The 115,343-nt window shown below is 55.7% G+C and carries 105 protein-coding genes, 3 pseudogenes and 1 riboswitch (1 of these 109 only partly in view); of the genes and pseudogenes, 55 read left to right on the top strand and 53 right to left on the bottom strand.

The window, feature by feature from the left end; translation table 11 throughout:
* From HUN04_11430 to HUN04_11400, 7 genes and pseudogenes are all read left to right on the top strand, one after another.
* Positions 1-1,017, top strand: partial view of a TRAP transporter large permease gene (locus HUN04_11430; protein ID WDP90273.1) — the 3' portion only. The gene continues 264 nt to the left of window position 1, outside the view; 1,017 of the gene's 1,281 nt are visible here — the last part of the coding sequence; its start codon lies beyond the left edge, outside the window; the stop codon is at positions 1,015-1,017.
* A 170-nt stretch (positions 1,018-1,187) separates the two neighbouring features.
* On the top strand, positions 1,188-1,949 hold the full coding sequence (locus tag HUN04_11425; protein WDP90272.1) for a hypothetical protein: 762 nt from the start codon (positions 1,188-1,190) through the stop codon (positions 1,947-1,949).
* A 17-nt stretch (positions 1,950-1,966) separates the two neighbouring features.
* Positions 1,967-3,058 (top strand): hypothetical protein, encoded by a 1,092-nt coding sequence (locus tag HUN04_11420; protein ID WDP90271.1) that lies wholly within the window; start codon positions 1,967-1,969, stop codon positions 3,056-3,058.
* Between the two features lie 87 nt (positions 3,059-3,145).
* Positions 3,146-3,517, top strand: a complete 372-nt coding sequence (locus HUN04_11415) for a LysR family transcriptional regulator (GenBank protein WDP93262.1) — start codon at positions 3,146-3,148, stop codon at positions 3,515-3,517.
* A 43-nt stretch (positions 3,518-3,560) separates the two neighbouring features.
* Positions 3,561-3,840 (top strand): annotated as a pseudogene (locus tag HUN04_11410) (M48 family metalloprotease).
* A gap of 124 nt (positions 3,841-3,964) precedes the next feature.
* On the top strand, positions 3,965-4,546 hold the full coding sequence (locus HUN04_11405) for an NUDIX hydrolase (GenBank protein WDP90270.1): 582 nt from the start codon (positions 3,965-3,967) through the stop codon (positions 4,544-4,546).
* On the top strand, positions 4,543-4,941 hold the full coding sequence (locus HUN04_11400) for a response regulator (protein ID WDP90269.1): 399 nt from the start codon (positions 4,543-4,545) through the stop codon (positions 4,939-4,941). The genes HUN04_11405 and HUN04_11400 overlap by 4 nt, the downstream gene beginning before the upstream one ends.
* Here the strand turns inward: HUN04_11400 and HUN04_11395 are convergent.
* On the bottom strand, positions 4,919-5,833 hold the full coding sequence (locus tag HUN04_11395; GenBank protein WDP90268.1) for an HD domain-containing protein: 915 nt from the start codon (positions 5,831-5,833) through the stop codon (positions 4,919-4,921). The genes HUN04_11400 and HUN04_11395 overlap by 23 nt on opposite strands.
* Positions 5,834-5,894: 61 nt before the next feature.
* Positions 5,895-6,713 (bottom strand): methylenetetrahydrofolate reductase, encoded by an 819-nt coding sequence (locus HUN04_11390; GenBank protein ID WDP90267.1) that lies wholly within the window; start codon positions 6,711-6,713, stop codon positions 5,895-5,897.
* A 213-nt stretch (positions 6,714-6,926) separates the two neighbouring features.
* On the opposite strand from HUN04_11390, the gene HUN04_11385 reads away from it, so the two are divergent.
* Positions 6,927-8,543 carry a hypothetical protein gene (locus HUN04_11385; protein ID WDP90266.1) on the top strand — a complete coding sequence of 539 codons (1,617 nt, stop codon included), beginning with the start codon at positions 6,927-6,929 and terminating at the stop codon, positions 8,541-8,543.
* 82 nt (positions 8,544-8,625) lie between these two features.
* On the opposite strand, the gene fdhD is transcribed toward HUN04_11385, so the two are convergent.
* Positions 8,626-9,426 carry a formate dehydrogenase accessory sulfurtransferase FdhD gene (gene fdhD, locus HUN04_11380; protein WDP90265.1) on the bottom strand — a complete coding sequence of 267 codons (801 nt, stop codon included), beginning with the start codon at positions 9,424-9,426 and terminating at the stop codon, positions 8,626-8,628.
* A gap of 326 nt (positions 9,427-9,752) precedes the next feature.
* On the opposite strand from fdhD, the gene HUN04_11375 reads away from it, so the two are divergent.
* Positions 9,753-10,529, top strand: a complete 777-nt coding sequence (locus tag HUN04_11375; protein ID WDP90264.1) for a carbon-nitrogen hydrolase family protein — start codon at positions 9,753-9,755, stop codon at positions 10,527-10,529.
* Between the two features lie 202 nt (positions 10,530-10,731).
* Here the strand turns inward: HUN04_11375 and pyrE are convergent, their stop codons facing one another.
* The 9 genes from pyrE to HUN04_11330 all read right to left on the bottom strand — a co-directional run bounded on the left by pyrE (position 10,732) and on the right by HUN04_11330 (position 19,045).
* Positions 10,732-11,400 carry an orotate phosphoribosyltransferase gene (pyrE, locus tag HUN04_11370; GenBank protein WDP90263.1) on the bottom strand — a complete coding sequence of 223 codons (669 nt, stop codon included), beginning with the start codon at positions 11,398-11,400 and terminating at the stop codon, positions 10,732-10,734.
* Positions 11,401-11,421: 21 nt separating this feature from the next.
* Positions 11,422-12,270 (bottom strand): dihydroorotate dehydrogenase electron transfer subunit, encoded by an 849-nt coding sequence (locus HUN04_11365; protein ID WDP90262.1) that lies wholly within the window; start codon positions 12,268-12,270, stop codon positions 11,422-11,424.
* Complete coding sequence (locus HUN04_11360) at positions 12,267-13,175, bottom strand: dihydroorotate dehydrogenase (protein ID WDP90261.1); 909 nt, start codon at positions 13,173-13,175, stop codon at positions 12,267-12,269. Before HUN04_11360 ends, HUN04_11365 begins: the two co-directional genes overlap by 4 nt.
* A 111-nt stretch (positions 13,176-13,286) precedes the next feature.
* Positions 13,287-14,501 carry an NADH:ubiquinone reductase (Na(+)-transporting) subunit F gene (locus HUN04_11355; GenBank protein ID WDP90260.1) on the bottom strand — a complete coding sequence of 405 codons (1,215 nt, stop codon included), beginning with the start codon at positions 14,499-14,501 and terminating at the stop codon, positions 13,287-13,289.
* Between the two features lie 8 nt (positions 14,502-14,509).
* Entirely contained in the window at positions 14,510-15,118 is a 609-nt protein-coding gene (gene nqrE / locus HUN04_11350) for an NADH:ubiquinone reductase (Na(+)-transporting) subunit E (protein WDP90259.1), read from the bottom strand.
* 3 nt (positions 15,119-15,121) lie between these two features.
* Positions 15,122-15,763: an NADH:ubiquinone reductase (Na(+)-transporting) subunit D gene (locus HUN04_11345; protein ID WDP90258.1), complete on the bottom strand. Its 642-nt coding sequence runs from the start codon at positions 15,761-15,763 to the stop codon at positions 15,122-15,124.
* Between the two features lie 9 nt (positions 15,764-15,772).
* Positions 15,773-16,537, bottom strand: coding sequence for an FMN-binding protein (locus HUN04_11340; GenBank protein ID WDP90257.1), 765 nt, complete (start codon positions 16,535-16,537; stop codon positions 15,773-15,775).
* Positions 16,530-17,693, bottom strand: a complete 1,164-nt coding sequence (locus HUN04_11335) for an NADH:ubiquinone reductase (Na(+)-transporting) subunit B (protein ID WDP90256.1) — start codon at positions 17,691-17,693, stop codon at positions 16,530-16,532. Before HUN04_11335 ends, HUN04_11340 begins: the two co-directional genes overlap by 8 nt.
* A gap of 2 nt (positions 17,694-17,695) precedes the next feature.
* On the bottom strand, positions 17,696-19,045 hold the full coding sequence (locus HUN04_11330) for a 4Fe-4S dicluster domain-containing protein (GenBank protein WDP90255.1): 1,350 nt from the start codon (positions 19,043-19,045) through the stop codon (positions 17,696-17,698).
* A gap of 272 nt (positions 19,046-19,317) precedes the next feature.
* Here HUN04_11330 and HUN04_11325 point away from each other — a divergent pair, with 272 nt between their 5' ends.
* The 3 genes from HUN04_11325 to HUN04_11315 are packed head-to-tail and all read left to right on the top strand — an operon-like array spanning position 19,318 to position 20,942.
* Entirely contained in the window at positions 19,318-19,761 is a 444-nt protein-coding gene (locus HUN04_11325; GenBank protein ID WDP90254.1) for a DoxX family membrane protein, read from the top strand.
* A gap of 10 nt (positions 19,762-19,771) precedes the next feature.
* Positions 19,772-20,308 carry a rhodanese-like domain-containing protein gene (locus HUN04_11320; protein WDP90253.1) on the top strand — a complete coding sequence of 179 codons (537 nt, stop codon included), beginning with the start codon at positions 19,772-19,774 and terminating at the stop codon, positions 20,306-20,308.
* Positions 20,309-20,336: 28 nt separating this feature from the next.
* A complete protein-coding gene (locus HUN04_11315; GenBank protein WDP90252.1) occupies positions 20,337-20,942 on the top strand; it encodes a TIGR04282 family arsenosugar biosynthesis glycosyltransferase in 606 nt (201 codons plus the stop codon).
* On the opposite strand, the gene HUN04_11310 is transcribed toward HUN04_11315, so the two are convergent.
* Positions 20,933-21,637, bottom strand: coding sequence for a TIGR04283 family arsenosugar biosynthesis glycosyltransferase (locus HUN04_11310; protein WDP90251.1), 705 nt, complete (start codon positions 21,635-21,637; stop codon positions 20,933-20,935). The genes HUN04_11315 and HUN04_11310 overlap by 10 nt on opposite strands.
* A gap of 181 nt (positions 21,638-21,818) precedes the next feature.
* Here HUN04_11310 and HUN04_11305 point away from each other — a divergent pair, with 181 nt between their 5' ends.
* A complete protein-coding gene (locus HUN04_11305; GenBank protein WDP90250.1) occupies positions 21,819-22,196 on the top strand; it encodes a pancreas/duodenum homeobox protein 1 in 378 nt (125 codons plus the stop codon).
* A gap of 79 nt (positions 22,197-22,275) precedes the next feature.
* Here HUN04_11305 and HUN04_11300 read toward each other — a convergent pair whose 3' ends face one another.
* Positions 22,276-22,806, bottom strand: coding sequence for a peptidylprolyl isomerase (locus HUN04_11300; GenBank protein WDP90249.1), 531 nt, complete (start codon positions 22,804-22,806; stop codon positions 22,276-22,278).
* A gap of 97 nt (positions 22,807-22,903) precedes the next feature.
* Complete coding sequence (locus HUN04_11295; GenBank protein WDP90248.1) at positions 22,904-24,031, bottom strand: response regulator; 1,128 nt, start codon at positions 24,029-24,031, stop codon at positions 22,904-22,906.
* A 246-nt stretch (positions 24,032-24,277) separates the two neighbouring features.
* Here HUN04_11295 and HUN04_11290 point away from each other — a divergent pair, with 246 nt between their 5' ends.
* A complete protein-coding gene (locus tag HUN04_11290) occupies positions 24,278-25,483 on the top strand; it encodes an aminopeptidase P family protein (GenBank protein ID WDP90247.1) in 1,206 nt (401 codons plus the stop codon).
* Between the two features lie 11 nt (positions 25,484-25,494).
* A complete protein-coding gene (locus HUN04_11285) occupies positions 25,495-26,256 on the top strand; it encodes a ribonuclease Z (protein WDP90246.1) in 762 nt (253 codons plus the stop codon).
* Positions 26,257-26,334: 78 nt separating this feature from the next.
* Here the strand turns inward: HUN04_11285 and HUN04_11280 are convergent, their stop codons facing one another.
* A complete protein-coding gene (locus tag HUN04_11280; protein WDP90245.1) occupies positions 26,335-27,513 on the bottom strand; it encodes an acetate kinase in 1,179 nt (392 codons plus the stop codon).
* A 54-nt stretch (positions 27,514-27,567) separates the two neighbouring features.
* A complete protein-coding gene (locus HUN04_11275; protein WDP90244.1) occupies positions 27,568-28,242 on the bottom strand; it encodes a GntR family transcriptional regulator in 675 nt (224 codons plus the stop codon).
* A 205-nt stretch (positions 28,243-28,447) separates the two neighbouring features.
* Between HUN04_11275 and HUN04_11270 the strand changes: the two genes are divergently transcribed.
* The gene (locus HUN04_11270; protein WDP90243.1) at positions 28,448-29,362 is read left to right on the top strand and encodes an AEC family transporter; all 915 of its coding nucleotides are present in this window, start codon (positions 28,448-28,450) and stop codon (positions 29,360-29,362) included.
* Positions 29,363-29,409: 47 nt separating this feature from the next.
* On the opposite strand, the gene HUN04_11265 is transcribed toward HUN04_11270, so the two are convergent.
* Positions 29,410-30,018: a TetR family transcriptional regulator gene (locus HUN04_11265; protein ID WDP90242.1), complete on the bottom strand. Its 609-nt coding sequence runs from the start codon at positions 30,016-30,018 to the stop codon at positions 29,410-29,412.
* 143 nt (positions 30,019-30,161) lie between these two features.
* Here HUN04_11265 and HUN04_11260 point away from each other — a divergent pair, with 143 nt between their 5' ends.
* A complete protein-coding gene (locus HUN04_11260; GenBank protein ID WDP90241.1) occupies positions 30,162-31,544 on the top strand; it encodes a sensor domain-containing diguanylate cyclase in 1,383 nt (460 codons plus the stop codon).
* On the opposite strand, the gene cooS is transcribed toward HUN04_11260, so the two are convergent.
* The gene (gene cooS, locus HUN04_11255) at positions 31,545-33,503 is read right to left on the bottom strand and encodes an anaerobic carbon-monoxide dehydrogenase catalytic subunit (GenBank protein WDP90240.1); all 1,959 of its coding nucleotides are present in this window, start codon (positions 33,501-33,503) and stop codon (positions 31,545-31,547) included.
* 232 nt (positions 33,504-33,735) lie between these two features.
* On the opposite strand from cooS, the gene HUN04_11250 reads away from it, so the two are divergent.
* The 19 genes from HUN04_11250 (at position 33,736) to HUN04_11160 (ending at position 55,681) form a co-directional block, all read left to right on the top strand.
* On the top strand, positions 33,736-34,392 hold the full coding sequence (locus tag HUN04_11250; protein ID WDP90239.1) for a CerR family C-terminal domain-containing protein: 657 nt from the start codon (positions 33,736-33,738) through the stop codon (positions 34,390-34,392).
* Positions 34,382-35,548: a sulfotransferase gene (locus HUN04_11245; GenBank protein ID WDP90238.1), complete on the top strand. Its 1,167-nt coding sequence runs from the start codon at positions 34,382-34,384 to the stop codon at positions 35,546-35,548. The genes HUN04_11250 and HUN04_11245 overlap by 11 nt, the downstream gene beginning before the upstream one ends.
* A 178-nt stretch (positions 35,549-35,726) precedes the next feature.
* The gene (locus HUN04_11240) at positions 35,727-36,761 is read left to right on the top strand and encodes a PAS domain-containing sensor histidine kinase (protein ID WDP90237.1); all 1,035 of its coding nucleotides are present in this window, start codon (positions 35,727-35,729) and stop codon (positions 36,759-36,761) included.
* Positions 36,731-37,384: a response regulator transcription factor gene (locus tag HUN04_11235; protein WDP90236.1), complete on the top strand. Its 654-nt coding sequence runs from the start codon at positions 36,731-36,733 to the stop codon at positions 37,382-37,384. Before HUN04_11240 ends, HUN04_11235 begins: the two co-directional genes overlap by 31 nt.
* 172 nt (positions 37,385-37,556) lie before the next feature.
* Complete coding sequence (locus HUN04_11230) at positions 37,557-39,722, top strand: hypothetical protein (GenBank protein WDP93261.1); 2,166 nt, start codon at positions 37,557-37,559, stop codon at positions 39,720-39,722.
* Positions 39,723-40,244: 522 nt separating this feature from the next.
* Positions 40,245-40,664: a DUF3842 family protein gene (locus HUN04_11225; GenBank protein ID WDP93260.1), complete on the top strand. Its 420-nt coding sequence runs from the start codon at positions 40,245-40,247 to the stop codon at positions 40,662-40,664.
* Positions 40,657-40,848: a CooT family nickel-binding protein gene (locus tag HUN04_11220; GenBank protein WDP90235.1), complete on the top strand. Its 192-nt coding sequence runs from the start codon at positions 40,657-40,659 to the stop codon at positions 40,846-40,848. The genes HUN04_11225 and HUN04_11220 overlap by 8 nt, the downstream gene beginning before the upstream one ends.
* 534 nt (positions 40,849-41,382) lie before the next feature.
* Positions 41,383-41,997: a DUF3786 domain-containing protein gene (locus HUN04_11215; protein ID WDP90234.1), complete on the top strand. Its 615-nt coding sequence runs from the start codon at positions 41,383-41,385 to the stop codon at positions 41,995-41,997.
* A 575-nt stretch (positions 41,998-42,572) separates the two neighbouring features.
* Positions 42,573-43,106 (top strand): hypothetical protein, encoded by a 534-nt coding sequence (locus tag HUN04_11210; GenBank protein WDP90233.1) that lies wholly within the window; start codon positions 42,573-42,575, stop codon positions 43,104-43,106.
* A gap of 93 nt (positions 43,107-43,199) precedes the next feature.
* A complete protein-coding gene (locus HUN04_11205) occupies positions 43,200-43,514 on the top strand; it encodes a hypothetical protein (GenBank protein ID WDP90232.1) in 315 nt (104 codons plus the stop codon).
* A 216-nt stretch (positions 43,515-43,730) separates the two neighbouring features.
* Positions 43,731-43,943, top strand: coding sequence for a hypothetical protein (locus tag HUN04_11200; GenBank protein WDP93259.1), 213 nt, complete (start codon positions 43,731-43,733; stop codon positions 43,941-43,943).
* Between the two features lie 175 nt (positions 43,944-44,118).
* A complete protein-coding gene (locus HUN04_11195) occupies positions 44,119-44,781 on the top strand; it encodes an isoprenylcysteine carboxylmethyltransferase family protein (protein ID WDP90231.1) in 663 nt (220 codons plus the stop codon).
* A gap of 313 nt (positions 44,782-45,094) precedes the next feature.
* A complete protein-coding gene (locus HUN04_11190; GenBank protein WDP93258.1) occupies positions 45,095-46,258 on the top strand; it encodes an iron-containing alcohol dehydrogenase in 1,164 nt (387 codons plus the stop codon).
* Positions 46,259-46,272: 14 nt separating this feature from the next.
* Positions 46,273-47,586, top strand: coding sequence for a PAS domain S-box protein (locus HUN04_11185; protein ID WDP90230.1), 1,314 nt, complete (start codon positions 46,273-46,275; stop codon positions 47,584-47,586).
* A 142-nt stretch (positions 47,587-47,728) separates the two neighbouring features.
* On the top strand, positions 47,729-49,066 hold the full coding sequence (locus HUN04_11180; GenBank protein ID WDP90229.1) for a hypothetical protein: 1,338 nt from the start codon (positions 47,729-47,731) through the stop codon (positions 49,064-49,066).
* A complete protein-coding gene (locus HUN04_11175) occupies positions 49,066-52,290 on the top strand; it encodes an efflux RND transporter permease subunit (GenBank protein ID WDP90228.1) in 3,225 nt (1,074 codons plus the stop codon). Before HUN04_11180 ends, HUN04_11175 begins: the two co-directional genes overlap by 1 nt.
* Positions 52,287-53,687, top strand: a complete 1,401-nt coding sequence (locus HUN04_11170) for a TolC family protein (GenBank protein ID WDP90227.1) — start codon at positions 52,287-52,289, stop codon at positions 53,685-53,687. The genes HUN04_11175 and HUN04_11170 overlap by 4 nt, the downstream gene beginning before the upstream one ends.
* Before the next feature lie 23 nt (positions 53,688-53,710).
* Positions 53,711-54,385, top strand: a complete 675-nt coding sequence (locus tag HUN04_11165; protein WDP93257.1) for a response regulator transcription factor — start codon at positions 53,711-53,713, stop codon at positions 54,383-54,385.
* Positions 54,386-55,681, top strand: a complete 1,296-nt coding sequence (locus HUN04_11160; GenBank protein ID WDP90226.1) for a HAMP domain-containing histidine kinase — start codon at positions 54,386-54,388, stop codon at positions 55,679-55,681.
* Here the strand turns inward: HUN04_11160 and HUN04_11155 are convergent.
* Positions 55,672-57,075 (bottom strand): ATP-binding cassette domain-containing protein, encoded by a 1,404-nt coding sequence (locus HUN04_11155; GenBank protein ID WDP90225.1) that lies wholly within the window; start codon positions 57,073-57,075, stop codon positions 55,672-55,674. The two genes, HUN04_11160 and HUN04_11155, sit on opposite strands and share 10 nt — an antisense overlap.
* Positions 57,076-57,268: 193 nt before the next feature.
* Between HUN04_11155 and HUN04_11150 the strand changes: the two genes are divergently transcribed.
* From HUN04_11150 to HUN04_11140, 3 genes are all read left to right on the top strand, one after another.
* On the top strand, positions 57,269-58,021 hold the full coding sequence (locus tag HUN04_11150; protein ID WDP90224.1) for a DUF364 domain-containing protein: 753 nt from the start codon (positions 57,269-57,271) through the stop codon (positions 58,019-58,021).
* Positions 58,022-58,116: 95 nt separating this feature from the next.
* Positions 58,117-58,722: a bifunctional metallophosphatase/5'-nucleotidase gene (locus HUN04_11145; protein ID WDP90223.1), complete on the top strand. Its 606-nt coding sequence runs from the start codon at positions 58,117-58,119 to the stop codon at positions 58,720-58,722.
* Positions 58,719-59,153 carry an Lrp/AsnC family transcriptional regulator gene (locus HUN04_11140; protein ID WDP93256.1) on the top strand — a complete coding sequence of 145 codons (435 nt, stop codon included), beginning with the start codon at positions 58,719-58,721 and terminating at the stop codon, positions 59,151-59,153. Before HUN04_11145 ends, HUN04_11140 begins: the two co-directional genes overlap by 4 nt.
* Positions 59,154-59,163: 10 nt before the next feature.
* Here the strand turns inward: HUN04_11140 and HUN04_11135 are convergent, their stop codons facing one another.
* Positions 59,164-59,817 carry a TrkA family potassium uptake protein gene (locus HUN04_11135; GenBank protein ID WDP90222.1) on the bottom strand — a complete coding sequence of 218 codons (654 nt, stop codon included), beginning with the start codon at positions 59,815-59,817 and terminating at the stop codon, positions 59,164-59,166.
* Positions 59,818-59,824: 7 nt separating this feature from the next.
* Positions 59,825-61,201 (bottom strand): potassium-transporting ATPase subunit KdpA, encoded by a 1,377-nt coding sequence (locus tag HUN04_11130; GenBank protein WDP90221.1) that lies wholly within the window; start codon positions 61,199-61,201, stop codon positions 59,825-59,827.
* Positions 61,202-61,374: 173 nt separating this feature from the next.
* Between HUN04_11130 and htpX the strand changes: the two genes are divergently transcribed.
* Both htpX and HUN04_11120 read left to right on the top strand, forming a co-directional pair.
* A complete protein-coding gene (gene htpX / locus HUN04_11125; GenBank protein WDP93255.1) occupies positions 61,375-62,331 on the top strand; it encodes a zinc metalloprotease HtpX in 957 nt (318 codons plus the stop codon).
* A gap of 23 nt (positions 62,332-62,354) precedes the next feature.
* The gene (locus HUN04_11120; GenBank protein ID WDP90220.1) at positions 62,355-62,621 is read left to right on the top strand and encodes a DksA/TraR family C4-type zinc finger protein; all 267 of its coding nucleotides are present in this window, start codon (positions 62,355-62,357) and stop codon (positions 62,619-62,621) included.
* Positions 62,622-62,653: 32 nt separating this feature from the next.
* On the opposite strand, the gene HUN04_11115 is transcribed toward HUN04_11120, so the two are convergent.
* Both HUN04_11115 and HUN04_11110 read right to left on the bottom strand, forming a co-directional pair.
* Complete coding sequence (locus HUN04_11115) at positions 62,654-64,264, bottom strand: 4Fe-4S dicluster domain-containing protein (GenBank protein ID WDP90219.1); 1,611 nt, start codon at positions 64,262-64,264, stop codon at positions 62,654-62,656.
* Complete coding sequence (locus tag HUN04_11110) at positions 64,261-65,166, bottom strand: DUF362 domain-containing protein (GenBank protein ID WDP90218.1); 906 nt, start codon at positions 65,164-65,166, stop codon at positions 64,261-64,263. The genes HUN04_11115 and HUN04_11110 overlap by 4 nt, the downstream gene beginning before the upstream one ends.
* An 83-nt stretch (positions 65,167-65,249) precedes the next feature.
* Between HUN04_11110 and HUN04_11105 the strand changes: the two are divergent.
* The 7 genes and pseudogenes from HUN04_11105 (at position 65,250) to HUN04_11075 (ending at position 71,569) form a co-directional block, all read left to right on the top strand.
* Positions 65,250-65,696: pseudogene (locus HUN04_11105) on the top strand (PilZ domain-containing protein).
* Positions 65,640-65,912: a response regulator transcription factor gene (locus HUN04_11100; protein WDP93254.1), complete on the top strand. Its 273-nt coding sequence runs from the start codon at positions 65,640-65,642 to the stop codon at positions 65,910-65,912. The pseudogene HUN04_11105 and the gene HUN04_11100 overlap by 57 nt, the downstream one beginning before the upstream one ends.
* Positions 65,913-66,028: 116 nt before the next feature.
* Positions 66,029-67,120: a pyruvate dehydrogenase (acetyl-transferring) E1 component subunit alpha gene (gene pdhA, locus HUN04_11095; GenBank protein WDP90217.1), complete on the top strand. Its 1,092-nt coding sequence runs from the start codon at positions 66,029-66,031 to the stop codon at positions 67,118-67,120.
* 19 nt (positions 67,121-67,139) lie between these two features.
* Positions 67,140-68,099 (top strand): alpha-ketoacid dehydrogenase subunit beta, encoded by a 960-nt coding sequence (locus tag HUN04_11090; protein ID WDP93253.1) that lies wholly within the window; start codon positions 67,140-67,142, stop codon positions 68,097-68,099.
* Positions 68,100-68,112: 13 nt separating this feature from the next.
* Positions 68,113-69,384 carry a 2-oxo acid dehydrogenase subunit E2 gene (locus HUN04_11085; GenBank protein WDP90216.1) on the top strand — a complete coding sequence of 424 codons (1,272 nt, stop codon included), beginning with the start codon at positions 68,113-68,115 and terminating at the stop codon, positions 69,382-69,384.
* A gap of 59 nt (positions 69,385-69,443) precedes the next feature.
* Complete coding sequence (lpdA, locus tag HUN04_11080) at positions 69,444-70,931, top strand: dihydrolipoyl dehydrogenase (protein WDP90215.1); 1,488 nt, start codon at positions 69,444-69,446, stop codon at positions 70,929-70,931.
* Between the two features lie 2 nt (positions 70,932-70,933).
* On the top strand, positions 70,934-71,569 hold the full coding sequence (locus HUN04_11075; GenBank protein WDP90214.1) for a hypothetical protein: 636 nt from the start codon (positions 70,934-70,936) through the stop codon (positions 71,567-71,569).
* Between the two features lie 13 nt (positions 71,570-71,582).
* On the opposite strand, the pseudogene HUN04_11070 reads toward HUN04_11075, so the two are convergent.
* The 8 genes and pseudogenes from HUN04_11070 to HUN04_11035 form a co-directional block, all read right to left on the bottom strand.
* A pseudogene (locus tag HUN04_11070) lies at positions 71,583-73,292 on the bottom strand (acyl--CoA ligase).
* Between the two features lie 16 nt (positions 73,293-73,308).
* A complete protein-coding gene (locus HUN04_11065) occupies positions 73,309-74,187 on the bottom strand; it encodes a MaoC family dehydratase N-terminal domain-containing protein (GenBank protein ID WDP90213.1) in 879 nt (292 codons plus the stop codon).
* 6 nt (positions 74,188-74,193) lie between these two features.
* Positions 74,194-76,158, bottom strand: a complete 1,965-nt coding sequence (locus HUN04_11060) for a hypothetical protein (GenBank protein WDP90212.1) — start codon at positions 76,156-76,158, stop codon at positions 74,194-74,196.
* Positions 76,159-76,173: 15 nt separating this feature from the next.
* Positions 76,174-77,946, bottom strand: a complete 1,773-nt coding sequence (locus HUN04_11055) for a hypothetical protein (GenBank protein WDP90211.1) — start codon at positions 77,944-77,946, stop codon at positions 76,174-76,176.
* A gap of 16 nt (positions 77,947-77,962) precedes the next feature.
* Positions 77,963-80,770: a hypothetical protein gene (locus HUN04_11050; GenBank protein ID WDP90210.1), complete on the bottom strand. Its 2,808-nt coding sequence runs from the start codon at positions 80,768-80,770 to the stop codon at positions 77,963-77,965.
* A 3-nt stretch (positions 80,771-80,773) separates the two neighbouring features.
* The gene (locus HUN04_11045; GenBank protein WDP90209.1) at positions 80,774-81,778 is read right to left on the bottom strand and encodes a hypothetical protein; all 1,005 of its coding nucleotides are present in this window, start codon (positions 81,776-81,778) and stop codon (positions 80,774-80,776) included.
* Positions 81,775-83,241 (bottom strand): hypothetical protein, encoded by a 1,467-nt coding sequence (locus HUN04_11040; protein ID WDP90208.1) that lies wholly within the window; start codon positions 83,239-83,241, stop codon positions 81,775-81,777. The genes HUN04_11045 and HUN04_11040 overlap by 4 nt, the downstream gene beginning before the upstream one ends.
* 18 nt (positions 83,242-83,259) lie before the next feature.
* Complete coding sequence (locus HUN04_11035) at positions 83,260-84,567, bottom strand: hypothetical protein (GenBank protein ID WDP90207.1); 1,308 nt, start codon at positions 84,565-84,567, stop codon at positions 83,260-83,262.
* 374 nt (positions 84,568-84,941) lie between these two features.
* Between HUN04_11035 and asd the strand changes: the two genes are divergently transcribed.
* Positions 84,942-86,048, top strand: coding sequence for an aspartate-semialdehyde dehydrogenase (gene asd / locus HUN04_11030; GenBank protein ID WDP90206.1), 1,107 nt, complete (start codon positions 84,942-84,944; stop codon positions 86,046-86,048).
* Positions 86,049-86,151: 103 nt separating this feature from the next.
* Here the strand turns inward: asd and HUN04_11025 are convergent, their stop codons facing one another.
* Positions 86,152-86,853 (bottom strand): transporter substrate-binding domain-containing protein, encoded by a 702-nt coding sequence (locus HUN04_11025; protein ID WDP90205.1) that lies wholly within the window; start codon positions 86,851-86,853, stop codon positions 86,152-86,154.
* 218 nt (positions 86,854-87,071) lie between these two features.
* On the opposite strand from HUN04_11025, the gene HUN04_11020 reads away from it, so the two are divergent.
* Entirely contained in the window at positions 87,072-89,927 is a 2,856-nt protein-coding gene (locus HUN04_11020; protein WDP90204.1) for a PAS domain S-box protein, read from the top strand.
* A 17-nt stretch (positions 89,928-89,944) separates the two neighbouring features.
* Here HUN04_11020 and HUN04_11015 read toward each other — a convergent pair whose 3' ends face one another.
* Together HUN04_11015 and HUN04_11010 are read right to left on the bottom strand one after the other, a co-directional pair.
* Complete coding sequence (locus HUN04_11015) at positions 89,945-91,351, bottom strand: HAMP domain-containing histidine kinase (protein ID WDP90203.1); 1,407 nt, start codon at positions 91,349-91,351, stop codon at positions 89,945-89,947.
* Positions 91,352-91,403: 52 nt separating this feature from the next.
* The gene (locus tag HUN04_11010; GenBank protein WDP90202.1) at positions 91,404-92,096 is read right to left on the bottom strand and encodes a response regulator; all 693 of its coding nucleotides are present in this window, start codon (positions 92,094-92,096) and stop codon (positions 91,404-91,406) included.
* A gap of 248 nt (positions 92,097-92,344) precedes the next feature.
* On the opposite strand from HUN04_11010, the gene HUN04_11005 reads away from it, so the two are divergent.
* A complete protein-coding gene (locus tag HUN04_11005; GenBank protein WDP90201.1) occupies positions 92,345-92,932 on the top strand; it encodes a hypothetical protein in 588 nt (195 codons plus the stop codon).
* Here HUN04_11005 and HUN04_11000 read toward each other — a convergent pair.
* From HUN04_11000 to HUN04_10990, 3 genes are read right to left on the bottom strand one after another with little or no spacing between them, the layout of a single operon-like run.
* Positions 92,913-93,623: a gamma-glutamyl-gamma-aminobutyrate hydrolase family protein gene (locus HUN04_11000; GenBank protein ID WDP90200.1), complete on the bottom strand. Its 711-nt coding sequence runs from the start codon at positions 93,621-93,623 to the stop codon at positions 92,913-92,915. The two genes, HUN04_11005 and HUN04_11000, sit on opposite strands and share 20 nt — an antisense overlap.
* Before the next feature lie 44 nt (positions 93,624-93,667).
* Positions 93,668-94,033 (bottom strand): response regulator, encoded by a 366-nt coding sequence (locus HUN04_10995; GenBank protein ID WDP90199.1) that lies wholly within the window; start codon positions 94,031-94,033, stop codon positions 93,668-93,670.
* A gap of 10 nt (positions 94,034-94,043) precedes the next feature.
* Entirely contained in the window at positions 94,044-94,691 is a 648-nt protein-coding gene (locus HUN04_10990) for a response regulator transcription factor (protein ID WDP90198.1), read from the bottom strand.
* 272 nt (positions 94,692-94,963) lie between these two features.
* On the opposite strand from HUN04_10990, the gene HUN04_10985 reads away from it, so the two are divergent.
* Positions 94,964-96,811, top strand: coding sequence for a U32 family peptidase (locus HUN04_10985; protein ID WDP90197.1), 1,848 nt, complete (start codon positions 94,964-94,966; stop codon positions 96,809-96,811).
* Between the two features lie 67 nt (positions 96,812-96,878).
* On the opposite strand, the gene thiD is transcribed toward HUN04_10985, so the two are convergent.
* The 15 genes from thiD to HUN04_10910 form a co-directional block, all read right to left on the bottom strand.
* Positions 96,879-97,685 (bottom strand): bifunctional hydroxymethylpyrimidine kinase/phosphomethylpyrimidine kinase, encoded by an 807-nt coding sequence (gene thiD / locus HUN04_10980; protein WDP90196.1) that lies wholly within the window; start codon positions 97,683-97,685, stop codon positions 96,879-96,881.
* Positions 97,685-98,311, bottom strand: coding sequence for a thiamine phosphate synthase (gene thiE / locus HUN04_10975; GenBank protein ID WDP90195.1), 627 nt, complete (start codon positions 98,309-98,311; stop codon positions 97,685-97,687). Before thiE ends, thiD begins: the two co-directional genes overlap by 1 nt.
* Positions 98,312-98,324: 13 nt before the next feature.
* A complete protein-coding gene (gene thiM / locus HUN04_10970; GenBank protein WDP90194.1) occupies positions 98,325-99,119 on the bottom strand; it encodes a hydroxyethylthiazole kinase in 795 nt (264 codons plus the stop codon).
* 10 nt (positions 99,120-99,129) lie between these two features.
* The gene (locus HUN04_10965; GenBank protein ID WDP90193.1) at positions 99,130-100,068 is read right to left on the bottom strand and encodes an ABC transporter substrate-binding protein; all 939 of its coding nucleotides are present in this window, start codon (positions 100,066-100,068) and stop codon (positions 99,130-99,132) included.
* Positions 100,069-100,072: 4 nt separating this feature from the next.
* Positions 100,073-100,738, bottom strand: coding sequence for an ABC transporter permease (locus tag HUN04_10960; protein ID WDP93252.1), 666 nt, complete (start codon positions 100,736-100,738; stop codon positions 100,073-100,075).
* A gap of 61 nt (positions 100,739-100,799) precedes the next feature.
* Positions 100,800-101,546 carry an ABC transporter ATP-binding protein gene (locus tag HUN04_10955; protein ID WDP90192.1) on the bottom strand — a complete coding sequence of 249 codons (747 nt, stop codon included), beginning with the start codon at positions 101,544-101,546 and terminating at the stop codon, positions 100,800-100,802.
* Between the two features lie 53 nt (positions 101,547-101,599).
* Positions 101,600-101,714: riboswitch (TPP riboswitch) on the bottom strand.
* A gap of 91 nt (positions 101,715-101,805) precedes the next feature.
* Positions 101,806-103,524, bottom strand: coding sequence for a GGDEF domain-containing protein (locus tag HUN04_10950; GenBank protein ID WDP90191.1), 1,719 nt, complete (start codon positions 103,522-103,524; stop codon positions 101,806-101,808).
* Between the two features lie 309 nt (positions 103,525-103,833).
* A complete protein-coding gene (locus HUN04_10945) occupies positions 103,834-104,943 on the bottom strand; it encodes a hybrid sensor histidine kinase/response regulator (GenBank protein ID WDP90190.1) in 1,110 nt (369 codons plus the stop codon).
* A 9-nt stretch (positions 104,944-104,952) separates the two neighbouring features.
* The gene (locus HUN04_10940; protein WDP90189.1) at positions 104,953-106,044 is read right to left on the bottom strand and encodes a response regulator; all 1,092 of its coding nucleotides are present in this window, start codon (positions 106,042-106,044) and stop codon (positions 104,953-104,955) included.
* Positions 106,045-106,053: 9 nt separating this feature from the next.
* On the bottom strand, positions 106,054-108,846 hold the full coding sequence (locus tag HUN04_10935; protein WDP90188.1) for a response regulator: 2,793 nt from the start codon (positions 108,844-108,846) through the stop codon (positions 106,054-106,056).
* Positions 108,843-109,445 (bottom strand): SpoIIE family protein phosphatase, encoded by a 603-nt coding sequence (locus tag HUN04_10930; protein WDP90187.1) that lies wholly within the window; start codon positions 109,443-109,445, stop codon positions 108,843-108,845. The genes HUN04_10935 and HUN04_10930 overlap by 4 nt, the downstream gene beginning before the upstream one ends.
* Complete coding sequence (locus HUN04_10925) at positions 109,433-109,843, bottom strand: anti-sigma regulatory factor (GenBank protein WDP90186.1); 411 nt, start codon at positions 109,841-109,843, stop codon at positions 109,433-109,435. Before HUN04_10925 ends, HUN04_10930 begins: the two co-directional genes overlap by 13 nt.
* The gene (locus HUN04_10920; GenBank protein ID WDP90185.1) at positions 109,827-110,237 is read right to left on the bottom strand and encodes an STAS domain-containing protein; all 411 of its coding nucleotides are present in this window, start codon (positions 110,235-110,237) and stop codon (positions 109,827-109,829) included. Before HUN04_10920 ends, HUN04_10925 begins: the two co-directional genes overlap by 17 nt.
* Positions 110,230-111,018 (bottom strand): PAS domain-containing protein, encoded by a 789-nt coding sequence (locus HUN04_10915; protein WDP93251.1) that lies wholly within the window; start codon positions 111,016-111,018, stop codon positions 110,230-110,232. The genes HUN04_10920 and HUN04_10915 overlap by 8 nt, the downstream gene beginning before the upstream one ends.
* A 495-nt stretch (positions 111,019-111,513) precedes the next feature.
* Positions 111,514-112,590, bottom strand: coding sequence for a P1 family peptidase (locus HUN04_10910; protein ID WDP90184.1), 1,077 nt, complete (start codon positions 112,588-112,590; stop codon positions 111,514-111,516).
* Positions 112,591-112,791: 201 nt separating this feature from the next.
* Here HUN04_10910 and HUN04_10905 point away from each other — a divergent pair, with 201 nt between their 5' ends.
* The 3 genes from HUN04_10905 to HUN04_10895 all read left to right on the top strand — a co-directional run bounded on the left by HUN04_10905 (position 112,792) and on the right by HUN04_10895 (position 115,267).
* Positions 112,792-113,562: a P-loop NTPase gene (locus HUN04_10905; protein WDP90183.1), complete on the top strand. Its 771-nt coding sequence runs from the start codon at positions 112,792-112,794 to the stop codon at positions 113,560-113,562.
* Positions 113,563-113,577: 15 nt separating this feature from the next.
* Positions 113,578-114,159 carry a class I SAM-dependent methyltransferase gene (locus tag HUN04_10900; protein ID WDP90182.1) on the top strand — a complete coding sequence of 194 codons (582 nt, stop codon included), beginning with the start codon at positions 113,578-113,580 and terminating at the stop codon, positions 114,157-114,159.
* A 103-nt stretch (positions 114,160-114,262) separates the two neighbouring features.
* Complete coding sequence (locus tag HUN04_10895) at positions 114,263-115,267, top strand: patatin-like phospholipase family protein (GenBank protein ID WDP90181.1); 1,005 nt, start codon at positions 114,263-114,265, stop codon at positions 115,265-115,267.
* The last annotated feature ends 76 nt before the right edge of the window (positions 115,268-115,343 follow it).

Here is a 115,343-nt window from a genome sequence, read left to right as displayed (position 1 = left end):
CTTCCCGGCGGGCTGGCGGCCGTCTCCATCGTTTCCGCCATGTTTTTTGCCGGTATTTCCGGCTCTGCCGCCGCCGATGCAGCGGCCGTGGGGGCGGTACTGATCCCGGCCATGAAACGGTCGGGATACCCTGGCGATTTCTCCGCGGCGGTCCAGGCCTCGGGGGGCTCCCTGGGGGTGGTGATCCCCCCTTCCATCCCCATGATTATTTTCGGATTCCTCACCGGGGCCAGCATCTCCCGGCTTTTTGCCGCAGGTATCCTGCCGGGGCTGCTCATCGGCATCTCCCTCATCACCACCGCCACCCTGATCGCCTGGAAAAAGGGGTATGCCCCGGATACCAGGTTTTCGGTAAAAGAGATATGGAAGACCTTCAGGCGGGCGGTCCTGGCACTGGGGGCGCCGGTGATTATCCTGGGCGGCATTCTTTTTGGGATTTTTACGGCCACGGAGTCGGCGGCCGTGGCCGTGGCTTACGCCCTCTTTGTTTCCATTTTCGTGTATAAGCGGATCGGGCTGAAAGATATTTTTCCCATATTCACCCAGGCGGGGATCACGGCATCGGTGGTGATGTTCATCATTGCCACGGCCTCGGTTTTTTCATGGATCGCGGCCATTGAGGATATCCCGGCGGCCCTGGCCGGCAGCCTCCTTGCCATGACGGACAATCCCGTGGCCCTTCTGCTGCTGATCAATGTGGTGCTGCTGGCCGCCGGCACCTTTGTTGAGACCACGGCCTCCCTTATTCTGCTGGTCCCCATGATTACGGCCATGCTCCCTTCCCTGGGCATCGATCTCATCCAGCTGGGAGTCATCGTGGTGGCCAACCTGGCCGTGGGCATGCTCACCCCGCCCATGGGCATCTGCCTCATTGTCTCCGCCTCCATTTCCGGGGACCGCATGGGCGCCGTCAGCCGGCGGGTATTGCCCTTTCTTCTGGTGCTTCTCCTGGATCTGGCCCTGATCACCTTTTATCCGCCCCTGACCATGTGGCTGGCCGGGCTGGTGGGCAAATAAGTCCAGGATTTTGTAATTGACAAGGCAGCGGTCTATCCGCTACATTCGATCCATATAAGATCCATACGATTCCGATTGACTGAGTTCGTTTCTTCCGGGCCGGTACATTCACTCTTCTGTCTGAAGATCACAATATATTAACCCGAATATCTAATGGGAGGATGCCTTCAATGGGTGACGAACCGAAAAAAGCCTCTGTCAAACAGTCGACACGGTCGGATATTGCCCGATGGGTTATCATGGGCTCAACGGCCATTATTGTTGTACTTGCCCTTGCTCTGATCTTGACGTCTGCGGATAAGGGGGGGGCCGCAGAAAAAATTTTCACCATGGTGATCCCCATGCTGGGGACCTGGGTGGGGACCGTGCTGGCATACTATTTTTCAGGTGAAAATTTTGACAAGGCAAGTGAAAGTATGAACCAGATGGTTGAGCACATGAAAGATGCGAGGCTGGGGCGGGTAAAGGCGGAGGATGTAATGATTCCCTGTGATGCCATGCAGGTGGTCATCCTCGGGCCGGAAGAGGACGGGGGGACGGTCAACCTTTCAAAAGATATGTTGAGCCTTCTGACGCCTAAAGTAACCAGAATACCGATTATCACAGGAGACGGCCGGATCCGCTACATCATTCACCAGAGCATGCTGTACAAATTCATCACCGAAAAATCGATTGCCGCCTGCGGGGGGGATGAGACCTTTGACATTGAATCGCTGACCCTGAAAGATTTTCTGGAATTCAATACCATGGAATCAGAAGTCGGCAATTCATTCGATTGTATCCCCTCCGGCGCCACCCTGGCCGATGCCAAGGCAAAGATGGAGGCCCTGCCCGGATGCCAGGATGTATTTATCACGGAAGACGGCACCAAGGCCAAGCCGGTGCTGGGATGGTTGACCAATATCGATATCGCAAGGCATTCCAAATCCTAAGGTAAAGGAGAAAAACCATGCCGGCGAACCCTGTCATTATTTTCGGTGCAGGGGCGACAAAGGCCTGCAACGGCCCCCTGACATGGGAAATCCTTCCCCAGGCCTTTGAGCTTGAAAGCGAATTGAAACGGGAGGATTTTTTTGGCATTCTTGATGACTTCCTGATTGAAAATTTTCACCTGCCCGCAAATATAGAGGCGCGGCAGGCCTCTGATTATCCGGGGCTCCCCCTTTTGATCAGTCTGCTGGACACGGCCATCGACCACGGAGATAATTTCAGTGCGGACTGGCCCTTGGCGCGTCTCGTTGAGGTCCGCAACGCCCTGGAATATGTGATTTTTGCCCTGCTGGAGCACCAGCTCCGGCACATCGGACGGAATTATTATAAGCGGCTGCTGGTGGATCTCTATCATAAAAACAGGAGTATTCCTAGGATCATTTCTCTGAATTACGATATTATCGCGGATAATTCGTTGATATATCTGAGCCAGATGGCCTCCGACAGCCTGCGGTTTCCGGATTACGGGTGCGATGTGGCCACCGCCACCTACAAAAAGGTGGGGAAAATGGGCGCGCTGCTTAAACTCCACGGCTCATTGAATTGGCTGTATTGCCCGGCCTGCCACCGGCTGGATGTGGGGATTTCCAAATCCGGCAGAGGGATGGTTAAAATGCTTGAAGCCCTTTATATTGAAGAGGCGGATTCCGACTTCCACCTTGAAAAGCGGTATTCCTGCCACGGCAGCCCCTGCCGGGACTGCGGGGCCTTTGTCCGGCCCGTCATGATCACCCCCACCCATATGAAAGATTACCGAAACCCCCATATCTCCCAGGTCTGGTACAGGGCGGCCCGGGAACTTCGGCGGGCGGACCATGCCTATATTATCGGTTACAGCATGCCCGAGGATGATGTGGATGTGATCTACCTTTTGAAGCGGGGGCTCTCCCACCTGCCGGCCCAATGCATTACGGTGGTGGATTATGACGACCGGGAGAGGCCCGCCAGACAGCACCCGGCCGGGGGGCGGTATTGTACGCTATTCGGGGAAGATATTGACTGGCACCCTGAAGGGTTCAGCGCCTGGATCGATTCGGGGCCGTTTAATTGAAACCGTGTTTCATCTGGTCCCGGGAATCGCGGTCCCGGGAAAAGTGGGATTTCACATCTTGAGAATTTTATGCTAATAGAGAAAAACATGAGCAGCCATACCCCATTTACCATACGGTCCAAGATATGGATCGAAGATGATGCCGGCCAGGTGATTTTCGGGCTGGGCCGGTTCAGGATTCTGTCGGCCATTGACAGGTGCGGGTCCATCAATGCCGCGGCCAAGGAATTGAAGATGGGGTACCGGGCGGTATGGGGAAAGATCAAGGCCACTGAAGAGGGCCTGGGGCATCCCCTGCTCATCCGCAGCGCAGGCGGTGGCGGTGGCGGCGGATCCACACTGACCCCCCTGGCCAGAAAGCTGCTCAAGGAATTTGCCGATGTCCATACCCATGTACTCTCTGAATCGGATAATTTTTTCCAGGACGTGTTTGAAAAGAAAATAAAAGATGATTTATAGGGGTGCCGCCCTTGTATGCCCCTTTGATTTGCGGTATGCGTGAATGATGAGGATAATGATCGGCATCCTCTTCAATATCCGGGTATACCTGGCCCCCCGGGTCAACGCCTTTTGCCATGGCCGACGGCAGTGTACGGATATACAGCGGCCTTATGGATAAGATGGGGGATGGGGAACTGCTCTTTGTCATCGGCCATGAACTGGGCCATGTGGCTGAAAAGCATGTGAAAAAGAAAATGATGGTGGCCCTGGCGGCCTCTGCCCTGAGGAAGGGGATTGCCTCCCAGGAGAACATGGCCGGATATATTGCCTCCCCGGCCTGAAAAACGGGCGGCGCGGATCCGGGCCGGAGAAAAACAGGCGTCCCCCTCCCTGGCCCAAAGGATTCTGGGAAGGGGGGAGGCCTGGTTTGATATCTTAAAAAAAATGCTAACAGGTGCTTAGACCATGCCAATACATTATTGCAGCCAGTGCGGCGGCCCCATGACCCAGAGAATCCCCGAAGATGATGACCATATTCGGGATGTCTGCAGCCGGTGCGGCCATGTCCACTATGAAAATCCGAAACTCGTGGTGGGCACCATTCCTGTTTCCGGTGAGAAAATCCTCATGTGCCGGCGGAACATTGAGCCCAGAAAGGGGAAATGGACCCTGCCGGCAGGCTATCTGGAAAACGGGGAATCGGTCCAGGACGGAGCCGTCAGGGAAACACTGGAAGAAACCCGGGCCCGTGTGGCGCTCCTGGGGCCATACCGGATGTTCAACATTTTGTTTGTGGACCAGATATATATGATGTTCAGGGCTGAACTGCTTTCCAATGACTTCGGCCCCACGCCGGAAAGTACGGAGGTCCGTCTTTTCTCGGAAGATGAAATTCCCTGGGATGAGATTGCCTTTGAGGTGATCAACAGGACCCTGGTGGATTTTTTCAAAGACCGGGCTGCCGGCAGTGCGGCAAAACCCGAGGGGGCCGGATATCTCTTCCGGGTGAAAGATTTGGTATTTCAACGGGAAAAGGTGGCTTCATGAGCGTTTTACCTAACAAACTCCGTGTACTTGTTGTGGATGACAGCATCTCCATGCGCCGGATCATACGGGGTTTTCTGGAACGGAACGGGGTTACCAGGATTGCGGAGGCAGGAAACGGCCAGGCCGCATTGGAACTGATCCGTTTTCAGGCGCTGGACCTGATTATTTCGGATTTGAACATGCCGGTGATGAACGGCATGGAACTGCTGGAGACCCTGAACGGGGACCAGGAGTTCAGGGCGATCCCTTTTGTCATCCTCACGGTGGAGGCAAACCAGAAAACCATGAACCTGGCCCTGGAGACGGGGGCGGATTCCTATATTGTCAAACCTGTCTCCGAAGCCCCTTTTATCAAGGAAATCCAGAGGGTGCTTACCGGATCAGGCAGGATGTAAATGTCTTAAAAACGTCCAGGGAAAATTTTCCTTCCATCACCTCTTTTTTGATCAGTTTCAGGGTATCAAAGGGTTTTTTTGCCTTGCGGAAGGACTTGTTTCTGTAGGTCAGGGCTTCATAGCTGTCAATGAAGCCGATGATCTGACTTTCCCGGCAGATGAGATCCGTGCCGTTGGGGTATCCGGTTTTGTCCAGCCGTTCGTGGTGTTCCAGGGCTGTATTGGCAACGGCGATGTCAAAATCCGTATTCATGATGATCATATCATGGCCGGCTTCCGGGTGCAGTTTGTATCTTTTAAATTCCGTGGCGCTCAGGCGGTCCTCGCATTCGATGATTTCGGTCTCCAAAGTGGATACCCCCACATCGTGGAGCAGGGCACACAGGGCCAGGTTCCGTGCCTCGCCTTCCGACATTTTCAGGAAAAAACAATATTGGAGGGTCAGGGCCGTGACATTGACCGTATGTTCCACCATGAGTTCCGAAGAGCCCGCAACCTTGGCAAGATAGCTCATTGTGGTGTGGTCCCGGTCCATGTTTTTAAACAGGATATCAATGGTTTCGGGCAGGCGGGTCATCATTTCTCCCTGTCCCGGTGCCAGGGCCTCTTTGACAATATTTCCAAGCGCATTTTTGATGCCGACCAGCCCGCCGCTGGCAAGCTGCTTTTCAAATTCCATATTCAGGCCCTGGGTCAGTTCCTTTATGGCTTCGGATTTATGTTTTTTTTGGATATACAGCTGGGGATGGCGGCCCTGGTCGGCCCGATCCGGTGACAGGATTTCCCCGGCCTTTTTATACAGCACAAATTCTCCGTCTTTTGATTTATAGTAGAAGGGGAGGCTGTTGAAAAATTTAATCTGCGACTCCCTGACACTCAAAAAATCAGACACCGATTACACCTTTGAATACAGTTTAAAATTTAATTCTATATGGGATGGCTTTAAACTAAATTTAAAGGATTTGATTTAGAATGTCAAACCGGTCAAAGGGCGGCATGACGCAGGCTCCGGCGAAATGCCGGCGGGCCAGATCCAGCATCTGGCGGCTGTTCTGGATGCCCGTTTCCATGGGGGAATCCCCCTGGGTCATTTGTTGCCGCAGGGACGACGGAACGGCGATACCGTCCACTTTTTCGTGGAGGAAAACCGCATGTTTAATCGAAATCAGCGGCAGGATGCCCATGATGACGGGGACCCGGATATGGGCCAGCCCCTTTTTCAGTTCAAGGGCCGTATCCTCGTCGTATACCGGCTGGGTAACGATGAACCGGGCGCCGGCGGCCACTTTTTTTTCAATGCGGCGGCATTCGTGATCCATCCCGTTCACCTCCGGCCGCCAGTCCAGCACGGCACCGGTGCATACCCCGGAGGCCCGTCCCAGGGCAATCATTTCAAAAACGGAGAGATCGTTAACCCCCGCTGCCGGGTGGGCCCTTTTTTTCCCCGACGGGTCTCCGGTCACGGCGATGATGGTGTCGATCCCAAGGGCCCGGGCACCCCAGAGTTCCGCCTGGAGCCCCAGCCGGTTGTGGTCCCTGACCGTGAAATGGAGGATGGCCGGCTTTCCGGTTTCCTTCCGGAGGAGGTGTGAAAATGCCATTGCCGACATTCTGGGCCGGGCCACCGGGTTGGATGCCACGCTGAATCCATGGAAATTAAGGCGGGCCACCGGCTGTATTTTTTCCAAGAGAGGCTTTATGTCATGGCCGGCGGGGGGCACGACTTCGATGGTTATTTTAAATTCGCCGGGATCGGACAGGATAAAAGACATGGGATCCTCCCAAATTATTTAATTTTTATCCAGTATGACCGAAGACCGGGGCCGGGTCAAATTCAAATCGGCAATGGATTGAATTTTTTGGTTTTTGTTCTGTGCAGGGGCAAATCATTTGCTTTTTATGGGGATATTCTTTAAGTTTGTGATCAAAAGATCAGGGAAGGGGGGACATTGCCGGCATCCATGAAGGGAAAGAGGGTTTGTTTAATGGGATTGGCGTCACTGGCGATACTGATGGCCTCCCTTGTGCCTGTTTCCGCAGATTCCGGCAGAGGTCCAGGCCGCGGACCCCGGGGAAACATCCTTCGATATGCACTCCATTCTTCCAAACTCGGCAGTTTTGACCCGGATTTCGGCAAGGGATCCCAGAACCATACCTATGCGGATTTGGTTTTTAATGCCCTGTGGCGGTATCTGCCCGGAGATGCCAGAACCATGGAGCCTGACCTGGCTGCGGCCATGCCCCGGTTTAAAATCCTTCGGGGCCGGCAGATTTGGACCGTCCACCTCAGGCATAAAGTTTTTTTTCATCCCAGTCCCTATTGCCCTGCCCATGAATTGACCGCAGAGGATGTGGCCTTTTCTCTTAAAAAGGCGGCAAACCCGAAAACCAGTGTGTTTTCAGGGGAATTCAGGAATATGGATTTCCGGGTGGTCAATTCCCACACCCTGGAAATCTCCCTGGATAAATCCGTTTCCCCGCTGTTTTTTCTGTCCAGCCTGGCCAATTGGCGGGGCGGCTATATATTGAGCAAACAGGCCATTGAAAAAGGGGGGTACGAGAATTTCCTTAAACACCCCGTAGGCACAGGTCCCTTCCGCTTTTCTTCCCATGTTCCCGGAGAAAAGATTACCCTGCTGGCCAATGCGCAGTATTTCAGGGGGCGGCCCAAACTGGACGGGGTTGAAATCCATTTTATGCCGGACAACGAAAAGCGTGAGGCTGCATTCCGTTCCGGTGAGATGGACGTGATTTACGGCGTCGGCACCCCGGGGTGGCTGGAAAAGATGGAAAAAGAACCTGATACGCTGGTGGATGTGTTTGGCCCCGGATTCACCGGCATGTTCCATTTTAATACATCCATGACGCCGCTGGGTGATATCCGGGTGCGCAAGGCCCTGATTTCGGCCATGGACCGACGGGCTTTTCTGGCGGCCTCTTCCAAACGGCTGGTCTCCCCGGTTTATTCGCCCATGTCCCCCATGTTTTTGCCCGGCGGCATGACCAATGAGAGGGTGGAAGAACTGGGGCTGGCACCGGTCTGCGATATAGGGGCTGCCCGGAAAATGCTGGACAAGGCCGGGTATCCCAATGGATTTGATCTGGATACGGCGGTTTCCGAAAAGCGGCTCTACCGGGAGAGTTACAGGGTGTTAAAAGAACAGCTGGCCCGGATCAATGTAAACCTGAAGCTGGCTGTTGTGCCACATTCCCAATACCATAAGATGATTCGGGACAACCGGAATGCCATTGTCCTTTATTTTACATTTCGCCACAATGCCGATAATTATCTCCGAGGGTTCTTCCATTCCGAAGCCATCGTGAAAACAGGGAAGAGACCCCATACGAACTTTTCCCATTATACCGGGATTGACAGGCTGCTGGATGATGTTTTGGGCCTGACGGATCCCAGGCAGCAGATCGTGCTCTGGCAGCAGGCACAGATCAAGATTCTCAGCGATGCCGTGGTCTATCCCCTTTTTGATATCAATCGGTTGACGGTGCGGCGGAATTATGTGGACTACGGCCATCCCCTCCGTTCGTCGCTTTCGGATTACCCCCAGTTTACGGAAAATACACGGCTGCTCAGGCCGGTGCCGTAATCCCGTAAAAAATGCCATCAGGATCATGACCACGGCAATGTAAATCAGGATACCCGGGGCGGATATTCCCCCCTTGTTTGGTTTACGGGGCGGTAATCCTTTCCGGATGGGTAAATACGGCGCAATTTGACGGCCGGACAAACCCTACAATGGTCATGCCCATCTCGTCGGCCAGCAGTACGCTCTGGTGGGTGGGGGCCCCCCGGGATGCCAGCACCGGGATGGCCATCCGCCTGGCCTTGTGGAGGATCTCAGAGGATATTCTGCCGGTGCACAATAGGATGAGGTCCTCATTTCCCCGGTCCTCCATCAGCAGGGCGCCGATGACCTTGTCCACAGCATTGTGCCGTCCGATATCGTCGATGTGGAACTGGGGCATTTCGTTGTTGATACACACGGCGGCCGAATGGACCCCGCCGGTTCTTTTATGGAGGCCGGAGCATTTTGCCAGCCATCCCATGGCATTGGTAATGAGCTGGACACTGGCTTGGGCCTCTATTTCAATGGGCCTGCGTGATGCAAGTTCCGTCACCGAGGTGTACATCACCCCTTTCCCGCATCCCGATGTATACACGCGTTTTCCCAAAAGCTCGGGATCGGCAAAATTCTTCACCCGGACATCCACCCGCCATTTTTTTTCATCGCAGTCCCATTCCTCAACCTCGTCGGCCGACTGGATCATGCCGGAGGTAAATAGAAAGCCGTAGGTGAATTCCTTTAAATGGGACGGACTGCACATGAGGGTGGCGGCTTCAAATCCGTTGACCATAAAGGTCACCGGAACCTCCGTCGCTACAAAACCGTCTTCTTTACTGAATGCGCCCTCCCTGTATCGGGTGATGGGCCTGGGGATTTTTTCTCCAAAGGGGGTGTCGGTGTCCACTGTTTTTCCTTAATCTGGTGTCCTGCGCCAGCGCAGCTTAAGCATTCTCTCTAGGTCCTTGACAAAAGTCGTCTTTATGGTAGTGAATACTTTAACATTCTATAGGCTGATTTTCAATGAATCACAAACAGCGGTACACCGGTGTTGAGCAAAAGCGGGGCGCTGCAAAGCAATGTTCAGACGGATAAGCATGGCCCCCGACATTCCGTCAAAAAAAGATTCACAGGAATCTATAAGAGAAAAACTGATGCAATTATTTTATTCGGATACCATAAATCAATTCCACGTAGATTATAAAATTTACGCGTACAACGTTCCGGGGATAAATGAAAATCGCAGCATTACAATTTAGTATCTCGCCTAATCTTTTTGACAATTTTCAAAAAATCAAAAATGCCATAATCGAAGCAGCCGCCCGGGATTCCAGACTGCTGATCACCCAGGAAGCCGCTCTTTGCGGATATCCGCCAATTGAAATCCCGTCTGTGGACCGCATTGATTTTAAAGCACAACAAAAACTAATTGCTGAAATCATTGAACTTGCCGCCCGGCATAATATCTTCATTGCATTGGGATTGATCCGGAAGGACAATGGCGCCCTGTTCAATTCAATAATGCTGATCACACCGGATGGCTCGTATACCTATTATGACAAGCGGGCGTTGTGGGGGTGGGACCTTGAAAATTATATGCCCGGAGAAAATCAAAAGGGCATCATTGAAATCGACGGGATTCGAATCGGATTCCGCCTTTGCTTTGAGATTCGATTTCCGGAGTATTTCCGTGAATTGTATGCCCATAAGGTTGATATCGCGGCCATCAGCTTTTGCGAGGTGAGCAAAAAACAAAATACAAACCGATTGGCCGTTATGAAGTCCCACTTGATCACAAGGGCCATCGAAAACGCTGTGACTGTTATTTCAGTAAACGGCACGACATTTTATCAGACTGCACCAACCTGCGTGGTTAATCCGGATGGCGTTATTGAAACCCAAGCCCCCCTGGATGCGGAATCAATATTATATTACGATTTTGTAAAACCCGAACCGGGTTTCGGCAGGAAAGGAAGAATCTTCTATTCCAATAAATTGGTGGGGGGGTGACGCGTGGGGCAACCCGTCATATATGGGCTGCCGATTTCTTCCATGGCCTGCCGCTGTTGTTCCCGCAGTTATAGTACAGGCCGGATGGTGTGGCAATAAGGAAAATTCTTAAACTGCGATAGGAAAAGAAGTTGTTTAAAAAGAGGTAGGGTAAAACCTGCCGGGCTGTGGATGCCCGGCAGGCGTTATCTCAGTGATGGTGCTATTCGGCCCCGTAGGTTTCCCGGTAGGCTTCGATGGATGCCTTCATTTCGTCATTCAGGACGACCTTCCCGTTGATTTCACGGTTGTGCAGGTAGTCGATGATTTCCGTGATGGTGACAATGGCAAATATGGGGATGCCAAGGGTTTCGGCGACTTCCTTGAGGGCGTTTTTATCGGTCTTGCCCTTTTCCTGGCGGTTGACGGAGATGACAATGCCCGAAACCTGGGGGTTGTCGCAGTTTTTCAGAACTTCCAGGGATTCCCGGATGGCCTTGCCCGAAGTGATGACATCGTCAATGAGGATGAGGCGGGTATCGGCGGTGAGGCCCATGCCCACCACGGCGCTTTTGTCCCCGTAGGTTTTGACTTCTTTACGGTTGAAGACATAGCCCTTGTCCACGCCCAGGTCGGCCAGGGCGGTGGCGGCGGTGATGCACAGGGGGATGCCCTTGTAGGCCGGGCCGTAGATGCCGTCGAAATCCTCTCCGAAATGTTCCTGTACGGCCCGGGCGTAGAAGCCGCCCAGTTTTTTAATCTGGGTGCCGGTGTCGAACATGCCGGTGTTGATGAAATAGGGGGCGATACGGCCGCTTTTCAGTTTGAATTCCCCGAACCTCAGGGCGTCGCATTCCACTAGAAACTCAATAAATTCTTCTTTATAGCTCATTTTTATTTCCTGTCTGTATTTCTACTGGCATCTCCAGGATGCATATTCGTTTAAGGGGACGGGTTTACCGGATTTCAAAAGGGCGGTGGTGTTGAAGTCTTCCATTTCCCTTAAGGTTTGGGAACCGAACACCGGACCGTCCTTGCAGACCACCCGGTCGCTGCAGACGCAGGCCCCGCAGACCCCGAAGCCGCAGCGCATGTATCGTTCCAAAGAGACCTGGCAGGGGATGCTGTGGGCCTCGCAGATGGCAAACACCTTGGCCATCATGATCTCAGGGCCGCAGGTATAGACCATGTCCAGTGCCGGGGTGTCGTTGTCTTCTCCGGCCAGGATGTCCCGGGCGAGGATTTCCTGTTCCAGAAGCTCGGTTACAAATCCCCTGTGGCCTTGGGTGCCGTCGTCGGTGCAGATGCGGCGGTGGGTGGAGAACCGCTCGGGGTAAAGGAGGAATTCCTTTGACCGTGCCCCGTGGATGAGGATGATTTCCCTGTTTCGGGAGGCTTCCAGGGCGTCTACAAGGGGGGCCAGGGGGGCCATGCCGCAGCCGCCGGCCACCACGGCGATATTGGGTTTGTCACTGATGGTGAACCCGTTGCCGAAGGGACCCCGGATGCCGATTTTATCCCCCTTTTCCAGGGCGACGGCTTTTTTGGAGAACCGGCCCTTGGCCTCAACGGTGATGGCAAACCGCTGTGGGCTGTGATGGGAGATGGTATACGGCTTTTCATCCACCCCGGGGATCCAGGCCATGATGAACTGTCCGGGCTTGAAATCAATGGCGAAATCAAAGAACAGGGTGGCAAAGCTGTCGCTGTGGACCTCCTTGTCCGCCACGGTGACCATGACCGGCCTTAAATCTGTAATCATTTTCCCTCCCTGTGGGCCGCGCCCCGGATCTCGTCCATGGTGGTGTTGTGGGCGGCCAGCCAGTCGTCTATTTCTTTGTTGACCTTGTTGAATGCGGTGATGCCCCGATACCGGACCGCGGTTCCCATGCCCACAAGGGAAGCGCCTGCCATGATGATCTCTATGGCGTCCTTTCCCGTGGTGATGCCGCCCAGTCCGATGATGGGGATGGAGACCGCCTTGTAAATGTCATAGACGCAGCGTACGGCAATGGATTTGATCATGGGGCCGGAAAGCCCCCCTTTTTTAAAGTCCAGCACCGGCATTTGGGATTCAATGTCGATGATCATGCCCGGGCCGGCGGTGTTGATGGCGCAGATGGCGTCGGCGCCGGCTTCTTCGCAGGCTTTGGCAATGGCGGCAATGTCCGGGGCCGCCGGGGTGAGTTTGGCAATGACGGGGATATCCACGGCTTTTTTCACGGCCGAGACAACATCATAGGAGGCGTCGGCATTGACCCCGAAGAGCATGCCGTGCTTGTCCGAGTTGGGGCAGGAGATGTTCAGTTCTATGAATTCGGGACGCTTGGTGGCCACAAATTCCGCCACCATTACAAATTCCTCCACCGATCCCCCGTAAATGGAGGCATTGACGGGAAAGTCCCTGTTTTCAAGTTCCAGCCATTCGGTTTCCATGTTCAGGTAGCCCGGGGTGGGCAGGCCCACGGCATTGATCATGCCCTCTCCCAGGTCTATGACCGTGGGGTTGCTGTGGCCGTCCCTGGGGGCGGGGCCGATGGATTTCATGGTGGGCAGTCCGCAGCCGTTTGCCCATACCCGTTCCAGTATGGCCTTGTTGTTACCAAGAACCCCCGAGGCCAGGACCAGGGGGGTCTTAAGGGGTGTTCCCAAAAAATTTGTCTGCATTATTTTTATCCTCTTTTAAAATCGAGGGCTTAACTACCATGAACCGACGCTTTTATCAAGCCGGTCCGCTATTATAAACCACCAGGCGGAGTCTCTGTTTTTGGATGAAAACTAACTGAACTTGTCGTAAAAGATCATATCATCCTCCACCCCCATCTCGTATAGCCCGTTGATAATGGCGTCGATCATGGGCGGGGGGCCGCAGAGGTAGTATTCGATCTCACTGGGGTCCTCGTGGCTGCACAGGTAGCTGTTGCACAGATGGGTGTGGATGAACCCGGTCATGCCGGTCCAATTGTCCTCGGGCTCCGGAGAGGAGAGGGCCACATTGTATTTGAAATTGGGATAGCGCCGCTCCAGGTCTTTAAAATCATCGTCATAGAACATCTCTTTCAGTGACCGGGCCCCGTACCAGAAGGAGATTTTTCTTCCCGAATTAATGCCGTCCAGCTGGTGGAGAATGTGGGAGCGCAGAGGCGCCATGCCGGCACCGCCGCCGATGAAGCACATCTCCCGCCCCGTGTCCCGGGCCATGAAATCCCCGTAAGGGCCGGAAATGGTGACTTTATCACCGGGGTTCAGGCCAAAGACGTAGGATGAGCCGAATCCCGGTGGGATGCCGGCCGTGCCCGGCGGCGGCGTGGCGATCCTGACGTTGAGCATGAGGATGTGGTTGTCATGGGGGGGATTGGCCAGGGAATAGGCCCTGAATCCCGGTTTGATGCCCTTGGCGGTCAGTTCCATGAGGTTGTATTTTTTCCATTCGCTGACATACTGGCTCTGGATGTGGAAATCTTTGAAGTTGAGGTCGTATTCGGGCACGTCGATCTGGATATAGGCCCCGGCTTCGAAGTCGATTTTTTCCACGGGCCGGATCACCAGTTCCTTAATAAAGGTGGCCACGTTTTCGTTGGACACCACTTCGGCTTCCACTTTTTTGATGCCGAAAATGGATTCGGGCACCTCAATGGCCAGGTCTTCCTTGATTTTAAGCTGGCAGGAGAGGCGTTTCCCCTCAAGCTTTTCCCTCCGGCTCAAATGCCCCAGTTCAGTGGGCAGGATGCTGCCCCCGCCCTCGGTGACCCGGCATTTGCACATGCCGCAGGAGCCCGAGCCCCCGCAGGCCGAGGGCAGAAAGATATCCCGGGCCGACAGGGCGGACAGCAGGGTGGGGGTGCCGGAGACTTTCATGGGCGCGTCGGTGTTGCCGTTGATAGTGACGGAATGCTCCCCCTGGGTGGTGACCCTGGATTCCACAAAGAGGAGCACCGTGACCAGGATGCCGATGACCGCCGTAAAAACCAGTATGCTGATAAGGTAGATCATGGAACCTCCTAAAGGGTAATGCCTGAGAACATCATAAAGGTCATGGCCATGAGCCCGGCGATGATCATGGTAAAGCCGAAGCCCTGGAGGCCCAGGGGCACATCTGAATACCTTGCTTTTTTACGGATGGCGGCCATGGAGACAATGGCCAGCATCCAGCCGGTGCCGGACCCGGCGCCGAATACCACGGATTCAATAAAGGTGTAGTTCCGTTCCACCATGAACAGCGAGGTGCCCAGGATGGCGCAGTTGACGGCGATGAGCGGCAGGAAGACCCCCAGGGTGGCGTAAAGCAGCGGGGAGTAGCGGTCGATGACCATTTCCACGGCCTGGACCATGGCGGCGATAACCGCAATGAAGGTGATGTACTTTAGAAAGCTTAAGTCCATGTCCGGAAAGCCCAGCCAGGACAGGGCGCCGGGGGCCAGCAGTCCGTGGTAGATCAGCCAGTTGACCGGACTGGTTACCGTGAGGACAAAGATGACTGCAAAGCCCAGGCCCGCGGCGGTGTCGATGTTTTTGGATACGGCAATGAATGAGCACATCCCCAGAAAGTAGGCCAGGAGGATATTGCCGATGAATACGGAATTGATAAAGAGACTGAAGAGATCACCCATGGCTTAACTCCTTTTTTCGCTGGAAATACCGGGCAGGGAATTTTTCAGCCAGACCAGCAGGCCGATGATGAAAAAGGCGCCGGGCGCCAGGACCATCAGCCCCATGTTCTGGAAGCCCAGGTCGTATACAAATTGCGGTATTACGGGGAGTCCGAAGAACTTACCCGACCCCAGAAGCTCCCGCAAAAAGGCCACCAGCACCAGGATCATGCCGTATCCCAGGCCGTTGGCAATGCCGTCCACAAAGGAGTCGACAGGATCGTTGGCCAGGGCAAAGGCCTCGGCCCGGCCCAGAACGATACAATTGGTGATGATCAGTCCCACAAAGATGGAAAGCTGTTTTGATACATCGTAGAGAAAGGCCTTGAGGACCTCGTCGGTGACAATAACCAGGGAGGCGATGACGGCCAGTTCCACGATGATTCTTATGTTGGAGGGGATATGCCTGCGCATCAGTGAAATAAGAAAAGATGAGCAGGCCGTGACCACGGTCAGCGCGATGGCCATGACCAGGGCTGTGGACATCTTCACCGTGACGGCCAGGGCCGAGCAGATCCCCAGGACCTGGTAGGCCACGGGGTTTTCCTTCCAGATCCCCTTTACCAGGATTTCCGTATAATCTTCTTTTGATTTGAGTGCAAACATGGCTGTCCTTTATTCAGTTGTTTGGGCGCCGGTCTCAATGCCCTCTGGCGGTTTGGTTTTCAGGTCCTTCTGCCTGAAGGTGATGGAGACCCCTTCGTATTTTTCCAGGGTGGATTTAATGCCTTCGCTGAGGTATTTGCCGGTGAGGGTGGCTCCGGATATGCCGTCCACATAGTGCTCCTGAAGATTTTCGGGCAGGTTCTCGGCTTTTCCCTTGGCAATGCCCACGGATACGAATTTATCCTGGGCGTTGAGGATTTTTTTGCCCTTAAAGTTTTTCTGGAACCATGCGCTTTCGATTTCCCCGCCCAGGCCCGGGGTTTCCGAGTGGCTGAACACGGAAAATCCCGAGACGGTCTGCCCGTCGTTTTCAAAGGCCAGATACCCCTGGATTTTGCCCCAGAGGCCGCGGGTGTTGATGGGCAGGATATAACCGTCAATTTTCTGGGGATCGTCCTGTCCCCGGACAAAGTAAAGGTGCATGCTGTTGGGGGTGTCGGTTTGAATCACCTTTCCTCCCCGGTCCACAATCACCTCCCGGATCCGGCCGGTGTATAGGGCGTTTATTTCTTCTTTGGCCGGCTTTTCCCCCGGGGGTACAAGGCTTGCGGCCCGCAGCAGGTTGACCTTTTTATCCAGGGCAATATTCTCCTGCTGGTATTTTTTCAGCCCCGAGGCCGCCGCCGTGATGAGCAGGCTGCAGACCAGGGAAAGCCCTGCGGCAAACAGAATGACCTTTAACCTGCTTGGCTTATCGTTACTTGGGTCAGACATTTGGGATCCTCTTTGATGTTTTGTATTTGATTACCAGGTGGTCCAGGAGGGGGGCAAATACATTCATGAACAGGATGGCCAGCATGGCCCCTTCCATGAACGCCGGGTTGGCCACCCGGATGACCACGGTGAGAAAGCCGATGAGAAAGCCGAAAATCCACCGGCCCGGGTTGGTGCCGGGGGCGGATACGGGATCGGTGGCCATGAAAGAGATTCCGAAGAGGAATCCCCCTGCAAAGAGGTGGTAAAGGGGGCCGGCATTGGCCCAGGTTTCGGTGCCGCCGGGGATGAGCCAGATCAGGATGCTGGTGGCGATCACGCCGGTGATGCCGCCGATGATGATCCGGTAATTGGCAATGCGGGTGACCATGAGAATGGCCGCGCCAATGAGGCAGCACAGGGCCGAGGTCTCCCCCACACTCCCCGGTATAAGGCCGTAGAACAGGGATGATAGCGGGTATCCGGCCTCTGACAGGGCAGAACCGATGGCCTGGCCCTCAAAACCGGTGACGGAGAGGGCCGTGGCACCTGTGATCCCGTCCACCATGGTTTTGCCGGCGATCCAGATATCCCCGGACATGGAGACCGGGTAGGAGAAGAAAACAAAGGCCCGGGCCGTGAGCGCCGGGTTCAGGATATTCCGGCCGGTGCCCCCGAAAACCTCCTTGCCGATGACCACCCCGAAGGAAATGCCTAAGGCCACCTGCCACAGGGGGATGGTGGGGGGCAGGGTTAAGGGGAAAAGCAGGCCTGTGACCAGGAACCCTTCGGAAATTTTGTGCCGCCGGAATACGGCAAAAATAAATTCCCAGATAAACCCCACCCCGTAGGAGACGATGATCATGGGAAGCACATACCAGGCCCCCACCATGAAGCATTTCAAAATGGAGTAAGCCTCGCCTGCGGCCCTGCCGGACTGAAAGCCGGTATTGTAAATCCCGAACAGGGTCACCGGCAGCAGGGCCAGGATGACAAAGCTCATATACCGTTTCAGGTCCAGGCTGTCCCGGATAAAGGGCATGACCCCCGTTTTGGGGGAGGGCAGGAAGAAAAAGGTTTTGGTGGCATCCCATACGGGTTCGTATTTTTTGTACTTGCCGTCCCCGGTAAACAGATGCGCGCTGTCGTCAAATAGTTTTTTTATGGGGTTTTTCATTATCAATCCTTGTATTGGGAATCCTTGTAATGGGAGTCCATGCCATCGGCCAGGATCTTGGCCAGTTCAATCTTGGAGGGGCAGGTGTAGGCGCAGAGCCCGCACTGGCAGCAGTCAAGCAGTCCAAGCTCCAGGGCTTCTTCGATTTCATCGGCATGCAGGGCCTTCATGATGAAGCTGGGCAAAAGATCGTTGGGGCAGATCCTCTCGCAGTAGGAGCAGTTGATGCAGGCCCTTGGTTCCCCGTGGAGGGTGCAGTCCATCTGGGCCGGCTTTTTGAATAATGAAGATAAAAAGGTGGCGGAGACGGTGGGTTTGCCCAGGCCGGGCCGGACAAAGCCGAACATTTCGTCCTCCGGGGCCCCGTCAATGATATTGAGCGTGTTTTCAAAAAAGCCCAGGTGGGTGACGGGATCAAGGATCCGGCCGTTGAAACGGCCCGTGGTCACCATGCCCCCCGGTGCGGCCGGTGCGGTGAGGGTGTTGACGGGTGCGCCCTGGCGGATGAGAATGTGTGGCCTGTTGTATTCTCCCCGGGTGGCGGTGATTATTTTGTCCACTGGGTAGTGTCCGGTCATAAGGAATTGTCCCATCATGACCAGGTGGGCCAGGCTGATGCACCATGAACTGTTTTCTGCCTGGGTCTCTTTGAGCTGGTAAAGCACGGCGCCGGGGTTCCATGCCGGATAGGCGGTGTCGGTAACATGGGTGATGAGCCCGCCCATATCCGGCGACAGGTTCTGCAGGTCGTCCAGGCAGTCCTCACGGGCGGTGATCACCAGCCGGTGGGAAAACCGCCGCAGCAGTGCCAGCCCCGTGAGAAAGGCGTCCATATTTTCCTTGAGGACCACGGCGGGGTGGGGGGAAAAGATATCGTTGCCGTTCAGGGAGACGATGATCATTGCCGGGGTATGGTCCGGCTCTGCCGTATCCTTTGCCGGAAACTGCCGCAATCCCTGCCATAGGCCGCCTTGTTTCAGCCGGTCCACCAGATCGGCCTTTTCCATTTGGGCCAGGGTCGCTTCAGATATGGGATCGAACTGGATGAATTCATCCTGGGTATCCGGCTCGATAATCACTTCCAGAAGCCGCCGCCTTTCTCCGAAGAGGATTTTTTTTACTTTTCCTGTTGCCGGTGATACATATTGTATTGAGGTATCCCTTTTATCGGTGAACAAGGGGGTGCCGGTTTTAACGGATTGCCCTTCTTTAACCAGCAATTTGGGCCGGATAAAGGGGATATCCCCGGCAGAGCATCCGATGGTGGAAGGAAAGGGCAGCCGGATCAAACTCATATCCGGCTTGCCGGTCAGTTTAGGGGTGAACCCCCTGGAAATTTTCAATTTTTCCATCTGGTCGTTTCCATTTTGTCTGTCATGTGATGGGTAGGGGTGCTGCTGATACCCTTTTAGCATAAGAATCCCCATATTATCAGATATTGGGTTAATATCAAGTCCGGGGCCGGAACGGCCTATAGAAATATTCAATAGTCGGAGAGAAACGCATCACTATAAACAATTTGATGCGTTGCGATTTTTTTTCTAGAATGCCCGGCAATGATTTTGCGGGCAGTTTAACAGGAGTGGGTATGGCATTTTTATTTTCAAATTCAATAGGATACAGAATGGTGCGAATCGGATTGGGACTGGTGTTTCTTTACTCCGGTCTGTCCAAATCCTTTGATTTGAATTATTTTGCCGGGGTGGTCCATGCCTTCGGCATCCTGCCCACAGCTTTATGCTTCCCCGGGGCGGTGGCTATCGTAACCCTGGAACTGGCATTGGGCGCCGGCGTTATTCTGGACCGGCGGGGAAGCCTTTCAGGGATGCTGGTGATGCTGATGGGCTTTATGGCTGTGGCCGGGTATGCCATTTATATGGGGTATGACATCGACTGCGGCTGTTTCGGCCCCGGAGACCCGGGCGCAGAAGCCTTTTCCCATCTGTACGAGGTGCTCTACCGGGATGCCGCCATGGTGGCGGCCATCGCCTACCTGTATCTCTGGCGTCACCTCAACCGCTTCCAGCCAAAGCCGTTGATGTTAAAGTTTTATAAAAAATTAAATTAAGGAGTTAAAAATGAAGTGTCGTGTATCCAAACGGATTTCCCCTGTTATTTTTTTGATGGTCGTCGTACTGGCCATTCCCTCATTCGGTTTTCTGGGCAGCAAGTTCAAGGATGAGGTTGAAAAGGAAAAAGGTGCGGTAAAACTGGTCCGGGAAATTGCCCGGGGCGGATACGGCATTGTGACCACAGATGAGCTTAAGGCCTGGAAAGATGCCAAAAAGGATATGGTCATTGTGGACACCATGCCCTACGAAGCCAGCTATAAAAAAGCCCATGTGCCCGGGGCGGTGCAGTTCCTCTTCCCCATTCCCGATATGGATACCTGGGACGCCAAAGAGACCGGCGGTAAAAGCCAGGCCGACTACGAGGCGCTGCTCGGTGGCGACAAGGATAAGACCATTGTTGTATACTGCGGTTTTGTAAAATGCACCCGGAGCCACAACGGCGCTGCCTGGGCCAAAAAAATGGGGTATAAAAACGTATATCGCTATTCCGGCGGTATCTATGCCTGGAAAGGGATGGATTATCCCATCGAATCTGAAAAATAGCGGAAAAACCGATAGTAAAGATGTCCTGTTGATTTTTCTCCGGGCACCCGAAGCCGGGCAGGTCAAGACCCGCCTGGCCCGGGATGTCGGGGAAGACCGGGCACTGGCCCTGTACAAAGACTTTGTCAGGGCCGTACTTTTTGCGGCCAATGAATGGGCAAGAGAGGAAGGCAAAAGGGAAATATGGATTTGTTTCTGCCCTGCCGAAAAAAAGGCCCTGGTCCGGGACTGGCTGGGGGATGGATATACCTATCTGGCCCAGTTCGGCCGGGACCTGGGGGAACGCATGGCCGCTGCCCTGGACCGCGCCTTTGACTTTGGTGCCCAAAAGGCGGTGATCCTGGGCTCGGATGTACCCCAGGTGTGTGCCTCACACATTGAAGATGCCTTTGCCGCCCTTGACGAAAATGAGGTGGTCCTGGGGCCAAGTCTTGACGGCGGGTACTGGCTCATCGGCGCCCGGCCGGAGCGTTTCTCCCCTGAAATTTTTGCGGGGGTGGACTGGGGAACCCCTGCTGTTTTTTCCCGCACCCTTGAATTATGCCGTAAAAATAATCTTTCCCACGGGGAGGTCGCGTCCCTTCAGGATGTGGATACCCTGGCTGATTTTCAGTCCCTTCAACCCTACCTGTAATACATGCGGGCCAGTTTTTCCGGGGAGACACCCAGGCCGTACAGGGTGATGAACATCCAGTTGGACAGGGTGACCCAGGCAACGCCTTTGGTTTCCCACCGCCGGGCTGAGGTGAGCATTTTTCGGGGAATGAATACCGGTTTTATCCCTGCTTTTTTTACGGCAGACATCAGCCCCACATCTTCCATCAGGGGACGGTCTGGAAATCCCCCCACCCGCTCAAACAGAGCCCTGGACATGAAGATCCCCTGGTCCCCGTAGGGAATCCGGGTAAGCCGAGATCTGAGCGAAGCGGTCCTCTCAATCACCCTGAAGATCGGTTTCCCGGAATCGATAGCCAGGTCAAAGGCGCCGCAGAACATGTCGGAGGGTCGTGTATGCCATTGTTCAACCATTTTTTCAATCCCGCCTGCTTGGGGGTGGGAATCGGCATGGATAAAGAGAAAAAGATCTCCCTTTGCCGCCTTGGCACCGGCATTCATCTGGCGGCCCCGGCCCTGGCTGGCACTGAGCAGGCGGATGGTGTCCCCCGGCAGGTGGCGGGATTTTAGAAAGGACCGGGTGGATGCGCCGGGCTCTCCGTCCACCACGAGGATTTCATGGTCCATTGCCTTAAACTGGTTGGAAATGATGGCCAGGGTGTCCGTAATGTTGTCCTGCTCCCGGTATACCGGGATGATGATTGAAACCTGCATGGGTATCCCTACCATGGCCGCTGAAAAGCTTCAAGTGCCGGCGTTTTAAAGGGGTTTACAGTGCCGGCTGCCCTTGCGGCCCGCGGCGTGCTCTCTTTTTGATCTTGATTTTCAGGCAAAGAAAGCATAGAAGGGAATGCAATATTTAAATTTATCATGAGATAAAGGATAGATGACAAGGATGACGGATTTCAATACCATTATTACCCAGGAATTTTTAGACAGCCTTTTACCGCCGGAAAAAAGCGATCAGTTCTTTGACGCCCTTTACGGTGATGCCTCGGAAGGGGCCTATGACATCAGGCTGGAACCTGTTTCCTTTTCCGGTGATCGTATTGTCCTGGCCTTTAACCTGACCCAGCGTCCCGGCAAATGCCTGGTCTGCAGCCTGACCTACGGCCTGCCCAATGTATTTGCACGCCATCCCCTGATCAATATCAAGGGCATGGTGGAAAAGATGAACGCGGCTGGAGTGCCGGTGAAAAACTGGCAGCTGGGGGACACCGAAGAAGAGACCTCTTCCCAGCATACTATTCCGCTTTACCTGGATCTGGCCTGACCCCCAGAACAACAACCTGAAAAAATTAAAGGCCGGCTGCTGTGGCAGCCGGCCTTTGCTGTTTTTTCAACAGGGCGTTCTAAGCTTTGGGAAGCGAGGGGAAGGCTTTGTTGATTTTTTTGTTCCATTCGTCCAGTTTCGGTTTGACCTTTTTCACCAGGGCACCGACGTTGCCTTTGATGGTGACGCTTTCAATGGTATCTCCCTGGGCAATGCTGTCCACCACTTTCTGGTCTTCTTCGGATACCACCTGGCCGAATACGGTGTGCATTCCGTCCAGATGCGGGGTGGGCACATGGGTGATGAAAAACTGGCTGCCGTTGGTGCCGGGGCCTGCGTTGGCCATGGAGAGGATGCCGGGTTTGTCGTGCTTCAGGTCTTTTTTGAATTCATCTTCAAAATCATAGCCCGGGCCGCCCATGCCGTTGCCGTAAGGGCACCCGCCCTGGACCATGAAGTCGGCGATGACCCGGTGGAACTTCAGGCCGTTGTAGTATTCCCGTTTGGCCAGGTTGACGAAGTTGGCTACGGTGGTGGGGGTTTTGTCTGCAAAAAGCGTCAGGTTGATGGTTCCCTTGGAGGTTTCCATTACTGCGGTGAGGTCTGCCATATGTCTTCTCCTTATGGTTTAAAAAAATTTGTTTCAAGATAAGCCGGAAATTTAAATTGTCAAATGGGAACCTTCGGCGCATCCCGGGGATTGGAAATCATGTGCTCAGGTTATCTTTGTCCCGTTCGCTGAGGGTGAAATCTTCCAGGGTGATCTGAACGATTTCTCCGAATTTTTCCCGGATGGATAAGAAGTGGTCAAAGTGTTCCAGGAAGATATCCGTGATGGCCGGATCAAAGTGCTCCCCCCGTTCCCGCCGTATGATATCCAGTACCATTTCCGGGGGATAGGGTTCTTTGTAAGGCCGTTTGGAGGTCAAAGCGTCAAAGGTGTCGGCAATGGCTACAATCCGTCCGGATAGGGGGATATCGTCGCCTGAGAGCCCATTGGGGTAGCCCTTGCCGTTGAATTTTTCATGGTGGGTCAGGGCGATTTCTTCGGCCATCTGAAGAATCTTTGACCTGGATTTGGACAATAGTTTAGCGCCGATGGCCGGATGGCTTTTGATGACATCAAATTCTTCAGGGGTAAGCTTGCCCGGTTTGAGAAGGATTTTATCGGGAATGCCTATTTTCCCCACGTCGTGCATGGGGGCGGCATACCCGATAATTTCTATATATTGTTCATCCATTCCCAGTTTTTTCGCCATGAACGAGGCGTATTCGCCGATGCGGATGATATGGTCGCCGGTGTCCTCATCCTTGAATTCAGAGGCCATGACCAGGCGGTGGATGGAATCCAGGTAGGCCTGTTTGAGTTTGGCATGGGAGGCCTTTGCCGCTTCCTTGAGCTGCCGTTCCCTGAGCACCCTGCGGATGCGGAGAATGATCTCCTGGATGGAAAAGGGTTTTTCAACAAAATCGCTGGCACCGATATTGATGATTTCGTCGTACTGGTATCCCCTGACCTGGCCGGTCATGACAATCACATCTGCTGAAAACTGTTTAAAGACGGTGGATGCCAGTTCAATGCCGTCCATTTCCGGCATATTGATGTCCGTGATGACCACATCCACATCGGTCTGGCCGAGGATCTCCAGGGCGGCCTTGCCGCTGGACGTTACCGTGCATTCATGGCCCGCCACTTTCATGGCCCTCTGGAAAAGATCCAGAATGGACTGCTCATCATCCACGATCAGGATATGGGTGCTGGAAGGGGAATCCTTATTTTTTCCGGCGGGAAATACCGCCGGGCCTGCAGGATTATTTCCGGGTGGCTTTGACATATTCCTCATCCGATTTAAAAAAAGATGAAACGATGGACGCATCTATTCGTTTGGATATTATTGAAATGATACAAGCCGATTCTCATGGCTGTCAAGGAAAAACTAATTGCCGGCGATCGGTTCATTTTAGCCCGTTAACAATCCTAATTGTATCCTAGCCGTTTCCGTGCGGTCTTTCCTTGACAGAAGAGGCAAAGATATGGGTATTTAATGCCATTCATAATAATTTTTGCCGGCGGTATTCCAATGATTGAGTTCGCATTCCAGGATCTTATACCTGAAGAAGAGATTTTATTCCGAATTGATTCCCTGAAACAACGGATGGCCGGGGCCGGGCTGGATGCGGTATTCATTACCCACCGGCCGGATTACTATTATTTCACCGGAACCGGGCAGGAGGCCTGGCTTTATGTGCCCCTAGACCATGAGCCCAGGGTGTTTGTCAAACGCTACCTGCCCCGGGCGGTGAGGGAATGTCCCTTTGACAATATTATACCGGTCCGCTCCGTAACTGAAATTCCGGACATCATCAGGGACAGCCACGGCAGACTGCCCGGGAAAATGGGACTGGCTTACGATCTGGTGCCTGTGAAGGATTTCAAGTTTTACCAGTCCCTGTTTTACGGCACCGCTTTTATGGATGCCACCCCCCTTATTGAAGCCTGCCGGTCAATAAAAACAGAATATGAAATCCGGGTGATGGAAGGGGTGGCAGAGGTGTGCAGCCAGGTCTTTGCCTTTGCATCGGCCAACCTTGCCCCCGGGGAGAGGGAGACGGATTTTGCCGGCCGGATGGAAGCCTTTGCCCGGACGCTGGGCCATTCGGGACAGATTCAGATGCGGCACTACAGGGCTGAAGGATTTACCGGTCACATTACCTCCGGGGCCTCGGGAGGGCTTCCCGGTGCTCTGCCGTCTCCGGTATGCGGAACCGGGCCGTGCACGGCTTATCCCTTTGGGGCCGGGCCTAAACCCATTGAGGAGAATGAACCGGTGCTCATTGATTTTGTCACCATGGTCAACGGCTACCACATGGACGAGGCCCGGATGTTCGCCCTGGGAAAAATTGACAGCCGGGCCGAGGCCGCAGGCCTGGCTGCCATTGAGATCCTGGAGGGGCTCAGGGCCGCCATGAAGCCAGGGGTACCCATAAGGCAAATATTCCGGGAGGCCGTGGAACTGGCCGGACAGACAGGGTTTTCAGACCAGTTCCTGGGATTGCCGGGGGACAAATCCCGGTCCGTGGGCCACGGCATCGGAGTGGAACTGGTGGAAAACCCCATGCTGGCAAAGGGCCGGGCCGGAGAACTGGCCCCGGGGATGGTATTCGCCGTGGCGCCCAAGTTTATTTTCAAGGACCGGTTTGCCGCAGGGGTTGAAAGTGTCATCCGGGTAACGGAGAACGGAAGCCGGTTTCTAAGCCGGACCCCTAATCAGATTTTTCAGGTTTAAGGAGGGCGCCCATGGATGGACGAATGGAAATCAGGATTCTGGGTTCCGGGACATGTGTACCCGATTTAAACCGTTTCCCATGCTCCGTGCTGCTTGGGTTCCGGGGATTCAATATCCTTGCCGATGTGGGGCCCGGCATCATGGGGCAGGTACTCAGGGCGGGGCTGGACCCCGATGAAATCGATGCAATCTGTCTGAGCCATTTCCACCTGGATCACTGCGCCGACCTGGCCCCCCTGCTGTTTGCTACAAAATACCCTGAATTTACCCGGAAAAAGAAGCTGACCCTGATCGGGGGGCCGGGCCTTGGGGAATGGTTCGCCGGTGTGAACAATGCCTTCGGCCATACCCTGGACATGCCCGGGGATATTTTTGATATGATAGAGTTGTCCGGCAGCGGCGGTATTGACCTGCCCGGCATCCGGCTGAGGCATATGCCCATGGCCCATAAGCCGGAAAGCATGGGGTTCCGGTTCACCGATGCCACAGGATTCTCCATGGTTTATTCAGGGGATACCGATGAAACAAAGACCCTGCCGGTACTGGCTGAAAAGGCCGATATACTGATATGCGAGTCGGCCATGCCCGACCGGATGAAGGTGCCCGGCCACCTCACCCCGGGCCTGGCCGCCAGGGCCGCCCGGAAGGCCGGGGCTGCCGTCCTGGTGCTCACCCATCTTTATCCGGCCTGCGACAACGAGGACATTGCGGGGCAGGCAAGGATGAATTTCGCCGGAAAGGTAGTGGTTGCCCGGGATATGATGCGGTTATAAACCGGGGGGAGGAATAGAAACGGCAGCCGGTACACGGGGCACCGGCTGCCGCAGGGATTTCGTTAAAGACCGTTCAGGTTAAGCCTTGGCCAGCACTTCGGCTGTTTCAACGGCAATCTGACGCTCTTCATCCGTGGGCACCACCCAGACCGGAATCCGGCTCTTTTCGGTGGTGATGGTGTGGGGTTCGGAATCTCTGGTGTTGTTCTTTTCCATGTCAATTTCAATCCCCAGGAAGTCCAGGCCTTCCAGGGCCTTGGGACGGACGACGTCATCGTTTTCACCGACGCCGGCGGTGAAAACCAGGGCATCCACCCGGCCGAGCACCGCGCAGTACGCGCCGATGTATTTTTTGATCTGGTAGCAGAACATCTCAACGGCCAGGGCGGCATTTTTGTCGCCCTGGGCGGCCTTGGCATGGATGTCCCTGAAATCGTTATATCCGCAGATGCCCTTGAGGCCGGATTTTTTGTTCAGTACCTCGTCCATTTCCTTCTGGGTCAGGCCGGTATTGTCCATGAGGTAGCCGAAGATCGCGGGATCCAGGTCGCCGCAGCGGGTGCCCATCATGACGCCGGCCAGGGGGGTCATGCCCATGGAGGTATCCTTGCACTCCCCTTTTTCGACGGCGCAGATGGAGCAGCCGTTGCCCAGGTGCAGGGTGATGAGGTTCAGTTCTTCGGGTTTTTTGCCCATGAGGCGGGCGGTTTCTTTGGCCACATATTTGTGGGAGGTGCCGTGGAACCCGTATTTTCTGACCTTGTGGTCGGTGTAGTATTCATAGGGCAGGGCGTAGAGGAAGGCCTTCTGGGGAATGGTCTGGTGGAAGTTGGTGTCGAACACCGCCACCTGGGGTTTTCCCGGGAAGAGTTCCTCGGCCACGCGGATGCCGATGAGGTTGGGGGGATTGTGCAGGGGGGCCAGGGGGTTGTTGGCTTCAATGGCCTTTTTTACATCCTCTGTGATCAGGGTGGCTTCCTTGAAGGATTCGCCGCCCTGAACCACCCGGTGGCCCACGGCGTCGATTTCCTGGGTGATCAGCTCGGTGACCTGGTGCATGGCTGCCTGGTGGTCGGGGATGGGCCGGGTGAATTTTTCCTTGGTTTCCTCTTCGCCGCTGTAGGTTTTATGGGTGAGCACCCCTTCTTCTTCGCCGATGCGCTCAACAACGCCGCCCAACAGCACTGCGTCCTGGTCCATATCGAAAAGCTGGTACTTCAGGGATGAGGATCCCGTATTGATGATCAAAATATTCATGGTTTTTCCTAAATTGTGTTGAATTTGTTTAAAACGGTGGTCTGCCGGAACGGTTTAGGAACTGTTCTCCGACATGGCGTAAAATTGCTTGATAAAATCTTTCTGCACATCATATGACCAGTGGATATCCTTGAGCACCCGGGCCGCCTCCCCGGGGATGCCCTGTTTCAGGGCGTGAATATATTGGTCATGTTCGTCACAGTTCCTCAGTTCCCAGGCCGGGATATAGCTTTGTCCCTGGAAGTCGTAAAGCCGATGCTTGATGGGCGAGATGAATTTTTCCAGCAGGGGGTTGTCGGACAAGGTGTTGACAACGTCGTGGAAGGCCAGATTCGTTTTGAACAGGCTGGAAAAATCATCCATTTTAATGTCCTTGCGCATCTGCTCGTTCAGCCGCTCCAGCCGGGAAATATGGGAGGGGGTGATTCTGTCAAAGCAGTCCTGAACAATGGCAGCTTCGATGATGCCGATGCTGCCGTAGGCATGTTTTACATCTTCAAGGGAGAGGAGATTGACCATGACGCCACGCCGGGGCAGGATGGAGACAAATCCTTCCAGCTCCAGGTGGATCAGCGCGTCCCGAAGCGGGGTCTTGCTGATGCCCAGCTGTTCCGCAATGCGGTTCAGATTGATGGTTGAACCCGGAACCAGGCCGCCTGTGATCATCTCATTCCTGAGATATTCATAGACCTGCTCCCGCAGTGATAAAACATTCAACCGAGGTGTCATTTTCGTTTGCTGCCCTTGTTTTTTCATGCCAAAATGCTCTTTATATATGAATTCGGAAAATCCGTCAATGATTGTGGAAACTTACATAAACTGATATCTAATATATCAGATATCAGTTCCCGGTCAAGGAATTTATTCCGGGTATTGAATTTGCAATGCATTGAGGGGTATAGTCCATGGCTGAACCTTAAGGGAGGCCCCGGCCATGATCATACTAAATACCTTGTTTCCGCTGTTTGCCCTTTTGGCCCTGGGCAGAATACTCAAACTCAGGAATATTACCACGGATCTTTTCCTCAAGACCGCGGATAAACTGGTCTATTACATTTTCTTTCCGGCCATGCTTTTCTGGAAGGTGGGGGGCTCTGCCCCGGGGGGCGGGTCCAGTACCGGACTCTGCCTGGCGGCATTCCTGGCCGTGGTATCGGTATTTATCGCCAGCCTGGTGTATATCCGCAGAGGCGGGGTGGACAGTTTCGGTGCCGGCTCCTTTTCCCAGGCCTCCTACCGGTTCAATACCTATATCGGCATGGCCGTTGTGGTGGCGGTGCTGGGGGAGGAAGGGGTCCGGCATTTCGGTATTCTCATCGGATTTCTCATCCCCTCCATCAATGTCATGGCCGTATCCGTGCTGATCTGGTATTCCAACCGCAACCTGGCCCTGGGTGAGAAACTGCGGTTTTTCATCAAAGCCCTGGTGTCCAATCCCCTGATCCTGGGGTGTGCCGGGGGGATCCTGGTTTCCCGGTCTGGACTCTCCTTTCCCCCTTTTATTTACAATACCCTGGCCCTGGTCTCCTCGGTGACCCTGCCCCTGGCCCTGATTTCCATCGGCGGTGCATTAAGCTTTAAGGGGATGGCGCGGCACGGCGGCCGGGCCTTGGCCGCCGCCGGCTTTAAGCTGGTGCTGCTGCCCCTTGTGGGGTTCCTTCTGCTCAAGGCCCTGGGGGTGGCCGGCGTGCCCTTTAAGGTCGGAATGATTTTTTTCTGTCTGCCGGCCTCCACCTCCATTTATGTGCTGTCGGCCCAGCTCAATTCGGATCTTGAACTGGCCTCCACGGCCATCATGGTGTCCACGATGCTCTCTTTTTTCTCTCTGTCAGTTGCGCTGCTATTATAGGGGAGATAGGGGGGAGGACCGGTCCGGGGACGGGCCGGCCCAAAAGTTTATTCTACTGCGGATTTGCAGTTCAGGATTTTCAGGGTGGCGGTTTTCATGAAATCCGCGGCATCCTCAACGGCATCTTCATCGTCCACCGAGTTTTTCAAGATGCCGAATCCCTCGGAAAGCGCCAGGATTTTTACCAGCGCCTTTTTTTTGTCATCCACATTGGCCAGGCCGATTTCTTCCCAGCCGACGATTTCCTCAATACCGAATTCAATGAACCGGGTCATCATTGCTTTTATTTTTTCCCGGATTTTTTCATCCCTGAACCCCATGGCGTAGCAGGACCAGAAGACCGCGTCCCGCTGGGGGCGTTTGCCGCTGGTATCAAAGAGGATGTCCAGAAGGGTTGTCATCCTTTCTTTGGGGGTGGTCAGGTCTTTGAGTTCTTCTAAATACTGATTCATGGAGGACTCGTACAGGAAATCGACCATTTCCATTATCAGCCCTTCCTTGCTTTTGAAATAGTGAATCAGAAGGCCGGAGTTGACCCCCATGCGTTTCGCAATCTTTCCGATGGTCATTCCCTTGAAACCTTCTTCTTCGACAACCTTATATGTATGCCTTAAAATTTCCGGTTTTCTGATATGTGATATGCTTTTTCGGCCCATAACTCCATCTACTTTGGTTTATTGTATGCGTGCTAATTAATTGAGCCACTATATGGGGCCAAAAAAAATTTGTCAATTTTTTTATTGATCAGAAACGCCCCTTCTCATACAATGCGTTTCAATCAAAAAAAATACAAATAATCATGGCAAAAAAATCTAAAAATTTCATAGTCAAACTGGCCGGATTCTGCATTCTCATGGCAATCATCCTCATCGGTGCCGGAGAACTTGCCATTCGAAGCGATGCAGAACATGAGAAAGCCCTTGTCCAAGATACCCTGCAGAACAGCGGGGCACTCATTGCCCAGGATATCCAGAGGAATATTGCCTCGGGCATATTTGTCACCGATACCCTTGATACCCTTTTAAAAACCAGTGCCTATAAGGTGGATGATTTCAACACTTGGGGGCGGCAGATTACAGCAATCCATGCCGGGGCCAGCGTGGTCCAGCTGGCCCCGGACGGTGTTGTTACCCATATTTACCCACTTGAGGGGAATGAAGGCGCCCTGGGGCATGATTTGCTTACGGATTCCCGGCGGGATGCCGGGGCCCTCAAAACCATTGATAGCCGTGAATTAACCTTTGTGGGGCCCGTCAAGCTCATTCAGAACGGAAAATACGCCGTAATCGCCCGCAAGCCTGTGTTCAGAGGGATTGAGGGCGGTGAGTCGTTCTGGGGATTTACCATCGCCCTGATACTGGTTGAGGATATTCTGCCGGATCAGATAACGCTTCTGGAAGCCCAGGGAAACGGGATCCGCCTTGAAGGTGACGACCCGGATGCCCAGACAAATCTACCGTTTTATGAGTCCCAAGGATGGAAAGACACAGATTTTATTACCGTGCCCATTGAGGTGCCCAACGGGCGGTGGACGTTGAAGCTTCGGCATCCGCCAATTGTGAATGAGTACTATGCCGTTTTCCGGCTTATTATTATTCTGGGGGCCGTACTGGCCTCTCTTTCCGTCTTTGTTCAGCAGTCCCAGATGCGGTCCAGGCAGGTAGAGATCGAAACCTTAAACGGCAAGCTCACACAGATGACCTACGAGGATGAACTCACAGGGGCGGGCAACCGCAGAGCCGGCATGCGGGTTCTGGAAAACCAGCTCAACCAGGCCGACCGCTACGGCCGTTCCCTGTCCATTGCCATGGTTGACCTTGACCGGTTTAAGCAGGTCAACGACAGGTACGGCCACCCGGCCGGCGACCGGCTCCTCCGCCACCTGGCCGCCAGCCTGAAAAGCGCGGTCAGGGGCAGTGACATGGTCTTCCGTCTGGGCGGGGATGAATTCATGATGGTCTTTCCCCAGACCGATATGGACCAATGCCGCAAAGCCATTGACAATGTACTCCAGTATATGAAGATCCACTCCTGCCGGCTTAAGGCGGCGGTACTGCCTGTCAGCCTCTCCATCGGGCTGGCCGAAAGCCGGCCCGATGAATCCGTAGATGCCCTGCTCCACCGGGCGGATATCAAACTCTACGAAGCCAAAGAGGCCGGCCGCGGCTGTGTAAAATATTAATCAGGCAATATCCCTCCGGTCGGACATATCCACCAGCACCCGTTCCCTTGCCTTGTCAATACCCAGTTCTTTGCGTTTTTTATCAATATGGGCAATCATCATCCGGGCGATCTCAATGGGGTCTTTTCCCACGCCCCATTTCCCGTAGCCCTGGGCTTCAAGGCCGTTGAAAAGCAGATCGTGGAATTTTGTCTCCTTAATGGAGGGGAACCCCACGCCGAACACGGTGTACACCCCGGACGATACAAAATACTGGCCGATGGCCAGGGCCTTTTCGCTCATCCATTCCGGGGCACAGCCTGCCGCCGGCAGGTCGGCGATGGAATTGCCCAGCCCCCCGGCTTTGACCATGGCCGAAGCGGCAATGAGTATTCTGGTGTTGTCCACACAGGACCCCAGGCCCAGTACCGGAGGCATGCCCACGGTTTCGCAGACTTCTGAAAGCCCCGGGCCGGCCAGGGGCGCGGCTTCCGGCACCAGGAACCCTGCCTTGGCCAGGGCAATCTGGGAGCATCCGGTCTGGAGGACCAGGACATCGTTTTTAATCAGTTCCCGGACCAGGGGCACATGGATGGAATCCTGCTGGACCTTGGGGTTGGTGCAGCCCACAACGCCTGCCACCCCCCGGATCCGGCCGTTGATAATATTTTCGTTCAGGGGGGAGTAGGAGCCCCTGAAGGTGCCGCCCAGCATGTATTCGATGTACTCATGGGTGAAACCGTGGACGCCGGACTGGGTCAGCTTGGGGATTTCCACGGGCATGCTCCGGGTACTGAACCGGGCAATGGCCTTGGCCAGGATATGGTCGGTGCAGGTCCTGGGATCCAGTTCGTCGAATTCAATATGGACGGCCCCTTCGATGTGGGCCCTGGAATTGGTGGTGATCAGATGGGTGTCATAGCATCTGGCCACCTCGGCAAGGCCCTGCTTGATGCATTGGATATCCACCACCATGGCATCCACGGCCCCGGTGACAATGACCGCTTCGGTGGAACCGAAGTTGCCCGCATGGGGCACCCCGTGGCGGGACATCATTTCGGCGCCGGAGCAGCACATGCCCACCAGGTTGATGCCGGCTGCGCCTTTGGCCTTGGCCTCATCAATAAAGAAGGGATCGTTCACTGCGGCCAGCATGCCCTCGAACATGGCCGGTTCGTGGCCGTGGACGATGATGTTGACATGGTCTTCCTTGAGGACCCCCATGTTGACTTCCGCCAGGGTGGGGGAGGGGGTGCCGAACATGATGTCGGACAGTTCCGTGGCCACCATGGAGCCGCCCCATCCGTCGGCCAGGGCGGTGCGGGCAACCTGTTTCATGATATTGTTATATTCCTGGTCGCAGCCGATATGGGTCCGGCTCATCATTTCCATGATTTCCAGCATGGCGCCCCTGGGGACGATGTCGTCCTTTCTCCACTGTTCCAGGGTGGCCTCGGGCACCCGCCGGGTAAAAGGCATCTCCCCGTCCACATTGGAAAAGGTTTTTTCGAGTTCGTCGCAGAGCGCTTTGGCCACATCGTAGACTTCCCGGCCCTCTACTTCGATGCCGATGGATGTGGCCACCCGTTCCAGCTTCAGGGTGTCGTCGATGGTAAACTCTTTTGTTTTTCCCTCCACAATATGCCTGAATAATTCCAGGATGTGCCGGCCGTGGTCATTGTGGGACGAGGCGCCCGTGGCCACGTTCCGGCCGAAATTCCGGGCCATGATGGTGTCAATGGTGGCCCCGCACACCCCTACCTTTTTATAAGGGTCTCTGGGGTTCAGCCGGCAGGGGCCCATGTAGCAGTGCTTGCAGCAGGCCGATTCCGCCCCGATGGGGCAGGGCTTCATGTCGTATCCCCGGTCAAGGTCGATGATCACCCCGTCACGCCGGGCTTTCTCCAGCATCTGCCGGGTGGCTTCGCAGATGGTCCGTTCAGAAGCCGGGACCTGCTTTTTTTTGGATTTCTCGGCCATACTATTCTCCTTTGCGGTTTGGATATTCTGAATATAGTGCTTTGGTCTTCCGGATAAATTGGTGATATCCTCCCGGATCTTTTTATTCCTGAAATTAGGGATTGAGAGCATTGGCTATGTTGTCTGAGCGAAAATTCTTTAGGTATTGATTTTTGGACTTGAAGTTTTAATACAGACGTATTAATTAAATTGATTAATACGTTTGTATTAAACTCTTTTGAAAGGATCACCCATGCTGGAAATCGAATCAGAAAACACACAAAAGAAATTGTTCAATGCAGGTATCAGGGTCTTTGCGGCGAAGGGATATCGGGACGCCACGGTTAGGGAAATCTGCAAAAAAGCAGGGGCCGCGAACATTAATGCGGTTAATTATTATTTCGGCTCCAAAGAAAAGCTGTACCGGAAAATCCTGGAGGCTATTTTTTCAGCGTATGATCAATTCGACCAGGAGGGGTGGGACCAAAAAACACCCCAGGAACAGCTTAAGGCAATGATCTTTAACTTCTGTGCCATGCTTTACAAAAATAATGCGTTTGCTTCTGATATTACATCCATTTTTATCTCGGAGATGACCCGGCCATCCCCCTTCCTGGAAGAACTGGTGGATACCTATAACCGTCCCCGGATAAAGCGGCATTTAAAAATGTGCCGTGATTTACTAGGCGAAGGGGCCACCGAAGACATGGCCCGGGACTGCATGGTGTCCATCGCCGGACAATTGTTCTATTACAGCTTTGCATGGCCGGTATTTTCAAGGTTGTTCCCTGATTATTCCGCAGATGAGAGACATGAACAATGGGCCGCCCATGTGTATGAGTTTTCTTTGGGTGGTATTGGGAAAGTCCGAAACCAAATTCTAAAAAAGGAGTCCATCCATGGGAATTAAAATCCTATCACAGCCGCTCATGGAGCGAGCCATAAAGACAGCCGGACTGGAAGATTTTGGAGGGAATACTTTTGAACAGGGCCTTGAAGCGCTCATCGGCTCTTTGAACAGCGACCTGAACCTGAATGAAGGTACAGCCGGGTATTTTCAGCAGTTAATCACACAGATCCTTATCAACCGGCTGCAGGTTACCCAGTTGATAAAAGATCATCCTGAGATAGCGGACGAAGAAATCAAGGCCCCCATTTTTATAGTGGGACTGCCCAGAACCGGCACCACCATTACCCATACCCTTATGGCCCAGGATCCCCTGTCCCGGTTTCTGAGGAACTTTGAATCCGCAGGTGCTGTCTGCCCCCCGCCGCCCCTGATGCCCAATGTGCCGGATCCCAGGATTCAGGCAGGCCATGACGCCATGGAAGCATTATTCTCCATGGGACCTGATTTACGGGGTATCAACGGCATTAATTTTATGGCCCAGGGCACTGCGGAATGCCAGAACCTCATGGCCCACGAATTTGTCCATCTGGGTTGGTCCGCCGGATCCAGCCTGTTCGGTCATGGCAATTGGGTGGGAGATTGCGATATGTCCCAAGCCTATGCCTGGCACAAGCGTCTGCTCCAAATGTTCCAGTGGAAGCGGCCCAATGACCGCTGGGTGCTTAAGGCGCCCATTCATCTGTTCGGCCTTGAATCCCTTCTGGAGACCTATCCAGATGCCAGGATCGTATTTACCCACAGGGATCCAGTCGACGCCATGATGTCCGGTATCAGCATGGCTTCTCACTGGACCCGCCTTACTACCGGCAAGGCGGATATTCCTGCCATTGCGCACTGGTATCCGGCCCTTTGGGCCAAGGGGCTTGAACGGGCCTTAGGGGTTCGGGATAAATTGAAGGAGGCGCAGGTATTTGATTTGTTTCATACAGACCTGAGCCAAGATCCGGTAGGATCAATAATGGGAATATACAAACATTTTAATATTTCTTTCAGCCGAATCTTCCAACGGCGGATGCAGGTTTGGCTGCGGGATAATCCCCGTTCCAAATTCGGCAATCACGTCTACGATTCAACAAAACTTGGACTGGATCGGGAGCAGGAAAAAGCACGGTTTTGTTTTTATCTCGACCGGTTTAACCTGGCAGGAGGTGAATGATGATTGAACCTAAAGAATGAGCCAAAATTTTTATGTGCACATGTGGACCCTGAAGCGGTATTCGGATAAGGAATGGCGGGGGACGAAAAAAATGCCCGGGGCACTGTTCAAGAGATAACTTTGCTGATAAGGTGAGTGCCGTGGTAATGATGCAGACTTGAGGGAGAGTTGTGCGGCCATGGATTCAGTGTCACAGGCTGAAAAAATTTTGGATCAAACCTATGTCCGGTATAAGACCATCTTTGAAAATACCGGCACCGCCACTATTCTTATCGAAAACGATATGACCATTTCCATGGTCAACTCCGAACTGGAGCGGATTTCCGGAATTGAAAAATCCAGCATCGAAGGAAAGATGAAGTTTCCTGAACTCCTGGCCGAAGAAGACCGGGAGAAGGTGATTGCCAACCACAGGCTGCGGCGCAGGGACCCGGAAAAGGCCCCGAGGAACTACCCCTGCCGGGTGATGGTGGAAAAAGGGGAGATCAAGGAATGCATCCTCACCGTTGCCCTGATCAAGGGGACCAAACAGAGTGTGGCATCCATCACCGATATTTCCAAGCAGAAGCAACTTGAAAGGGAAATTGCCCGGATCAGCGAGGAGGAACGGCGGCAGATGGGCCAGGTGCTCCATGACGATCTGGGCTCCCATCTGGCCGGGGTGGAGGCCATGTCCTCGCTTCTGGCCGGCCGCCTGGAAAAACAGGGCCACCCCGAGGCTGAACTGGCCGGTGAAATCCGGGAACTGGTGAACCAGGCCATCCAGAAGACCCGGGCCATGATCCGGGGACTGGTGCCGGTGAACCTGGCCGACACCGGATTCATGAACGCCTTCCAGCGCTATGCCAAGGAAGTGGAAAAGGCATTCGGCATGGAATGCCGGGTGGATATCCGCATTCCAAGGGTGCAGTTTTCCAATGCCACGGCCCTGACCCATGTCTATTACATTATCCGTGAAGCCGTGAATAATGCCGCCAAACACGGGGAAGCCCGGGTCATTGATATCCGGCTGGAAGAAAGGGGTGCAGACTTTCTCGTGGACATCAGGGACGACGGCAGGGGCATGGCCGGGGCCGACGGGCCCGGCAAGGGCATCGGCCTGGTCATCATGCAGCACAGGGCGGACCTTATCGGGGCCCGGCTGGAAATTATCGACAATCCGTCAGGGGGGACCATCGTCCGGTGCAGAATCGCAAAAAAATATTTATTGTAGACGACCACCCCGTATTCCGTAAGGGGCTGGCCCAGCTCATCAACGAAGAGGACGACCTGGCAGTGGTGGGGGAGGCCGAAAGCGTGAACGGCGCCATTGACCTTCTGGAAAAGGTGAAGCCGGATCTGGCCATCGTGGACATCACCCTCAAGGACCGGTCCGGCATGGATCTCATCGAGTACCTCAGGGAACATTATCCCCATCTGCCCATTCTGGTCATCTCCATGCATGATGAATCCCTCTATGCCGAACGGGTACTCCGGGCCGGGGCCCTGGGCTATATCACCAAGCAGGAGATGACCGCCGACGTGGTTTCTGCGGTCCGCCAGGTCCTCTGGGGCAAGCGGTATCTTTCCGCCCGGATGGTGGATGCCCTGCTGGGCAAAATGGTCACCGGCCAGGGAGGGGACGGGGAACAACCGGTGGATATTCTTTCCAACCGGGAACTGGAGGTCTTCCAGCTCATCGGCCAGGGCTTCAAGCGGAGCGAAATCGCCAATATGCTCAGCCTTTCCGTAAAAACCATCGGCACCTACCACGAAAGCATCAAAAAAAAGATGAACCTGAAATCAGCCACCGAGCTGATGAAGCATGCCGTCACCTGGGTGCAGAGCCACCAATAAAGAACCTAGGTCTTTTACCTAGGCTGTAAACGGTGTTCCGCCCTGTTTAAAACCGGTCCTTTATCGATTGTATATATTTGCCACCTCCTTTAGAACATGGCCGTATGTGTTAGCAGATGATTAAAATGATTAAGCATCGGGTCATGACAGCCTGGAAAAGGGGGATGGAATGATGGAAACAACACAAGCTCAGTTCTTAGATAATGTGGAAATCTGTGTTGATCGTATAATTGAAACCGTGGGGCGAAAAATCGTATTCGGCATCCCGCTGGCCCTGGGAAAGCCCAACCACCTGGCCAATGCCCTCTATCTGAGGGCCAAGAAAGATCCCTCCATCGACCTGACCATTATCACCGCCCTCTCCCTTGAAAAACCCTCTGCCTCCTCCACCCTTGAAGCCCGGCTGCTGGACCCCATTGTTAAGCGGATATGGAATGGATTTGTCGAATTTGAGTACATGAAGGATTTGAGGAAGAACCAGCTGCCGTCCAACGTCCGGATCTCCGAGTTTTTCACCAAGGCCGGCGGCTACCTGAATTCCCCCTATGCCCAGCAAAATTACATCTCCTCCAATTATACCCATGCGGTGAGGGACCTCATTGACAACGGCCTCAATGTCATCGGCAACATGATCGCCCCCCATCCCGAAGGGGACAGAAACTGGGTCTCCATGAGCTGCAACCCCGACCTCACCGTTGAAGGCTTTGCCAAGATGATGGAGGTGAGGAAACAGGGGAAAAAGGTCATGATTGTCGGGCAGCTGAACTCCCACCTTCCCTATATGTACGGGGATGCGGTGATGGAATCCTCCATTTACGATATTATCCTGGACGCCCCCGAATATAATTTCCCCCTCTTTTCCGTGCCCAAGGCCGCTGTGGCCCCGGCAGACCATATGATCGGCCTCAACGTATCCACCCTGATCAAAGACGAGGGCACCCTCCAGATCGGCATCGGCTCCCTGGGGGATGCCATTGCCTCGGGCCTGATCATGCGCCACAGGAAAAACGACGCCTATCAAAAGGCCCTGGACGCCTTTAATATCAAGGACCGGTACGGCGCCCTGATTGAACGGATCGGCGGCACCGATACCTTTGAAAAAGGCCTTTACGGAGCCACGGAAATGCTGGTGGATGTGTTTATCCAGCTTTACAACAACGGGGTTCTCAAGCGCAAAGTATACGACAACGCCGGCATCCAGGCGCTGATCAACAGCGGCGAGATCACCGAAAAGATTCCCGCCAATATCCTGGATATCCTGATGAAGCAGGAGGTCATCCGGGAACGGCTGAATAAGGCCGATTTCAGGCTTTTGATGAAGTACGGCATCATCAACGGCCCCTTTGAGTTCATGGACGGCTCCATCATCCACAAGGACAGGGCATATCCGGCAGATCTCGGCGACAAAGAGACCCGGGCGCTGCTGGAGGCGAATCTGGGTGACCGCCTCCGGGAAGGGGTGGTCTGCCACGGCGCTTTCTTCATCGGGCCCAAGGATTTTTACAAGGCCCTCAACGATATGTCCGAAGAGGAAAGAAAACTCTTTTCCATGACCGGTGTGGATGTGGTGAACCAGCTTTACGGGGGGGAAAAACTCAGAACCCTCCAGCGGAAAAACGGCCGGTTCGTCAATGCCGGCATGATGGTCACCCTCCTTGGGGCGGTGGTTTCCGACGGCCTTGAAAGCGGCAATATCGTATCCGGGGTCGGCGGCCAGTACAATTTCGTTTCCATGGCCCATGCCCTGGAAGACGGCCGGCTGATCATGATGAGCCGCAGCACCAAGAAATCCAAGGGCAAACTCTCCTCCAATATCGTTTTCAACTACGGTCACACCACCATCCCCAGGCATCTGCGGGATATCGTGGTCACGGAGTACGGGATTGCCGATCTCAGGGGCAAGTGCGACCAGGAAGTGATCGCCGCCATGCTGAATATTGCCGATTCCAGGTTCCAGGATGAGCTCATGGCCCAGGCCAAGAAATCCGGCAAGCTTGCCGCGGACTATGAAATCCCCGGGGAATTCCGGAACAACTACCCGGACCAGATCGCCAAGCGCCTGGCCCCCCTCAAGGCCCAGGGCTATTTCAAGGACTTTCCCTTCGGCACCGACTATACAAACGAGGAAATTACCCTGGCCCGGGCGCTCAGGGGCCTCAAGGACAGCGTGGCCACCCGGAAGTACCGAACCGTGGCCGGCATCGTCCGCCACTTCTTTTCCAAACCGCCGGCAGCCATTGTGCCCATGCTGCGCCGCATGAAACTGGAAGTCCCCGGCTGCATCCGGGAACGGGCGCTCCGGGCCGCCGTGGTTTACGCCCTGCGCCAGAGCGCATGATTTTTATCCCCACCCTCGTTTAGGGCTCAGCGGCTTGTGGGGCAATGACGCCATCATCCAAGGGGCAGTCCGGACCGGGCTGCCTTGATTCTTTCCGCAAATTCAGAATATGACCGCATACCAGATGTTGTGGTTGGGAATCAGGAGAAAAAACGACAGCTAATACTGGTGCCCCACTTGAAACTCCTCATTTTATGAATTGGGTTTCAAGTAAATTCTAACAGATAAATTAGTAGAGATATAGTTACTGCGCATCTCCAACAAAGGGGTACTAACTCCTGGTTATCCTTGTTTGTTTCATACTCAATCGATTCTTTATTAGATGGGCTGACGTTCAAAATCAACTCTTTGCAAAATTCAATGTATTCATTGACTCGCAACTCTGGATTTATTAAATTAAGGTCAACTTAGATGCCATGAAGGTAGTCTTTTCCAAGTTGGTTAGCATAAATAAAAAACGGCCATGAAGGTTGAATTAATTATAATCTTTATGGTTTTTTTTACGGGAAAGGTTTTATGCCGATGGTATCTATTTGTGTCATCGATGGTCAGGGCGGCGGAATTGGTGCAGCGCTTATCAAATATTTAAAGACTGAGTTTGTTGAATCAGTGGAGGTGATTGCCCTAGGCACCAATGCCATTGCAACGGCCCAGATGCTCAAAGCCGGTGCAAATAAGGGTGCTAGTGGAGAAAGCGCTATCTGTCACACTGTCCCCAGGGTTGACTATATTCTTGGGCCCATCGCCGTGACCTGGGCTAATGCCATGCTTGGCGAGGTGACTCCTGGGATTGCCGAAGCTGTAATCTCCAGTTCAGCTGTGAAAATTCTTCTCCCCTTTTCAAAAGAACAAATCAAAATAATCGGTATTGTTAAAGAACCTTTGCCCCATTTAGGGCAAGAAGCATTGGAACAATTAAAGGAGATGATGTCCTATGTGTGAAGCAAATGCATATCTGGTTCAGGATAATGAGGAAGAACTGTTGCTGGAGTCTGTTGACATTGTGGAGCCTGATGGCCCGAATGCCTGGCGTATCGTGGATATTTTTGGTGAGCAGAAAATCATCAAAGCCCGTATTAAAGGGATGAATTTGGTCGACCATAAGATCCTGTTTGAAAGGGAATGATTAAAACGAATCCTTTGAAAGGACTATAACTTTTGATCTGAGGTTTGGTTTGCTTTGAATTTCCTTTATGACCATGTTGAAGGGTTTTCTCTCAGGTATTCTTTCATTTCAAATGACACCCGACAACTGCAAGGGGCTTTGATCGTGTAGTTTGGTTAATCAACGGCATCCTCCATAGGGATACTTTGTAAACTTTTCGACAGAGGAGGTAACAGATCCCTGGATCAGTAATTCTATTCACTGCCTAAAGTACATCCTTTAAGTAGACATCTGTGGCAAGGACTTTGTCAGTTGTCGGTGATGGGCAGCAACCTTTTCTAAAAAATATTTTAAACTTATTAAGAGGCGACTTAATCAGCCCAGAAGAATCAGTATATAGTGGCTGGCATACTGGTTTATAAAAAATGAACTCATAGAGTTTATATAATTACGAAGTCTACAATTCCAGGCAGATGATTAGGTTGGTTTGTTTTTTATATTTTCAGGATACGAACAAAGGAAAAGCATAAAAAATCTAAAAATGGAAGGGGATAAATGAGCACCGTTTTTCATGAAGACCACTATAAAGACTATTGTCATCAAATTTCAAAACTTGATATTTTATCAATTAAAGACACCCTGGGCGTAGAGGTGAGGGACGAGAGCATTGTTGTCCCCTTGTTAGGTGAGGAGTATTTGGTTTCTGGGAAAGGAATAGCGGATAAATCGGGCAACCGGCCTGGATACATGGTGTGTGTGGTACTTGCAAAATATTTATTGTTATGTCCTAAGGCCCCTTCTGTAAATGAGGAGTGGACAACGCTCACTGATTTGAACTCGCAGTTCACAAATATAAATGTTTTTAAAAGTGATGCGGAGCGCCCTATCCTTCAAAATTTTACCGGCAAGATTAATGCTCTGACTGGGGCGGCCAAAAAAATAGGCTGTAAACCATTTAAAATGGATGCCACATATGATGTTTCGGTGGAAGTCCAAGCTCTACCGAAAATCAAAATTCTTTTGCTATTTAATGATGGTGATGAAGAATTTCCAGCATCCACTTCAATTCTATATCAACGCCACGCCGGTGAATATCTCGACCCAGAATCCCTTATTATGGTTGGAGTAACGTTTACAAAACGATTAAAAACTCTTGCTGGGATAAACTAACTGTCGGCCCCATTTTTTTAAGAATTTTTTCGACCACAAATATATCGGGACGCCCCCAATATGCTGAAAAGGGAAGAAAATACCGGATAAAACTGATTCTCTGAGAATCTCCTCCATCTTTCGAAAAAAAACAGGGCATAATCTTTCTTTTTCCCGCAAGTTCAGATTAAGACCGGATACCAGATGTAGTGGTTTGGGGATCACGAGAAAAAACGACAGCTAATACCATGATCGATGACCTTGGTATTTCTCAAATGGGAATCGCATTGGTTGACTCAGGAGATGTAAAAAGGTGCTGTTTTCAGAAAGCCAGCCCTTCCTAACAGATTTTTTTGAAAAGATGCCATTTGAATTTCATAGGCCGGATATTTTTTCTTGTAAATTATATGGTTGCAATATATCCATTAAAATAACAACAAATTGTGGCTTGGTCGACAAGGCCAAGATAAATGCAAAATCAGTCAGGTAAAGCGTTTCACTGATAAATTCGATTTTTTGACCCATCGGTATAAAAAGCGGAGTTTGAACCCAAAACGTCTAAAAACGTGCAGCAACATAATTAATGTTAAAAGGCTATGGAAAAAGAACAATTCGAAGAGTTATTTAAAGATATCATAATTAAGCCTTTGCAGAGTATAGGCTTTAAAACTGCCGGGAAGAGCATTTTTTATGATGACGGAAACGTAAACGTCAGCCTAATACGCCTTGGAGGCAGGATGTCCACCCTTGGTTCAATCTCTCATATGTTATGCTTTAGACATAGCTATTTGCCGAATTTGAATGAGAAAATACCAACTAAATTTGAGCCTGAAGTCTTTTCTTATCCTTTTAAGTTCAAGCCAAGTTTTATTACCACTGCAAAACCCAAAAAGTGGATATATAAATGTCAAAATCTGAACTATGATTATGAGCGTTACGATTTTTCAAATGTTTCTGATAATAAAGCAAACACATATCTGACTGAAATCTGCGATGCGATTGTAAATTTCCTTAAATGGGCAAAAAAGATCGAGCCCAAAGCAATTGTCAGTCAGATTAAGCAAAATGGAGAAATGGCGTGGATCGAACGAGCATGGATGGATGCATACTTTGAACGACGCGCCTTTTAACCAATCACTGGACGGGACCGCGAGCAGCTCAGCCGCCTTTTTCGAGCGCTGTGGCGCGGCCCGTCAGTTCAACCGTTATATTTCGAGCAAACTATGGGAATTGAAATTTTCTATTACAGCAAGCAAACAAATCCAACTGAAGAAGACTACATTTGGTCAATCAATGATCTTTCTTTAGTTCATTTAGCAGAATGCAATGATCTTTATAAACAACGCACTGGGAAATTTATTGATGAGTATGGTGATTTGAAATTACCCAAAGGAACTATTTCTCCATTATACGAGTGCGTCTTAGAAATTCTCGAAAAGGAAAAGGATCTGAATAAGCTTAGAACCCTGATAGAATTCCGGGATATTCTTACAGGGGCAATCACCAATGACAAAGGGCTTGTTTTCTATGGAGATTAACGGGTAAAAATATAACCAATCGCTGGAGTGGGACCGGGCGTACTGCGAACTTTTTCGGAAGTATGCGGTTCAAGAAACTGAAAACTATTATCTGAGGTTTCGGGTTAAACGCCCGGCCCCTCAGCTCAAGCGTTAGTTTTCATAAAAAATTACTTTTGTAATAGGTTTAGAATGTTAGGTTCCGTAATAGAAAGTTTATTCGTTGGTTTAGGAAAGATCTTATTTGGAATTTTCGTTGAGTTTATTTTTGAAATTGGATTTTATTTCATCGGCTATCCAATAGTAAAAATCCTGACATTCGGAAAATATCCAAAAAAGAAAAATTCTTTCTTAAATGATGAATCAAATCAAAATTTTTATATTAGCGCTGTTGGTGTTTTGGCAACAGCAATCGTTGTGATTGGATATTTTGTAATTAAAAACAGGTAATTAAAAACTAACAGAGGCCTTGTACACCGAGTGGGCTTACGGCGCAGTTTTTTTGAACAGTAATTTTTAATCGGCCTTCCTCGCCTTTCGGCGGTCTTCGTTGTGAGCCGCCCGCCGGCTGAAGGGCAGCGTTGGGCTCAGAAACTCACAGATTTAGCAATGGAAAAAAGATGAAATGAAGAAAAGGATATTGGGTCTAATAGCAGGGATTGTTTTCATTACGGTCTTATTCTACGTCGCAGGGACTTGGGCATGGTGGAATGCTTGGGTATTCATCGTATTAATGGCAATTATTGGAGGGTTCACTTCCAAGCTTTTCAAAAAATTACCCGGCCTTGCCGAAGAACGACAAACAGCAAACACAAAATCTAAACCATGGGATGTTAAATTTGTTCGGCTCATTAATCTCGCGCTACCTTCCATGGTTATAATTGCGGCTTTCGATAAGCGCTTTCAATTTTTTCCTGCAGTACCGCTCGCTGTGTCAGGCGCTGCTCTAGTTCTGATGATTATGGCAGCTATTCTCACATATCTTTCAATTGCTGCGAATCCGTTTTTCTCAAGTCATGTACGCATCCAGGAAGACCGAGGTCATAAAGTTATGACAACGGGACCATATCGCATAATACGCCATCCAGGGTATGCCGGATCGTTAATTTTTAATTTATCTGTACCAATGGTCTTGGGATCGTGGGCAGTCCTACCACTGGGATTGGCAACAGTCTTACTGCTTATTTTTCGAACGGCTAAAGAAGATCAGGTGCTTACGGCAGAACTCAGCGGATATTCCACATACACTCAACAAGTGCGCTATCGCCTCTTACCGGGTGTATGGTGATTGAACTTATTGATGGAACAAGTGAATATTTTTGCCCAACCAGTCGTTCCACCAAACTCGCTGAAGTTTAGCGGCGTTCCGTTGCCCTGTCGCTGCCGGGTTAGGCCCGAATTCCAAATGCCGTGGCCCGGAGCCTCAAAGTTAATCGCCTTTACAGACAATCCGATTATTGTTATTTTGAAATCGGTAGTCGGAAAAATCAATCTCCCCTGACGGCTTGTATCCCTGTCTATCTGGTTTGAGTGGAAACGCATCTGCCGACTCTCAATATACCTGCCTTTTTTATCAACAGCAGAAAGGTCAAGGAGAGGTGATCATGTCGGATATCATGAATGTGAGAAGATTCGTTTCGCCTGAATTGATTTTCGGTGCCCGGGCCCGGACCCTCGCCGGAAGGTATGCCCAGCAGTTCATGGCGTCAAAGGTGCTGATTGTTACGGATAAAGGCATCATCGACGCCGGATGGCTGGCGGATGTGACACTGAGCCTGGATCAGGCCGGTATTCCTTATCACGTATTTTCCGATGTCTCCCCCAATCCCCGGGCTGACGAAGTGATGGCGGGGGCTGAGATCTACACCCGGGAGGCCTGCGACGTGATTATTTCCATTGGCGGCGGCAGCCCCATGGACTGTGCAAAGGGCATCGGCATGGTATGCTCGAACCATATGCATATTCTTGAATTCGAAGGCGTGGATAAAATCATCGTCCCCGTACCGCCCATGATATTCATCCCCACAACCGCCGGGACTTCCGCGGACCTTTCCCAATTCTGTATTATTACCAATAGGGATGAACGGGTTAAAATCGCCATCGTCAGCAAGGCCATTGTTCCTGATATCGCCCTGATTGACCCTGAAACCACCACGACCATGGATGCCTACCTTACGGCATGCACCGGCATGGACGCCCTTGTCCATGCCGTTGAGGCCTTCGTATCCACGGGCAGCGGCCCGTTGACGGACAGCCATGCCCTGGAAGCCATAAAAATAGTATCCCGTGATCTGCCCGCCCTGCTAAAGGAACAGGGGAACCCGGCCCTCAGGGAGAACATCATGCTGGCCAGTATGAAGGCGGGCCTTGCATTTTCAAATGCAAGCCTCGGCGCGGTCCATGCCATGGCCCACAGCCTTGGCGGATTTCTTGACCTGCCCCACGGCGAATGCAATGCCATGCTTCTGGACCATGTCATTAATTTGAATTATGATTCGGCACAGGAAAAATTCAAGGCCGTTGCCCAGGCCATGGGTATTGATACCCGGGGCACAACCGGCAGAATGGTCAAGGAGAGGCTGGTCAGCCGTATTCAAAGGCTTAAAAATGAGGTCGGTATTACGAACCAGCTTGCCAAAAGGGGAGTTAAAAGCGCCGATACCGGCGAGCTTGCCCGGAAAGCCCTCAAGGACGCCTGTATGCTGACCAACCCGTACAAAGCCGGCAGGCGTGATATTGAGGTTGTCTATGAAGATGCCATGTAAAGGGGTGAACGGTCATGAAATCTAAAAGACCCCATCCCAATGGGATATTGAACGAAAAGGCCGGAAAATCCCCGGACGAACAGGAGCAACTCCATAGTATCATCGGCCTGGGCAAGTTTTCGGCCCGGAAAAGCTATTACCCCGAGCTTCAGAAAAAAATCAGAGAACTTCAAAAGGCCCAGAGTTATATCATCAATATCATTGATTCCATGCCCTCTGTCCTGGTCGGGGTGGATGTGGACCTCAAGGTCACCCATTGGAACAAAACCGCGGAAAGGGCCACAGGTATCACCTCGGATGCCGCCTGCACCCAGAATCTTTCCGATGTAATGCCCAGCCTGGAACCACTTATGGGAGAGATTACGGAAAGCATACACAGCGGGGAAATAAAAACGGAACACCAATGCCGGCGGTCATCGACCCATGATGACCTCTATGAAGATATCGCCATCTATCCTCTTCTCCGCGGTGAGGTTGAGGGGGCCGTGATCCGTATTGATGACGTGACCGAGAAAATACAAATGCAGGAGATGATGCTCCAAAGTGAGAAAATGCTTTCCGTGGGCGGCCTTGCCGCCGGCATGGCCCATGAGATCAACAATCCCCTGGCCGGAATGCTTCAGACCGCAGATGTATTGGCCGGACGGTTGGGGGGACGGGACCTCGCCGCAAATCAGAAGGCGGCCGAAGAGGCAGGAACAACAATGGCTGCAATTACCCGTTTTATGGCGGCCCGAAGGGTGCCGCAGATGTTTGAGGCCATCACCGCCTCGGGTAAGCGGGTGGCCCAGATCGTCAGCAATATGCTCAGTTTTGCCCGGAAAAGCGATGCCATTGTATCCTCCCATGATCTGCCGGAATTGCTGGACAGGACCATTGAACTGGCATCCACGGATTACGATTTGAAAAAACGCTATGATTTTAAAACCATTGAGATTGTTAAAGAGTATGAGGATAACCTGCCGCTGCTCCCCTGTGAAGCCGGCAAGATCCAGCAGGTCATTTTAAACATCCTCCGCAACGGTGCCCATGCCATGCAGGAAAGCCCGGACCAGAAGGCCCCACAGTTTATCCTGCGCCTCGCATCTGAAAAAAATCGCCGTATGCTGAGAATGGAGATAGAAGATAACGGCCCGGGCATGGCGGCCTCGGTCCGGAAACGGGTTTTTGAACCTTTTTTTACCACAAAATCAACCGGTGTCGGAACCGGGCTGGGGCTGTCGGTTTCCTATTTTATCATCAAAGAAAATCACGGCGGAGATATGCGGGTGGAGTCGACCCCCGGCGTGGGCACCAAATTCATCATCCATCTGCCCCTTCCAGAATAATTCAGGCTCATCCTTTCTTTAAAATTTAAGCATTTCACATTTTTTTCACCTTTTATCGACACCTTTTCCACATGGTGGGCGGTAGAATCCGGAACAATATTATCAATGAACCGGTGAACAGTTTTTAAATCAGGAGGATGTGATGTTTTTGAAAAAATTGAAATGGGGCCGTTATCTGCTGACCGCAGGGCTCTGTATACTGGTGGCGGGCGCCGGCATGCTGGGGGCGGCAAAGCTGGCCGCTTCCCGGCAGGCACCGCCCCACACCCCCCAAGTGCCCAAACAGCTGTCTGTGTCGGCGGTTCCCGTTGAAACCGTATCGGTCCGGCTCAGGGCCTCGGGCTACGGCCAGGCCGCCGTGGTCAATGTCCTGGAAATCTCTCCCCGGGTTTCCGGCAACATCATAGAAAAAAATCCGGCCCTGGAAGAGGGGGGAATGGTGGAAAAGGGCGCCCTTCTTTTCAGGATCGACGAGACCGATTATGCCATTTCCCTGGAAAAGGCCAGGGCGGAGGTGAAACTGGATCGGGCCGCAATCGGTCAATACCGGATTTCCCTTGAACGGGACCGGGACCGGCTGGCCGCTGTCCAAAAAAACACCCTCCTGGCCAAGGCAGAATATGAACGGCTGAAAACACTTTTGGAACAGGACCGGGTGGGCACCCGTTCCAATGTGGAAGCCGCCGAACAGAGTTATAATTCCCTGCTGGATACGGAAAAGAGCCTGAAGAAAACCATTGCCCTTTATCCCCTCCAGATCACAGAGGCGGAAAACAATCTGGCAAAGAGCCGGGCGGATTTGAAAACCGCCGAGCTGAACCTGGCCCGGTGCACGGTACGGGCCCCTTTTTCAGGCCGTATCCAGGTCGAAGCCGTTGAGGCCGGGGCCTATATGGCGGCGGGCGCCGCCGCCCTGACCCTTGCCGATGACAGGGTCCTTGAAATCCAGGTGCCCCTGGGCGACAGGGACGCCTTTGACATCCTCGGCCTGGGCAATGGGGGCAGCCTGTCTGCCGGGGCAAAAGAGGTGGGCTGCCGGGTGGAAAGCGTGACTGGCACGGTCACGGCCTCTGCCGCCGCAGAAATCCACCGGGTGGTCCGGTACGATGCTTCTTCCAGAACCGTCTACCTGGCTGTCCGGGTGACGGCGGGTGCCGGCGGCGGGGATATCCCCCTGACCGAGGGGATGTTCTGCAAGGTGATGTTTAAGGGCCGCCGGGTGGATCATACCGTGAAAATTCCCATCACCGCCCTGAACGGGGACAATACCGTATATATTGCCCGGGCGATGAAACTGAAAACCCTTAAGGTCAGCCGGGTCACGGCTGATGATACCCACGCCTGGGTGACCGGGGCCTTTGACCCCGGGGATTATCTGATTACCTCGGCCCTGGCCAACCCCATTGAAAATACATTGCTCTCCATTGCCGTCTCCGGGGCCGGCGACAAAATGGCAATGGTATCCGGAGGAAAGAACTGATGGGACTGCTCACTGCCTTTGCCCGGAACCGGGTGTTTGCCAATCTTGCCATGTGCGCCATCATGGTCGCGGGACTGCTGGCCGGAACGGTCATGGTCCGGGAGGACATGCCCGAGATGGATCTGGATACCATTGTCATCAGCGTGGCCTATGACGGGGCCGACCCCGAAGAGGTGGAAGAGGGCATCTCCCGGAAGGTCGAGGATGCCATAGACGGCCTGGAAGGCGTTGATGAATACACGTCCACCTCGGCTGAAGGGGCGTCTACCACGACGGTGACCGTTACCGACGGATACGATGCCGACCGGCTCCTGGACCGGGTCCGCAATGAGGTGGAAAGCATCAATTCTTTTCCCGAGGACGCGGAACGCCCGTCGGTTTACCGGCCTTCCATCCAGCATGCCGTGATCAGCCTGGGGCTGGTCAGCGATATGGACGAAGCCCGGCTCAAGGAATGGGCAGATACCGTTAAAAAGGAACTCCAGCGCCTGCCCGGGGTCAGCCAGGTCAACCTTTCCGGCACCCGTGCCTATGAAATTTCCGTTGAAATTTCCCAGGATGTCCTTCGCAAGTATAACCTCACCCTGGACGAGGTGGCGGATGTCATCGCCGGGGACAGCCTGAACCGGTTCGGCGGCACCCTGAAGACCACGGCGGAGGATATCCGGCTGCGGACCATGGGCCGGAAATATACGGGCCAGGAACTGGGCAGCATCAAAGTCGTGTCCGGCACCAACGGCCAGACCCTGCTGCTCAGGGACCTGGCCAATATCAAGGACGGGTTTACCCAGAATGAACTGTCCATCCGGGCCAACGGCAAACCCGCGGTGATGCTCAATATCCTTGCCGGCGAGGAAGACGCCATTGATATTGCCGATAGGGTCATTCAATACCGGGAGGAGAAAAATGCACAGCTTCCGGACGGATCCGAGATTATCATCCTGTCGGACAACACCGAAAGCATCCGTGCCAACCTGGATACCCTCTATTCCAATGCGGCCATGGGCCTTGTATTTGTCTTTATTCTGCTCTGGCTGTTCATGGATACCCGGATTTCTTTCTGGGCCGGTATGGGGATTCCCGTATCCCTGCTCGGGGGGCTGGCCCTTGTCCATTTTCTGGGGATTTCCCTGAACAAGGTCACCCTGTTCGGGCTGATCATGGTCCTGGGTATTGTGGCCGATGACGCCATCGTGGTGGGGGAGGCCATATTTTTTCACCGTAAAAACGGGGCCTCCCCCATGGGCGCCATATCAAAGGGCGTGGCCGAGGTGGGACTCCCCGTACTGGCGGCCGTGGCCACCACAATGGTTGCCTTTCTGCCCCTTTACCATATTGAGGGGGTGATGGGAAAGTTCATCGTGGCATTGCCCACGGCAGTGATCTGCTGCCTGCTGGTCTCCCTGGTGGAATGCCTGACCATCCTGCCGGCCCACCTTTCGGACCTGCCGGAAACCGGCCGCCGGAAATCCGGCCAAAACCGCCTGCGGGCAATGGTGTCGGGATTCCACAAAAAGAGTATCGCTTCCATGGATATGGCTGCCGAGAGAATTTATCTGCCCCTGCTGCGCATGGGCGTCAGGCACCGGTACCTTTTTGTCAGCCTCTGCCTTTCATTTGTCATGGCCTGTCTGGGCCTTGTGGCCGGCGGGCATATCAAGTTCAATGTCTTTCCCGACAAGGCGGCCTCCATTGTGACGGCAACGGTGGAATTCCCGGAAGGCACTCCCTTTGAGACCACCCGTGCGGCTGTGGCGCGGATTGAAGCGGCCGCCCTGACGGCGGCTCAAACCTTTGACACACTGTCTGGCGGCGCCCTGGTGCAGCACCGCCTGGCCACGGTGGGCCAGGAAGCCGGTGAAAAAATGGGGCATTCGGACACGGCCTCCCCCCATGTGGGCGGGGTCCGGATCAGCCTGGCCGACCCCGGCAAAAGCGGGGTCCATTCCGATGAATTTATCACGGCCTGGGAAAAGGCCTGCGGCACCATCCCCGGTGCCAGGGTGTTGGAAATCGGGGCATCGGAAGCCGGCCCCCCGGGTGCGCCTGTGGAGATCTGCCTCCAGGGAAACAACCTGGATCAGATGGGGGCGGCCGCCGAACGAATTAAGGCTGAACTTCGCACCATTGAGGGGGTGTCTCAGGTCTTTGACGACAATGCCCCGGGCAAGAATGAATTGAAGCTGCGCCTCAAACCCGAGGCCCGGTACCTGGGTGTCACCACCGAGGACCTGGCCAGGGAAATCCAGCAGGCCTGTTACGGGGCCCTTGCCCTGAAAATCCAGCGGGACAATGACGAGGTGGATGTCTATGTCCGCCTCACCGATGCCGAGCGCCGGAGCCGTAACACCCTGGAAGAGTTGAAGATCAAGGCCGGCGGGAATACCTGGGTCCCCCTGTCGGCGGTGGCGGATATGGCGTACGGGCCCGGCCCGGCCGCCATTGTCCGTAAAGACGGATATCGGCAGATCAAGGTGTCGGCCAATGTGGACACCGCCAAAATCGTGGCCGGTGAAGTGATTTCAACCCTTGAGAAGGGGGTGTTCAAAGAGATCCGGGCCGCCTATCCGGACACGGCCATTGTCCTGGACGGGGATGCCAAGCGGTCGGCGGAATCCTTTGGCAGCCTCTACCTGTGGGTGCCGGTCTCCATCATGGCCATGTTTGTGATTATTGCCGCCATTTTCCGGTCCTATATCCAGCCCTTCCTCATCATGCTCACCATTCCCTTCGGCCTGGTCGGGGCGGTGGTGGGGCACCTGGTCATGGGCCATATGCTTTCCATGCTTTCAGTATTCGGCATGGTGGCCCTGGCCGGGGTGGTGGTCAACGACGCCATCGTCCTCATCGAACGGGTGAACATGAACCTGGCCCGGGGGATGGAATTCTTCGAGTCCGTCTACCAGGGCGGGGTGCGCAGGTTCCGTGCGGTGATGCTCACCTCCATTTCCACGGTGGGGGGGCTGCTGCCCCTGATACTGGAGACCAGCCAGCATGCCCAGCAGCTGATTCCCATGGGCATTTCCCTGGCATTCGGCGTGGCCTTTGCCACGGTGCTGACCCTGGTGCTGCTGCCCTGCCTTATGGTGATCATCAACGATATCCGCTATTTGTTTTCGGGCGGTTTTTTTAACAGGAATATCCGCCGCAATACCCTTGAGCCGGCTTTCCGGCGCAATGCCGATGACGGGGACCTCTCCCTGCCGGCAGGAGAGATCTCATGAAACGATTCAAATTATATGCTGTAATTTTTCTTTTTTCCTTCTGTTTGTGTGGCCCGGCCCAGGCCAGTCCCGCCCAGGCCGGAACCAATGCTGCTGTCATTGGATCCTCCGGCCCAAACCCAGCCCTTGGCGTCCCGCCGTCCGACCCGGCTTGCCCATTACGCCTGACCCTGGAACGGGCCAAACAAACAGCCCTTGAGAACAGTCCCAGCCTTGCCGCTGCAAAGGAACGGGTGGCCCAGGCCATCGCCGCCATCGAACAGGCCCGGGCCGACTACCTGCCCACGGTGTCCCTCAAGGCGTCCCGGGATTACACCGAGGAAACCGCCCTGGTCCAGGCCGCCGACGAGACCCAGTACACAGCTGCGGTATCCGCTTCCCTGGTCCTGTTCCAGGGTTTTTACCGGAAATACAATACCCTGTCGGCGGTATACAATGAAGCCATGGACCGGACGGCCCTGGCCGAAGCCCGGAGGGGCCTGGCCTGGAGTGTGGCCCAGGCCTTTTTCAATGCCCAGCTGGCCATGGAAAATATCAGGATCGCCCGGTCGGACATGGCTTACAACACGGCTCTTGAAAAGGAGGCCGCCGCCAAGGAGCGCCTGGGCACCGGCTCCTACAGCGATGTGCTGAACTATAAGACCCGGGTCAATACCGCCAAGGCCTCCCTGATCGCGGCGGAACAATTGTATAAGGAGTATCTCTTCGGCCTGGCCGCCCTCATGGGATATGAAGAGGCCCGCCTGCCCGCGGGCATGGAAATCGCGCCGCTGGCCGTGGACTGCAGGGCCGCGGCCGCTAATGACGCCACCCTGCCCGATTCGGATATCTCGAATATCCTGGATAACCGGCCGGACCTCCATGGGGACCGTTTGGCCGTCCAGGAAGCCGATGCCAGGGTAAGCCGTGCCAAATCGGCATTCTTTCCCACGGTATCCCTCTCAGGCACATATGGCGCCGGCAGTGCCGGCGATTTGGGGGATTTCGACGATTCGGACAATCTGGGCGCCTCACTGGGGCTGGAGGTCAGTTTTGACCTTTTTTCCGGAGGGGCGGACAAGGCCGCGGTGCGGAATGCCGCGGCGGAAAAGCGTGCCCTGGAAAATGAGTTGAAAGCGGCCCAAATAACCGCGGAAAAAGAGATCCGTACGGCCGTCTCCAGGGTGGAGGCGGCAATGCTCAGTTTAGATCTCCAGCAGGAGAACGCCCGGCTCATGGAAACCACCCGGGACTTGGTGCACAAGGAGTATACGGCCGGCCAGGCCTCCCTGGTCCGGATGAACGAGGCCCAGAACAATCTTGTGGCTTCCCAGGGCGACCTGGCCGATGCCGGAATTTCCCTGGGTCTTGCCCTGGAAGAGCTGGACTATTATACTGGCCGCATCGTTGGGGATTAAAGGGAGGTGACATGGAAAACAAGATCAGGGTCCTGATTATCGAAGATAACCCGGCCATCGTGGAAAATATGTCTGAGTTTCTGGAGGCCAAGGGCTTTATCCTGGATTTTGCCATGGACGGGATCGGCGGGCTGCACCTGGCATTGACCCATGAGTATGAGGTGATCGTCCTGGACCTGATGCTTCCCGGTATGGACGGGCTGACCCTGTGCAGAAAATTGCGGCAGGAGGGCGGCAGCCGGGTGCCGGTGATCATGCTCACTGCCAGGGACACCCTGGATGACAAATTGCTGGGCTTTGATTCGGGAGCCGACGATTACCTGGTCAAGCCCTTTGCCCTCAAGGAGCTTGAAGCCCGGGTCCGGGCCCTGGCCAAACGGCGGGCCCCGGATGCCAGGGCGCTCACCGTGGCCGATCTGTCCATGGACCTGGGGACCTTTGAGGTGACACGCCGGGGCCAGGAGATCAAATTGAACAATGCCTGCATCACCCTGCTAAAGCTGCTCATGGAGAAAAGCCCCAACCTGGTGACCCGCAGGGAAATGGAACATGCCCTTTGGGGGGACATGCCCCCGGGCAGCGATGTGCTCCGCAGCCATCTTTACAATTTGAGAAAAAGTATCGACAAGCCCTTTGACAGCCCGCTGATTCACACGGTGCACGGCATGGGGTTTCAGCTCAAACCGGTTCGGGAGTAGATGATGAAATTTTACCACAGCATCCGGTTCAGGGTCGTGGCGGGCACACTATTGTTCTGCACCCTCCTGATCATTATTAACGGGGTCATCACCTTCTTCATGGCCGGCCAGGCCATCGGCCGGCTCATGGATAACCTGCTGGAAACGGAACTCAATTATTTTCTTTACCAGTACGAACAGGATAAAAGTTCCCCCCTGCCCCATTCAAAGTATATCACTGCGTTTAAGGGCATTGACCAGGTCCCGGAACGGATCCGGCCGAAGATCGAAAACCTGCCTCCGGGGGTGCATACGGTGGAGGTCCGGAACAACAGGCCCCCTGCCCATGTGGGGGTGATTGAACTCCCCGATACCAAGGAGCGGTATTACCTGAGGTTCCATGCCAGGGATTTTTTCAGGGAAAATGAATTTATGAAACCCGGGGAGGTCCTGATGATTTCACTGGGGCTGCTGCTGGTCCCGGGGCTGATCATCGGGGTCATCGGATCCCGGGTCCTCTTCCGGCCGGTGAGCGAGCTCATGGAAAAAATCCGGTGCCTGAACCCGGAGAATATCCCGGGCCAATGGGAAGGGAGTCACAAGGCAGGGGAGGTGGGCATGCTCACCCGGACCATTGAATCGGCCATGAGCCGTATCCGGGAATTTATCCGCAGGGAAAAACAATTTACCCGGGATGCCAGCCATGAACTGAGAACCCCCCTGACCATTGCCAAGGGGGCGGTGGAGATCATGGAGGGCCAGCCGGAGGTGGCCACCAATCCCAAGCTGGAAAAACCCCTTAACAGAATCCGGGGGGCGATCCGGGATATGGAGACGACCATAGAAACTTTTCTCTGGCTGGCCCGGGAGGAACACCAGTCCGGAGAGTCGGCCCGGGTGGCCGATGCCGTTCACAAGGCCGTGGAGAACAGCCAATACCTGATTGAATCCAAGCCGGTTTCGGTGGCGGTGGATATCCGGCATAATACCCGCCTGCCGGTCAAGGAGGAGATCCTCTATATCACCGTGGTCAACCTGGTGCGCAATGCCTTTCAGTTTACCCCGGAGGGGGCGGTCACCATCCGGGCGGAGAAAAATTCTCTGGCCGTCACCGATACGGGTACGGGTATTGCCCCGGAACAGATGGACACCGTGACCCGGTCCCACATCAAGGGAGAGGAGAGCCGGGGATTCGGGCTGGGGCTCAGCATTGTCTCCAGGCTGTGCAGCCGGTTCGGCTGGGAACTCGATATCCGGTCCCGGCCCGGGGAGGGCACCCGGGTGACCATCAATTGGGGAGATGAATCTCAGGCCTGATCGGCCTGGCGCCCAGGCCGGTCCAGCTTGAGGTGGGTGGCAAAAAAATTTCTGTATTCGTCTTCCCGGTGGCTGACGTAGAGAATGGTGCTCAGGCGCTCCCCGGCCACCGCTTCCAGAAAATCCAGAAGGGCCTCCCTGTTGGCCTGGTCCAGACCCTGGGTGGGCTCGTCAAGGATGAGCAGGGGGGGGAGCTTGATCAATGCCCTGGCAATGAGCACCAGCCGCTGGTCCGCATAGGAGAGGGTGCGCAGGGGGGTGCCGGCCTTGTGGGAGAGGCTGATCCGGTCCAGCCAGGCCAGCGCCTTTTTCCGGTCTTCTTCGGTGGGGGCGGTGTAGAGGCCGATGGAATCGTACAGCCCCGAGAGAACGCAGTCCAGCACGGAACCCGGTACGATATAATTCCGGTGAAGGTCGGCGCTGACAATGCCCATCTTCTTTTTAAGATCCCAGATGGATTCCCCGGTGCCCCGCCGGGTGCCGAATATCCACAGTCGGTTCCGGTAGCAGGCCGGGTGGTCCCCGGTAATGACCTGGAGCAGGGTGGATTTCCCGCAGCCGTTGGGGCCGGATATGAGGGTGTGGTCTCCGGTGCGGATATCGAGGTTGACACCCGTGAAGACAATTCGGCCCTGGTATCCGGCCGTCCCGTTTTCCAGGCGAACCAATTCGGCTTTTTCTTCTTTTGACTTTTTTCCCTCCAAGTCCCGGATACCGGCTTTGAAATCCGCCGTTCCCTCAATGGCGGCTATTTTATCCATTACCCTGTTTCTGGCCCCGGCCAGAGCCAGGCGTCCCTTGTCCACCACGGCGATGTGGGTGGCCCATAACGGGATATCCCCGGGGTTGTGCACGGTGATTATAATACGGATGCCCCTGTCCCGGCACAGACCCAGGGCCAGGTCCAGTTCCCGGCACCCGGCCCTGTCCAGTCCTTCGTAGGGGGCCTGGATGACCAAACAGTCCGCCCCCCGGGTGATCCTGGCCAGGAGCATGAGTTTTCTGGACTGGCCCGTGGACAGCTGGCGGAACCCATGGTCCATCACATGGTCCATGGCAAAGGCCCGGATGAGGTCCTGGTGGGTTTCGGGGCGGTTCAGGAATTTTCGGGCCGGGGTGCCCGGATCCAGCCGGTCCATGAAATCCGTATCGTCTTTTTTCAGTTCCGTTTCAAACAGGGCCTGCTGGCCAGCAAAGGAAAATACCCCGCAGTTGGCCGGCCGTACAATATCCGTGTCCGGGCCAAGATCATCGGCGGCCGCTTCACCTGCCAGAATCCTGAAAAAGGCGTCTATGCCCGACCGGTTGGCGCCGAAGATGCACCAGGCCTGGCCCGGCCCGGCCTCAAAGCGTGGGATGGAAATGCCCTCCGTTTTGCAGTTTTTAATTTTCATGGACGGTATTCAACCAGTTTCCCGCCCGGGGGGCAAGGATAAATATGTCCCGGGCCGCGTATTTGAGGCCTCATCAATGGCTGGCCTTCGTTTTTTTTATTGTATATACTGAATTGCCCGGCCGCTGGTAGGGCGATGTTTTATTATAGGGCTGAAGAAAAGGGACCGAGGATAAAACAAGGAAGGAAACGCGATGAAATTTATTGAACATGTTGCAGAAAAAGCAAGGGAGACCGGCGGTGATGAGAGGGTGAAGGCGGTTTATATCGGACTCTCCTATTGCTATGCTGAACTTGAAAACGGAAGCTCCGGCCTGGCTTTTGTTTTCAGGGAGGGGCAGAAGGGCGGGTGCACAGTCAATCTTCCCAAGCGCCCGCTGGCTGGATCTGAGGCAGGTGAACTGCTTGATTTCGCAGGAAAGGGAAATCTTGCCAATTCCGTCTGCCTGGCCGTTGCCAATGCCGTTATGGCGCCCCTGGCAAAACCGGATACCACAGGGGATATCCTGGATCATATTGAATTGACGCCCGGCACCCGTGTGGGCATGGTCGGCCATTTCGGCCCCCTGGCACCGGTCATCCGGAAAAAGGGGGCGGAACTGACCGTATTTGACATGCATCCCGAGCCTTTGTCCGGCATCCTGCCGCCGGATAAAATTCCTGATCTGATGCCGGACTGCGATGCGGCGCTGATTACCGCCACTTCCATTATCAATGAAACCATTGATGATATCCTGCCCCATGCGGCCGGCTGCCGCCATATTGCTGTTTTGGGCCCCTCCACCCCTTTGGCTGCGGTCTGCTACGAGGGGACGCCGGTTTCCTGCGCCGCCGGTGTCATTGTCCGGGACAGGGAGGGAATGATCCGCGCCATTGCAGAGGCCGGCGGAACGAAGGTCTTCATTTCCTATACCGATAAGGTGAATGTGAATTTTCAGGCAGCATAATCGTCGGCCCGGGCCGGCAATTATTTGACCTGGGCGGGTGAACATGAGATGATGCCCTGGTTTGTCATTGTATACCGCCTGGAGAACACCCGAAAATGAATAGAAGCCGAGTTAAGAAAATCTATGTGGATGTGGACGATGTGGTGTCCAGAACCACGGAGACCTATCCAAGGATTGTGGCATCGGAGTTCGGGAAGACCGTATCCTTTGACGATTTGACCACCTTTGACCTGAGGGCCTCTTTTCAGCTCACGGATAATGAGTTCCATTATTTTTTCGACCGGGTCCACCAGGAAGAGCTGCTCATCAGCTTCGATCCTGTGGCAGGGGCGGTTGAGGGCTTGAGGGCCTGGGCAGAGCAGGGCCATGCCATTGATATTGTCACGGGCCGCCCCACCTCGGCCCGGGAGGTGACCCTGGCCTGGCTGGACCGCCACAGGGTGCCCTATGAGAATTTCATCATGGTGGACAAGTACAGCCGGCCGGGAAACGATCCCGCCGTGGCCGTATCCAAGGCGGAACTGGCTGGCAGGCATTATGACCTGGCCGTGGAGGATTCCGCGGATATGGCCTTGTTTCTGGCGCAGAATATGGGGGTGGCCACGGCTCTGATTGACAAGCCCTGGAACAGGACCTGCCCGGACCATGTAAAGATCATCCGGTGCCGTACCTGGGAGGAGATTATATCCAGATGGGCCTGAAGTTTGACAAGCTGATGGACGATATCGGAGAGAAGATCCTTGGGGCCCTTGAGGCCGATGCCAGGATTTCTTACAGCCGACTGGGCAAGATTGCAGGACTGTCCACCCCGGCCGTGACCGAACGGGTGCGAAAAATGGAAGAGGCGGGCATCATCACCGGATACCATGCCAGGGTCTGCCGTGAAGAAGAGCCCCCCGGTGTCACGGCATTCATTGAACTGGATGTCCCGGCTGCGGTTTACGACCGGGTGAAACATACGGCAGAAGGCCTTTCCCAGGTGCTTGAATGCCATCATATCAGCGGTAAGGCCGCCTTTATCCTCAAGGTCCGGGTCAAGGCTGTGCCCGACCTGGAAGATCTGGTCTCCAGGTTCAGCCCCTTTGGCAGGACCCGTACCAGTATCGTGCTGTCCTCCTCAAAGGAATTGTAGCGGAAATCAATTATAGGCGTTTGAGTTTGTCCAGCGCCTTGTCCGGGCCTAAAAGAATCAGGTAATGATTGGGCCCCACCTTAAATCCCCCGGTGGGAATCATGGCCGGCGCCTTGTCCTCTCCTTCGGCCACGGCAATCACCTGCACCCCGAATTTATTAATGAGATCCAGTTTGCTTAGGGCCTGGCCGTGGAATTTTTTCGGTGCCGGGAGTTTGATAATGGCATAGCCTTTCATAAAGGGCAGGTAATCCAGCAGATCCGGGGCGTGGAGGCGTTCGGCCATGGATTCGGCCATGTCCTTTTCCGGAAAAAAGATATGGGGCACCCCGATTTTTTTCAGGATTTTGCCGTGGGCCCGGCTCAGGGCCTTGGCATAGACATTGTCCAGGTTCAGCTCCATAAGATTCAGGGCCGAGAGAATGGAGTTGCTCAGCACTGAACCGGTGCTGAGGATGACGGTGTCAAATTCCTCCAGGCCCAGTTCTTTTAACGCTTCCGGGTCGGTTGCGTCGGCCACCACAGCCTGGTTGACATGGTCCTTGACGGCCTGGATCTGTTTGGGATCAATGTCCACGGCCATGACCTCGTTGCCCCGTTCATAGAGACGCTTTGCCAGGTAATAGCCGAAATTGCCGATGCCGATGACTGCAAATTGTTTCATGGTAAATTTATCCTGTCATTATATTTTCCCGGGCATACCGGATCCGGGAAGGGGAATGGCGGACCAGGGCGGCGCCCATGAACAGGGGGCCCAGCCGGCCTATAAACATGATGGCGCAGAGGACAAGCTTTCCGGAAATGGAAAAGTCCGCGGTGATTCCCATGGAGAGTCCGGCAGTGCCGAAGGCCGACACGGTTTCAAATACGATTTCCGCAAACCCCGCGTGGCCGTCTATTTTTGAAATCCCCTGGGCCTCGGTCATGAACAGCACCATGGCGCCGATGATGACGGCTCCCATGCCCAGCATGAGGATATTGGCGGCCCGGTTGATGTCCTCGGCCGGGATGGTTCTGCCGAAGACTTCGGGCTCTTCCTTGCCCTTTATCCGGGAGATGCCCAGCAACAGCAGGGCCCCTGCCGTTGTGGCCTTGATGCCCCCGGCACAGGAGCCTGGGCAGGCCCCGATGAACATGAAAAGCATGAACAAAGAGAGGCTTTCATTGGTAAGTGCTCCTGTATCCACGGTATTGAACCCGGCGGTGCGGGTGGTTACGGATTGGAAGAGGGACGCCAGGCATTTTTCTCCCAGGGGCAGGCCTGCCAGGGTGTTGCCCCGTTCCATGACCAGAAAGATGAAGGTGCCGGTGAGGAGGAGCACCAGCGTCGCCGAGAGGGCCAGTTTGGTGTGCAGGCTCAGCCTGGAAAATTTTAACTTCCCCGATTTCAGTGTCTCCCATACTTCGGTGATCACCAAAAACCCCATGCCGCCCCCGATGATTAGGAAGATGACGGTGACATTGACCACAGGTTCCCCGATATAGGCGCTCAGGCTGTCGGGAAACAGGGCGAATCCGGCGTTGCAGAAAGCCGACACAGAATGGAAAAGGGCGTACCAGGCTGCTTTTGCAGGTTCCAGTGTCTCAAGGAACTTAGGAAACATGACTGCTGCCCCGGCCAGTTCAATTCCCATGGTGATCAATACCACCTGGCGGAGAATCCTGCGCGAAGACCATTTCCCGCTGCCGGTGTAGGTGTCCTGGAGAATATTTCGGCTCCCCAGGCCGGCACGTTTCCCGGCGAGGAGAATCACCAGGGTGGACAGGGTCATGATGCCCAGCCCCCCGGCCTGGATAAGGAAAAGGAGGACCGCCTGTCCGAACAGGGTGAGCCCCGTGCCGGCATCAATCACCGACAGGCCTGTGACACACACCGCCGAGGTGGCCGTGAAAAAGGCTTCAATCAATTTAAGCCCGGGGGCCGGGGCGGCACAGGGCAGCATGAGCATGAAAGTGCCTGCGGCGATGAGACCCAGAAAGCCTGCAATGGTCATGGCCGCCGGTGAGAGCCTGGATGTCTGTTGTATTTTTCTGCGTTTTTTTAACATGGCGGGTCTTATCTTAACCTTCCGGAAAACAGCACGCAAGTATAGTGAAAAAAATGGGTGAATTCAATTGAATATTTTCCGGGCCAAGCTTGATTTTTAAAGCGGCAGGGTTATATTTCGATTTGAAATGGATGCGCCCCGGAAAGCGGGCGGCAGGAATAGGGAGAAAAATGATGGGAAACCAGATTAAATCGGCATTGTTGCTAATGGCCATGACCGGCCTTTTCCTTGCGTTGGGATATCTTCTGGGCGGGCAGTCGGGCATGTTCATTGCCTTGGTTTTTGCCGGGGTGATGAATGTGGGCTCTTACTGGTATTCGGATAAGATTGTATTGAAAATGTACCGGGCCCAGCCCCTGGAGCGGAATCAGGCACCGCAGCTCTATGATACCGTGGACCGGCTGGCCGGCCGGGCAGGCCTGCCCATGCCCAAGGTCTATGTGATCCCGGAATCCGCCCCCAATGCTTTTGCCACGGGACGGAACCCCGATCATGCCGTTGTGGCCGTGACCCAGGGGCTGATGAATATGATGGGGCAGGACGAGCTGGAAGGGGTGCTGGCCCATGAACTGGGCCATATCAAAAACCGGGATATCCTTATTTCCACCATCGCCGCCACCCTGGCCGGCGCCATTATGTGGATCGCCTCAATTGCACGGTTTTCTGCCTTTTTCGGTGGCGGCGACGATGATGAAGGGGGACTGGGATTCGTGGGGGTGCTGGTGGTTTCCATGGTGGCGCCACTGGCTGCCATGATCGTTCAGATGGCCGTGTCCCGGTCCAGGGAATACCTGGCCGATGCCACGGCGGCCCAGATCACCGGTAACCCCCGGGGGCTGGCCTCGGCCCTGTCAAAACTCGGCGGATACAGCCGGGGCGGACAGGTGGATGCCAATCCTTCCACCGCCCATATGTTCATTGTAAATCCGCTGACGGGAAAACAGATGATGAATCTTTTTTCCACCCATCCGCCCATTGAGGACCGGGTGGCCCGGCTCACGGGCCGGGGAAGCGCTTCCCCCTTTTCAGGCGGTCCTTCCGTCAGGGACGGCCGTGGGGGCGGAAACCGCCAAGGCCGCGGACAGACAATGGAAGAGCAGGGTAAATCATTCTGGGATAATCTTTCCTAACCCGTGGAGAAAGGAGTAGTCGTATGGCAGTCGGATGGGCAAAGGACGGAGCGGTCCAGGAGCAGATTGACGCCGATATCGGCGATGCGGTGAAACTGGCCAGAAGCCGCATGCCGCAGGGTGAGAGCCTCACCCATTGCCAGGTTTGCGAAGAAGAGATCCCCGAAGCGCGGCGCAACGCCTTGCCCGGGGTCCGGCTCTGCGTGGCCTGCCAGCGGGAGCTTGAAGCCGACCAGCAGTTTTCATCGGCCATCAACCGCCGGGGCAGCAAAGACAGTCAGCTAAAATAATTCATCACTGTCTGGACACCGCTGGCTGAAGCCTAAAAATTAAAGTCGTCTCCTGTTGTTTCGGGCAGGGGCTGTTGTACGGGGCGTGGGGCCGCCGGTTCGGCCTTTTGGTGAACCCTGTGGGGCCGGACGTAGATGGCCTTATTGGGTTTGGCCGGGCAGACATGCTCGCAGGCGCCGCATCCCAGGCAAATTTTTTCGTTGATCCGGGGTTCCCGAATCCTGCCTTGGGCGACCATGGCCACGGCCTTGGTGGGGCAGTGTTCGGCGCAGGCCCCGCAGTCGGTTTTCTGGAGCACCACGATACAGTTTTCCCGGATGAATGTGACCACCCCGACCTGGATCGTTTTTTTCTCTTCCAGGGAAAATGGGGTGATGGCCGTGGTGGGGCAGATTGATCCGCAGGCCCTGCAGTTGAGGTTGCAGAAACCGCTGGCCGGGTCAAGGAAGGGCATGAACAGCCCTGCCAGGCCGTATTGGGTGATGGCGGGCTGGAGCACATGGGCGGGGCAGTGGGCCACACAGGCATGGCAACCGGTGCATGTGGACGTGAACCGGTCCAGGCTGATGCTCCCCGGGGGGAGAATGGGGTGGGCCGGCTTGGGCACCGGGATTTTATTGGGCACGGTCACTGTAATGGATGATTTGCCCCGGCTGGTGCCGGGCACCCATGCCAGGGCCGTTGCCAGGGCGACCAGAAAACCGCGCCGGGTGTGGGTGGGATGGCGTTGCCTCCCCTTTGATGAGCTGCCAAGGCCCGGGCCGGACCGGCAGATCCCGTATCTGGCCGCCCCTGTGGGGCAGGCATCCAAACAATTGAAACAGACCACGCACCGGCTGTGGTCGATGGTGCCGGATTGACTGTCAATGCAGCCGGCTTTGCAGCGCCTTTCGCATTTGCCGCAGCTGTTGCAGGTGTCTGAGAGGATACGGATCTTTAAGGGCGCGGCTTTGCCCATCAGGCCCAAAAGGGTCCCCACGGGGCAGATCATGTTGCAGTATAGCCGGCCCCGGGTCAGGGCCAGCCAGGACACCAGAAGGGCAACCCCCAGGGCAGAACCGGCCATGCCCAGATGAATGCCGGGTAAAGAAAGAGGGGGGATATCGTAGTTCCCCGCCAGTTCCATCAGCCGGGCCAGGCCGTTGTTTACCAGGATAACGGCGGGCCGGGCCAGGGTATTGGTCATCCGCCCGAAATTACTGAAGGGATCCAGGAGAGTGATCATGGCCATGGAGCCGCCTGCGAAACAAATCAGGGTTGCGGCCAGGAGACCGTAACGCACGGCCCTGTGGGGCGGGGCATATCCATTGCCGGGCCGCCGGCCGGTTTTGGGCTTTAAAAATAGAATGATGTCCATGAGGATGCCCAGGGGACAGATGGCGGCGCAGTAAACCCGGCCCAATGCCAGGGTGATCACCGTGACAATGATAAACCCGCCGGCGGCCGCGCCCAAAGCCTGCATGCCGTGTACCAGGGAGGGCAGAAACTGGAAGTAGAGACCGGACTCCCCGGCCCATGGGGGAAGGACGGCGTGGATGTCCAGAAACAGGAGGCTGAGGCTGGTGAAGAACAGGGCGGCCACGATAAGCCGCACAGCCCTGAGGCGGCTGCGGCTTGGTTTCCCGGTACGGGGCGCTCTCATATCCTGATTTTCCGGATGTCAAGGGCGCTGAGGTCCATGGTGCCCACACCCAGGTCATTTGCATGCATCATGTAATTGATATCAAGGGGATCCAGGCCGAACATTCGGGCCGCTGCCGTGTCTGCCGCCAAAGGATCCGCAGATATAATCAATGCCTTCATGAATACACTGTCTTTGTGGGACACCCCCCTGGGGCCGTTGACTTTCAGTACCCGGTAGGCATCTATCACCGTGAGGTCCGGCACCCGGTATGTGGCAAAGTCGGCAATGCATTGGTGCAGGTTGTTGCGGTGCCACCACCCCCGGTTCCAGACCACGCCCATGAGGTTTTTCATTCCGATGGTGAGGGTGGTGCCGCCGTGGCTTTTAAGTACCGGCACATTGATGAATACATCGGCTTCCAGAAAAAGCTCGTGGGCCATGGCCTGGTTAAGGACCTTCCCCTTTGGGATTTGGATATTATGATAATGCCGGTGGCTGTTGCCCGGCACCATGATGCCGCCGGCCGCCTTCACAGACGCTTTGATGCCGGATCGTTCATAACAGGATTGCCAGGCATCGCAGGTGTGGTCGAAAACATAGACTTTTTTGGCCCCGGCATCCAGGCTGTGCCTCACCACCTGGCTGACCAGCCTGGGATTGGTGGTGGCACCCCGTTCCGGGACGGTGTCCCAACCGATATTGGGCTTTATGACCACGGTCTGGTTGGGCTGCACAAACCGCCCCATCCCCCCCATGGCCAGGATCCCTTTATCAAACATGGGTTCAGGCTCTCCCCCCATCAGGGCCGTAAGGTCCGGATATGCCGGAGCACTTAAAAGGGCGCCGGGATACCCTGCCGCGGCGGCTGCGGCACCCACACCAATTGCAGCGGCCTGTTTTAAAAATGACCGTCTGTCCATACCCCCTCCTTTATCATTTGGTCTGACCTTATTATGGTTTTCAGCGGATATCATAACCGTGGTAAAAGAGAATCGGGTTCCATATGCTGACCGGCCGGATTGCGCGAATGCGTTTATATATCCGTAGAGAGTGTAACATGGGAGGTCATGAATTGACAGGCGGGGCTGCCTGCTATAATAAAGATATGGGATTAATATTCAAAAAGGGGAATACCATGTCGTCGGAAGATAAAAGGGAGCATCCGCGGTTTAATCTTGAACTTCCAGTTAACCTGAAAATAGGGGACAATGAATCCGGGTCTTCGGACACCCGGAATATTTCCGCCTCCGGCGCCCTGATTTCCTCTGCCCTTCCCCTGTCTGTGGGCAGCACCCTTGAGATTGATATTAATATCCCTCTGGATGCCCTGAAATCATTGAGCGGTGAAAATGCCCGGGTGTCGGTAAAGGGAAGGGTGGTCCGGGTGGAAGGGATGGACAAGGCGGTGGCCTTTGACGGGGATTGCGAGTTTATGCCTCCGGAAGAGGCCCATGAGGGTGACGATGCCGGCCTGACCCGGCGGCAGAAGGAGATCCTTGGACTTATCGCCAAAGGGTGTTCCAATAAGGAAATTGCCGATACACTGTTCATCAGCCCCCTGACCGTCAAGACCCATCTCCAGAATATATTCGCCAAAATCAATGTGAAACAGCGCCTTCAAGCGGCCCTGTGGGCAGCCAAGCATCTTTCAATCGATGAAAAGTAAAGAAAAGACTTGCACGACTAACTTCATCTTCCTTTACAAATAAAATACTGCGCTTACCTTATTTTCTGAATGCCAGAAAAAAATCCGGCTGATGCATTTAAGACGAGAGGTGAGCGATGCCTTTGGATATCATTGAAACGTTCAGGATCAATCGCCTGAGCATCCTTGACGAAAACGGAAATGTGGACAATGACCTGGATCCCGGACTCCCCGGCGACACCCTGGTTTCTCTTTACGAATCCATGGTTCTTTCCAGGATGATGGACCAACGGCTTTTAAATCTCCAGCGCCAGGGGCGCCTGGGGACCCTGCCTGTGTGCACGGGGCAGGAGGCCTCATTCTGCCCGCCCATGCTGGCCCTGAAGGATACGGACTGGTTTGTGGGGTCTTACAGGGAACTGGGCGCCCGGCTTATGCGGGGAGAGCCATTGGTCAATGCCCTCATGTTTTACAACGGGTATGAAGAGGGCAATGTGAATCCTTCCAATGACCGGACCCTGCCCGTCTCCATCATACTGGGCTCCCAGCTTCCCCATGCCGTGGGGCTGGCTTACGGATCGAGGCTGATGGGGGAAAAAGATACCGTGGCCCTCGCCGTCTTCGGGGATGGCGCCACTTCGGAGGGGGATTTCCACGAAGCGATGAATTTTGCCGGGGTCCTTAACGCGCCGGTGGTCTTTCTCTGCCAGAACAACCAGTTTGCCATTTCCACCCCCAGAACCTTACAGACCCGGTCGGAAACCATTGCCCAGAAGGCGGTGGCATACGGCATTTATGGTATCCAGGTGGACGGAAACGATGCCTTGGCTGTCTACCGGGCCGCCAAAGAAGCCCTAGATCGGGCCAGGGCCGGGGAGGGGCCCACCCTTATCGAGGCCGTGACCTTCCGTATGGGCATGCATACCACAGCCGATGATCCCACCCGATACCGCAGCGATGAGGAAGTTGGTGCCTGGGAATCAAAGGACCCCCTGATCCGGTTCCGAAAATATCTGACGGCCAAAGGAATTTGGGATGAGGACCGCCAGGCGGCACTTGAGGCACGGATTAAGGAAGATATCGACACCGCAGTCAGGGAAATGGAAAAGGGGATCGATGCCCGGCCCGATGCCCCCTTTGCCCATCTTTTTGACCGGCCTCCGAATATTCTGGAGGACCAGCGCCGGCAGTTCCTGGCCGAATTGGGGAAGGAGGAAACCCATGACTAAATCAGGAGCTAAAATAACCATGGTGCAGGCATTGAACGCGGCCCTTCACCAGGCAATGGATGCAGATGACCGGGTGCTGGTCATGGGTGAGGACGTGGGGATAAACGGCGGGGTTTTCAGGGTCACGGACGGACTCTACGAGAAATTCGGGCGGGACCGGGTGATCGATTCCCCCATTGCCGAAGCCGGGATTCTGGGTACGGCAATGGGCATGGCCATGGCCGGCCTCCGCCCGGTCATCGAAATGCAGTTTTCCGGGTTCTCCTATGAAATGATGCATCAGCTGGAGGGCAATGCCGCCAGGATGCGGAACCGGTCCCGGGGGCAGTTTACAGTCCCGCTGGTGGTGCGCATGCCCTACGGGGGCGGGGTAAGGGCCCTGGAGCACCATTCGGAAAGCAAGGAAGCCTATTATGCCCATACCGCCGGGGTCAAGGTGGTCATCCCCTCAACCCCTTCCAATGCCGGCCCCCTGCTCCAGGCGGCCATTGCAGATCCGGACCCGGTGATTTTCATGGAGCCCAAGCGGTCCTACCGCTCGTTCAAAGAAACGGTACTGCCGGGAGCGTATGCCATCAGCCGGGCCGATATCCTGGAGCCGGGGGCGGATGTCACTGTCATCTCCTGGGGGGCCATGATGCGGGATACCCTCAAAGCGGTGGCAATGTTGAAAGATAAACGCAATGTCCGGCCAGAGCTCATTGATCTTCTGACCATCTCTCCCATGGATGCGGACACCATCGTCGAATCCGTGAAAAAGACCGGACGGTGTGTGGTGGTCCAGGAGGCTCAGCAGTCATTCGGGCCGGCCAGCGAAATCATCGCCACCATCAACGACCGCGCCCTGATGTACCTGGAGGCCCCGGTAAAACGGGTGGCCATGTACGATGTGATCGTGCCGCTCTTTGCCCGGGAAAATCTTTACCTTCCCTCGAAGGAAAAGATTCTTAAGGGGATTGAAGCGACCCTGGATTTTTAAAAAGGAGGCTGCCATGTTTGAATTCAGACTGCCGGATCTGGGCGAAGGGATACACGAAGGGGAACTCTTAAAATGGCATGTGGCCGAAGGGGACAGGATCAATGAGGACGATCCCCTCTGCGATATGGAAACCGACAAGGCCGCTGTGACCATCCCCTCTCCCCGGACCGGGATCGTTGCCGCCCTCCGTGCGGCCCCCGGGGACACAGTCAATGTGGGCGAGGTATTTGCCGTCATAGACGACGGCAGTGTTGAGGAGGCGGTGGGGTCGCCGCCACAGGATGCGACCCCGTCGGCCCCTCTGGCTCCTGAAGAAGAGACCGTTGATACGGGGGCGTTAAAGCGGGTGATTGCCGCACCGGCCACCCGGCGCCTGGCCCGGGAAATGGGAATCGACATCCGGAGGGTGACGGGAACCGGTCCGGGGGGGCGTATAACCCCGGAGGACCTGGCCCGCCATGATGGTCAGCCGGCAGCTGCAGATGCGGCAGCAGCCAAGACTCCTCCCGCCGGGAAATCTGTGGATGACTTCCTGGGTGACCGCGCCATCCCGTTTTTTGAAATGCCTGCCACTGTGGATGCCGATGGGCCGGTGAAGCGGATTCCCATCCGTTCCCTGAGGAAAAAAACGGCGGTGAAGATGACCACCGCCAGTATCTTGGTGCCCCATGTGGCCCACATGGACGAAATTGACGTCACCCCGATCGAAGAACTGCGAAAAGAATACAACGCAAGGAATGGGGAGAGCGGAAAACTGACTCTCATGGCCTTTGTGGCAAAAGCGGTTGCTGCCGGACTCAAACAATTCCCCATGTTCAATGCCAGTGTGGATACGGAGGCAGGAGAAATCGTCCATAAGCTGTTTTACAACATCGGTTTTGCCGCCGATACCCCCAGGGGATTGATGGTGCCGGTCATCCATGATACCCACCGGCGCAGCCTGGCCGAAACCGGGATGCGCATCCGGTATCTTACCGAAAAGGCCCGGGCCGGTGAAATTGAAATCCAGGAACTGACCGGAGGTACCTTTACCATTACCAATGTGGGGGCCGTGGGCGGCACCCATGTGTTTCCCATTATCAATATCCCGGAGACGGCTATCCTCGGCCTGGGCCGGGTGGAGGAAAAGCCGGTGGTGAGAGCGGGGGAAATTGTGATCCGGAAAATGCTTCCCGTGACCCTGTGTTTTGACCACCGGGCAGCGGACGGGGCCCAGGCGGCAACCTTTGTACGGGAGATAAAAACCATGCTGGAGGACCGCCTGGAATTCATGGTGCGGATTTGATCCCATGGCATATTCCGCCGGTTGAGAATTTTGGGAATCACCTGTGAAGGGAGGATGAGATGGTAGTCGGTGAAATGATTCTTGAAACGGATGTGCTGGTCATCGGCGGTGGCCCCGGCGGCTATACCGCGGCCATCCATGCTGCAGACCTGGGGAAGGATGTGGTGCTGGTGGAATCCCGGGAGGCCCTGGGCGGGGTCTGCCTTACCGAGGGCTGTATTCCGTCCAAGACCCTTATTCATGCCGTGGACCTGGTTCGGAATGTGAACCAGGCGGCTGCCATGGGGCTGGTCCATGACGGGATTTCATTTGATACGGAAACATTGCGCCGCCACATCCAAAAGACCGTTAAGGTGCTGTCGACAGGGGTGGATGCCCTGGTGGCCAACCGGGATATTGAGCGGATCCGGGGCCATGCCCGGTTCCAGGATCCCAACACGGCCTATGTGGACGGTGCCAATACCATTGTGCATTTTAATCATGCTGTCATCGCAACGGGGTCCGCCATCAATGAGCTGCCGCCGGGTTTGGTGAAGGCCGCGGCACCGGGCCGTGACGGGCCCGGCAATCCTGGGAAAAGCAAGGATAAGCACGGCAGTGATACGCCTGGTATCTGGACCTCTGCCCATGCCCTGGCCCTGCCTGAGGTGCCCGACAGCCTGCTGGTGATCGGCGGCGGGTACATCGGCCTGGAAATCGGCCAGGCCTATGCCGGGCTGGGCAGCCGGGTGACCCTGGTGGAATTTGCACCGGAACTGCTCACCGGCGCGGATGGGGACCTGGTGCAGGTGGTGGTCAACCAGTGTAAAAAGGATTTTGACGCCCTGCATACCGGTTCAAGGGTGGTCTCCATCGAACCGGCGGGGGCACACGGATTCAGGGTGGCCGTGGAATTCAGCAGCGGCGAAACCGTTTCCCGGAATTTTTCAAGGGTTCTGGCGGCCACGGGCAGACATCCCAACACCGATGACCTGGGCCTTGAAACCATTGGGATTTCAGTGGATGATGGGGGCCTGATTCCCACGGATGACGCCTGCCGGACGGCCCTGCCCCATATATTTGCCGTGGGGGATGCAACCACCGGTCCCGCCCTGGCGCACAAGGCCGCCCGTGAGGGAAAAGTGGCGGCCGAAGTGATCTGCGGGCAGCGTTCCGCCTTTGACAATGTCACGGTGCCTGCGGTGCTCTTTACCCTTCCGGAAATCGCCTGGGCAGGGATGACTGAAGCGGCGGCCGAAAAGGCGGGGGTACAGGTTGATGTGGGTAAATTCCCCCTTACCGCCCTGGGCCGGGCCAGAAGCATGGGGAAGACCCAAGGGTTTGTCAAAGTGCTGGCGGAGAAAGGCTCCGGGAGCCTGCTGGGGGTTGGCATTGTGGGCGAAAATGCTTCGGAGCTCATTGCCGAGGCGGTACTGGCCATTGAAATGGGCGCCACCTTGGAAGACCTCATAGTGACCATCCATCCCCATCCCACTTTTTCCGAAGCCATCATGGAAGCCGCTGAAGCCGCGGCCGGAGGCTCGGTACATCTGATGAAAAAGGGGTAGATATGCCAAAGAAGATACTTCCCTATGATTTTGATGATGACCTGATGGAGTTTGTCCAGGTGGGAAAGGGGCCGGATGTCCGCATCCGGCCTTTTGACCACACGGCGGTGGTGGCCGGGCGGGGCAGTGACCTGAATCTTGAGATTCATATGGAAGATGTGAGGGCGGCGGGGATACCCGTGTACCGCAGGAAAGGCGGGGGCTGTTCCGTGGTTCTGGATCCGGGCAACCTCATGGTTACCCTGGCCCTTCCTGCACCCGGCATCGGCGGTATCCGTGAACTGTTCGATTCTTGTACCCGGTGGCTGATCCGCGGATTCCGGGATCTGGGCATTGAGGGGATTTACCAGGACGGGGTATCCGACCTGGCATTGGACGGCCGGAAAGTCGCAGGTTCATGCTTCTACCGGACCAAGGGGGCTGCCCTGTATTCCGCCGCCGTTTTGGTGAATGCGGACCTGGATCTCATCGACCGCTGCCTGTCCCACCCCCCCAGGGAACCGGGCTATCGAAGGGGGCGGTCCCATAAGGATTTTCTCACCCGGCTGGACAGATTTATCCCTGGCCTAACGGCGGAAGGTCTGGCCAGAAAGTTTTGTGCCGGTCCGGCCGGTATATTAACGGGTATGGCTGCCTGACAGCCCGGGGCCTTCAGTCCTGGCCCGCGTCCCATTGTCCCTGTTCCCGAAGTTCTTTGACAACCGCTTCGGCGGTTTCCATGAGGGCGATTTTATCCACCTTGGTGGACCGGGTCAGGGGGAATTCTTTTTCATGGGGCCAGATTTCCACATGGGCCGGCCGCTTGTAGGCGGCAATGGATTTGCAGTGGGCCATGACATCTCCGGGTGTCAGTTCAATGCCCGGCTCGGTCCGGACAAAGGCGAAGATGCCTTCGTCAAAGAGTGTGTGTTTCATGCCCACCACCTCGGCCATATCCACCCCGGGCATGGCCGCGATGTGCTCTTCCACCTCACCGGGGAATACATTGTAGCCCTTTTGCTTGATGACGAATTTCTGGCGGCCGGAGAGGTAGAGGGCCCGGTATCCGTCCATGGGTTTGAAGTAGCCCATGTCTCCGGTGTAGAGGATGCCTTCCCTGGATATGGTGCCGGCCGTGGCTTCGGGCTGGTTGTAGTATTCCAGGAAGACGATGGGGGGATGGTAGCAGATTTCTCCGATTTCATTCTCAGGGATTTCTTCCCCGGCGGTGCCGTCGCTGTTCATGGGCCGCCGGATGGTGACCCGGGCCAGGTCGTCAAAGGCCCGTCCCACCTGGCCGGCCATCTCTTCGATGGGAATGCCCGGGGGGGTGAAGGTGCCGAAGCCGGCGTTTTCCGTCATGCCCAGGCCGGTGCCGAATTTGGGGGCCATGGCGGCCATGCGTCGCAGGAAACCCGTGTCCACGGAGGAACCGCCGTAGGCCACGAATTCCAGGCTGGACAGGTCGTAATTGTCGTAGTCGGGCAGGTTCTAGAGCATGCGGAACATGGTGGGAATCTGGCCCAGGGCCGTCACCCGGTGTTTCTGGATGGCGTCCAGGGTGGCCCTGGGATCGAATATCCTCAGCAGCACCGTGGTGCCGCCCAGGAAGAGGGTGGTCATGAAGGTTTCGGTCACACATCCCACATGGGAGGGGGGCAGGTTGACCAGGCAGATGAATTTTTTCCCTTCTACCTCTTCCCCGAATCCCCGGGAGAGGATCTGGTTCTGGACGATGATGTTTTCGTGGCAGAGGACGGCAGGTTTGGGCTCCCCGGTGGTGCCGGTGGTATAGATGATCAGGGCCGGGGTGCGTTTGAGGATGCCGGCATAGGCCTTTTGCAGTTTCCCTGAAATTATGTCCTTTAGCTTCAGCCAGATTAGCCGTTTCTTGTCCATCATATCGGTGATGGCCATGGCCCCTGCCAGCAGTTCCCCGGGCTTGGGGTCCGGGGTGAACTGGACCAGGTGGGTGACAGAGGGGCAGCCTTCCATGACAGCCTGGCCGGCTTTTCTGAAATCCCGCACCGGGGTCTCACCCAGAAAGAAAAAAGCCTTGGGCTTGATCTTGTTCACATCCCTGACCACTTCATTTTCAGTGAGCCGGACATCCAGGGGGGCGAAAATGGCCCCGATTTTAAAGCAGGCATACATGAGGATCATGTGTTCGGGCACCAGGACCAGCTGGGTGGCTACCCGGTCCCCCTTTTCGATGCCCATGTCCAGGAGCCGCAGGGCGAAAAAATCAATGAGCCGGGCGAATTGTTTATAGGTGACCCGTTTATCGTCCTCATGCTGGACCATGGCTGTGTGGTCCGGCCGCTGGGCTGCCCACAAATCAATATAGTCGTTGAGCCGCTCAAGCCGTTCCGGTGTATTTATGCTGCCTGCCGTCATCCTATTTCCTCTCCAGTTTCATATATCCGTTTCTTATGGCCTTCTGGTTGTCCCCGTTGAGGACTTCAAAGAAAATATGGGTATACCCGTTTTCGCTGCCGGCGGCAAGACAGCAGATTTCGATATCCGTCCCCGGCCTTACCATGCCGGTGAAGGTGCAGGCGATTTCTCTTACCGGTGAGGGGTCGCCGCCGGCCTCGTTGTTCACCAGCTCCCTGACGGCCCGGGCCAGGGTGGCCGTGCCTTGGTAGATGATGCCGGGCAGTCCCACCTCCCTGGCAAAGGCCGGTGAGGTGTGGATGGGAAATTCAATGTCCGTGCATCCGTCGTAAATATAGGGGGCCAGGGGTTCCACGGTCTGAAGCGAGGTCCAGGCCGGGGGCTGGTTGGGATCAAAGTCCGGCACCCTGGGAAGGGGGGGCGGGGCGTCGTCCCCTTCACATTCCACCCCCCTGAGCATGGCGCCCAGGTATTCGGTGAACACCGGCGCCCCGGATGAATCCGCGGCATCCATGCGGATTATGGCATGGGTCCCGGCCCGGTGGGGCATGAGGGCTGCGATTTCACCGGCCAGGGTCAGCCGGTCCCCGGGCCGGACCAGGCGGTGGAGCACCAGGTGTTCGGTATAATGGACCTGGGTGATGAGCACCTCCCTGGGAAAGTCCCGGGCCTGGATATAATCCCCCAGCCGGCTGATCACCGGCCAGGTCACGGCCACGGGAAAGGTGGGCGGCGCCGCCACCCCTCCCTCCCGGGTATCCTCAAAGTAGAGGGGATTGGCATCGGGGATCCCTGCGGCAAAATTACTGGTCTGGCGCAGGGACACCCTTGTGGTGTATGGCTTGAGCCGGGTGCCGGCCAATCGGGTGCTCAGTTTCATGGCTGTCTAATCCAGCAGGCTGCGCAGCTTGTCGATGATGGTTTCGGCCGGGGCACAGTAGATATAGTCCCCGTCCACGGTATGCCAGTCATCCCCTTTGATCTTGCCCGCCTTTCTGGTGTGGAAGATCAGCCGGTATTCCAGGCGGTCGCTGTCCGTATCCTGGTAGATCACCTTGGAAACCACCGGTTCCCCCACTCCCGGGGAGAGGGCAAAGCCTTTTTTATCGGTGTACTGACTGCCGAAGCGTTTGTAGCGCAGTTCAACGCTGACCCGGGCCACGCCCATCTCCTCCAGTTCGTCCAGGTCGGCTTCCGCCTCAATGGTGACGGGACGGATGGGGGCGGTGAGGTCCACATTCATGCTTTCCCCTTTTTTCCACACTGGCTTGGGGGGATAGAGGTGGCCGCCCCTCAGGCTCCACTGGACGGCGTAATCGTAGGTCAGTTCGTCGTCTCCCATGCGGGCGTAGGAGAGCATGGCGGTCTGGCCGTTTTCCTCCAGGTATTTTTTGTCGATGCTAAGCTCGTCGATGAAGGGGCGTTGTCCCTTGCGGGGCACCCGCACCTGCACCGTGGCATAATTGACCATCTGGCTGAAAATATCATAGGCGGTCAGCCCGATGACAAACCGCAGTTCCCGGCGCTGGAAAAAGGGATCGTCCAGGTTGACTTCGGTGACCAGTTTGGGGTTGTCCTTGTATTTGCCGTACCAGGTGCCCACGTTCCCGGTCATGGTATGGCTTTCATACCGGGCAATGACCTTTTTCAGGTTCAGCACCTGGGTGGAGGTCCGCTTGATCTCTTTTCTCTGGAAGACGGTATACTGATAATTCCTGGCTTTGGCGGCGTTCTTCCGCCGCTGCTCCGCAGCGGATTTATCGTCCTCGCTGCCATCGTCGCTGAGTTCTTCTTCCGTGGGTTCCCCCAGCCGTTTCTGCATATCAAAAAAGGATTCCAGGACGATTTTGTGCAGCCCGCTTTCCACGATCTCCTTGTCGGCATCGGGCACATGCTGGACATAATCGAAAGTGACCACCCCGGTTTCCTGGAGGTAGTCCAGGGCCCGGGTCTGTTCCTCTTCGGTGAGGGTGGTGGTTTTTTTGGTGCTGATGTTCAGGGGATTATACCATTTGGGATTCCAATACCGTTTGGTTTTGGTCTTTTTGGCCCGGGTTTCGGTGTATTCATTTTCCAGAAGGTGGTACTTGTCGTAATTGATCTTCACCTGGACGTCGTAGGCCGGCAGCTTGACCACATATTTGAGGTCAAAGACCACGGAGATGTCGGTGGTGGGCTGCTCAAGGCTTTTGGCCAGCAGGGTGGCCCCGTAGGCATCCAGCCGGGCGGCCACGGCCACCTTCTGCCCTTCCATTACAGGGGCCTTGCCGCTGGTCACCAGGGTGGAGGTGAATCCCTTGTCCGTGAGGGTGGCCGAGACCACGTTGAAGGAATTGCCCTCGGCCCCGGTCTCCAGGGGAACCGCCCCCTTGAGTTTGGCCCCTTTGACCTGCTTCTTCAACAGTTTGGCCACTTCCTTCTGCTGCTTTTTGTCCAGCCCGTACTCCACCAGAAAGTGGATGATGGCCCCTTCGGTGCCCCCGTCGGCCTTGGTCTTATCCGTGACAAACCGGACCATGGAGAATTTGGGGGTGCCGTCCTTGTCCCGGGATATTTTGGGGTCGGCGGGCAGGTAGTAATAATTCTTGGACTGTTTATTGGGATCTTTGGTGGCCGCGGGGAAGCAGCGCACCGTGGTGCCGTCGGAAAGTTTGACATCCACATGGCGGCCGTAGCGGATGCCCCCGATTTCCTTGACAACCTCCCGGGAGGGGATATTCACGGACGGGGTGATCTGCATCGGTTTAAACTGTTTCATATAGGTCATCTGGGGGGTGGCCGCCCCGGCCCCCGGCACCATCGCAAATATACCCATGAGCAGGATGGCGGTTTTCAAGAGATTCAGCTTCATTTTTTCCTCCTTAAATTATAGGCCCGGTGGTGTGAGTACTAAATATGTATCGTCAAGGTCTGTCCATTCCCCCTTGGCCGGCTTGCCCTTTGCCGGGTACCAGTTGACCCGGTACTGGATATCGGACTTGGGATCATGGAAGAGGACCTGGGCGGAAACCGATTCCGCATCCGTGGCCCGCATCACGGCGAACCGCTCCTTTTTTTTCGCCCCGAAAATGGTATACCTCACCTCCAGGGTGGCGCTTCTCATGGCGGCATCCTCAAAGAGGAAACGGTCGGCGTCTATTTCAAGGTCCAGCCGTTCCAGGGGCGGTGCCAGGGTGATGATGGGATCGGCGCTTTGGAGCCATGCATCGGGTTCTTGGGGGGTGGCTATTTTATGCTGCCCCTGGATGGACCAGATGGTCCTGAATCCGTAGTTGAGCCAGTCGGATCCGCTCTGGCCCAGGCGGGCGTATTTCCAGGACTTGCCCAGCCGGCCGTCCCGGATGTCCTCCCGGGTGAATACCAGTTCGCCGGTGGCGTCGGCCTGACCCTTGTAGGTCTTTTTGACGGAAACCCCGGCGTAGTTCATGATTTTTTCAAAGGCTGTGGCATAATCCCCGTCTATCCTGAAAAATATTTCCCGTTTCTGGAAGGCCGGGTCGGCCAGGTTCACCACCCGGAACATCTCAGGATCGTCGCCAAATGCCTTGTACAGCCCGGAAATATTGCCCGCCGTATCCACGGGAACCTTTATCACGGCCCGCCGGTTCAGGTTGATGGAGAATACCGCCCGGTTGATGTCTTCCCGTTTTTTGAGCACGTACTGGTTGTCCGTATAATATTTCTGGTTGCCCGTGGAGGTGAAAAGCTTGGCCAGCCACCCCTTTTTCTGGCGCCCCTTGACCTGGCCGGCTTCCACGGCCTTTTCCTTTTCAGGGATGGCCGTGAATCCGGTTTTCTGGTCAAAGATGATTTCCGTCAGCTTGCCCGTGACCATGTCCACCAGGGACTGCATGGCCTTGTTGGCGCGGTCTTCGGGCATCCGGTCCATGACCTCCACTTTAATGTCCCCGGTGCGGACCAGTTCGTCCACAATGTCCCGGACCTGTTTTCTGTTGTAGCGGTGCTGCTTGTTGTCCAGCTTGGAAAAATGGGTGTACACCGTGGAGACCTCGGCGTTGATTTTGGCGGTGAAGGAGGGCAGGGCCGCCTCGTAATAGGTGCGCAGGGCCACGGATACATCGGAAGTGGGTTTCTGGAGGGATTCCCAGAGCAGGGTGGCCCCGTGGGGGGAGAGGGTGGCGGCCACGGCGGCCTTGGAGCCGGGGGTGACCGGGGCCCGTCCGCTGGCAATGAGGCTGGTGGTGAATTGCTTATTGCTCAGGGTGCCGGAAATAATTGAAAAGGTGTTCTGGGCCTCCTGCTTCAGGGGAACGGGGCCGGCAAGCCGGGCCTTGGAATTTATCTTTTTCAGTCCCTTTTCCAGGGCGGCCAGCTCATCGGCCGGCAGGCTCAGGGACACCAACATGTGGAAAAGCCCGCCGCTGGTCTCCCCTGCCGGGTCCACGAATTTGATCATGGAAAATTCCAGGCCCCCGTCCTTGCGCTGGGAGACCCGGGGGGCCGGTGGCAGGTAGTAATAAGTGTTCGGGTCGGCCGTATCCTGGAGCAGGAGAATCCCGTTGACCTGCAGCCGGCCGGCTTCGTAGTTGACCAGGGCCCGGGCCGCCGGGGGCAGGAGGCCCAGTGCCGCAATCAGGGCCAGGACCAGCCAGGTCTTTTTAAATTCAAATATCTTCATTGGCGTTTTTTCCTCCTTATGGCAGTTCATCCCAGTAGAATATATCCCCTTCCAGGGGCTGGAGCGATGATTCAAGAATTTTTCCCCCCCGCAGAAACCATTTGATACCCACCTCCACCGGGTGCTCATCCCTGCCCCGGGGGAAATCCAGGTGAAGGGCCGGGGCCGGTCCCTGGTTTTTGATGGTGGCCTGGGTTTTCACCGGCCTGCCGTTGATGAAGGAATTCACCGTGACCAGGGCGTGGCGGACACCGGCCCGGTCCAGGGTATCCCCTTCCCCTTCAATGGTCAGCCCTTTGTACTGGTAGGGCGGGGCCAGGGCCAGCATGGGCTTGGTATCGGTCTGCCAGGGCGACCGGATTTCAAGCCCGCCGTGGAAGGACCAGGTGACCTGGTACTGGTAGGCCAGCCATTGGTTCCGGTTGCTGTCCCCCTTGTACCCGTAGTTGAGGCTGAAGGCATTGGCCTTGAGGTTGAAGGCTTCCGGGGTGATGACCACTTCGTCGGTGGAGATATCGCCGTTCTGGTGGATTTTTTTCATCTTCACCGTGACGAAATTCATATACCGGGTGAAGGTGGCGGTATCCTGTCCGTCCAGGGTGACCAGGATTTCCCGCTGTTTGAAAACGGGATCGTCAATGGCAACCGCCCGGAATATCCTCGAATCCCTGCCATACCGGGAATAGAGGTTTCCGATGTTTTCGGCCATGGTAAAGCTCTGCATCTCCGATCTGAAATGGTTCATCTTGTAAACCATTCTTCCGGACCGCTTGATTTTCTTGAGCTTGAAAGAGGCCACCAGGGAGAAGCCGGGGGCTTTTTCCGCGGCCTTTTTGACGGCGCTTGATTTGGCTGCTTTTTTCTTGGCAGCGGTATCGGATGCCTTTGTCCCCGCGGCTTGGGGGGCCGCGGCTGGGGGCGCTGTCTCTTTTGCGTTTGACGCCGGTGGTGTGGTTGCTGTCACATCGGTGCCCGGGAGCGGTGCCAGCGGGGTTTCATTGCTGATCTGGTTTTCAATCCCATTGCCGGGGGCCTGGTTTTTATCCGGCGTATCGGGGTCAGGCACCAGCCGGCGCTGAAGGGATCTGATCCGTCCTTCCACCTCTTTTTTCCTCGACCCTGTCGGGGAGTATATCCCGAGGTAGTATTCGTAGGCATCCAGGGCCGCCATGGTTTTATCCGGGTCATAGCCGGACTTCACGGCGTCGTTGTCCAGTCGCCTGGCCCGGTTGTAGGCCTCTGCCGCCGTATCTTCCCCGGAGGGCGAATCGGGGGCCTTTGGGGTATTCCGGATGTCGTTTTTATTCTGGGTGTCGGCAGGGGCCTGGTTCTCCCCGGGCAGGGGCGGCAGGGTGGGGGCGGTATCTGTATCGGCGGTTTGACGTTGGGTGCTGTTACTTTTTGTTTTTTTCTGCCGGGTTTTTTGTGCGGTCTTGCCGGCGGGGGCCTGGGTATTGCTTGTTCCGTTCCCGGACATTTCTTTTTCTATGGTGTGCTGGAATTGAATGCAGTCTCTTGTATGGCAGCAGCATTGAAACCAGTCCAGGGCTTCCTGGCTCTGGCCGATGGAGTAGTGGATGCGGCCTATTTTGTAGCGGAGGTCCGGGGCCGGAAGGTTGATTCCGGTCATGGCCTTATACTGGTCCAGGTAGAGCTTGTACAGGGGAAGGGCGGCTTCCAGGGCGTTCATATCCTGATCGATTCCCATGGCCGGGCGAATCAGCATTTTGAGCTGCATCAACTGGTCCTGGGTCAGTTTTTCGGCGTAAGTTTTGGTCATCCCGGGCATATCCTCATAATTGACTGCCGCATGGGCCTCGGGAATGACGGCGTCAATGACGGCGGCGATCATCTGCCTGAATCCCGGGGAATTCAGGTTCAAAGAGGTTTTGGCGGCTGTCTGGTTGGCCTTGAGCAGCTTCATGGCCTGGTTGAGATTGGAGTAGGAATCCTTTTCCGCGGCCGCCCTGGAGAGGTCGTCCACCGGGGCCGGGTCAAACATCACCTGGAGAAGTTTGGCATTGGCGCTGTCCAGGATTTTGTCCATGGCCGCGTTTTCGCCCTTGGTGGTGATCTTGATGGCGCCGGTCTGGCGAAGCTCCTGGAAGAGCATGTCCACGTCCGCCCCGAACCAGGAGTATTTAAACCCGGCCTTGAGCTGCTTGTGGCTGGCAATCCTGGACCAGTCCGCCTCCAGGGTGGCTTCGTAGGGTTCCCGTATGCCGGCGAATTCCATGTCAAAGACCAGGGAGATGTCCGGGGTATCGCCTTTAAAGGATTCCCAGAGCAGTTCGGCACCCTCCCGGGAGAGGGCCATGGAGACGGCGGCCTTCTGTCCTTCCATCAGCGGAGCCTTGCCCACGGCAACGGTTTTGACCAGGGTTTCCTGTTCCGTGGTGAACGAGGTGACCAGGGCGAAACTGCCCTTGCGGTATACGATGGGCCCCTCCAGCCGGGCCTCGGGAAATTCTTCCTGGAGGCGGCGTTCCGCATTCCTGACCCGGCTCTTATCCGCCCCGTAGGTGACCAGAAAGTGGAGAATGCCCCCGCCCTGGGCGGCATGGGTCCCGGCCTTGCCCTGTTTTTCCAGGCGGCTGTACTTGAGGAAGGAAAACTGGGGCCGCCCGTTTTTTGTGGCCAGCCTGGGCCGGTCCGGCAGATAGTACCAGACCTTGGCATCCTTGAGTGAGGGATAACAGATCAGGTCTCCGGCCTTTTTCATTTTGTCGAGATTGATTTCCTGGCAGAAACCGTCGGTGATCAGGCCCGCCAGCAGCAGGACAATAAAAAATATCCACGGTGTCGGATGAAATTTAGGTCTCATGGGCTACTCCTCGTCTTCGTCATCTTCAGTGATTTTATAGTCGGTGATGTCCAGCATGGCCTCGCCTTCCCGTTTGGCCCAATCGCCTTTTTCGGTCCGGCCGTCGGTGTAGACCCGGGTGATCCTGACCCGGTACGCCGTATCCAGGTCCTTGGCCAGTTTAAAGTCGATGCGCTGCCTGGGGGCGCTTTCCTCTTTAAAGGTGATGGCTTCGGTCAGGGGGGTGCCCGGGGTGGGGATGGCCACTTCCACGATTTTGGAATAAAGGGTGGGGTCCAGCTCTTCCAGGAAATCAAAGCAGAGGACATCTATGCCGGTATAGCCCATGGCCATTCTCCCCCCCAGTTCCGTTTTCCGGTACAGGGAGGGGTGGGCCGACATATCCAGGGTGACGGGCAGGGTGGCGGCATGGGTGCCGGTGGCTTTTCCCCATTCCCCGTCCCCTGTCTTTTTCACCCCGGCAAGATCTTCGGTCATTTCCACGGATAGCAGGGTGGGGCCGGCTTCAAGGGCTTCCCAGAGGATAAGGCTCATTTGTTCGTCCAGGGGAAGAATGATCCGCTTCCCCGGCCACCGGCCCGGCCTGGACCATTCCAGGCTGATGTCGCTGAAAAGCATCCGGCCCCGGGTGGCGCTCACCGGTATGCTCCTGAGCTTGGGGTATTTAATGCCAAAGGTTTTCTTTAATGCCGATTTTAATTGTTTGACCTCTTTTTTGCCCCGCTCCCGCCGGATGTCCAGGGAAAGCACCCCCCTGATCCGGAACTTGCCGGAATCCCCCGTACCTTTGCGGCCGTGGTAGCGGAAAACCTCAAAGGAGAGAGCCGGCAGGCCGGCGGGCCCCTTTGCCAGGGCGGGCGGGGCCGGGGCCGGATAGAAAACGGCGGGTTTCGCCTGGTCCCGGTAAAGCCTCACCCCGTTGATGTCCGTATAGTCATCCAGGTTGGGGGCGGCCAGGGCGGTTGCCGCCGTGAGCAGAACGGCGGCAAGGGCATAGAGGCATTTCATTGGGCGCCTTCCAGCAGGGGCTCAATCTGGGTGGCGCCGAAGAAAAGGCTCAGGTCCCGGCTGTCTTTCCAGTCCGGCTGGGCCAGGACAGCCCCTTCGGCGGTGATGAGTTTAAGCCGGTATTTGTAGAGCAGGGGAGTCTCCCCCCTGTCCGAGGGCGGGTAGAGAAGGATGTCGGTATTGGTATTTTCATCCTGGGTCAGCTCCGCCTCCTTTTCCCTTACCGGCCCGGGCTCCGCAGTAAAATAGGGGCTTTTGACCTGGATAAGGATTTTATAGAGTTCAAGGTCCTCAAATACGGCTGGAATGGCCTCAAGTTTTACTTTGGCCGAAGGGGCGGCCGCCACCCCCTGGCGGACCTGGCGGTCCACTTTTTCCATGCATTTTGTGCAGCCGCTGTCCAGGGTGGTGCCCAGCCAGGCCAGGGTGACGTTGGTGCCCAGCACCTTGGCCACCGGCGGCAGTTTGAATGATTTTTCCTGACCCGGGGCAAGGGTGGCCGGCTTGAGTGTTTTGGATATCCGTTTGAGACTGCCATTGTACACGGTGTAGCCGTTGATGGAATCCAGGGTGATGGGAAAGGGGGTTACATTTTTCAGCCTGCCCTTGGGCCGGTTCTCCGCCCATTGGGAAAAACCCTCTGTCTTTTCTCCGGCAAAGGCGGTGTAGCGGATGTGGATGGGAACGGGCACCGCATCCTCACCCACACGGACCAGAAGGCTTCCGGTCAGCCCTTCCCGGGTGATCTGGGCCAGTACCTCTTCGGTTTCGTCGGGGTTCAGAAGCAGCACCAGCCTAAAGGCCTGCTTGAGGTGGGCGGGCAGGGTGAGGCTGATCCGTTCCGGCGGCAGGGAAAGGCCGGCGGCGATGGCGGCCATATCTGCTGTGGCACCGATGCCGGATATGGATTTCAGGGTCAGTTTGTCCGCGGGTTTGAGGCCGAAGGCCTGTTTGAGTATCTGCTTGAGCAGGGGGATGTCCCCGGGATGGTGGGGGGCGGCCAATTGGGCCGTGAGCATCACCGATGCCTCCTGGCCCTCCTTGAGGTGGTTGTATTGGACGCTGAGGCCGAAGCCCGATACCGGGTCATGGACCAGGCGAAATTCCCGGGGCAGGTAGTAAAATACATTGCCCGCAGCCTTGTCCTGGAAAATCAGGTGGGGATCCCAGCCGCAGGTGACGGAGAGATCCTCCAGCAGGGCGGCATCCTCGATGATATCGGCCAGGTCCACGGCGGACCGGGCATCCGGCCCTTCCGGTTTTACCGGCGCCGGCGGCACCACCGGCCGCAGTTTCAGGTTAAGTTTCAGCGGCCGTTTGATCATCACGGCGGTCACCGGTTTAAAGGCTTTCATCTGAAGGGTTTTGGGTGCCGCCAGGGCCTTGAATTTCGGTTCTGCACCGGTACAGGGGGCGGCGGACATGAGAAACAGGGCCAACAGCAAAAGGCATATACGGTTCATGGCAATCCTCCGGAACGCTTATTTTTCCAGCCGCGGCTTCACCCAGACGGCCCAGTCCTGGGCGCTGGTATTGCCGGCAATGACCTGGAGAATGATCTGGATTTTTTTGCCGGACCATCTGGAGAGATCCGCATCCAGGGTGGCATACCGTCTGGCGGACAGGGTCCGGCTAAGGGCCCGGTAGGTTTTGCCCCCCTCTTTGACATGGACCTGGAAGATTGCGCCGTCCGAGGCGGTGGCGCCTTTCAGGAATCCGGCCACCGCCTTGAAATGCATGCCGGCCGCCGGGATTACGGGGGGATAGATCCCCTGGATCCATCCCCTGGATTTCCACTGGGGATGGGTCTGGAGCAGGTAGAGGGCGGCATTTCCCGTGCTCAGGGCCGCCTTGGGAACCTGGCGGACAAATCCCCGTTTATCATTGGTGCGGCCGGGGAAGGGCAGTTTTCCCGCACCGCTGCGCCATTGGGCCTTGTTTGCATTTTTGTAGAAATCGTAAGCAGTGGTCACCCGGAGAAGGGGCTGGACAAGGGTCGCTGCCGGTGCCTCTTGTTTGGGTTGGGTGCCGGTCTGGAGGGCGGGCTGTGTTGAGGCAGCCGTTCCTGCAGCACCGGGCAGGCGGGGTTTGAGTACCGTGCCCGGCTTGACAAAGATGCCGGGAGAGGCGGGGGCCGTACCCGTATCTGCGCCTTCCTCGCCTTCATCGGCCAGCTCGATGCTGTCGCTTCCGCTTGAATCGGCTGATCCGTCACTCACCGCCGCGTCGGGCAGGTCGGAGTCGGTCCAGAGTTTTGGCAGATCGTAGATGATTTCTCCGAAAGGCCGGTCCGGATTGGTGCCCCTGACCAGATAGAGCCGGATCTGGTCGGACTGCACTTCCGCAGCCGGCATGCCCCAGCCGTCGTCTTCCGCGGCTGTCCTGCCGATGGTCAGCACGGCCTTTCCCCGGCTCCCGCTCACCGCGGAAAGGGTGTTTTTGAATCCTTCCAGTTTCTCGCCGAAGTAGCGGACTTCGCCCTGGACATAGACGTTATCGCTTCGCTTGACGTTGTCGTAGGTGACTTCAAGGACGATCTTATTGCCCAGGCGCTCCAGGAGTTTCACATCCCCCAGCCGCCCTTTGTAGCTGCCGATGAATTCGTCGATGCCCTGCTGGAGAATGCCCATCAGCCCTTTCATGAGGTCGTCGGAGGAAAGGCCACCCGATGAGGCTTCGCCGGATGAGGCGGTGTCCGTCTGGCCTTGGCTTTCTGCCGGAACAAGGGTTGGGAAAGATAAACAGCAGCAAATCAGAGCTAAAATGGTGAGGGTCTTGAATCGTTTCATGGAGCGCTCTCCTCAAGGGTAATAATGATATCAGCGGCTGCCGGGGGCTCCGCTGTTCACGATTTTTGGATAGGCCACTATATAAAGACTGATACCGGCTGTCAATATTAACCACCCCTATTTCAGGTCCGGATGGGCACCAGGCATCCTTTCCGGTGGTTTTTTGCATGGTTGTTCACTTGGCCCTGTATGGGCTTCCATACTTTCCCATATGAAATGGACGATATGGCGGCATCCAGGGGGAACTTTGAGGAAGGTACCACGGATCCGGCCTTGAACGGGGAGGGGGCCCGGTCGTTTTTTTCTGGTCTCTTTGGGAAAAAACAGGTATAGGTTTAGTTTTAACCAAAATTATCCATTCGGAGGAAAGGACAATGAAAAGAGTAGGAATGGTCGGCTGGCGGGGCATGGTGGGATCCGTGCTCATGGAAAGAATGATGGCGGAAAATGATTTTGAAAAATTTACCCCGGTATTCTTTACCACCTCCCAGGCCGGCCAGAAGGCACCCGATGTGGGCAAGGAGGTGCCTGCCCTCATTGATGCCCATGATATCGATACCCTCATGGAAATGGATATCGTGATCTCCTGCCAGGGCGGTTCCTATACCGAGGCGGTCCGGCCCCAGCTTGAAGAACGGGACTGGAATGGGTATTGGATCGACGCCGCCTCCACCCTGAGAATGGATGACCAGAGCATCATTGTTCTGGACCCGGTGAACCTGTCGGTGATCGAGGAGGGCCTGGCCCGGGGAATCAAAAACTATATCGGCGGAAACTGCACGGTATCACTGATGCTCATGGCTCTGGGCGGCCTTTTTGAAAATGATATGGTGGAATGGCTGACCTCCATGACCTACCAGGCTGCATCCGGGGCCGGCGCCAAAAATATGGAAGAACTGGTGGCCCAGATGAGATACATCGGCGACCAGGCCGCCCCCATCCTGGACAATCCGGCCTCGGCCATCCTGGAACTGGACCGCAATGTCACTGAATCCGTCCGTTCCGGCGGATTTCCCGTGGATAACTGGGCCGTGCCCCTGGGCGCCAGCCTTATCCCCTGGATCGACAGGGCCATGGACAACGGCCAGACCCGGGAAGAGTGGAAAGGTTTTGTGGAAACCAATAAGATTCTGGGCCGGTCGGACAACCCCGTCCCCATCGACGGCCAGTGCGTCCGCATCGGATCCATGCGCTGCCATTCACAGGCCTTCACCATTAAACTGAAACAGGACATTCCCCTGGAGGATATCAACCAGGCCCTGGCCGCCAATAACGGCTGGGTGAAGGTGGTTCCCAATACCAAGGAAGAAACCATTGCCGAACTGACGCCTGCCCGGGTCACCGGCACCCTCACCGTGCCCGTGGGCCGGGTACGGAAGATGACCCTGGGCGAAGACTACCTGACGGCATTTTCCGTGGGCGACCAGCTGCTCTGGGGCGCGGCCGAGCCCCTGCGCCGGATTTTGAATATTATTCTGTAAAAAAAGGCGCCAGGGCGGCGGATGCCGCTGCGCCATTTAAATGAAACCCCGGCTGCCTGAAAGGGCGGCCGGGGTTTTGCTGTTAAAATGGGGGCCATCCGTTCTATTGGAATTTCGGGAGCAGTCTTCCCAGGGTGCCGTCGGCCGTCATTTGCGCCAGCCCCCTGTTAAATGCCTTTAAAAAGTAACCTGTTTTTTTTATTTTTGTCGAGATGCATACAAAGATATCCTTGGGCTCCAGAATGGTGGGCAGAAATTCCACTTCGGAGGCCCGGTCCGGCATATGCTTTTTGAGCAGGTGAAATCCCACGTATTTATCGGCCACCATCAGGTTTACCCTTCCCGCAAGCAGCAGTTTGAGATTGCTCAAGTCGTCTTTCACCCCGTGTTTGTCCAGGAAATCTGCGGCATCGAATTCACTGGCATTGACATAGCCCTTGACGATGCCGATGCGATATTTCTTCAGCTCTTCCAGGCGGGTGTAGCGGATCCCGGCGGTTTTCAGGCTGAAAAATCCCACCGGGCCGGCGGGGATGGGGGCCGAGAATTCGGCATAGTCTTTGATGCGTGGGGCATAGTATTCAGGAAAATAGCCGTCCACCCGTCCTTTTTTGGCCAGGCCCACCACCCTGGACCATTGGTGAAATTCAATTTTCACATCCACACCGCTCCGCTGAAACGCCTGGCGGATAATCACGGCCAGAAATCCCTGGTCTTTCATCTGCCGGCCGATATAGGGCTCCCAGTCCAGGGTGGCCAGCACAAGCCGGTTCCCAGCTCTTGTCGCGGCGGGTAAAAGCAACATCAGCCAGATCGTCGAAAGGGTGATTATTTTCAGTCTGGATGAATGCATAATATGTATTATAGCGTATCGGAGGATGAAAACAAGGGGACTGCCTGTTCGGCGGCAGTGCCTCCCCTCTGTCCAAAAAATACTTTGGGACGGGCCGGTTTTATGATAAGCCTTTGGAATATTCAACCAAAATCGAGCCTGTGCCTATGCCTGAGACACCGCACAAACCAATGCTTGAATCTTCACCCGTGGTACGGTTTCATATTCGGAATGCCCTGGGCATTCTCATCATTTTATTGGGCTTGATTTCCGGAACACTGGGGGCCATGGCCCTTAATTTCAAGAAACAGGGCGTTCATGAGCAGGCGGATCTGGAGCGCGATTTTGGGCAGATGGCAGCGTCGCTGGATCGGATGCTGGCCCAGGTAACCTCGGCTCTGGACGCCATGAAATCCGTGGCCGAAGCTGATTTGGCCGCCACCCGAGGCCAAACCGCATTTGCCATGCCGCCGGTGGCGGACCTGTTCAGACAGGCCGGAGGCTATTTCCACCTGGACGCCCTGGCTGAAGAGCCGGCACCTTACGGCAACCTCACCGGGCTGGGCACCTATGCTGTAAAACCCAGGGATGAACTCCGGGAGATCCGGGCGGTTCTGAGGCTGGGCCCCCTCATGGCCTCGGTGCAAAAAAATATCAAAACCAGTGCCTGGGTCTATTATTTCAGTGCCCGTTCCTTTATTCATCTTTACCCCTGGGTGTCTTCGGCCCAGTGGCGGTTTACGCCGGACTCCTATGAAAAAGATTTTTACCAATTGGCCCTTCCAGGGGCCAATCCGGGCAAGGTGGCCTATTGGACCCCGGTGTATACCGATGAGGTGGGCAAGGGGCTGATGAGCACCTGCGGGATTCCCCTGTATGAGGGGGAGCGGTTCATGGGTACGGTGGCCGTTGACCTGACCGTGGATTTCCTCAACGGGATTGTGGCGGGGTTCCGGCCAGAGTCCGGGAAATTCTTTCTGGTCAATTCCCAGTCCCAGGTGGTGGCCCACCCTATACTCGCCTCTTCTTCGGATCCGGCAGTGGGGTCCTTGTCCGGTGTACTGCCCGGCGGGCTTACCATGGGGGTTGCGGAACTGGCCCGTATCCCCGGGGGCAAAATACATGACCGCCAGGGGTACCGGATCCTGCGGGCAGATCTTGGCAATGCCCCCTGGCAGGCCGTATACCTGGAAAAGATCCCTCCGGTGTATGCCCGGCTCATGGACCGTATCGGGCCCGAACCCCTGGTGTTGTTCCTGGTGCTTTTTGTATTGATACTGGTTGTGCTGGTTTCCGGCCATATCCTTCTTGCCCGGCCGGCCGATCAGTTTGTGGAGTATATTTACAGGCTCTCCAGGGGGCGGTTCGGCCGCCGGCCCGGGCCATTGCCGGCCATGTGGAAACCTTGGTTCACCGCTGTTGAAGAAATTTTTATAGAAAACAAGACGCTTACCGATCAGATCAGGGACGCCAATGAAGCGCTGGAAGAGCGGGTTGCAAGGCGCACCGAGGAACTGACCCGCAGCGAAGGGCAGAACCGCCGGCTCAAGGATTTGTATAAACAATTGTCCGATGCCTCGTTCGAGGCCATTTTCCTGTCCAGGGAGGGGATCTGCATCGGCCAGAACCGGACCGCGGAAACCATGTTCGGATATTCTCAGGAAGAGGCGCTGGGCAGGCTGGGCACTGAATGGATCGCTCCGGATTTCAGGGCCCTGGTGGGCGAAAAAATGAAACAGGGCAGTATTGTGCCTTACGAAGCCGTGGCCCTGCGCAGGGACGGCAGCACCTTCCCCTGTGAAATCCAGGCCCGGATGACCGGGGAGGGCCATGACCGGATCCGGGTGACGGCCCTGAGGGATATCACGGTCAGAAAACAGGCTGAAGAGGAAAAACTTGACGCCCAGGCCTTTGCGGCGGACCAGTCCAAATACGCCCTGGTGGGCCAGGTGGCAGGGAAAATGGCCCATGACTTCAATAATATCCTGGGGGTTATCATGGGCAATGCCGAACTGGCCCTGGCAGACTGCAAAGAGCGGGGGACCGCCGACGCCCTTGGCCTGATCCTGGGCCAGACCATGCGGGGGAAAAATATGACCCGGAACCTGGTGGCCTTTGCCAGGGATCAGGAGCCCAAGCAGAAGCTGTTCAGCCTGAATAAAAAAATCAGCCTGGCCATTGATCTGCTTAAAAAAGACCTGTCAGGCATCAGGGTGGTGAAAGCCTTCGGCGAGAATCTGCCCGGCCTCATTGCCGATCCCGGGATGATTGAACACATGCTGGTCAATCTGCTTATCAATGCCGCCCATGCCCTGGCCCGGCAGAGGGAGCCCGAGATCGTGATCACCACCTTTATCCGGGAGAATAACCTGGGATTTACCATCCGGGACAACGGTTGCGGTATTCCGGAAGACTGCCTGGACAAGATCTTCGATCCCTCCTTTACCCTCAAGGGCGGGAGGGATGTTCTGGGGCAGTACCCCGACAGCATCCGGGGGACTGGGTACGGCATGGCCAATGTTAAAAAATATTTGGACCAGCACAGAGGACGAATCCGGGTGGAGAGCGTCCAGAACGAGGGGGCCTGCTTCACGGTTGAACTGCCCCTGGTGGATGTCCAATTGACCCCGGAGGAAAAAGAGCAGGTGGCCGCCTGGGAGGTGTCACCGGGGAGCCGTATCCTTCTGGTGGAGGACGAGGCCGCCATTTCACGGATCCAGTCCGCAGCCCTGGCCCTCCCGCCCTGCCGGCACCTGGTGGACATTGCCGAAAACGGGGAACAGGCCCTGGCTCTTTTTTCGCCGGGGGCCTATGACCTGGTGAGCCTGGATTATGTCCTTCCCGGTGAATACAACGGTATTGACATCTATCACCATATCCGTAAGCAGGACAGGGATATCCCCATTCTTTTTGTTTCCGGCAATATTGAGTTTCTGGAGTCCATCAAGCACCTCAGATCAGAGGACCGCCGGGTGGACCACCTGTCAAAACCCTGCCTGAACAATACCTATATCCGGGCGGTTCAGGAGCTGCTGGCGGCCCGGTAATTACCGGCCGGTTCTTTTCAGGGCAGGCGGACGCTCAAACATAGTCCCAATGGCGTATTCTCTGCAAGGATCTGTCCGTTGCACCGGCCGGCCTGTTTTTTTGCAATGGTCAGCCCAAGACCGGAGCCGGGGGCACTCTGGCCGCCCAGCCGGAAAAATGGCTCAAAAAGGTTTTCCAGCTGCCCGGGGGAAAGGGGCGGTGCCGGATTGGTGACGGAAAATTCAATTCCTTGTTTACCCTTCCTGCGGGCGGCGATGTGGAGGGTGCTGCCCGGGGGGGAGTACTTTACGGCATTGTCCAGCAGGTTGGAGAGTATTGATTTGAGTGCGGCCCTGTCCTGGCAGACCATGAGGGGGCCGCTGATATCCAGGTCAATTGCCAGGTCACTCTGGCGGAGCAGGGACTGGTAATGCCCCAACTCCGTTTCCAGGAACCGGGCAAAGCTGAAGGACTCCCTGGAAAGGGCGGATTCCTGGTAATTCATTTTGGAGAGGGAGAGCATGTGTTCGACCAGGGTGTCCAGGTCGTTGATATCCCCGTCCATGTTTTTGATGTGCCGCTGGATGTAGGCTTTCGTCTCCTTGTTTCCCTCCCCGCCGTCCGGCGGTTCCTGTTCCAGCCTGTCCAGTATGAGTTCCTTTGAGACCCGGATACGGGCAAGGGGGGACCGCAGCTCGTGGGAGACATTGGCGGTGAGTTCCTTGGCATTGTGAATGAGTTTTTCCAGCCGGTCGGCCATGAGGTTAAAGGAATCCCCCAGTTTGGCAATTTCATCCTGGCCGCTGATATCTGTCCGAATGGAAAGGTTGCCGTTGGCAAATTCAATGGCGGACTGGTTCAGAAGATTGATGCGCCGGGTGATAAATGAGGCCATGGGGACGACCAGAAGCGCGGCCACACATCCGATGACCAGCAGACCGGCCAGAAACAGTCCCTCGGGATGGTTGGGGTCTCTGGTGTCGATGAATAAATGGAGGTGGAGGGGGGCCCCGCCGGAGTTGATGGGGATGGTGGCATAGTATTTGATCCAGCGGAGCACATAATGATAGAGGGTGATTCCCCTGTCATGGTGTACCTGCCGGTGGCCGGACCGGGGCATGTTCACCGGCCCCTCAAAGGTTTTAAAGAGAACCGTTTCAGCGGGATTCGTGATCCACAGCTGGATTCCAAAAAGGCTGGCGTAGGTATTGAGCAGCTTGACCAGCTCCGGATTTTCAGCCGGCGGGAGGCCGGGGTGCAGGTCAACGGTTTCCTGGACCATGACCTGGAAGACCTTGAGCTTTGAAAAAGTCTGGGCGTCCAGGTATGATTTATAGGACCGGCCCGCCGTACACATGAACAGGGCCAGGATCATGGTGATGGTCACCGTGAGTATCCCGATGCATGAAATCAGGATCTTGATATAGAGGCGTTTGATTTTCACAGTGCGGCATGGCTCCCGGGCCCGGTGCGCGGCCCTGTGTCCAATCCAGTTTTCAATCCAGGTTTACAAACATGTATCCGGTGCCCCATACCGTTTTGATCCGGGTGGGAGACGAGGGCTTTTTTTCGATTTTGGCCCTCAGTTTTGAAATATGGATATCCACACTTCTGTCAAAGGCCATGAAATCCTTGCCCTGGGCCAGGCTCATGATCTGGTCCCGGCTCAGCACCGTATTGGGGCTTTTCATGAGGACCTCAAGGATATTGAATTCAGTGGTGGACAATTCCACGGGCCGTCCATTGATGGTCAGCATCCGTGCGGCCCGGTTCAGGGCCATTTCCCCGGCCCGGATCACATCCTGTTCCCCGGCCGGTGCGGCGCTGTCCCGGCGCCTGAGTATGGCCCGGATCCGGGCCAGAAGTTCCCTGGGATTGAAGGGCTTGGGCAGGTAATCGTCCGCCCCCAGTTCCAACCCCACAATCCGGTCTGTGTCGTCTCCCCTGGCCGTGAGCATGATCACCGGCGTGGAAAAACCGGTGCGTATATCCTTGAGGACCTCCAGGCCGTCCTTTCCCGGCAGCATGATATCCAGAATAATGAGATCCGGTTCTGTCTCCTGGATCTTCTTGGCGGCATGGGTGCCTTCGGTCAGGGCGGCAACCTTAAATCCGTTTTCCTGAAAATATTCGGTGAGCAGGTCGATGAGTTTGGTATCATCGTCTATGAGCAATAAGGTTTGAGTCATGATTCATTCTTTCCTTTCCCGTTCTTATTACTATTGATTTACAAAGATTTACAAGCCAGTAAACAAATTTTTACATTTGTTCTGTAAGGTGTTTTTACGGATGAGATGTTTTGCAGGGGGTATGGAAACATGTGGCGACCATGGCCCTATGCCCGCAAACATGAAAAGGGGAGGGGGACGCTTCCCTGTTATCGCTTCTCGACCTGTTTGTTTTCCTCCCCTTTTCATTCACCTTAAGGCCGCAGATTATGAAAAATTCATTTGTATCAGGTATCGTTCCCATGTTTTTGTCCGGTATGGCCGCTGCGGAAGGCAAATGCCGGCGCCATGCCCCGGGGGGCGGGGGGCTTCCTGCACCGAAACGACTGCTGGTCGCCTGTGCCGGGGCAAGCCAGGCATTGACCGCAACTGCCGGGCTCATGGTTTCAGAGCTGGGAGAGGAAAAGGCCAGGATAACGGTGGCCGACATATCAGCTTCAGGATTCCCTTTCAAGACATTGGCGGGGTATGACGGGGTGATCATGGGCATAGATCCGGATGGCTCAGGGCATTTTAAGGCCGCCCTTTCCTTTATCCGTGCCCACCGGGCGCCCCTTGCCCATATGCCCCTGGCCCTGTTTTCCCTTCAGCCGCCGTCCCGTTTCTCCGATGAGGTTGTCTCTTCGCTGTTGTCCCTTGTCAGCCCGCTGGATTTCCGGAATTTTAACGGGGGTGCCGGTGATGCTGCCCAGACGGTTTCGGACTGGGTCCGGCATTCGGTCTGGCCGCTAATGGAAACCCGTTGGCTGGCAGATATGGTTTTTCCGGTGCCGGACCTCAGCCCCTGCACCGCTTGATAAAGGTGTCAAAAAGCGGGGCCATGGCCGGGCTGCCCAGCATCATCAGTTCAGGGTGCCACTGAATCAGGTCGATGGGCAGTCGGGTATGTTCGGCCGCCTCCACCACCCCGTCAGGCGCCCTGGCCGTAATGACCAGGTCCCTGCCCGGCTCTTTTATGGACTGGTGGTGCCTTGAATTAACCTCAATCTGTTTCCCGAATAACCGGTGGAGACGGGAGCCGGGTTCAATATCAATGGCGTGGTCTGTGCCGGTATGGATGCCCTCCTGGGTATGTCTGAGTACCGGGGTGTGAAACTGGGAAGGAATATCCTGGTAAAGGCTGCCGCCCAGGGCCACATTGATTACCTGGGCCCCCCGGCAGATCCCCAGTACCGGGACTTCCATATCCAGGGCCAGCCTGAATGCCGCCAGCTGGAATTCATCCAGATCCCGGTCCACCCGTCCCAGGCCGGGAAGGGGGGCTTCGTTGAAATAATCCGGATCCAGGTCATACCCCCCTGGAAATAGAAATCCCCTTGCCTGTTCCGCCATTCGGGGCAGCAGGGAAGCGTCTTTGACAATGGGCAGGATAAAAGGAATTCCGCCGGCCTGTTCAACGGCATCGACATAGGATGTGGGAATATTTACCGCCGGCATATTAAACCGGTTTTCATCTGTGTGGGCCACAATGGCAATCAAAGGGCGCATGATAAACCTCTCTGGAGAAACAGTCATACAACCGGAAGGTTATATCAGCCTTTGAAAGAGGGGACAAGGGTACGGATCACGCCAAACAGGGTGTCCCATACAAAGGGTTTTGCAAGGACGGCGTCAAAGGGGGCGTCTCCTGCCAGCCATGGGGTGCCGGACATGGCCACCACGGGCAGGCCGTTGCCTTTGAGCCGCCTGGTCCTTTCCAGTACCTGGGTCCCTGAAATTCCGGGCATTTTCAGATCGGTGATGACCATATGATATGAATGGTCCCTTAGTTTTTCCAGGCCCTGTTCCCCGTCCACGGCCGTGTGGACCTCTATCCCCTTCCCGGCCATGATTCCGGCCATGACTTCCAGGATGCCGGCCTCGTCATCAATGACCAATATGGTTAGGGGATCGGGCATGAAGTATCCTTTAGTTTTTCCCTGGGGGAATGTACCCGTGTTCTATGGCATACCGGACCATCTCTGCCAGGCTGCTGTGGCCCAGTTTGCTCCGGATATTGGACCGGTGTTTGTTCACTGTCCATTGGGAAATATTATAGGCTTCCCCGATCTGCTTGCTGGTTTTGCCCTCTGCAATCAGGGTCAGGATCTGTTTCTCCCTCAGTGTGAGGACAGACTGGGCAGGGGAGGGTGTCCCTGCCGGGGATCCCGCATAAAATCCGCATGTGACGTCAGAATGGTATGCTTCCCCGCGGATGATGGCGTCCAGGGCTTCAACGAGCTGCTTGCTGGATTCGGTTTTGCTGATGGAGGCAAAGGCCCCCATATCAATGGCCCTCTGCTGGTTGGCGGCATTTAAAAATCCGCTGAAGGCAACGGTTTTGGTTTGGGGGTAAAGGGTGTGGAGTTCTAAAATGGTGTCGTAGCCGTCCATTTTCGGCATTTCCAGGTCGATGATGGCAATGTCCGGCACTGAACTGGCCATGAGTTCCAGCAATTCGATGCCGTTATTGGCCTCGCCGGAAATCTTAATTTTGTCATTATTTCTGAACGTGTTTTTAACGGCCTGTCTGATTAAAGGATGATCATCTGCAATGACAACGGCTATTGTTTCCATATTCCTCTGAAGATATCTGTCAAATCAAGCTTGAAACGGTTTAAACTCCGTACCCCCTAAGAACCTCCGATCCTGGTGGAAAGAACTTATCAGACAATAAATCGCACGGCATGAAAAATTTCACAATAACTATAAATGTGTATTTTTCCGGATGGCCGGGCCGATTCCGGCGTTGGACAGGGATATGGGCCGGTTGACAAATCTTTAATCTGAATCATGTTTGGGGATATGAGAAAATACGAATGCACTAGTATAAGGACTTAGGAGCCGGCATGGAAAATCGGGTATTGGAGCTTTTGGCACCCGCAAAAAATCTGGAACTGGGCAGGGCCGCCGTGGACCACGGGGCAGATGCCGTTTATATCGGGGCGGACCGGTTCGGGGCGCGGGCATCCGCCGGGAACAGCCTTAAGGATATTGAAGCCCTGTGCACCCATGCCCACCGGTTCCGGGCCAGGGTGTATGTGGCCCTGAACACCCTGGTTTTTGATGATGAGCTTGAGGCGGCAGCCGGACTTGTCCGACGGGTATGGAACGCCGGTGCCGACGCTTTGATTGTCCAGGACATGGGGCTGCTGGAGATGGACCTGCCGCCTATCCCGCTTTTTGCCAGCACCCAGGCGGACAACCGCACTCCGGAAAAGGTGAAATTTTTAGAAGATAGCGGATTTGAACGGGTGATCCTTACCCGGGAGCTGGGACTGGATGCCATAACCGAGATACGGAAACAGACCAAGGTCGCCCTGGAAACCTTTGTCCACGGTGCGCTTTGTGTCTCTTATTCGGGGCAGTGCTATATGAGTGCGGCCATCGGCGGCCGAAGCGCCAACCGGGGGGCCTGCGGACAGCCCTGCCGCCTGCCATGGAATCTGGTGTCGGAAAGCGGGCAGGTGGTTGAAAAGAACCGCTATCTGCTTTCCCTCAAGGATATGAACCGGGCGGACCACCTGGCGGCCCTGGCCCATGCCGGGATTTCCTCATTCAAAATAGAGGGGCGGCTCAAGGACCTGTCCTATGTGAAGAATATCACCGGATTTTACCGGCAGCGGCTGGACAAGCTGCTGGAGGGGGAAACCCAATATAAGAGGGCCTCCTCGGGGCGAACCCGATACTTTTTTACCCCGGATCCGGCCAAGACCTTTAACCGGGGCCAGACCGATTATTTTCTGTCCGGGGACCGCACCCCCATCCATTCTTTTGATACCCCCAAATCCATGGGGGAGAGGATGGGCAAGGTAAAAGAGTGCACCCCGAACTGGATTAAACTGGACAGGGCACACGATTTGAGAAACGGGGACGGGATATGTTTCCTGGACGGCCGGCGAAAACTCTCCGGGTTTTATATCAACCGGCTGGAAAAGGACGGCCGGATTTTCCTGCCCTCCGGGCCGGGCCGGCAGAAAAATGTCCCGTCCAGGGGCACCTGGATTTACCGGAACCATGACCAGGCCTTTGCCAATGCCATGGCCGGCAAGACGGCGGAACGGAAAATCGGTGTGGATTTTATTTTTTCCGAATGCCCTTCAGGTTTTTTTCTGGAAGCTGTGGATGAGGACGGGACCCGGGCCCGGGCTGCGCTTGAAATTTCCAAAGAGGCGGCAAAGAATCCGGACCGTGCGGTGGAGATCATTGAAAAACAACTGGGGAAACTGGGCAATACCCTCTTTTACCTGAGGGGCCTGGACATCCGGTCCGCCCCGTATTTTCTTCCGGCAAAGGCCCTGAACGGGTTGAGACGGGATGTGGTCTCTGCTCTGGAAAAGGCCCGCCTGGAGCGATACCGGCAAAAAAAGGCCAAAGACCGCCCCTCACCGGTTCCCTGTTATAAGGTGGATTTGGATTTTAGGGCCAATGTGGCCAACGGCCTTGCCCGGCGGTTTTATGAAAAACGGGGGGCAAGGATCCTTGAACCGGCCTTTGAACTCTCGCCGCCGGACAGTGAAGTCCCGGTCATGGCCACAAAACATTGTATCCGTTACAGCCTGGGCCGCTGCCCTAAACAAAAGGGGAGCGGAGAAAAAAAGGCTGGGCCCCTGTACCTGGAAAATGAAAAGGGGCGGTTCCGACTGGTTTTCAATTGCCGGGCCTGTGAAATGGAGATCCGGACAATACAGGATTAGCCTGTGGTCCGGCCGGGGCCGGAAGCGCCAAGGCGGCTGGCCACTCCCTGTGCAATACTGCCGGCGATCAGCGCCAGAGGTTGTGGAAGTGGTGGACCGGGCCGTGGCCGCGGCCGGTTTCGTAACCGGCGCCGGCGGCGAGGGCACCGGTAATGTATACTTTCGCTGTTTTGACGGCGGTGTGAAGGTCCAGTCCCTTGGCCAGGCCGGCGGCAATGGCGGAGGAGAGGGTGCAGCCCGTGCCGTGGGAGTTTTGGGTGTTTACCCGGTCCTGGGGGAATTCAACCGTTTTCCCCCCGGTTTCATAGAGCAGGTCGTGGCTGGTGCTGCCGGTCAGGTGGCCCCCCTTGACCAGGACGCTGGCCGCGCCCAGGGCGGCAAGGTCCCGGGCGGCGCCGGCCATGTCGCCGGCGGTTTGGATGTCCCGGCCCAGGAGCACCGATGCTTCGGGCAGGTTGGGGGTGATAAGGGTGGCCATGGGGAGCAGGCGTTCCCTCAGGGCGGAAACGGCATCGTCCCTGAGCAGTTTGTCACCGCTTTTTGAGATCATCACAGGGTCCACCACGATATTGGGGCAATTCCATTGTTCCAGCTTTGCGGCGACGGTTTCGATAACCTCCGGTGAGTGGAGCATGCCGATTTTTACGGCATGGGTACCGATGTCCTCCATCACCGCATCAATCTGCTGACCGATGAACTCCGGCGGGGCCGGGAAGATGCCGGTGACCACCCGGGTATTCTGGGCCGTCAGGGCCGTGATGGCGGACATGCCGAAGACTCCCAGGGCGGAAAATGTTTTCAGGTCTGCCTGGATGCCGGCGCCGCCGCCGGAGTCGGATCCTGCAATGGTCAGGGCGCGGAAGTATTCTTTCATTATCTTGTCTCCTCAATGGCTGTATTGAATTCATTGTTCAGGTCCCGGGCGGCTTCAAAGGGGTCTTCGGCCGCACAGATGGCCGATACCACGGCAATGGAATGGGCCCCGGCCCGGACGACTTCACCGGTATTCCCCGGGTTCAGTCCGCCGATGGCCACCAGGGGGTGGCGGGAAAAGGTCCTGATCCGGGCAAGTCCCGAAAGCCCCCAGGGTGATTTGGTGTCGGTTTTGGTGGGGGTGGCAAACACCGGACTGACGCCGATATAGGCCAGGTCAAGATTCTGGGCGGCCTCCACATCTTCCCAGGTCTCCACGGAAAGCCCGATGATGCTGTCATTCCCCAAAAGTGCCCTGGCCTTTTCATAGGGCATGTCGCTCTGGCCGATGTGGACCCCGTCGGCCCCGGCGGCCAGGGCGATATCAATCCTGTCGTTGATGACCAGGGGGATGCCGGTGCCCGAAAGCAGGGCTTTCAATGCCAGGGCCCGCTCCAGGAAGGCCCTGGTATCCGCTGTTTTTTCCCTGAGCTGGACGCAGCAGACCCCGGCCCGGACCGCCCGGGCCACCACGGTGTTCAGGTCGTGGTGGGGGCAGTCCCCGGTGACCAGGTAGATTCCTTCCATGGCGCCTCTCCCTTTACCTTAACCGGTCCCGGATATCCTGTTCGCATATCCGGTAAAGGGCGTCGATGAAGTGGAGCTGCAGGGTCCCCGGGCCGTCCGCCTTTTCTGCGGCCATTTCCCCGGCAATGCCCATGACGGCCATGGCATGGGCCGCAGCCTTTTCAAAGTTTTTATTCACGTCGGCAAACGCCCCGCAGACCGCCGTGGCCGTACAGCCCAGCCCGGTGACCCGGGGCATCATTTCATGGCCGTTTTTCACCTCAATGGTTGCTGAACCGTTCAGGATAAAATCCACCTCGCCGGTGATGCAGACAACGGCGTTGAATTCCCTATTCAGGTGCCGGGCCGATTCAAGGGCCTGGTTGGATGCCGAGGTGGAATCCACCCCCTTGGTGCTGATGCCGGCCTGGCTGAGGGCCATGATCTCGGAGCCGTTCCCCCGGATGATTTCGGGAGCGGCCTCCTGGACAAGATTCCGTGCCGTGGCGGTTCTGAAGGGGGTGGCGCCGACGCCCACCGGATCCAGGACAATGGGAATCCCTTTTTGCTTTGCGGCCCTGGCCGCCTTGAACATGGCGTCGATCCACTTGGGGCTCAGGGTGCCGATGTTGATGACCAGGGCCGAGGCGAGACTGACCATGTCTGCCACCTCTTCTTCGGCATGGGCCATGACCGGGGACGCCCCCAGGGCCAGGAGGGCATTGGCCGTATTGTTCATGACCACGAAGTTGGTGATATTGTGTACCAGTGGGCTGTTCTGCCGGACGGCATCCAGGTCCTGGCAGATTTCTGCGGCATTGATTCGCATGGCGGGACTCCTATTTCCATCTGTGGATGAGGGCGGCCCCATCCACTTTATTGTTGATTAATCCGTATTCAAGGGCAAAGTCGGCAAAGGACTGCCAGCGTTCCGGGTCATGGGCGGCGCCGGGGGCAGCAAAATAGGGTGCGGTCAGGGCAAAGGCCTGGGTTTCAATTTCCCTGTCCGCCTCGGGCACAGCGCCAAGATAGGTCTCCAATGATTGTTCCGGATGTTTTTCCAGTTGAACCATGGCCCTGTGGATGGCTTTGACAAAAGCGTGAACGGCGGCCGGCTTGGTGTCAAGGGTCTTGGCACCGGCCACGAATATGAGTTCTTCATAGTCGGGCATGCCGTATTTTTCCAGCTCAAAGAACCGGGCCTTCACCCCGTGTCTTTTCATGCCCACGGTTTCGTAGGTCTTGAAGGGCCCCATGACCGCATCCACTTTTTTGGATGCCAGGGCGGGCAGGATGGTGAATCCCACATTCACCGGGGTGTAGTCCTCCAGGCCGTTGATGTCCGAAAAGGCCTTGAGCAGGACATCCATGAGTCCGGGAACGGTATATCCGATTTTTTTGCCCGACAGGTCCTTAGGGGTTTTGATGGATTCATCGATGTACAGCAGGGTGGTCAGGGGATGGACCACCAGCGGAGCCACGGCCTTGATTTCAAGTCCCTGGCCCGCCGCGATGATGGTCTGGGGCTGGTAGGAAACGGCCAGATCCACATTGCCCGAGGCCGCCAGTTTCAGGGCGTCGGAGGTTTCCGACGGGGTGATGATCTCAACCTCAATACCCTGGTCGGCAAAAAATCCCTTTTCCCGGGCCAGGTAGATGGGCAGATGGTCCACGTTGGGAAACCAGTCCAGCATGAGGGTCAGTTTTTCCCCGGCCATACCGTGCCCGGGTATGAGGAAGATGATCGCCATAAGCAGTAAAATCAGACGTTTTTTCATAAATTTATCCTTTCCATTTAACAATTTTTTTTTCGATGATACCCACCAGAGTCCAGAGGCCCAGCCCCATCAGGGTCAGCCAGAGGATGGCGGCAAAAACAAGGCCGGTCTGGAGCCGGGCGTTGGACTGGATCATGAGATACCCCAGGCCCTGCTGGGCCCCCACCCATTCTCCGATCACGGCCCCGATGGTGGCCACGGTCACGCCGACCTTCAGTCCTGCGAAAAACTGGGGCAGGGCCCAGGGCCAGTACAGCAGGCGCAGTTTCTGGATGAAGGTGGCGCCCATGAGGCTGAAAAGCACCCGGTATTCGGGATCGCAGCTTTTCAGGCCCGAGAGCAGGCTGATGCAGATGGGAAAGAAGATGATGATCCAGGCCATAAAGACCTTGGAGGCCATGCCGTAGCCCAGCCAGACCACCAGCAGGGGGGCCAGGGCGAACACCGGTACGGCCTGGGAGGCCACCAGAAACGGGGCCAGACCGCGCTCCAGGCCGGGGTGGGCGAACATGAGAATGGCCAGGGGAACAGCCGTAACAAGGGCCAGGCCGATGCCCAAAAGGATCTCCGCCAGGGTGGTGAGGGCATGGGGGGCGATCAGGCCCGCCTTTGACAGGGCGATTTTTAAAATCTGGGAGGGCAGGGGCAGGATGAATACCGGCACATCCATGAGGCGGACGCCGGTTTCCCAGAGTCCCAGAAGTCCCAGGACTAAAACCAGGCCCAGCAGATTAGACCGCTTCACGGCGGATATCCCCCTGGAGGCGGTCCAGCACACGGGCCTTGATGTTCAAAAGTTCAGGGTGCTTGAAATCCCTGGGCTTGGCCTGCCCGGGGGTGAACCTGTCGGCCACGGCCATGGGCCGGTGTCCCAGCAGAAGGATCTCGTCACCCAGCAGAAGGGCCTCTTCAATATCGTGGGTGATCATGAGAATGGTCTTATTGAATTCCGACTGCAGCATGAGCAGCAGCTTTTGAAGCTCCCGGCGGGTGATGGCGTCCAGGGCGGAGAGGGGTTCGTCCAAAAGGATCAGCTCACGGTCAAACATCAGGGTCCGCACCAGGGCACAGCGCTGGCGCATGCCCCCGGATACCTGGTCCGGGTAGTGTCCCCCAAAGCCCTTCAACCCCAGTTTTTCAAAGAGGGTTGCCGCCTCTTCCCGGCCGTCATTTCTTTTGGATTTACCGGTCCGTACCGGCAGCAGGCTGTTTTCCATCAGGGTCAGCCAGGGCAGCAGGAGATCTTTTTGCTGCATGTATGCGGCATGGTCACGGAGATTGGCCAGGGGGTTCCCCTTCCAGGATATCTTACCCCGGTTCAGTGCCGTCACCCCGGTGAGCCCGTCAAGCAGCGTGGATTTCCCGCATCCCGACGGCCCTACCAGGACCGTAAACCGGCCCGGCTCGATTTTCAGATCGAAATCCGAGAATACAATGTGTTGGCCAAAGGCTTTTGCCGCACCGCGAATCTCAAGCATAGCCGCTTTTTCCGATGTCGATTTTTTTGCGTTAAGCTTCTAATGGCGGGTTGGGGGAGGGGAAAGGGCTTTCCTTCGCCGGTATAACCCGGATCAGGTTCCAGGGGTCGAAACAGGGAATCTCTGTCTCCTCTCAGCCGAATGCCTTCGGCTCCCCCAGCCTTCCATTGATGCTGTATTTGCCGGAGAAAATACCATGTTCCCCGGGAGAATGTCAAACTGAACCGGAATCAGATGCCAAACCTTGGGGTGAATAAGATCATGACTCAAGACCCGGCAGCGTTACCACCCTGTTTTTTCCCTGGTGCTTGGCCCGGTAAAGGGCGGTGTCCGCCCGGCGGATCAGTGCCTGGGCATTCTCGGTCTTATCCAGCTGTGCCAGTCCGATGCTTACCGTGGCATTGACATTTGCCCCTCCAGGCTTGAAGACAATGCAGGAAAAGGCGGTTCTGATCCGTTCGGCAACACCCCGGGCATCCGTTTCCCCGGTAAATGGCAGGACCACGGCAAATTCCTCCCCTCCGTACCGGCAGGGGCAGTCCTTTTTTCTGACATGCCTGAACATCACATCGGCCAGGGCCGTGAGCACCTTGTCTCCTTCGGGATGGCCGTAGGTGTCGTTGAAATGCTTGAAATTATCCACATCCAGCATGATCAGGGACAGTGGCGCCCGGCTGTCCCGGGCCAGGCGGATATCCCTGTCCAGGGTTTCCATGAGAAACCGGCGGTTATACAGGCCGGTCATGCCGTCGGTGATGGCCTCATGCCGGAACCGCTCTTGTCTTTTTTCCAGGTCTTTTTTTTCATTCTGGAGGAGCCGTATCCGGTCTGCCAGGGCCAGGGATAACAGGATGGCCTCCACCCCGGCGCCGGCGGCAAAGGTATAAACGGTGACAGGGGTCCTGGGGATGAGGATGCCCCCCATGGAGTAGAGTACGATGCCGGTGACAAGGACGGACCAGGCGGCAAGGAAATATTTGGCAGGGGCGAATTTTTTCTGCCACACCCGTAACGCGGCTAAAATGGCCATGGGCGGGCATACCATTCCCAGCAGGGCGTTCAATCTGTGGGCAATATAGGTGAAGCCCGCAAATGCCGACAGGGCAGCCAGGAGGCTGCTGCCGACCATGACAAGGATGATTTTGTCAAATACAGGGGCATGGGTTTTGGTATTTAAAAAGAGGCGGCTGAATGCCCCGGCGAAAAACCAGGTGATGCCCGAGGCGGCAAAAAAAAGTATCCGCATCTGATCCGGGTCGGGATCAAACACCATTTCGAAATGGCCGTAAAGCATGGTGAGGTAGCAGAACATGCTGGAAATATAAAGGACATAAAGCAGATAGGTCGTATCCCTGAGAAAAAGATAAATTGACAGATTGTACAATATCATTCCCAGAAGAATGCCGAACAATATGCCGAAGCCATAAAGGTCGGGTATAATCCCATTAATGTATCCCTCGGCAGACATGATCCTCAGCGGAAAGTTGATGGACATGTCGCTTTTTACTTTGAGGTAAAAATAGGACGGCCCGTGCCATTGGGGCGGCAGGGCCACCACCGACATTCTGGAAGGGATCTGGTTTTCCGGGGGAGGGCGCCAGGTGCCGAATTGGATTTTTTCATATCGGATTCCGCCGTCTGGCGAGGCCAGGGGAACAAAAAGGTCCAGGGCGCCGATGCCCTGCTTTCCCACTTTTAACAACCATTTTTCCCCGGGAGAGCCGGCTGGGACGAGGTTGAACCTGAACCAGAAGGCGGACCGTGATCTGCCGATGGAGATCACATTGTTGGGATTGGGCTGGAAGGGCAGATGGCTGTTTTTTCTGATATCTTCTAGGGTCAGGGTGTCACCGGGATCCTCAAGGATTTCCACCAGGGGGGCCAGTTCATAGGCCGGGGTGTTATCCCCGAGATAAAGGGGGGGCATGCCAAAGGCCCTTCCTGATGAAAATACCAGGAGCCAGACCAGCGCCGCCATTTGATATATGCCTTTTTTTGTCCGGATCAATATTTTACCTTGGGCCTTTGACGGCTGAAGGGATGAGTCGTGCGCCGGCCTGCATTCCTTCGGGGAAGATGGGTTGTTCTTGCATGGCATGCCTCTATATTTATACCTGTTCCGGTGCATGGGGCACTTAACAATCGTGGCCTGGGAATCGGCAGAAATCAGTATACATAGGGGGGATGTGGTTTTCAACCCGATGGGAAAAAATCGCATCAGTAAAACCCTTTGGGAAAATGAATGAAAACCGGCCTTTGCTCCGTCGCTTTGAAGGCATTGGCCGCGCTAAGGCCATTTAATGGTGATCATGGTGAGATTCATGGCGTCCGAGGTTTCCATATCAATTTGGGCGTCATGGATCTCTGCGATCATTTTGGCAGAATAGGTGCCCAGCCCCGTGCCTTTTTCCTTGTCGGAAGTGACGAATTTTTCAAAAAACCGATCCCGGACAGGGGGGGGGACCACGCCCCTGTTTTCAACGGTGATAACCGTAGCCGGCCTGCTTTCAAGGGTGATGGTGACGATTTCATTTTCAGGTGAGGCGGACATGGCGTTATGCACCAGGTTGCTCATCATGGAGTAGAAGAGCAATTCCTCACAGGTCAGTTCAAAACGGTCTCCGGGCAGGCGGCCCCTGTTGTTGATCCGCAGGTTAATGGCCAGGGATTTTCGGGCCGCCAGGTCGTTTACCCCTATGAATATCCGGTCCAGTACCGGGATGATATCCGTGGGACGGGTCACCAGATCATAGGAATTGTTTTCCATTTTATAGAGGTTCATGGAGCGGTTGATCATGTTCAGCATGGTATCGCAGGCTTTTAGCTGGTTTTCGATCATTTCCGTCATTTCACCCCTGGCAGTACCCATGTCCAGGCTGAAAAGGAGCATGTCCGCCGTACCCATGACGACCTGGAGGGGGTTTTTCAAATCATGGCGGGTCACATGTTCCACCTGTTCCCTGAGCATGATGTTTTCTTTTAGAATGGCATTCTGCCGTTTAAGCCCTTTCCGGGCTTCTGCAAGCTCCAGATGGGTTTTCACCCGTGCGCGGATCACGCTGAAATTGAAGGGTTTGGTGATATAATCCACACCGCCCAGTTCAAATCCCCGGGTTTCTTCCTCCGCTTCGGTGAGGCTGGTGACAAAGAGCAGCGGGATCTCCCTTGTCCGTTCATCGGCTTTGAGCAACCGGCAGACCTCGTAGCCGTCCATCCCGGGCATGAGGATGTCCAACAGGATCAGGTCCGGCGGCGTTTCTTTTATATCTTCAAGCGCGCTTGGGCCGTCCAGTGCCACCCGTACCCGGTAGCTGTCGCCCAGGCAGGCCATGAGGATATCGATTTCCGATTCAATGTCGTCCACGATCATGATGGCATATGGGGATTTCTCATTCATTTTTTTCCTCTATTTTAGGAGGGTCTGGCGCTCCTCATCATGCTCCGCAAATTCCAGGGCGGTGCGCCTGAATTCTTCGGATACCGATTTGAATTCATCCACAATCCGGGGGTCGAACCGGGTGCCCCGGCCTTCCATTATCATGGCAACCGCCTTGGAATGGGGCAGGGGGGACTTGTATACCCGTTTGCTGACCAGGGCGTCATAGACATCCACAATGGCCATGAGCCGCCCTTCGAGGGGAATCTCTTCCCCGGCCAGGCCCTGGGGGTAGCCTGATCCGTCCCATTTTTCATGGTGGGTAAAGGCCATCCTTCGGGCACATTTTAAAAAAGAGTCATCTCCCAGTTTTTTTTCCGAGGCAATGACAGCATCCCGGCCGTATATCGTATGTTTTTTGATCTGTTCATATTCCTCATCCGTGAGTTCGGCCGGCTTGAGCAGGATATGGTCCGGCACCCCCACCTTGCCGATATCGTGGAGGGGAGCGGATTTGATCATGAGATTTATGGTGGCATCATCTAAACGGTCTGCAAATTCAGGCACCTTCATGAGGCGGCCGGCCAGGCACCTGAGGTAGTGCTGGGTCCGCTTGATATGGCCGCCGGTTTCAGGGTCCCTGAATTCTGCCAGGGTGCCCAGGCTTTCGATGGTCACATCCTGGGTCAGGATCAGTTCCCGGGTCCGCTCGGCCACCAGTTCCTCAAGGTGGTCCCTGTGGCGCTTGAGTTCCAGGTGGTTGTTGACCCTGGCCTTTACCAGTTCCCTGCTGAATGGCTTGGTGATATAATCCACCGCCCCCAGGGCCAGCCCCCGGGCCTCGTCGCTTTCCTCGGAGAGGGAGGTGAGGAAAACCACCGGGATATCGCGGGTCTGCCGATCGGCCTTGAGCCGCCGGCAGACCTCATATCCGTCCATATCCGGCATCATAATATCCAGCAGGATGAGGTCCGGCATCATACTGGCAACGTCCTCCAGGGCGGAACGGCCGTTCATGGCCACGCTGACCCGGTAGTCTTCCCCCAGCATTTCAATGAGGATATCAATATTGGATTCCACATCGTCCACAACCAGTATACGCATATTTGACAGATCCGACATGGGGGGTCCCTATTCATTCAATTGGTCTGTAAGTTGGGTTAAAATGTCCTGGGCCGCTTTGAATCTATACCCGGACAAGAGTTTCACAAGGGTGTTTACGGCATCTGCATGGGGTGCCGGCCAGGCGCTTTCCCCTATTTGTTTTGCCAGCTGTTTTGCCGGCCGGGCTTCCCTGTTCCTGACATAGGGGGCGAGGGCCATGAGCATTTCCTTTAGGGCGGCTTCTGTGCCGGGGCTGTTTCCCTGCCGTTCTGCCCGGCTTTCATCTGCATCGGTACCGATTCTGGCCATGGCGGCCAGCGCCGTATCCATGCAGGTGCCGAATTCTGAAATTCGTTTTTTGAAGGCCTCACGGTCTCTATCACGGGCGGCCGTTTCCAGGCCGGCCGCCGCCTTTTGGAGAGCAAACGCCCCGATATTGCCGGCAACCCCTTTAATGGAATGGGCCGTCCGCCTGGCCAGTTCATGATCTCCCTTTTCCGCGGCCGCCTCAATCTGACGCCGGGCATCTGAATAATCCCGCCTGAATTTCTCCAGAAGCTCCAGGTATAGTTTGCGGTTGCCGCCCAGGCGGGAGATCCCTTTGGCAGTGGACAGGCCGGGCAGGTCGGGAAGGGTCTGCAAAGCCTGTTCCGCCCGGGCATCCGGCGCCTTTACGGCCAGTTGTGCCGGGCTGAGCCACCGCTGAAGCACGGCAAAGAGCCTGTCCGGGTCAATGGGTTTGGAGATATGGTCGTTCATGCCTGCATCAAGGCTTTTTTCCCGGTCCCCGGTCATGGCATGGGCGGTCATGGCTATGATGGGCAGCTTTTTGAACCGCGGGTCCATGCGGATTTTCTTTACGGCAGTGTAGCCGTCCATTACCGGCATCTGAATGTCCATGAAAACCATATCAAATTTCTCTTCAGCCACCATTGCCAGGCCGGCCTGCCCGTTCTCGGCAATTGCCACCCTAAGTCCTGTCTGTTCCAGGATTTCCCTTGCCACCTGCTGGTTGATCTCATTATCCTCCACGACCAGGACCGATGCTCCGGAGACCATGGGGACATTGGTCGCGTCAAACCTGTTCTTTGCCGGCCCTTCGACATTTTCCTGGGCATTGTCATCGTCAAATACATGGACAATGCAGTTGAACAGACTGGAGGGGCTCACAGGCTTGACCAGGAATCCGTTAATACCGGCGGCTTCGGCACGTTTCATCACCTCCACCCCGCTGTATGAGGTCACCATGATGATTCCGGGTGGTTTGTCAGGGGAAACCATGGACTTGATTCGTCCCGCGGTCTCGATCCCGTCCATCCCGGGCATCTGGAGATCCATGAATACCAGGTCAAAGGGGGCGGTTGCGGCCCCGACCAGTGACAGGGCTTTTTCCCCGGATGGGGCCAGGGTCACGTCAAAACTTAAGGATTCCAGCATGGTCTGTATGACATTTCTGAAGGTTGGATTGTCATCCACCACAAGCACCTTGAGGTACCGCAGGTTATGGCCGTTTTCAAAACGCCGGGGCGCCCGTTTTTTCCCGGTGCCGAATGCCGCGGTAAATTTGAATGTACTGCCCCGGCCCGGGTGGCTGGTCACGAGAATGTCGCCGTCCATCATTGAGACCAGGTTCCGGCAGATGGTGAGTCCCAGGCCGGTGCCCCCGTACTTCCTTGTGGTGGAAGTGTCGGCCTGGGTAAAGGGCTGGAACAGGTTGCCGATCTGCTCGTCGCTCATACCGATGCCGGTATCGGTGACTGAAAATTCAAGGCGGGTTTGCCGGGTTGTTTCCTCAATCACCCGGGTGGTGACCACAATTTCACCCTTTTCAGTGAATTTCAGGGAATTGTTGGTCAGGTTGGCAAGGACCTGTCCCAGGCGGAGGGGGTCCCCCTTTAAAAACCGGGGCACCTCACGCCCGGTCACAAAATTGACCTCCAGCTCCCCTGTTTCAGGGACTTTGGCCTGGACCAGCCCGGCCAGGTTTTCCAGGACATCGTCCAGGTTGAAATCCACATATTCCATATCCAGTTTCCCGGCTTCTATTTTTGAAAAATCCAGGATGTCGTTGATGATGCCCAGAAGGGACTGGGAGGAGCCCTGTATTTTATTGAGGTAGTCCGCCTGTTTGGGTGTCAGTTCTGTCTGGGACATGAGGTAGTTCATGCCGATGATGGCATTCATGGGGGTCCGGATTTCATGGCTCATGTTGGCCAGAAAATCGCTTTTGGCCTGGGTGGCCATCTCTGCGGCTTTTTTTGCCTCGTCCAGGTCGTCCATCATGCGGGTCATGGCCTGCTTGGCCCGGGAAAGTTCCAGGACCTGTTCTTTAAGCTTTTCTCCGGCGGCTTCGGTCTCGGCCTTGGCCCGGTGCAAGGCCTTGTTTTTTTGGAGCACATCGTTGAGCAGCTCAGACCGGGAGGGCTGTGCCAGAAGCTTTTTTGCGGCCTCAATCCGTTCTGCAGAAGGAATATACTCCGGGTCGTCAAAGGCCTTGAATCCGTGGATGGCCCAGTCAGCCCCCCCGGGTTCCACTGCATCGAAAAACCGGTTGGCAAAGGCCGGCTGATCCATGGCCCTGTCCGAAGTTAAAGAGATGCCGATGCCCCGGCTGCCCTTGGTCTGCTCTATGAATATCCTTGCCTCAATCCCTTTTTCCCCGTTCAAGGTGCCCGGGGCGGCAAGCTCGGTAAAGACAGTGGACAGGCGGGTGGCATGGACCGGGTCGAACCCGAATCCTGCCGCCATATGCAGCAGTTTGAGTCCTGCGGTTTTCAATCCTGCCCTGGTGCTGATTTTCAGTATTCCCAGTTCAGTCATATGCCGTACCTCAAAACGATGCAGGATGCATCGTCATCTTGTTTTGACAGATCCCGGATGAATTTCCGGCAGATGTCCTTTGCCCGGCCGAAAAAGAGATCCGGATAATCCAGGGGCTCAAAGTGTGCCCGGATGCCGTCGGAACACATGACCAGGATATCCCCCCGATGAAGAGAGATGCCTTCCTCCCTCGGCGATGGGATCATATATCCCAGCACGCCGTCCCTGGCCACCAGCCGCCTGGGCCGCGGTCCGTATATCCGTACATCGATATTGCCCATCCCCGACCACACAAGTTTTCCGGACCTTTTATCCAGCCTGCAGGCGGCGGCCACCGCCCCCCGGGAACCTTTCAGCCGGCGGTGCAGGCCTTTGATGATATCTGCCGGTCCCTCATCCCGGCAGCCATCCAGAAAGTCTTTTGCCATGCAGGCCGTCCCATGGGCCGTTTTACCGTGCCCCAGAGCATCCACCAGGCAGGCCATGCAATCTGTCTCCGTCTCCCGGATGATGCCCATGTCTCCGCACTCTGTGGGGATGCCTGTCATGGCCCTGAAAATGGTGTGGCAGTCAATGACGGCCATGGCTACCCCTTCCATTTTATGGCCCTGACCCGGGTGCCGCCTCCCGGGGTGGACTGGATTTCGAATTCATCCATGATCCGCTTCACACTGGGAAGCCCCAGCCCCAGCCCGTTTCCCGTGCTGTGTTTCTCCGTCATTGCCAGATCAACATCCCAGATACCCGGGCCCCGGTCCTGGGCAATTACTTCAATCCCTTTTTTTTCCCCCCTGCAGATAATCCTCAGTAAAATCCTGCCTTTGCCGGCATACCGGATAATATTGGTGGACAGCTCGGATACGGCCGATGCCACAAGGTATTGGTCCGCGTCGGTAAATCCTGCCCGTTCCAGCATTTTCCTGGCCCCGAATACCACCTGGGCATTGTCAGAGGGCAGGGCCAGGTCAAAATCCAGTCGGTCAAAGGGGAGAACCATCTGTGTTCCGGCGTTCCATTACGTCAAAGGCCTCCGCCATGGTGCCCACGGCAGAAATGCCGTTGAAATCCACATCCAGGTCCACCAGGGAGGAGACCACCCCGGCCTGGAATCCGGCAAACACAGTGGTACTCCCCATCATGCCCACGGCCCTGGCCGTATCCCGAAGGATGCCGAATCCGTGGGAACTGAGAAGGGAGACCCCGGAAACATTAATGATCACCTGCCTGGCCCGGGATTGCCCAAGCCGTTGGAGGATTTCTTTACCCAGGCGTTCCAGGGCATCTTCATTCAAGGCGGCGTCAACAGGGACCACCAGGCAACCCCTGGCTTCATGGATGGCGCCCCCCGGCCCTTCCCGGGTAAATTCGAAATCGTCTGTGTAATCAGTCATGGCTGAGGTCTTTTTGGATCACGGTAAAATCCATCAGCTCAAATGCATCGGCCAGGGCGTCCTTGAGGGTGGAATTGGTGGCCACATCCCCCAATTCAATGCCCAACTGCACAATGGTTTCCGCCACTGCCGGGGAAATGCCCGAGATAATGCACCGGCAGCCCATGAGCTTGGTGGCCTTGGCGATTTTGATTAAATGGTTGGCCACGGCCGTATCCACCGCCGCCACGCCCTGGATATCCAGAATGATGACCTTGGCGGAGGTGTCCATGATTTTCTTGAGCATGGTGTTCATCATCTGCTGGGCCCTCAGGGAGTCCACCACCCCCACCACCGGAAGAATGAGAATCCGGTCCCAGAGCCTGATGGCCGGCGTGGAAATCTCCATGATGGTCCGGCTCTGTTCAGCCAGTTTCTTTTCCTGGCGTTCCCGTTCGGTGATATCGATGAGGTATTCCACCCCGCCCACGATATCCCCTGCCGGATCCTTCAGGGCGGCGGCGGTGTATTCGATGGGTATATCCCGGCCGTCAATCGTCAGCCGGTTTCTGGATGTGGTGGCCTCCCCCCCTGCCATGACCGATTTCATCCGGCATTTGGAGGTGGTACAATGCTCGGATGCAAAAATTTCGGAGCAGGCCCGGCCTTTGATCTCATCATGGGACTTTCCAAGCATCTTCAGGCCGGCATCATTCACATACGTCAGTTCGAGTTTTTTGTTCACGGCCATGACCGGCGTTGGAAGCTGCCGGAGAATACCAAGCGCAAGATCGCTGTTCATGGCCGCGTTTTCGGTTGCCGAATATGGTGCGTCACCCATGGGGCCTCCTTAGATCTTCTGGGAATATCGTTTTGTGCGCCGGCCCGCAGGCCGTTTTTTTATGAATCCGATCGGTTCTGCCCGGCCTTGTGGAAAGAGGCCATCCTTCTGGGCGGTATTAAAACCAAGTGCAGACCGGCGTTGAAGAGGGGATGCCTTTGTTGAATTTTCAGCCCGAATGGCGCTGATGCCGGGCCAGCGCTTCAAGTGACGGTCTCCGAAGGGTCTGCAATGATTTTTTTTTGCCGCGGAAAATCCAGGCGAGGCGGTTCACTCCTTCGCTTCTGGAACTGCCGGGGACGATGTTAAATAAATTTTGTTAGCATCACCATGACTATGAATAAAATTGCTTTGTATAGGCTTACACTGTTTAAGCCGATTGAAAATATGATGCTGAAACGACACTTATATCTTCAATAACACCGCGACGTTATATTTTCAATGTATATCTGATTGTTAATCTGATTTTTTGGGGGCGGGCATGCAGGCGGCAAGGCCATGGACCCGGTTTCCCCGGATGCCGGTCACAGCCGCCGCCGCAAACATGGAATTGAGCACCGCCTCTTCCACTGCCTCGATGGCGGCCCTGAATACCGGGTTGATGCGGTCGTCGTGGAGCTGGGGGACACTGATGAAATCCCCGGGGGGGAAATGGGGAACAAGGGTGGCCGTTGAAAAGGCCAGGACGATTTCCCCGGAGCCGGAATCTGTTTTGGAACCGGTCAGGGCCAGGCCGGTCACGGCCCGCCGGCAGATCCGTCCCAACTGGCGCAGGGACAGGGGCAGATCCGTGGCAATGATGACGATGACCGAGCCCTGGGGCGGGATCTCTCCAGGCAGTACCTGTTTTTCACCGGCTAGTTGTCTTTCGATTTCAGGCCCCACTCTGCGGCCGCCGATGATGAGATCCTTTGTTTTTCCCATATTGGTCAGCACCATCGTTCCCAGGGTGAACTTTTTATCTCCGATGGCGAACCGGCGGCTGGCTGATCCTATGCCGCCTTTGAGACCGTAGGCACACATGCCCGTACCCGCCCCTAGAGCGCCCTGTTGAAAGTCCGTTCCGGCGGTGTCAATGGCTTGCTCCACGTGGTCTGCGGTCACATGCATCCCACGGATATCGTTGAGGTGGCCGTCGTTGCATTCAAATACCATGGGGTTTACCGTACCCGTGGTCACGCCGATTTCGGGGTTCTGGGCCAGCATCCGGGCGGTGAGAGCCTCTGCAGCCCTGCCGATGCTCAGGGTATTGGTGAGGATGATCGGGGTTTCAATGGTGCCCATTTCCCTGACCTGGACCAGGCCCATGGACTTGCCGAACCCGTTGATGACATGGGCGGCGGCCAAAGGCTTTTCCCGGAAGATATTGCCCGGGTGGGGCAGCAGGGCCGTCACACCGGTGCGGATATCCCCCCGGCTGACGGTGGCATGTCCCACGGTCACCCCGGGCACATCGGTGATCAGATTCCGTGGCCCTGTTTTAATATCCCAGTGATTGATCCCCATCTTCCTGGCTGTATGCGTCCCGACCATTCCGGCTCCCTTCTCGTTCCTTAATTTATTTTTTCCGGCCGAAGCATGCCATATCCGAGCAAAAGGATCAACACCACGAAAGCCAGCTTTCCATCCTTTGGAAATTACCTTAATAATCGGCAGCAGGACAGGAAACAGGATTTTCTTTCAACCAGGATTTGTGATAGAGCTTTGGAACAACCCTTTGGAGGAGGTGGAACAATGAAGCTGATGATCTGCGGCAAGGGCGGCAGCGGAAAGAGCACGGTATCGGCCCTGTTGGCAAAGGCCATGGAAAAACAGGGCTGCCGTGTACTCCTGGTGGATGCCGATGAATCCAATATGGGGCTGTACAAAATGATGGGCACACAGATGCCCCAGCCTTTGATGGACGCATTGGGGGGCAAAAAAGGGTTCCAGGCGAAGCTCAGATCCGCAGGCACCGGATTGGGTGCGCCGCCCCCCCTGTTTCCGGGGCCCCTGACCATCCAAGGCCTTGAGGATAATGAACTCACCAGGGACTGCCTGGCCCGATCCGGGACAGTCCGCATCCTCTCCACCGGCAAAATCCACCATTTCGGGGAAGGCTGCGCCTGCCCCATGGGCAATCTGTTCCGCCTGTTTTTTTCAGCCCTGGATTTGGAGGAGAACGACCGGGTCATCGTAGACACCGCCGCCGGACTGGAGCATTTCGGCCGCCGGCTGGACGGGCAGTGCGACCGGATTTTAGCCGTGGTGGATCCCTCATACGAGTCGTTGACCATGTCCCGGCGCATGGCCGCCATTGCCGGGGAAGCCGGTCTTCCTTTTTCCCTGGTGCTCAACAAAGTCACACCGAATATCCTGCCGGACCTTGAAGCGGCCCTGGACGGCCTGGCACTTTTAGGGGCCCTGCCCATGACCCCCCAGGTTTTTTCCGCCACCCTCAGGGGAGAACCTCTGGAAAGCAATCTGCCGGAAATGGATGCCCTGTGCCGGGCATTGAATCCCTGAACCGGCCTGTCTGCCATGACCGATTATTACCAGAAAAACGCCGATGCCTATTTCAACAAAACCGCATCCGTGGACCCCTCAGGTTTTCTATACGGTTTTGTCCGCTGCCTGTCGCCGGGGGCCAGCATACTGGACGCGGGCTGCGGCTCGGGGCGGGATCTTTTGTGGCTCAAAAAACAGGGGTTTCATCCCACGGGATTTGAACGGGCCCCGGACCTGGCCGCCCTGGCCCGGGAGACCAGCGGCTGTCCTGTGATTCTGGGAGACTTTTCAACCTATGATTTTTCCGCTATCACCGTTGATGCCATACTGCTCTCCGGCGCCCTTGTCCACCTGGGCCGGAAACAGCTTGCCCCGGCATTTAAGAATCTTCTTAAGGCCCTTGTCCCCGGCGGTCATATTTACCTTTCCCTGAAGCAGGGGAAAGGAAAGCGCCGTTCCCGGGACGGCAGGGTATTCACCCTCTGGGAGGACAATGCACTAAGGCCGGTGTTTAAACGGTTAGGACTGACGGTGAAAGAATTTTCCACCACCCCCTCCGCCCTGGAGACAGGGGAGGTCTGGCTGGCGTATATCCTGGTTTCAACCGGGGATTGAGTTCACCGCCGGCCTGTTGCGGCAGATGCCTTGCCTTCTTTGTTTCAGCGTTATATTCTGAGCGTCAGATGACGGCATTTAATTGGTTTACAGGAGAAATCTAATGGCAGTGTCAGCAGCGTTGGCGGAATCTGAGACAGGATCTGGTACGGAAGGTAGAACACCCGGCTGTAAAGTGGGGTTGGTTCTGGGCAGCGGGGCGTCCCGGGGATGGGCCCATATCGGGGCCATTGAGGCGCTTCAGGACAGCGGGATTCCCATTCACATGGTGGCGGGATGCAGTGTGGGGGCCTTTATCGGGGCGGTATTTGCCAGCGGCGGGCTGGAGAACCTGAAGGATTACGTGCTGGAGATGGACGGGGAGAGCATGTTTTCCTTTTCCGATCTTACCCTGCTCCGTTCCGGGCTACTGGACGGGGATAAGAAACTGAGGGAACTTTTCTGCATGCACACGGATAAAAAGGCATTTTCAGAGCTGGAGTTGCCCTTGAAAGTGGTGGCGGTGGATATGGAGTCCGGCGATCCCGTGGTACTGGATTCAGGGGATCTGCTGACGGCCCTGAGGGCGTCCATGTCCTATCCCGGGCTCTTTGCCCCGGTGCCTTACAAGGGCCGCTGGCTCATTGACGGCGGGGTGGTGGATCCGGTGCCCGTGGGGGTGGCCCGGGCCATGGGCTCGGATATTGTCATTGCGGTAAACCTGGATTCCAGGCTGGTCTCCCGAAAGCGCCACCGAATGGTTGAACCGGTACCCGTGGAGGGGCAGGTGACGGTGCGCAACGAATTTTTAAGAAGCCTGGCCAAACAATATGAAACGGCCGAAAAGATGATCAGGAACCGGTTTGAGGCCAAAAAAAAGGCCCAGCCGCCAAAGCCCCCCGGTGCCCGTCAGGTGATCAATTCCGCCATTGAGATCATGCAGGAACGGATCACCCGGGTGAACTTTGCCGTCACCCCGCCGGATATTCTTATCACCCCCCGGCTGGGGGATTTGAAGATGCTGGATTACGACCAGGTGGGCCACTCCATTGAGGAGGGGTATATCGCCACCCGGAACAAGGTCAACGATATCAAAATGCTCATCGATGATATGGCCGGGGGCAGTTGAATTTGATATCCGGCAGATTCAGGTTGCCCCCGTCCGGATTGGGTTATATCCTTGCGACCGTTGATTTTAACCAGAT

It is taken from the genome of Desulfobacter sp., from assembly GCA_028768525.1.
Taxonomy (GTDB): Bacteria; Desulfobacterota; Desulfobacteria; order Desulfobacterales; family Desulfobacteraceae; genus Desulfobacter.
The sequence above is the reverse complement of the archived record's forward strand: the minus strand, read 5'-3'. Positions and strand labels throughout refer to the sequence as shown.

Bases quoted from the DNA above. Each gene is read 5' to 3' on its own strand.
- HUN04_11425 (WDP90272.1), top strand. From the start codon at position 1,188: ATGGGTGACGAACCGAAAAAAGCCTCTGTCAAACAGTCGACACGGTCG.
- HUN04_11420 (WDP90271.1), top strand. From the start codon at position 1,967: ATGCCGGCGAACCCTGTCATTATTTTCGGTGCAGGGGCGACAAAGGCC.
- HUN04_11415 (WDP93262.1), top strand. From the start codon at position 3,146: ATGAGCAGCCATACCCCATTTACCATACGGTCCAAGATATGGATCGAA.
- HUN04_11405 (WDP90270.1), top strand. From the start codon at position 3,965: ATGCCAATACATTATTGCAGCCAGTGCGGCGGCCCCATGACCCAGAGA.
- HUN04_11400 (WDP90269.1), top strand. From the start codon at position 4,543: ATGAGCGTTTTACCTAACAAACTCCGTGTACTTGTTGTGGATGACAGC.
- HUN04_11390 (WDP90267.1), bottom strand. From the start codon at position 6,713: ATGTCTTTTATCCTGTCCGATCCCGGCGAATTTAAAATAACCATCGAA.
- HUN04_11385 (WDP90266.1), top strand. From the start codon at position 6,927: ATGGGATTGGCGTCACTGGCGATACTGATGGCCTCCCTTGTGCCTGTT.
- HUN04_11375 (WDP90264.1), top strand. From the start codon at position 9,753: ATGAAAATCGCAGCATTACAATTTAGTATCTCGCCTAATCTTTTTGAC.
- pyrE (WDP90263.1), bottom strand. From the start codon at position 11,400: ATGAGCTATAAAGAAGAATTTATTGAGTTTCTAGTGGAATGCGACGCC.
- HUN04_11365 (WDP90262.1), bottom strand. From the start codon at position 12,270: ATGATTACAGATTTAAGGCCGGTCATGGTCACCGTGGCGGACAAGGAG.
- HUN04_11360 (WDP90261.1), bottom strand. From the start codon at position 13,175: ATGCAGACAAATTTTTTGGGAACACCCCTTAAGACCCCCCTGGTCCTG.
- HUN04_11355 (WDP90260.1), bottom strand. From the start codon at position 14,501: ATGATCTACCTTATCAGCATACTGGTTTTTACGGCGGTCATCGGCATC.
- nqrE (WDP90259.1), bottom strand. From the start codon at position 15,118: ATGGGTGATCTCTTCAGTCTCTTTATCAATTCCGTATTCATCGGCAAT.
- HUN04_11345 (WDP90258.1), bottom strand. From the start codon at position 15,763: ATGTTTGCACTCAAATCAAAAGAAGATTATACGGAAATCCTGGTAAAG.
- HUN04_11340 (WDP90257.1), bottom strand. From the start codon at position 16,537: ATGTCTGACCCAAGTAACGATAAGCCAAGCAGGTTAAAGGTCATTCTG.
- HUN04_11335 (WDP90256.1), bottom strand. From the start codon at position 17,693: ATGAAAAACCCCATAAAAAAACTATTTGACGACAGCGCGCATCTGTTT.
- HUN04_11330 (WDP90255.1), bottom strand. From the start codon at position 19,045: ATGGAAAAATTGAAAATTTCCAGGGGGTTCACCCCTAAACTGACCGGC.
- HUN04_11325 (WDP90254.1), top strand. From the start codon at position 19,318: ATGGTGCGAATCGGATTGGGACTGGTGTTTCTTTACTCCGGTCTGTCC.
- HUN04_11320 (WDP90253.1), top strand. From the start codon at position 19,772: ATGAAGTGTCGTGTATCCAAACGGATTTCCCCTGTTATTTTTTTGATG.
- HUN04_11310 (WDP90251.1), bottom strand. From the start codon at position 21,637: ATGCAGGTTTCAATCATCATCCCGGTATACCGGGAGCAGGACAACATT.
- HUN04_11305 (WDP90250.1), top strand. From the start codon at position 21,819: ATGACGGATTTCAATACCATTATTACCCAGGAATTTTTAGACAGCCTT.
- HUN04_11300 (WDP90249.1), bottom strand. From the start codon at position 22,806: ATGGCAGACCTCACCGCAGTAATGGAAACCTCCAAGGGAACCATCAAC.
- HUN04_11295 (WDP90248.1), bottom strand. From the start codon at position 24,031: ATGTCAAAGCCACCCGGAAATAATCCTGCAGGCCCGGCGGTATTTCCC.
- HUN04_11290 (WDP90247.1), top strand. From the start codon at position 24,278: ATGATTGAGTTCGCATTCCAGGATCTTATACCTGAAGAAGAGATTTTA.
- HUN04_11285 (WDP90246.1), top strand. From the start codon at position 25,495: ATGGATGGACGAATGGAAATCAGGATTCTGGGTTCCGGGACATGTGTA.
- HUN04_11280 (WDP90245.1), bottom strand. From the start codon at position 27,513: ATGAATATTTTGATCATCAATACGGGATCCTCATCCCTGAAGTACCAG.
- HUN04_11275 (WDP90244.1), bottom strand. From the start codon at position 28,242: ATGACACCTCGGTTGAATGTTTTATCACTGCGGGAGCAGGTCTATGAA.
- HUN04_11270 (WDP90243.1), top strand. From the start codon at position 28,448: ATGATCATACTAAATACCTTGTTTCCGCTGTTTGCCCTTTTGGCCCTG.
- HUN04_11265 (WDP90242.1), bottom strand. From the start codon at position 30,018: ATGGGCCGAAAAAGCATATCACATATCAGAAAACCGGAAATTTTAAGG.
- HUN04_11260 (WDP90241.1), top strand. From the start codon at position 30,162: ATGGCAAAAAAATCTAAAAATTTCATAGTCAAACTGGCCGGATTCTGC.
- cooS (WDP90240.1), bottom strand. From the start codon at position 33,503: ATGGCCGAGAAATCCAAAAAAAAGCAGGTCCCGGCTTCTGAACGGACC.
- HUN04_11250 (WDP90239.1), top strand. From the start codon at position 33,736: ATGCTGGAAATCGAATCAGAAAACACACAAAAGAAATTGTTCAATGCA.
- HUN04_11245 (WDP90238.1), top strand. From the start codon at position 34,382: ATGGGAATTAAAATCCTATCACAGCCGCTCATGGAGCGAGCCATAAAG.
- HUN04_11240 (WDP90237.1), top strand. From the start codon at position 35,727: ATGGATTCAGTGTCACAGGCTGAAAAAATTTTGGATCAAACCTATGTC.
- HUN04_11230 (WDP93261.1), top strand. From the start codon at position 37,557: ATGGAAACAACACAAGCTCAGTTCTTAGATAATGTGGAAATCTGTGTT.
- HUN04_11225 (WDP93260.1), top strand. From the start codon at position 40,245: ATGGTATCTATTTGTGTCATCGATGGTCAGGGCGGCGGAATTGGTGCA.
- HUN04_11220 (WDP90235.1), top strand. From the start codon at position 40,657: ATGTGTGAAGCAAATGCATATCTGGTTCAGGATAATGAGGAAGAACTG.
- HUN04_11215 (WDP90234.1), top strand. From the start codon at position 41,383: ATGAGCACCGTTTTTCATGAAGACCACTATAAAGACTATTGTCATCAA.
- HUN04_11210 (WDP90233.1), top strand. From the start codon at position 42,573: ATGGAAAAAGAACAATTCGAAGAGTTATTTAAAGATATCATAATTAAG.
- HUN04_11205 (WDP90232.1), top strand. From the start codon at position 43,200: ATGGGAATTGAAATTTTCTATTACAGCAAGCAAACAAATCCAACTGAA.
- HUN04_11195 (WDP90231.1), top strand. From the start codon at position 44,119: ATGAAGAAAAGGATATTGGGTCTAATAGCAGGGATTGTTTTCATTACG.
- HUN04_11185 (WDP90230.1), top strand. From the start codon at position 46,273: ATGAAATCTAAAAGACCCCATCCCAATGGGATATTGAACGAAAAGGCC.
- HUN04_11180 (WDP90229.1), top strand. From the start codon at position 47,729: ATGTTTTTGAAAAAATTGAAATGGGGCCGTTATCTGCTGACCGCAGGG.
- HUN04_11175 (WDP90228.1), top strand. From the start codon at position 49,066: ATGGGACTGCTCACTGCCTTTGCCCGGAACCGGGTGTTTGCCAATCTT.
- HUN04_11170 (WDP90227.1), top strand. From the start codon at position 52,287: ATGAAACGATTCAAATTATATGCTGTAATTTTTCTTTTTTCCTTCTGT.
- HUN04_11160 (WDP90226.1), top strand. From the start codon at position 54,386: ATGATGAAATTTTACCACAGCATCCGGTTCAGGGTCGTGGCGGGCACA.
- HUN04_11155 (WDP90225.1), bottom strand. From the start codon at position 57,075: ATGAAAATTAAAAACTGCAAAACGGAGGGCATTTCCATCCCACGCTTT.
- HUN04_11150 (WDP90224.1), top strand. From the start codon at position 57,269: ATGAAATTTATTGAACATGTTGCAGAAAAAGCAAGGGAGACCGGCGGT.
- HUN04_11145 (WDP90223.1), top strand. From the start codon at position 58,117: ATGAATAGAAGCCGAGTTAAGAAAATCTATGTGGATGTGGACGATGTG.
- HUN04_11135 (WDP90222.1), bottom strand. From the start codon at position 59,817: ATGAAACAATTTGCAGTCATCGGCATCGGCAATTTCGGCTATTACCTG.
- HUN04_11130 (WDP90221.1), bottom strand. From the start codon at position 61,201: ATGTTAAAAAAACGCAGAAAAATACAACAGACATCCAGGCTCTCACCG.
- htpX (WDP93255.1), top strand. From the start codon at position 61,375: ATGGGAAACCAGATTAAATCGGCATTGTTGCTAATGGCCATGACCGGC.
- HUN04_11120 (WDP90220.1), top strand. From the start codon at position 62,355: ATGGCAGTCGGATGGGCAAAGGACGGAGCGGTCCAGGAGCAGATTGAC.
- HUN04_11115 (WDP90219.1), bottom strand. From the start codon at position 64,264: ATGAGAGCGCCCCGTACCGGGAAACCAAGCCGCAGCCGCCTCAGGGCT.
- HUN04_11110 (WDP90218.1), bottom strand. From the start codon at position 65,166: ATGGACAGACGGTCATTTTTAAAACAGGCCGCTGCAATTGGTGTGGGT.
- HUN04_11100 (WDP93254.1), top strand. From the start codon at position 65,640: ATGGACAAGGCGGTGGCCTTTGACGGGGATTGCGAGTTTATGCCTCCG.
- pdhA (WDP90217.1), top strand. From the start codon at position 66,029: ATGCCTTTGGATATCATTGAAACGTTCAGGATCAATCGCCTGAGCATC.
- HUN04_11090 (WDP93253.1), top strand. From the start codon at position 67,140: ATGGTGCAGGCATTGAACGCGGCCCTTCACCAGGCAATGGATGCAGAT.
- HUN04_11085 (WDP90216.1), top strand. From the start codon at position 68,113: ATGTTTGAATTCAGACTGCCGGATCTGGGCGAAGGGATACACGAAGGG.
- lpdA (WDP90215.1), top strand. From the start codon at position 69,444: ATGGTAGTCGGTGAAATGATTCTTGAAACGGATGTGCTGGTCATCGGC.
- HUN04_11075 (WDP90214.1), top strand. From the start codon at position 70,934: ATGCCAAAGAAGATACTTCCCTATGATTTTGATGATGACCTGATGGAG.
- HUN04_11065 (WDP90213.1), bottom strand. From the start codon at position 74,187: ATGAAACTGAGCACCCGATTGGCCGGCACCCGGCTCAAGCCATACACC.
- HUN04_11060 (WDP90212.1), bottom strand. From the start codon at position 76,158: ATGAAGCTGAATCTCTTGAAAACCGCCATCCTGCTCATGGGTATATTT.
- HUN04_11055 (WDP90211.1), bottom strand. From the start codon at position 77,946: ATGAAGATATTTGAATTTAAAAAGACCTGGCTGGTCCTGGCCCTGATT.
- HUN04_11050 (WDP90210.1), bottom strand. From the start codon at position 80,770: ATGAGACCTAAATTTCATCCGACACCGTGGATATTTTTTATTGTCCTG.
- HUN04_11045 (WDP90209.1), bottom strand. From the start codon at position 81,778: ATGAAATGCCTCTATGCCCTTGCCGCCGTTCTGCTCACGGCGGCAACC.
- HUN04_11040 (WDP90208.1), bottom strand. From the start codon at position 83,241: ATGAACCGTATATGCCTTTTGCTGTTGGCCCTGTTTCTCATGTCCGCC.
- HUN04_11035 (WDP90207.1), bottom strand. From the start codon at position 84,567: ATGAAACGATTCAAGACCCTCACCATTTTAGCTCTGATTTGCTGCTGT.
- asd (WDP90206.1), top strand. From the start codon at position 84,942: ATGAAAAGAGTAGGAATGGTCGGCTGGCGGGGCATGGTGGGATCCGTG.
- HUN04_11025 (WDP90205.1), bottom strand. From the start codon at position 86,853: ATGTTGCTTTTACCCGCCGCGACAAGAGCTGGGAACCGGCTTGTGCTG.
- HUN04_11020 (WDP90204.1), top strand. From the start codon at position 87,072: ATGCTTGAATCTTCACCCGTGGTACGGTTTCATATTCGGAATGCCCTG.
- HUN04_11010 (WDP90202.1), bottom strand. From the start codon at position 92,096: ATGACTCAAACCTTATTGCTCATAGACGATGATACCAAACTCATCGAC.
- HUN04_11005 (WDP90201.1), top strand. From the start codon at position 92,345: ATGAAAAATTCATTTGTATCAGGTATCGTTCCCATGTTTTTGTCCGGT.
- HUN04_11000 (WDP90200.1), bottom strand. From the start codon at position 93,623: ATGCGCCCTTTGATTGCCATTGTGGCCCACACAGATGAAAACCGGTTT.
- HUN04_10995 (WDP90199.1), bottom strand. From the start codon at position 94,033: ATGCCCGATCCCCTAACCATATTGGTCATTGATGACGAGGCCGGCATC.
- HUN04_10990 (WDP90198.1), bottom strand. From the start codon at position 94,691: ATGGAAACAATAGCCGTTGTCATTGCAGATGATCATCCTTTAATCAGA.
- HUN04_10985 (WDP90197.1), top strand. From the start codon at position 94,964: ATGGAAAATCGGGTATTGGAGCTTTTGGCACCCGCAAAAAATCTGGAA.
- thiD (WDP90196.1), bottom strand. From the start codon at position 97,685: ATGAAAGAATACTTCCGCGCCCTGACCATTGCAGGATCCGACTCCGGC.
- thiE (WDP90195.1), bottom strand. From the start codon at position 98,311: ATGGAAGGAATCTACCTGGTCACCGGGGACTGCCCCCACCACGACCTG.
- thiM (WDP90194.1), bottom strand. From the start codon at position 99,119: ATGCGAATCAATGCCGCAGAAATCTGCCAGGACCTGGATGCCGTCCGG.
- HUN04_10965 (WDP90193.1), bottom strand. From the start codon at position 100,068: ATGAAAAAACGTCTGATTTTACTGCTTATGGCGATCATCTTCCTCATA.
- HUN04_10960 (WDP93252.1), bottom strand. From the start codon at position 100,738: ATGGATGTGCCGGTATTCATCCTGCCCCTGCCCTCCCAGATTTTAAAA.
- HUN04_10955 (WDP90192.1), bottom strand. From the start codon at position 101,546: ATGCTTGAGATTCGCGGTGCGGCAAAAGCCTTTGGCCAACACATTGTA.
- HUN04_10950 (WDP90191.1), bottom strand. From the start codon at position 103,524: ATGGCGGCGCTGGTCTGGCTCCTGGTATTTTCATCAGGAAGGGCCTTT.
- HUN04_10945 (WDP90190.1), bottom strand. From the start codon at position 104,943: ATGAATGAGAAATCCCCATATGCCATCATGATCGTGGACGACATTGAA.
- HUN04_10940 (WDP90189.1), bottom strand. From the start codon at position 106,044: ATGTCGGATCTGTCAAATATGCGTATACTGGTTGTGGACGATGTGGAA.
- HUN04_10935 (WDP90188.1), bottom strand. From the start codon at position 108,846: ATGACTGAACTGGGAATACTGAAAATCAGCACCAGGGCAGGATTGAAA.
- HUN04_10930 (WDP90187.1), bottom strand. From the start codon at position 109,445: ATGGAAGGGGTAGCCATGGCCGTCATTGACTGCCACACCATTTTCAGG.
- HUN04_10925 (WDP90186.1), bottom strand. From the start codon at position 109,843: ATGGTTCTCCCCTTTGACCGACTGGATTTTGACCTGGCCCTGCCCTCT.
- HUN04_10920 (WDP90185.1), bottom strand. From the start codon at position 110,237: ATGACTGATTACACAGACGATTTCGAATTTACCCGGGAAGGGCCGGGG.
- HUN04_10915 (WDP93251.1), bottom strand. From the start codon at position 111,018: ATGAACAGCGATCTTGCGCTTGGTATTCTCCGGCAGCTTCCAACGCCG.
- HUN04_10910 (WDP90184.1), bottom strand. From the start codon at position 112,590: ATGGTCGGGACGCATACAGCCAGGAAGATGGGGATCAATCACTGGGAT.
- HUN04_10905 (WDP90183.1), top strand. From the start codon at position 112,792: ATGAAGCTGATGATCTGCGGCAAGGGCGGCAGCGGAAAGAGCACGGTA.
- HUN04_10900 (WDP90182.1), top strand. From the start codon at position 113,578: ATGACCGATTATTACCAGAAAAACGCCGATGCCTATTTCAACAAAACC.
- HUN04_10895 (WDP90181.1), top strand. From the start codon at position 114,263: ATGGCAGTGTCAGCAGCGTTGGCGGAATCTGAGACAGGATCTGGTACG.